Raw genomic sequence first — 110,674 nt, forward strand, 5'->3', positions numbered from 1 at the left:
GGCGAACAGGCCACCCTGGCCGGCAAGTACCACGGCGGCGTGCGCGGCCTCTGGGCCCAGCGCCTGAGCGATGGCCAGCAGGTGAACCTGACGCTCAAGCCTTACCCGGCCTACTGGCAGTTCGACCAGCACGCGCTGCCGAGCAGTCGCCGCGACGAAACCTGGCGCTTGCGCCTGCAAGGGCGCGGTAAGGCGGCGTTCTGGCTCGACGGCAGCGCCAACCTGTTCGCCCAGCGCACCGAGGACCTGAGCGACGTGCCCGACCTGCCCGGTCAAGTGCACCTGCGCCTACAGGCCAAGGTGATCGGACGCACGCCGCTGCTGGGGCTGAACCTGCCCTATGTTTTGCCACCGCCGTCCAGTTTCGCCGTGCTCGATGCGCTGCGCCCGCAGGCGGCCGGCTACTACAGTTTCATGGACGTACTGGCGCGTCAGCCTGATTACGAGGACGCCTGGCGGCGCCTGTATCAAGAGCGTTTCGCCATTGGCCAGGACATCACCCTGCTGGCCGGTACCGGCCGGCGCGCCGACCTGGCGGCCGACCGCACCAGCCACGACGGTTTGCAGGCCTGGCTGGCCGCCACCGCGCGGCTGGGCGGCAAGGGCCTGCACTACCTGGCCTTCGCCGACGAGCCCAACCTCAACTATCGCGACTACGCCAGCTACCGCGATTTCTTCAGCGCCATGGCCGCACGCGTGCGCGCCTGGCCTGGCGCTCGCGAAGCGGGCGTGCGCATCGCCATGCCCGCCTCCTCGCGTCTGATCGGCGGGCCGTTCACCCGCGCCAGTCAGCAGCGCCGCGGCCTGGACTGGGCGCGCCGCCTGCTGGAGGAACAGGGCGCGCAGATCGACGCCCTGGCCTGGCATGAGTGGATGGTGCGCGACCTGCTGGCCACCCGCAGCTACCGCGACAGTGTGCGCCAGGCCGCCGACCTGGTCGGCCTCGACGCCCAGGGTCGACCGCGCAAGGCGCTACTGATCGACCAGACCAACCTGTCCAGCGGCTCGACCCTCAGCCCCTACGAGCAGAACACCCACTACGCCGGCCTGTGGTGGGCCTCGGTGGTGATCAACGCCTCGTCCGACGGCCTGCTGGACATGCTCAACTGGTTTCACGTCGCCGACGAGCCGCAGTGGCCCAAGGGCATGGTCCGTGTGCTCGGTGAAACGCGCTTCGAGCTCAAGCCGGTGGGCCTGGCCCAGCAGTTCATCCAGCGCCATTGGCTGACCCAGGTGCTGGCCTTGGACAACGACGCCTTCGAGGTCGACGCCCTGGCCATGGCCGACGGTCGCCAGCGCAGCCTGCTGGGGGTGAACAAGGCCGACCGGCAGCAACAGGTCGAACTGTCCCTGGAGCGCTGCCCCAGCGGGCAGTTGGAGCTGTTCGGCCCCGACAACCGCCCGCGCGTTGGCCGTTTCGACTGCCGCCAGGGGCGCCTGAGTTTTCAACTGCCAGGGCAGACGCTGTTCGCCCTGACCTGGAACGCGTCGTAAGACGCTGGACGAGCCGTCACCCACCGGAGGAAGCATGCGTGCACTGAGCAAGATCCGCGAACGCATCCAGCGCAAGGGCCTGCGCAACACCCTGGCCAGCGCCTGGCGGCGCTACGTTTTCTATCATTGGGAACTGTTGTGGATGCAGCGCGACCTGCAGGCTCCCGTGCCGCCGCACCGGCTCAAGCCCTACCCGCCACTGCGCCTGGAAAACATCAGCGTGACCAACGTCAGGGCTTTCGCCCGGTATTTCGGCGACCGCGTCGAGACCATGCGCGAACTTGCCGGCGAAGGCCATACCGGGCTGATGTTCCTCGACGACGAAGGCGATGCGGTCGCCTTCATCTGGGGCAGCGCCCGGCATTACCACGACCGCCATTACTACGGCTGCTGGTTCCCGGTAGGCCCGGGCGAGTTCTTCGAGTTCGGCGGCGAACTGATCCGTCGTTACTGGGGCACGCGACTGTCGGTGGACCTGCAGGTGGCGCTGTGGCAAGCCATGGCCGCGCAGGGCTGCACGACCGTGGTGGACGTCTGCGAACAACACAACATCCCGGCGCTCAAGCTGCACCTGCGCATGGGCTATCAGGAGCAAGGTCGCATCATGCATGTCTACTGCCTGTTCGGGCGCTGGAAGTTCTTCCGCGAAAGCCGCTATCGCGACTCGCGCCTGGCGCCGCTGCGCAAGCACGCCGCGCAACACACCACGGCCACGGCGTCCTGAGCGGTGGCCCTACAATTGAGTTGGTGCGCCTCGCTGTGCACCCCGAGCTTTCCGGCGGCCGGCTACGAAGCGCTGCGCCAGCGCGTGGCCGCCAGCACGCCCTTCAATCACCTGGGCTGGCTGCGCGCCGCCGAAGCGGCGTTGCAGCCGGGGCAGCAGTTGCAGGTGTTGCTCGGCCACCTCGACGGACGCCTGTGCCTGTGCCTGCCCCTGGTACGCGAACGCCAGCCGCTGGGGCCGTTGAACGTGCCGGTGGTGCGCCACCTGGGCCATCCGCTGAGCGACCGGATCGCCCTGCTGCTGGACCTGCCGGTCAGCCACGCCGGTGCGGTACTCAAGGCCATCCGTGGCAGGCTGCCGCACGCCCTGCTGCAACTGAGCGAAGTGCCAGACGGCGACAGCGACTGGCTGCAACAGTGGGCCGCCGCCAGCTCGACCTTCGAGCGCCGCCTGACCTGCCGCGTGCCGGTGCACCGTATCAGCCAGGCCGACCGCCAGGAGATCAGCGGCGACCCGCGTTACAAGCTGCGCCGTGCGCGCAAGCGCATCGCCGCCTGCGGCGCACAGGTACGCCGGATCATGCCGACGCGCGCTGACATCGAGCACTGGCTCGATGCGGTGAGCGCCGTCGAGGCGGCCAGTTGGAAAGGCGATGACGAGGTGGGCATCTTCAGTGGCCCCCTGCGCCGCCAATGGATGTACCAGGCCTTCACGGCGCTGGCCGCCGAGGGCCTGGTGTGTCTGGTGCTGCTGGAACTGGACGGGCGCTGCATCAGCTATCGCCTGGGCCTGCTCGAACGGGGTCGGGTGTATGACTACAACCTGGCCTTCGTCCCCGAACAGCGCGACCTGGGCAGCGGCCGGGTGCTGCTCGAAGAGTGGATTCACTGGGGCCTGGACGACGGCTGGAGCTGGGTCGACGCGTCGCGGGTGAGCCTGGAGAACTCCAGCCACCAACTGCACGAACGCCAGACCGGACAACTCGAGCAATGGCGCCTGAGCTGCTACAGCTGGCGCCTCGACGGCATCGCCCTGGGCCTGGCCCTGCGCGCCTGGCGCTGGCTCAAGCGCCGGCGTAAACCCGACACCCCTTCCCCCCCAGCACAGGAGCGCGCCGATGCCATTGCGGGTCATAGTCAACGCTGACGATTTCGGCCTGGACGACGAAGTCAACGCCGTCATCGTCCGGGCCTTCCAGACCGGGCTGATCAGTTCGGCGACGCTGATGGCCAACATGCCGGCCTTCGAGGCGGCGTGCGAACTGGCGCAACAACCGACGCTCGCCGGGCGCATCGGCCTGCACGTCAACCTCACCTACGGCTCGCCGTTGAGCCGGGCGATTCGCGCCGAACGGCGGCTGTGCGATGCCCAAGGCGGGTTCGACCTGCAACTGCGCCAGCGCACCCTGCGCCTGTCACCCGGTGAGCGCGAGGCCGTGCGCCAGGAGCTCGATGCCCAGTGGCAACGCTGTCTGGCCCATGGCGTCAGGCCCAGTCACCTGGATTCGCACCAGCACGTGCACAATATCTGGCCGGTCGGCGACGTGGTGGCGCGCTTCGCCCGCGAGCAGGGCGTGCCAGTGCGCCTGGCGCGCAACATCGGCGCCAACATCGGCCCGCTCAAGCGGGTGTTCAAGACCCTGCTCAACCGCCGCCTGAAACAGCTGTGCGCGGTGACCGCCGACCATGTCTGCACGCCACTGGACCTCAAGCACGGTCTGGCGCCGAGCCACGGCGTGCTGGAGGTGGTGGCGCATCCCAGTGCGCTGGACAGGCATGACTTCGGCGACGCCTATCTGCCACCGGGCGAATCGCTGGTGCAACTGCTGGACCAGCACCTGTCAGGCGTCGAGCGAGTGGGCTACGCCGGGCTGGGGGATCGCTGAGGCGGGTGCCCTCTATCTACCACCGCGCGTCGCTGGGCGTGGCGTCTCCTGTGGCCTTCCCGAACAGGAGACCGGCCCATGCCTTCGAGCGCTACCCATCCCCACCAGCACTTCCTTGCCGCCCGGCTGCCCGCCTGGGCCGCGACGCTGCATGCGGCCCACTGGCAGGCCCTGGGCGCATGCCTCACACCGCCCCAGGGCGAACCTAGTGCCGAGGCCGACTGGTTCGCCAACGCAGCGCCTGCTTTGCGCGAAGCGCTGCTGTCGAGCCAGTCGCGCCTGGACGCTGCGCGCCATCGACTGGCCGAAGCGTTGACCGGCCTGGAGCAGATCAGCGCCTTCGCCGAACCTCGACTCGGCGAGCGTCTGCGCGAGGAACACCAGTTCGCGGCCCCTTTGCGCAGTACGGAACTGATCTGGCTGCATCATCTGTTCACCCACGACGTCTACGTCACCACCCATGAGCGCCGTTCGCTGCTGGAAGCGGCGCTGCATAATTTCGCCGCCGACGTCAGCTTCAGCGCTGACAGCGCCCTGGCGCTCGAAGGCCATGCCACACGGCGGGCCGTCACGGTCATCGGTAAAACCACCCTGGGCGACAGTGAAACCCTGGTGGACATCCCGTTGCACTCCGAGCAGTTCGAGATCACGGCATTGCCCTTGTCCCCCGCCGATTTCGCCGACACGTGCCGACGCCTCGACCTGGGCGGGCAGTATCAGGCGCACTTGGACAGCCACTTCGCTGCACCCGCGGTTCGCCCCGCCGCCATTGCCCTGTACCAGCACAGCCTGCGCGCCAGCGCCGAGCTGGCTCATGTGCGGCACCAGATCAGCGGCGCTGCACTGGACGCCGTGCAGCGACTGATCGACGGACAGCACGGGATCACCTGCCAGCAACTGGAGCTGTTCGGTGTGAGGCTGCACGAGGCATTGCTGATCGAGGCGGGCGATGCCGGCCTGCTGCTCTCCCTGCCCGGTCACGAAACGATGCTGCGTCAGTTCGACGGCCTCGAGGCGGTGCGCACGCACCTGCAACAGGCCTTGCTGGCACCGGCCTCACGCCAGGCGTTCAGCGCCTACGTCGACAAAGACCAATGGGGCGCTTTGCTCGACCGCGCACAGCAGAACCTCGACAGTGGGCACAGTGGCATGGACCAGGCCTGGAGCCTGGCCGCCGACGCCGATCTGCACCTGCGTGTGCTGGGCATCGACACATCGCTGTTCGACTTCCTCTTCGACGACCATGTGGCGCGGCTCAAAGCCGAAGCGCGCCTGCTCGCCGTGCCCACCGCCGAAGCCGACGAGCAGGCGCGTAAACATCGCCTGGCGCTGTGGCAGAGCCTGGGCCTCAACGCGCTGATGGCCGCTGGATTCTTCGTCCCCGCAGTAGGCGGCCTGATGCTGCTGGTCACCGCGTATCAGTTGCTCGACGAGGTGTACGCCGGTTACCAGGCCTGGAGCGTGGGCGATCGCCGAGAAGCCTTGCAGCACCTGGAAACCACTGGCCTGAACCTGGCGCTGATCGCCGGACTCGGCGCTGCAGGTGCCGTGGCCGGCAAGCTCGCCAGCACACCGCTGATGGAGCGCTTGATGCCCGTCGATCTGGCCGATGGCACGCAACGCCTGTGGTTGCCCGACCTGACGGGCTACCGCAGTCAGGTCGAACTGCCGCAAGGGCTGACCGCCAATGCCCGAGGTCAGTTCGTCGACCAGGGACGCCACTTCATCCGCCTCGATGGCCAGTTGTACGAGCAGCGCCTGGACCCGGTCCTGCAACGTTGGCGCCTGGTCCACCCAGACGACGCGCACGCCTACGCCCCCTTGTTGGAGCACAACGGCGACGGCGCCTGGCGCGTCGAGCATGAACAGCCGCAGGCGTGGGATGTACACAAGCTGGTACAGCGGCTGGGTCCAGCCTTGGCCGATATCAGCGAAGCCGAGGCGCTCATGGCCTTGGACATTACCGGGCTGAACAGCGCTGCGTTGCGTGAGATCCACCTCAACAACCTGCCAACACCGCCGTTGCTGGCCGACACCCTGGAGCGCCTGAAGATCGCGCGAGACGTGGCAGCCGATCTGCCCGGCCAGACGGCACAGGCCTGGGTAGACGCCATCGCCGAGCGCTATGGCGCTGTGACCATCGATACCGATTCCGCGCGTCTGCTGGATCGCTACCCCGACGTGCCTGCACCCCTGGCGCGGCGGCTGGTGAACGCCCTACCGGCCGAAGAACGTGCCCTGTGGCGCAGCACCGATACGCTGCCCCCGTCGCTACGACAGGCACTCGACCGGCTGCGCTGCGAGCTGCCGCTGGCGCGTGGCCTCGAAGGTTTACACCTGCCCATCCTGGCGGGGGAATCCAGCGAGCGCCTGCTGTTCGCCAGCCTTACCCGCCTGCCGGACTGGCCGCAGGACCTGCGCCTGGCGTTGCGCGCTGCCAGCCCGCACGGTGCACTGCTACGCGAGTGCGGCGTGCCCTTGGCACCGCGCCGGCTGCGCCTGATCAAGTCGGCGACGGGCTACGAGGCCGACCTGGGCGAACGCCCAGCACCGGGCAGGGTCAGCCACGACCTGCTCGAAGCGTTGCTGTGGACCCTGCCGCAGGAGTTGGGCACCACGCTCGCCCAAGGCGGTGCAGATGCGCTACGTGTACGCTTGCGCACACTGATCGGCGCTGCCCGAGGCACCTTCAGGCAGCGTCTGCTCGCCCCGGAGCACCCAGGTTGGCGCAGTCGACTACGCCTGCTGGGCGGCCTGGACCCGACGCCGCAGCGACCCGACGATTTCTCCCACCACTCGCTGGCCTCACGCTTGCGGCGGCTGTACCCGTTGGCCAGCCTGGAAGACGCCCAACGGACCCTGCGCGACTGGCAGGCCGCGCTGCGTGTACCTGAGATCGAAGTGGCGCGCCTGGAGGCCCGCCTGCGCGACCTGCAGGCGCAACTGAGCAGTTGGGCAGGCACCTCGACCCGGCGCCAGCGAGCCATGCAGCGCATCGTCGACGCCCAACGCGGCAGCTCGATCGTCAGGCTGATGGACGGTACTGCCCAGCACGTGCTGGACCTTTCCGGCATCGGCCTGGACAACGCGAGCCTGGAAAGCCTGGTCCTGCCAGACGATTTTCGCCACATCACCGAGCTGGACCTGACCCACAGCGCCGCCCTCAGCCGCCTGCCCGAGCACTGGCTGCAACGCTTTCCGGCGCTGCAGCGCCTGAAGCTACGGGGTTGCGGCTTCTCCCGCGTGCCACGGCTGACCCGGCCAGAGGCGCTGGTCTGGCTGGAAATGGACCGCAATCCGATCACCTGGGACCCCGCTCAGCAAGCAGACTTCGACCGCTACCTCAACCTGCGCGTGGTGGACTTCTCCGACTGCCCGCTGACCCGCGCCCCCGACCTGTCCCGCCACGTACAGATCCGCACGCTGTACATGGACAATTGCCTGCTGTCGACGCTGCCTACGGGCTTGCAGCATCTGCTCGATCCGCTGCTGCTGGACTTTTCCCGCAATCCGCTGCAAACGCTACCGCCGGCCTTCGCCCTGCCCGACCGGATCGCGCGCACCCTGCGCCTGGAAAGCGAAACCCTCAGCGCGGTCGCTGCCGAACAGATCGACGCCTTCTACCGCGCCACAGGCATCGACCTGCTGGTGCCGGACAGTGATTACGAGGAATTGCTGGCCGAAGCGAACGACGCCCAGCTGGGCATTTGGTCGCGGCTGCCACTGGCCTGGCGCCGCGATCTGCGCGAACTGCTCGAAAGCGACCGTTACCTGGACGGCCTGCCCCACACCCGCACCGAGACCTGGCGGCGTCTGGAACGGCAGGACCAGGACCGGTACTACCGACGGCGGGTCCTGGCCCAACCGGCGATCAATCTGCTGGACCGCCCGATCGAGCAAAGCTGATCGCAGGCGCCGGCCTGCTGCCGTGCTGGGCAGCAGGTCGGCGCCGCGAACACCCGCGCTTGATCACCAGCAGCGCGCCTTCACCGATGTTGGGCCACACTGGAAACTTTGTGGCAGCCGGTGCATGCTCGGCTGAAACGTTTCATTCGCTCAGCTACGTGAGGCGCAGTAACCATGGACCGTCTGCTCGATGCACTTTTCCCCGCCCCTGAAGACATTCCCGACACCTGGCGTCTGGGCGAGCCGCTGGAACAACGCGACTACCTCGTAGGCGGCGAACTCAGGCAGTGGCAAGGGCCACTGGCCACCGTCCGCAGTCCAGTCTGGCTCAAGCACAGCGACGGCGAACGCCAGGTGGTGCTCGGCAGCGCCCCCTTGCTTGACGCCGACACTGCGCTCACCGCGCTCGATGCCGCCGTTCAGGCCTACGACAAAGGCCGCGGCGCCTGGCCGAACATGCGCGTGGCCGAGCGCATCCAGCATGTCGAGGGCTTCCTGGCGCGCATGCGCGAGCAGCGCGGCGCGGTGGTCAAGCTGCTGATGTGGGAGATCGGCAAGAACCTCAAGGACTCGGAAAAAGAGTTCGACCGCACCTGCGACTACATCGTCGACACCATCAACGCCTTGAAGGATCTGGACCGTCGCTCCAGCCGCTTCGAGCTCGAACAGGGCACGCTCGGCCAGATCCGCCGCGCGCCACTGGGCGTGGCGCTGTGCATGGGGCCTTACAACTACCCGCTGAACGAAACCTTCACCACCCTGATTCCGGCGCTGATCATGGGCAACACGGTGGTGTTCAAGCCCGCCAAGTTCGGCGTGCTGCTGATCCGCCCCCTGCTCGAAGCCTTCCGCGACAGCTTCCCGCCGGGGGTGATCAACGTCATCTACGGTCGCGGCCGCGAGACGGTCAGCGCGCTGATGGCCAGTGGCAAGGTCGATGTCTTCGCCTTCATCGGCACCCACAAGGCCGCCAGCGACCTGAAGAAACTGCACCCAAGGCCACACCGCCTGCGTGCGGCCTTGGGCCTTGATGCAAAGAACCCCGGCATCGTCCTGCCGCAGGTGGACCTGGACAACGCCGTGGACGAGGCCGTGACCGGTGCGCTGTCGTTCAACGGCCAGCGCTGCACGGCGCTGAAGATCCTGTTCGTCCACGAGGATGTGGTCGAGCCCTTCCTGGAAAAATTCCAGCACAAGCTGGCCGCCCTCAAGCCCGGCATGCCCTGGGCGCCAGGCGTGGCCCTGACGCCGCTGCCTGAACCTGGCAAGGTCGACTACCTCAATGGCCTGGTGAGCGATGCCAAGGCCCACGGCGCGCAGGTGATCAACCCCGGCGGCGGCCAAAGCCGTGGCTCGTTCTTCTATCCCGCCCTGCTCTATCCCGTGACCGCCGCCATGCGTGTCTACCATGAAGAACAGTTCGGTCCGGTCGTGCCCGTGGTGCCGTACCGCGACCTGCACACCGTGATCGACTACGTGCTGGATTCCGACTATGGCCAGCAGTTGAGCCTGTTCGGCAACGACCCGCAGACCATCGGCGAGCTGGTCGACACCTTCGCCAACCAGGTCGGGCGCATCAACCTCAACGCCCAGTGCCAACGCGGCCCGGACACCTACCCGTTCAACGGACGCAAGAACAGCGCCGAAGGCACCCTGTCGGTGCACGATGCGCTGCGGGTGTTCTCGATCCGCACCTTGGTCGCCACCAAGTTCCAGGACGCCAACAAGACCTTGATCAGCGAGATCATCCGCAACCGCCAGTCCAGCTTCCTCACCACCGACTACATCTTTTAGCGGTGAGCTGTCAGCGGCAAGCTGCTAGAGTCGCGGCTTGGCTCGGCGCTTGCCGCTTACAGCTTGGAGCTGCTTCATGCGAATCATCGAGAAGAACGGGGCGTCGGTGCGCAGTCTCACTGCGGCTGAAGAAGAACTGCTGGTGGGGTTCGTGACGGGGAACCTGGTTGGGCCGCGGCTGCTGCAAGCCAACCAGTGGCTGATGAAGGTGCGCAGCGCCAACCAGTGGTTGGGGTGCGACTGTCGGCGCGACGCGCTGCCGGTGCTCAATGTCAGCCTCAATGGCAATAGCGGGACGCTGTTTCTGCGCAACAACCCCGAGACGCCCGAGCATGCCCCAGGCTGTCCGTTCAGCAAGGAGGCCCGTGAATCGGGCGGCCACGCCGAGCCTCAGGTAGCGCCGGCGGCCTGGCTGGCGCCGGATACGCCGCTGCGACTGCTGGGCGATTTTCGTCAGGACAGCGTCGCCAGTGGCGCAGCGCTGGGCGATGGCACGCCTCGGCGTGAACAGCAGCGCCTGCTGTCGTTGCTGCTGAGCTGGATCGAAGCCAGCGGACTGAATGTCTACGCCACCCACCTGAAAAAGGACCTGACCGCGCAGTTCGCCGAACTGCGCGGCGTGGCTGCGCGCTATCCACTGCTGGCGCGCGTGCCAGCCAGCAACTACTTGGAAACGCGGCTGGACATGAAGTCGATGATGCGGCTCAAGGCGCGTCTGCGCGATTCCAGCCTGTTCGGCGAGCATCGCCGCCATGGCTTGCTGCTCGACTGCGTGGAGCGCATCGCCGGACGCAAGGTGTTCACCGCCGCCAGCGAGGACGGTTTCGATTTCCAAGGCCATCATCTGCTCTGGGGTGGCAGTAAAACCGGCGGCCCGCTGCTGGCCCTGACGCTCTACTCACCGGCGACCGCCGGCAGCCAGTTCTATGAACTGATCCACGTCGCCAGTGTGCCGGTGCTGTCGCGTGGGCAGCTGTTTCCGGTGTACCGGGATGAAGAGCGCGAGCCGTTGAAGGCGCTGGTGTCGCTGATCGACTGGATGGCGGGCAAAGGTGTGAAGGTGCTGATGCGCCGTCCGGTGATCGGCGGCGAGGTGATGGACGAGCTGGTGCTCACGTCCGACCAGGACCGGGTGCTGTCGGTGTCGTTGCTGCAAGAGCCAGTGGGGCCTGAGCCTGAGATGGAGCATTTCAAGCGCTACGCCGACTTCAAGAGCGCGGAGACATTTCGCAAGTACGTGGCAGGATTCTTCATGCGCGAGCGGTGATCCAGCAGCCCGTGAGAAAGGGGCCGCAACGCGGCCCCAGTGAAAACCGCGTCTCAGAATGCTGCGGCGAAAATCGCCTCGATCTCCGCCTGGCTGGCGCTGCGCGGGTTGGTCAGGCCGCAGGCGTCCTTGAGCGCGTTGCTGGCCAGCACCGGCACGTCTTCACGCTTGGCGCCCAGTTCCTGGAGACCAGCCGGAATGCCCACCGCCACCGACAACTGCTCGATGGCTGAAATCGCGGCATCGGCGCCCTGCGCCTCGGTCATGCCGCACACCTTCACGCCCATCGCCACGGCCACGTCACGCAGACGCGCTGCGCTGACTTGGGCATTGAAGCGCTGCACATGGGGCAGCAGCACCGCGTTGCACACCCCGTGCGGCAGGTCGTAGTAGCCACCGAGTTGGTGGGCCATGGCGTGCACGTAACCCAGCGAGGCGTTATTGAACGCCATGCCGGCGAGGAACTGGGCGTAGGCCATGTTTTCCCGTGCCTGCAGGTCCTGGCCGTCGTTCACCGCCTGGCGCAGGTTGTCACTGATCAGGGTGACGGCCTTCAGCGCGCAGGCGTCGGTGATCGGCGTGGCAGCGGTCGATACATAGGCTTCGACGGCGTGGGTCAGCGCATCCATGCCGGTGGCGGCGGTCAGGCCCTTGGGCATGCCGACCATCAGCGCGGGGTCGTTGACCGACAGCATCGGCGTGACGTTGCGGTCGACGATGGCCATTTTCACGTGGCGTGCTTCGTCGGTGATGATGCAGAAGCGGGTCATCTCGCTGGCGGTGCCGGCGGTGGTGTTGATGGCGATCAGCGGCAGTTGCGGCTTGGCCGAACGGTCCACGCCTTCGTAGTCGCGGATGTGGCCGCCGTTGGTGGCGCACAGGGCGATGCCCTTGGCGCAGTCGTGCGGCGAGCCGCCACCCAGGGAGATCACGCAGTCGCAGCGCTCGCGTTGCAGCAGCGCCAGGCCGGCTTCGACGTTGGCAATGCTCGGGTTGGGCTTGGCGCCGTCGAAAATCGTCGAGTCGATGTCGCGCTCGGCCAGCAGGCTGGCGATGCGCGAGGCCACCCCAGCCTTGGCCAGACCGGCGTCGGTGACGATCAGCGCCTTGCGCAGGCCGTAGCCGGCGATGGCCGTCATGGCCTCGCCCAGGCAGTCGAGTCCCATGATGTTCACCGCTGGAATGAAGAATGTGCTGCTCACGGCCGAGTTCCTCTCTCTGGTTGTTGTCTCTCTGGCGGCGAGCATCCTCCGCTTTTCGCGCCCGGATGTTGATCCAGGACAATGTCCGTGACTGCCCAGTCATCGACGCCGGGAAGCGTCGATGAGCGGCCGGCGTCAGCCCAGGAACAGGCGGTAGGCCGGGTTGTCGGTCTCATCCCAGTATTCGTAGCCCATGGCCTGCAGCGCCTGCGGCAGGGTCGCCTGCTCATCGTCCGGCACCTGGAGCGCCGCCAGCACCCGCGCCTGGGCTGCACCGTGGTTGCGGTAGTGAAACAGGCTGATGTTCCAGCGCCGGCCCAACCGTTCGAGAAAGCCCCGCAGTGCGCCAGGGCGCTCGGGGAACTCGAAGCGCAGCACCCGCTCCTGGGTATCCGGCGCGGCATGCCCGCCGACGGTATGGCGCACATGCAGCTTGGCCAACTCGTTGTCGGTGAGGTCGAGCACCTCGTAGCCCTGCTCGCGCAGGCTGTCGAGCAACCCCGTGCGCGGGTCGCGCTGTGGGTGGGTCTGCACACCGACGAACAGCCGGGCCGGCTTGCCGGGCTGGCAACGGTAGTTGAATTCGGTCACCTGGCGCCGGCCCAGGGCCTGGCAGAAGGCCCGAAAACTGCCGGGGCGCTCGGGGATGGTGACGGCGATCACCGCCTCGCGCTGCTCGCCCAGTTCGGCGCGTTCGGCCACATGGCGCAGGCGGTCGAAATTGACGTTGGCGCCGGAGTCGATGGCCACCAGGGTCTGCCCTCGCGCACCCTCGCGCGCCACGTATTTCTTGATCCCGGCCACGGCCAAAGCGCCGGACGGCTCGGTGATCGAGCGGGTGTCGTCGTAGATGTCCTTGATCGCGGCGCACAGCTCGTCGCTGCTGACGCTGATCACCTCGTCGACGAAATGCCGACACAACTCGAAGCAATGGGCACCGACCTGGGCCACCGCCACGCCGTCGGCGAAGCTGCCGACCTGGGGCAGGACCACACGCTGCCCGGCGGCCAGCGCCGCTTGCAGGCAGTTGGCGTCATGCGGTTCGACCCCGATCACCTTGACCTGCGGGCGCAGGTACTTGACGTAGGCGGCGATGCCGGCGATCAGCCCACCGCCGCCGACCGGCACGAAGATCGCGTCCAGCGCACCCGGCTGCTGGCGCAGGATTTCCATGGCCACGGTGCCCTGCCCGGCGATCACATCCGGGTCGTCGAACGGCGGTACGAAGGTCGCGCCTTGCTCGTCGGCCAGGCGCAAGGCGTGAGCCAGGGCGTGGGGGAAGCTGTCGCCGTGCAGCACCACGTCACCACCCCGGGCGCGCACACCGGCGATTTTCAGCTCCGGCGTGGTGGTGGGCATGACGATGGTCGCGACCATGCCCAGATGCGCCGCCGCCAGGGCTACGCCTTGGGCATGGTTGCCGGCCGAGGCGGTGATCACGCCACGCGCGCGTTCGGCCTGGGACAGGCGCGACAACCGCGTGTAGGCACCGCGGATCTTGAAGGAGAACGTCGGTTGCAGATCTTCGCGCTTGAGCAGCACCTGATTGCCAAGACGCGTCGAGAGCGCCGGCGCGGGCTGCAGCGGTGTTTCGATGGCCAGGTCGTACACGGGCGCCGCAAGAATGCGCCGCACCTGCTCCGACAGCAGTTGCCGGGGCGTAACGGCGGTACGGGGGCTGACGCTGAGATTGCTCATCGATGACTCCTGGGTGGTTTCACGTGCCCAGGAGTCGAGAAGAAAAAACCCGCCTCCAGGGCGGGTTCGGTGCCAGTACGCGCTAGCCCGCCAATCCGATGATGGCGGTAATAATGATCAGGCCGAAGGTGCGCGCTGGCAGGGAGGTATTCATGGGGTAGGAACTTATCCCGCAAACTCGTAGGAAGTCAACACTCCGCCGTGCGCTGCTGGGCGGACAGCGGCACGTCGAAGACCTTGTCGAAGCCCCACTGGAACACGAAGGCATAGACGAAGAAGAACACGAACAGCGCCAGGTTGGTGAGCAAAGCGCTCCACAGGCTGATGTCCAACCAGAACGCCACCAGCGGCAGCAGGATCAGCACCAGCCCGCCTTCGAAGCCCAACGCATGCAGCAGGCGCCGCAGCCAGGTCCGGCGACGCTGTGCCTGGCGCGCTTCCCAGCGCTCGAAGGCCCAGTTGTAGCCCATGTTCCAGCTCATGGCGATGCCAGACATCAGCACCGACAGCAACGTGGAATGGGCCATGCTGGTCTCGAACATCAGCGTCAGCGCGGGCGCCACGCAGGCGACGGCGATGATTTCATAGAGGATGGCCTGGACGACCTTGCGAGCCTTGCCTTGCATGGGGCGTTCCTTCGCGTAAACGGACGACGACGGTACCCCGGTTCAGCGTGCGGTTCAAGCGATGCGCTACGGCGCATCCCCCACTGCCGCCGAGCGCTCGGCCGGCTCAGGGGCGCCCAGTGCCTGGCTGAAGAAGGCGGCGGTCTCGCTTTGCAGGCTGCGGTGCACTTGGCGCCGATCGACGCCATCGGCGTCTTTGCACAGCACGATCATGCGCTGGCGTTGCTCGTCGTCGCACGGCGCCATGAACACGAAATGGCCGGCACCGGAGAGCAGGCGGTAATCGGGGGTGACCGGCAGCTTGCGCGCCAGGGCGCTGGCATTGCGCTCCACGGCCAGCAATTGATCCTGATCGCCGCTGTAGATCAGCGCCGGCACCTGCACATTGGCCAGGGCATGGCGACCGAACATCAGCCCCAGTGGGGCCATCAGCACCACCGCCCCGACCCGCGGATCGGCCTGGGGCGCCAGCTCGCTGCGATCGGAGATCAGCACACCATGGGTCTTGCAGGCATCGGCGTCCAACGGCCGCTCCAGGCAGTAGTTGCGCAAGCGTTCCAAGTCTGGTCGGGCGCCGGAGAGGATCAGCGCGGTCTCGCCGCCGGCCGAATAGCCGATCACACCGACCTTGCCGGGGTTCAGATACGGCCCCAGCAGCGTGTCGGCACGTGCGGCGCTGATCGCGGCACTCACCTGCAGCGGGCGTCCATACAGGTTGCTCAGGGTGCCGAGACGGCTATGATCGTGCAGGTTGTCGCCGGGATGGGTCACCGCCACCACCACGAAACCCTGGCGCGCCAGTGACGTGGCCAGATCATGCAACGCCACGGGCGTACCGGTGTTGCCGTGGGAGATCACCAACAGCGGAAATTGCCCCAGAGCCACCGGCGCTTCCTCGGCCACGCGCAGCGTATAGCCATCGATACGCATCTGATGCGCCGTGGCGCTACTGGGGTAGAAGACCAGTGCCTGCATGGGCTGGGCATCCAGCGGGTCGCTCAGGGCCAGACGATGCAGGCCGGCCACCCAGGGCGCAGCGTCGGCGCGGGCCAGCAGGCCACCGAGCAGGATCAGGGTCAACAGGGCACGGGTCTTCATCGCAGCGGCTCTCCCCTGGAGGTGGACGAGTAGCACAAGCATAGAAGCGCAGCGCGTGGGTGCAGATGAAAGATCCATGAAAAAGCCGGCTGTCGTGCGCCACGACAACCGGCTTTTTCAGCAGCGCTGAATCAGGCGGCGAACAGTTCGCCGGCGATCTGCGCCTGTGCGGCCGCGATGGCCGAGCTGCGCTGCTCAGGACCGTAGGCCAGGCCTTCGGCGCGGACGATCTGCAGATCGGTGATGCCCAGGAAGCCGAACAGCACCTTGAGGAATTCTTCGTGGCCGACGCCGGTCGGCTGGCCTTGGTGCAGACCGCCAGCGGTGGAGACCAGAATCACCTTCTTGCCACCGCACAGGCCTTCGGGACCGGCTTCGGTGTAGCGGAAGGTCTGGCCGGCGACGGTCACGCGGTCGATCCAGGCCTTGAGCTGAGTCGGCACGCTGAAGTTGTACATCGGCGCGCCGATGACCACGGCGTCGGCCGCCAGGAACTCGGCCAGCGTCTCGGCGCTCAGGCGTGCTTCATGGGCTTGAGCGGCGTCACGGGCTTCTTCGGCGGTGCCGGCGGCCAGCAGGGTCGCGGCGGAGAAGTGGCTGATGGCATCGCTCGCCAGGTCGCGGTAGGTGACTTCCACGCTCGGGTCGGCCGCTTTCCAGGCTTCGACCACTTCGCGGCTCAACTGACGGGAGGCGGAATTGTCGCCCAGGATGCTCGAGTCGATGTGCAACAGTTTCATGGGAATCTCCTGTGAATGACGACCGCGCAGTGAGGCGATCAGGATGGGCAGGATGCTACAGAAGGGTTGAATAGGTGAATAGTGAGCAAAAGTGCATTAGTTTGTTCCACTGGTGGAACGGTGGGACCGAACATGCAAGACCTCAATGACCTTTTCTATTTCGCCCGCGTGGTCGAAGCCGGGGGCTTCGCTGCGGCCGGCCGTCAATTGGGCATTCCCAAATCGCGCTTGTCACGGCGCATCGCCGAGCTCGAGGAGCGCCTGGGCACGCGCCTGTTGCAGCGCACCACGCGGCAATTGAAGTTGACCGCCGTGGGTGAGCGCTACCTGCACCATTGCCAGGCGATGCTGCTGGAGGCCGAGATGGCCGACGAAGCGGTGGCCAGCATGACCAGCGAACCGCGCGGGCGGCTGCGGGTGTCTTCGCCGGTGGCGCTGGCGCACGCGTTCCTGCCACCGGTGATCAATCGTTTTCTGCAGCAGTATCCGCAGGTGCAACTGGACATGGTGCTGCTCAATCGCCGCGTCGACCTGATCGCCGAAGGCATCGACGTTGCCTTGCGCGTGCGTGACGTGGGCGACGAAGACCCGGCCCTGGCCACCCGCCGCCTGCGCCAGGCGCGCATGCACCTGGTGGCCGCGCCGGGTTTCGCCGTCGGCCTGGAGCACCCCTCGCAGTTGCTGAGCCTGCCGGTGCTGGGCGCCGCCGAAGCCGATCGGCTGGTGCACTTTCGCCTGATCGGGCCCCATGGCCAGGCGCAGGACATCGCCTTGGAACCGCGCCTGGCTATCGACGACTTCATCGTGCGCAAGGCCTCGGCCTGTGCGGGCCTTGGTTTCACCGCACTGCCGAGCATGTACTGCGAAGAGGAGCTGGCGCGTGGCGAGCTGGTCCGCCTGCTGCCAGACTGGTCGCTGCCCGGCGGGTTCCTGCAAGCGGTCTACCCCCATCGACGCGGCGTGCTGCCGGCGGTGCGGGTCTGGATCGATCATCTGGCGGCCTCGTTCGAGGCCTGTGGAGAGCGCTATGTCTGAGCGACACTTGACGACCGAACAGGCTGCGGCCTTTTGCCTGAGCCTGCCTGGAGCACAGGAGGATTACAAATGGGGCGGAGTGCGGGTGTTCTCGGTGGCAGGCAACAAGATGTTCGCCGTGCAAGACCTGGCGGGCGCCGGCCTGTCGTTCAAAGTGGACGACACACTTTTTCTCGGCTACTGCGACCGTCCCGGCGTGCGGCCGGCGCCCTACCTGGCGCGCGCGCACTGGATCAGCGTGGCGCCGCCCTACGCCCTCGGCCGCGAAGAACTCACTGAGTTGTTGCGCCGCTCCCACCAGTTGGTGGTGCGGCGCTTGGCCAAGCGGTTGCAGGTGGGGTTGGTGATCGAGTGAGTACAGAGCAGTTGGTCAGCCCCCCTCAACGCCCCAGCCAACCCAGCCACAGATAATCCGCCCACACCGCCTGGTGCACCACCACGATGCCCCAGAACACCACCTGGTAAGACACCTTGCGTGTCTTGTGGCGAAACAGTTGCTGGGCCACCAGTGCCCCCGGCCAGCCGCCCAGCAGTTCGCTGGCGTGCAGCACCTTCTCCGGGATGCGTCGACCCAACTGGCGGGCCTGGCGTTTGTCCTGCCAGTACAGCGCCAGGCACACCAGGCTGGCCAGTGGGTACAGCGCCAACGGCAACCAGGACTGCCCGCTCCAGGCCATGCGTGCGATACCTGCACCTGGCAGCAGGCACAGGCCGAGCAACACCAACAATTTCAGGCGCAGGTAGCGAACAGCGCCCTCCCCAGCCCGACCAGGGCCAGGCCGGGCGGCGGCTGGATCACGTTTCATCCGGCGTGCGCCGTCGCCCAGTCGACCCAGCCGAACTGCCAGGTCGCCAGGATCAGCAGGCCGAAGGCGATGCGGTACCAGGCGAACACCGCATAGCTGTGATGCGCGATGAACTTGAGCAGGGCGCGCACCGCGATCATGGCGAAGATGAACGACACCACGAAGCCGATGGCGAAGACTGGCAGATCGGCCGGCTGGAACAGGTCACGGTACTTGTAGCCCGAGTACACCGCGGCCCCGACCATGGTCGGCATCGCCAGGAAGAACGAGAACTCGGTGGCCGCCTGGCGCGACAGGCCGAACAGCAGGCCGCCGATGATGGTCGAGCCCGAGCGCGAGGTGCCCGGAATCATCGCCAGGCACTGCACCAGGCCGACTTTCAGGGCGTGGCTCCAGCGCATGTCATCGACATGCTCCACCGCGATGCGGTGATCGCGCTGCTCGGCCCAGAGCATGATCACACCGCCCACGACCAGCGCCACGGCCACGGTGATGGGGTTGAACAGGTATTCATGGATGAGATCGGCGAACAGCACGCCGAGCACCACCGCCGGCATGAAGGCGATCAGCAGGTTGGCGGTGAAACGCCGGGCCTTGGGCTGCGTCGGCAGGCCCTGCACCACCTGGAAGATCTTGCTGCGAAACTCCCACACCACGGCAAGAATGGCGCCGAGCTGAATGATGATGTTGAACGCCATTGCGCGCTCGCCGCCGAAATCGATCAGGTCGGCCACGATGATCTGGTGACCGGTACTGGAAATCGGTAGAAACTCCGTCAGGCCCTCGACGATACCCAGAATGATTGCCTGAAAGGCACTCCAAAAATCCATCAACTCCCCCAAATGAATACCGCTCGTTGGCGGCATCCTAGTTTTTTTCCATTACAGATGTGCACCGCCCGCGCGGCGTCGCTGTTTTACAGCGTCTGTTGGTCCGGACGCCAGCGAAAAAGTTCGCGCAGACTAAAGGTTTCATCTTGCGCGGCCGAGATCCTAACAGAGACCCGTGCGCAGGCGCGTGCGGGATGCAACAGGGAAGGTCGCCCGACGTTGGTCGACTGGGTTGCCGGACGCCAACCGTGGTTGGATGTCGCTCGTATAAAAAGAACAACGCAATGGAGTGAGCTTTCGATGAACACACTGAGATCGATGTCGATCAGCCGCCGTCTATGGCTGATCCTGCTGGTGTCCCTGGCCATGCTGCTGGTGCTCGGGCTGCTGTTGCTGCGCCAGATCCACGGCGACCTGTACCAGGCCAAGGCGGAAAAGACCCGCCACGTCGTGGAGACCGCCGTGGGCGTGCTGGCCTATTACCAAGGCCTGGAAGCCGCCGGCACGCTCGATCGGCAAAGCGCCCAGCAGCAGGCGCTGCAAGTGGTGCGCGGGCTGCGCTACGACAAGGACGACTATTTCTGGATCAACGACCTGCAGCCAACGATGATCATGCACCCGGTCAATGCCAAGCTCGACGGCCAGGACCTCTCGGCGATCCGCGACCCGAACGGCTTCGCCGTGTTCAACGAAATGGTCAGCCTGGCCAAAGCCAAGGGCGCGGGACCGGTCGACTACCACTGGCCCAAGCCCGGTGCCAGTGAGCCGGTGGCCAAGACCTCGTACATCGAATTGTTCAAACCCTGGGGCTGGATCATCGGCTCGGGGGTCTACGTCGATGACGTCCAGTCCGAGTTCGCCCGCCAGGTGCGCGACGCCTCGCTGCTGGGGCTGGCAATCGCCGCGCTGATGGGCCTGCTGGTGTGGCTGATCGCCCGCAGCATCGCCCGTCCGTTACAGGAAGCGGTGCAGGCCATGGGCAACATCGCCAGCGGCGAAAGCGACCTGACCCGGCGCCTGGACACCCACGGCCGCGACGAGATCACCCACCTGGGCGAATACTTCAACCGCTTCAACGGCAAGCTGCAGGGCGTGATCGGACAGTTGCAAGGCACCGCCCATGCCCTGGCCCAGACTGCCGGGCAGGTCGGCGACAACGCCGGCAGCGCCCAGCAGCACAGCGCCAGCCAATCGCTGCAGATGGACCAGGTGGCCACTGCGGTCAATGAAGTGACCTACGCGGTGCAGGACGTGGCCAAGAATGCCGAACAGGCCGCCAGCGAGATGCGCACCGCCCAGGAACAAGTGGACCAGGGCCAGCAGGCGATTCAAGGCAGCCTGCAGCAGATCGACCGGTTGTCGGCGACCATCGACCAGGCGCAGGGCGTGATTCGCGACCTGGCCGGGCACAGCACGCGCATCGGGGGCGTACTGGAAGTGATCCGCTCGATCGCCGAGCAGACCAACCTGCTCGCCTTGAACGCCGCCATCGAAGCCGCACGGGCGGGCGAACAGGGTCGCGGCTTTGCCGTGGTGGCCGACGAAGTGCGGCTGCTGGCCCAGCGCACGGCCCAGTCTACGGCCGAGATCCAGACCATGATCGAGCACCTGCAAGGTCAGTCGGACGCGGCGGTCAAGGCCATCGACACCAGCAGCGAGGCCTCGCGCCAGACCGTCGCCCAGGCCCGCGAGGCCGGCAGCCGGCTGACCGCCATCGAGCAGGCGCTGCACACCCTGGCCACGCTCAACACCTCGATCGCCAGCGCCACCTTGCAGCAGACCCATGTGGTCGAGGAGATCAACCGCAACGTGCTCGACACCGCCGGCCTGTCCCAGCAGACCGCCGAGGCCGCGCGCCAGTCCAGCGACGCCGGTACGGCACTGGCCCGCCTGAGTGAGGAGCTCGAACAATTGCTGCGCCAGTTCAGGGTCTGAGCGGCCCTGTCCCACCTGACAACTCTGCCAGTAGACCGCCCAGCCGGACCTGGCAGACCGTTGAGCCTCCATGCCACCACTGGAGATCGACATGTTCAGGTATAGCCTGGCCGCAGCCCTGGTCCTGGGGTTGCCGAGCGCATTCGCCGCCGCGCCCATCGAAGTGGGCACACCACAGGAAACGCTGCGGCGCATCAACGACAATTACAACCGCATCGACAACGCATGCAAGGAGCCCGGAGGCGCGCCGCGCGGCCACTATTACTGCAGCGGTGTCACCCTGCGCATGGTCGATGACGGACCGTTCAATCCCTGGGACTACAGCCCCTACGCCATCAGTACCGGCGCCACCTCGTTCAGTTGGATCCGCAAGGACCTGAGCACCAGCCGCCTGATTCGCCCGGCCGGGTTCATCCTGCGCACGCCCGAGGACGCCCGGCGGTTGCAGACACCGGTGATGGAAACCGGCTTCATGTGCATCTACGCCTTCGACGGCTTCACCGGGCCGGATCGCCAAGCGTGGGGCTGCGGCACGCTCAAGCAGCCTGTAAAAGGCACGCGCTGGTCCGACACCCGCCCCGAGGGCTACCAACTGCACTCGGCAACCACTCCGCCCAACGCCAACGCTGCGTTGGCCTGGGGCTCGTGCGACCTGCGCAAGATCGATACCGCAGCGCAGTGGCGCAGCCAATTCGGCCACCTCAGGCCACCTGCACTGGCGCCCAACAACCTGAACCGCATCCAAGTCCAGCAGTGCTCGTGGAACGCCGAACAGGCCTCAGACTGGAACGCCATGATCGACGTCCACCAAGCCCCCGGCACCCGCCATCGGGACGGCTTTGCACGCAAGGAACTGCTCAACGAGTTCCTGCTGCGCAATGACCAGTCCGGCAAGACGCCCGACGACGGCAGCGCCCGCCTGCCCTACATCGATGCCTTCGTCTGGGACGTCAATAGCACCTATGTGGCCAGCACCCGCGGCGACACGCGCAAGGCCCGGCCCACGGTCGGTCTCAAGCCGGCCCAGGCGTTCCAGCGCAAACTGTACGCGCAAGGCTACGCGGTGCCGATCCTGCGCCTGGACTTCACCCAGCCCGCCAGTCAGCGCTTCAGCTACGAGCCCAAGGATCAGGTAGTACCGCTGAGCGATGCGCCAACGCCCACTCCACCTGCACCTGCGGCGCCGCAGCCGGGCATGCTGATCGCCTCCGCCGATTGGGTCGAGCGCAAGCCGGACGAACTGGGCATGGGCCGTACCGAGAAGTCCTTGGTCCTCAAGCTGGCGCCCGGGGTGAAATTGAGCACCGACAACGTCGAGGCCATCTATGAGGACCTGGAAGCTCGCTACGGCGACAGTCCGCAATGGTTGCACGATGAAATCCATCCCGGCAGCATGCGTGCGCAACTGCAGTGCCTGGCCGTGCGTCACCCGGACAATGCCCAATGGCAGCTCGAACCCTGGCGCCCGGTGCTCTCGCCCGCCGACATGCAAAAGACCAACTGCAACCCAGTGCGCAGGCTGATCGAGTCGACCCGTTGGACGGTGCTGACTGAAAAGGGGCACCCGCTCAAATCCGAAGACAGCGGCGAGGCGCTGTTCGGTTTGCAGGTGGTGCCAACCGCTTTGGGCCGGCAAGCGAGTACACAGGACTTGTACGCCGAACTGTTCCGCCAGGAGGGCCTCGATCCGCGTTGGCAGGAAGGCGTTGCTGGCAGCATGGACTTGCAACTGGCCTGCCTGCACAAACTCTACAACCGCAAGGCCGACTGGAACCTTGAACCCTACCGCAAGGCCACCTCGTCGGCGCAGACCGAACGGGCCAAGTGCAACCCGTGAACGTGCATCGGCCCATGGCCCGCGCAAACGGCGGACGGTGGGCCGAGTCATTCACGCTGGAACGGGGTTGCAACCGACTTTCTCGGCCTGCTCCTCATTCACGAAAGGCCTTACCGGCTCCAGGTTATAGGTGGATTTGTAGCGGATCGGGTTGCCGACCTTGTCCTTGCCGAACACATGGCAACTCAATTGAGTGGCCATGGAGTTGCGTCGTGAACCACGGTCGTAGTCTTTCCAGCGTGGGTCGGCTCCGTACCGGCTCTTGAGCTCTGCATACATCGCATCGATTTCAGCGCGTTCGACGTTGCGGCCGCAACGGGTCGGCTTGACCGACAAGGTCCAGACATTCTTGCGGAAACCCGGATCGTAGCGACGGATCCACTCGGCACTTTCCACGTACTGGCTGCACGTAGCGTTAGCGCGGCTGCCGTCGGCCTTGAGGAACTGGGCATTGGACTCACAGGCGAACCGCGTCTTGGCTGAAGCGTCCTTGGGAAAATCCATCCGCATCACCGGCACCCAGTTGCCGGTCTTCGCGTAATAGTCCTGCTGGTTGCGCTGCGCTGCGCCCAATCCTCGCGACTCGCTGTAGAAGAAGGCGGCGATCGGTACGGGTTCATCGGCCTTCCAGCTCACCAGGCGCAATTCGGTCTGCACTTCACGCCCGGTCCGAGTGTCGGCGATCGACTGGCGCGCCTTGATGAAGGAGGCGAATGCATCACGGCGCGCGCTGGCATCGAGGCGTCCGTTCATATCGAACGAGCATTGACGCTCGCGACGATGGCGACCACCTTTGTTTTCGTGCAGCGCGTCGAAATACTTTCGCCAATCCTGTGCGTTGGTCAGCTTGGCCGACTGGCAACTGGCTTCGGTGCGGCGAGTGGTGCGGTTGTCACCGCAACCTCGGCTGTCACGATCAGCAGTCCAAGCATCGACCGGAAAGGCGCAATACACATCGAGTTTCTTCTGGCCTTTGCCGACGTAGTCGCGTGGGGTAAAGATCATGCCATCGGTATAACCCAGGCCGGGGTCCTCGTAGCCGATCTTGTCCGCACGCATCCAGGACACTGACACGCCGCCAGACTTTTCAGAGGCCGGACTGGGATTCCACACGTCGTAGCGCTCGCCCTTGTGCGCATCGGCGCGCTGGGTGCCGCGGATCATCACGCCGGAACAATCGACGGCCGGGTTGCGCCCGCAGGCATCGACCGTCTTGTTGTACCACTGGGTCACCTCGCTGGCGACGGCTTCGCATTGGTCAGCCGATATCGCACCGGTAGACACGCACATGGGTACTGCGCAGGCAAGGATGAAGGGGAATCGTGATCGCTTCATGGGTGACAACCCTCGGTTGATCAGGTGTCAAGTCATCCTATGGCCCACCTGAACGCCTCAGTACTGGCAGAAATACCAGTTTTGCCAGGCCCGACGCGCCCGTTACCGGCTACGCATTTGCAGGTTACAATCGCGCCCTTTCCCCTCCCCAAGGAGCGCCGATGTCCGGCCTCGAACTGTTCGCCGCCGTGCTCGGCGTCATTGCTGTCTGGCTCACCGTCCGGCAGAACATCTGGTGCTGGCCGATCGGCCTGGTGATGGTGGTGCTCTATAGCTGGATCTTCTACGACGTGAAGCTGTACTCGGACATGCTCCTGCAACTGGTCTACGCCGTGCTCAACCTGTACGGCTGGTGGCAGTGGACACGTCCCGACCGAGTCGAAGAGGCCCGTCAGGTTTCGCGCCTGGATACACCGACACTCATGCGCGGCCTGGGCGTGGGACTGCTGGCCAGCATCGCCCTGGGCGCCGCCATGGCGCACTGGACCGATGCCGCGCAACCCTGGCTGGATGCGGCGCTCACCGGCTTCAGCCTGGTGGCGCAAGTGTGGATGGCGCAGAAGCGTTTGCAGTGCTGGGCGCTGTGGTTCGTGGTCGATGTGATCTTCGTCGGCCTGTTCCTGTACAAGGGCCTGTACCTGACGGCGGCACTCTATGCGCTGTTCACCGTGATCGCCGTGCGCGGCTGGGTGGCGTGGCGGCGCGACCCGGCGCTGGCGAGCGCATGAAGGTTCTGGTGTTGTGCGGCCCGGAGTCCAGCGGCAAGAGCTGGCTGAGCGGCGAGATCCAACGACGCTTCGGCGGCCTAACGGTGGGCGAGTACGTGCGCCATTTCATCGATGTCGAGCAGCGCGATACCTGCTACGCCGATATTGCGCCCATCGCCCAGGGGCAATTGACCTGGGAAGATCAGGCGCGCGCCCAGGCCCCGCAGTTGTTGATCCTCGATACCCATCTGCTGAGCAACATGCTCTGGAGCCGCGCGCTGTTCGGTGACTGCCCGACTTGGCTGGAGCAGGCGTTGCTGCAACGCCACTACGACCTGCACCTGTTGCTGAGCCCCGAAGGCGTGGAGTGGATCGCCGACGGTCAACGCTGCCAACCGCGGCTCGAAGAGCGCCAGGCGTTCTTCGACGACAGCCTGCTGTGGCTGCGCTCGCGCAACCAGCCCTTCAAAGTGATCGGCGGCGACTGGTCGCACCGCCGCGAGGAAGCCTTCACGGCGGTTGCGGCACTGCTGGACTGTTAAGTCGGCGATACATATCCCTCCTCGCAAATCCGCACCGTTCAAGGCCTTTCGACGCGCCCACGGCAGTTGTATCAGTGGTGATACACACGCAGCACCCGGCCACCTGGCGCTGCTGAGCGCATTCTCAGCTCTGCTGCGGCCCTCGCTGTCTCGACCGTGAGACAGCGTCACCGCCCTGTCATCGAACGCACCGCTCAAGTACCTGATTTCGCGGGAAAAGCCAAAAGCGGCACGGCTTTCGCTCCCTCTGTTCGCGCAACGCCCAAAGGCCAGCGCACAGCAAAGGAGTGATGCCGTGGGGATCAAGCACACAACAATACCTGCACTGCTCGCGCTGGCCGGACTCGTGGCCATCCCCTGTGCGCTCCCCGCCTTCGCGGCGGGCAACGGCGTGGTGGTGCTGACCCGCGATGTGCAGCCCCGCCAGGCGGACCGCCGCACCGGCACCCCAGACCCCTATCCGACCACCGTCAACACCAACGCCTCGGCGCGGGTGCAAGCGCAGACCAACGAGCTGTCCGACGGCGACTTCGCCCAGGTGGCCAGTGGCACCCGCGTCAGCCGCGAACTGCTGCCCGACAATGGCAACAACCTGCGCGGCCTGGGTGGCCATTCATCGCCCTTGCCGGGCGTGGCCGGCGGCTCCAGTGCCGGCGCATCGGCGACCGGCAGCCTGGCCGGCACGGTGAACCAGAACGTCCAGCGTGGCCTGGCGCCCCTGCAAATCCTGACCCGAGGCCAATGACATGGGCAGCATCAGCTTGTGCCTTGTGTGTCTCGGCCTGGCCGTGAGCGGCGCTGCGCTGGCGGCCTCGCCGGTGATCGACAACGCCACCCTCGACAGCAGCGGCCGCGCCTACCAGGGCAACCTCGACATCAACCAGGCCGCCGGCCATGCCCTGCAGCAGGCCACGGTGAAAGCCATCGCCATCGGCACCCAAGGCCAGGCGCGCACGCAGATCGACCAGCGCAGCGATGCGCGCGCCGATGTCGGCCACGATGCCCAGGTACGGATCGACGGCGCTGCCTTCAGCCAAGGCAACGGCATGCTCGGCATCAACCAGGCGGCCGGCGCCGCCACGCAACAGGCCAACGCCGTGCGCATCAGCATCAGCGCCGCACCGCAAGGCATCGCCGACAGCATTCTCAGCCAGCAGAACGTCGCGCTGGCCAACAGCTCCGAGGCAACGGATCGCACACCCGGCAGTCGCCTGGTCACGACCAGTGATCAGGCCTTCACCGGCAGCCGTGGCGTGGTCCAGTTGAATCAGAGCGCCGGGGTGGGCAACCGAATGGCCAACACCCTGAGCGTCCGGGTCGCGGATTGACCCTCGATACAGCCCAACACTCGACAACCAAACGACAAGCGGAGAAACACCATGAAACCTAAAATGGCACTCAAGCCTCTGGTATTCGCCCTCGCTGCGGTCATGGCAGTGGCGGCGCAGGCGGACGAAAGCGCGACTGGCAACGCCGGCCAGGAGAGCCTGCGCTCACTGCTGACCAATGCCGGTTCTGCCGCCACCGTACTCGACACCCAGAGCAACGCCGGCAACCGGTCGCTCAATCAGGGCACTCGCAACGACGCGCGCATGGACAACTCGGCCAACGGCTCCCAAGGCAACCTGGGTGCCAACGTCGCGGCCGGTACCGGCAACCAGCAGGACAACGTCGCCGCCATCGCCACCGCCGATGAGAAGTTCATCTTCGGCAGCGCCGTGGCCATGTCCCAGGCCACCCAGAGCAACACCGGCAATACCGTCAAGAACCTTTCCGCGACCAACAACGCCAACCTCTACGGTTCGGCCAACGGCAGCTCCGGCAACATCGGCGTCAACGTCAGTGCCGGCGACTTCAACCAGCAGAAGAACAACCTGGCCATCGCCGTGTCCGGCGGTCGGGTCGCCGCCGCCACTGGCGCGGCCAACCAGAACGTCGGCGGCCTGAGCGTCGACAACAAGGCCGACCGCACCTACAGCACCGAAACCCTCAACTCCAGCTACTCGTCCAGCGGCACCTACAAAGGCACCGGTTCCGGCTATGTGGAGCAGAGCAGCCGCGACTGGTATGGCAATACCCGCGTCGAGAAGAGCCCGGTCAAACTCCACGAAGAAGGCACGTTCGACCTGGCCGGCGTCGCGTCCTATCAAGTGCTGACCCCCACCGGCTGGCGCAACCCGGTCACCAACAACGCCAACCTGAGCAACTCGCTGAACAACGTCTCGGGCAACGTCGGCGCCAACGTCTCGGCGGGTGTCGGCAACCAGCAGACCAACTCGCTGTCCATCGCCGCAGGGTGCAAAGCCTGCATGTAACGCCTGTGGTACGGGGCCCTGCGGGGCCCCTTTGCGTGTGTGTATGCGGTGGAGAACGTCATGCGCGTTGTGCTGATTGCCACACTGCTGTTGCTTGCAGGCCACGCCGAAGCGACGCAGATGCCCATCGCCGCCCTGCCCGGCGGCACGCTGGTCTACAAGCCGGTGCAGAGCCTGCGCGAACGCCGCTTCGCCGACCTGGTGCAGCAGAAGACCGACTTCAGTTGCGGCGCCGCCGCCCTGGCCACGGTACTCAAACAGGCCTACTGGCTCGATGTCGATGAACACCAGGTGATCGAGGGCATGCTTGCCCACTCCGACCAGGACACGGTCAAGGTCCAGGGCTTTTCCATGCTCGACATGAAGCGCTACGTCGAAAGCATCGGCATGCGCGCCCGCGGCTACCGGATCGAAGCCGACACCCTGGATAAACTCAGTATCCCGGTGATCGTGCTGATGGACATTCGCGGCTACAAGCACTTCGTGGTGCTACAGCGCATCGACAGGGGCTGGGTCTACATCGGCGATCCGGTGCTGGGCCACAAGCGCTACACCCTCGAGGATTTCCGCAAAGGCTGGAACGGCATCATCTTCGCCGTGATCGGCCCCGGCTACGACAAGGCCAATGCCCTGCTCGACCCTCCGGCGCCGTTGACCGCCAAGCGGCGCATCGACGGTTTCTACCCGGTCGAGGACGCGCAACTGATGGAGTTCGGTTTCATCCAGAGCGATTTCTTCTGACCATCAACACAAGGGGCACCAAGTCCCCGGGAGCAGCGATGAAGACGATCAACTGGCTGGTCGCCGCCTGCCTGGCGACCAGCCTTCCCGTCCACGCACAGGTGTTCAAGCCCGTCGAGGTCAAGGACCAGGAGCTGGCGCAGTTGCGTGGCAAATACGTGATGCCGGGGCGCATCATCAGCTTCGGCATCGTCATGAGCAGCACCTGGCAGAACGCTGCGGGTGACCGCATCGGCGCGACCACCCGCCTGCAGGTGCAGCAAAACGTGATCAAGCCACAGTTCTACGTGTCCATGACCGGCGAGAAAGGCAACGGGCAGTTGCCCACCCACGGCAACGGTCTGGTGGAAGGCGGCGCCGGGCTGCTCAACGCTACCCAGGGCGTGACCCAGTCGGTGCGCGCCGCCGGGGACAACAACAGTGCCTACAACGACGTGGCGATCACTGTCCGCGAGGCCAGCCAGGTGGGCGACGTCGCCCTGCCCCACGGCCAACCGCTGCCTGCCGGCACCACACTGAGCAACAGCAATGCGGCCGGCACGCTCAGCGTCTCCAACAGCGGCAACGGCATCCAGATGGCTATCCAGGCCAACGACAATCAGGGCCAGAGCCTGCAACGCCTGGCCAACGGCGGCATGCTCCAGGCGACCACCTTGCTCGGTGGCAACAACGCCGTCAGCAACCTGACCCAGCTCAATGTGGTGCTGCGCGACAACCTGCCGTCCTCGGGCGCTTTGAACTGCAATCTCGACCAACTCAAAGGCCTTCGAGTCACCGGATACTGATCTACGCTTCGCTTCAATCAACGGGGTTGGAAGGGACGGCTGACATATGCATCGATCGTTGTCGTTGGGGGCAGTTGTGTGCCTGGGAACCTTGCTGCCGGTGTCGCTGCTGTATGCAGCGAACGATCCCCAGGTGGAAGCGCTCAAGGCTGAACTGGCCGCGCTCAAGCAGCGTTACGACGCGCAGCAACAAGCGCTGATGGTGTTGGAGCAGCGCGTGCGCCAGGTCGAGGAGCAACCGGCAGCGCCGCCTCCCAAGCGCCTGACCCGCTCACCGGCTTCAGCGCCGCGCAACAACCAGGCGATCGCCGCGGCAGGCAGCACCGGCAGCGCCAGTGGCGCGTCCTATGGCGAGTCGCTCAAGGACGATTCGGCGCCGGCGCAAAGCGTCTCCAACCTCTACGACGAAGCCAGCGGATTCTTCGGCGGCGGCCGCTTCAGCGTCGAGACCGGCATCAGCTATGCCCGCTACGACACCCGCCAACTGATCCTCAACGGCTTCCTGGCGCTGGACTCGATCTTCCTGGGCAACATCAACCTGGACCGGATCAAGGCCGACAACTGGACCTTGGACCTCACCGCCCGCTACAACCTGGACAACCGTTGGCAGTTCGACGTCAACGCCCCGATCATCTACCGCGAATCGACTTACCAGTCCGGCGGCGTCGGCAACAACGCGCAAGGCATTTCCGAACGCAGCGTGACCCGCGACCCGACCCTGGGCGACGTCAACTTCGGGGTCGCCTACAAGTTCCTCGACGAGTCCGAGAACACCCCGGATGCGGTCTTCAGCCTGCGGGTCAAGGCGCCGACCGGCAAAGACCCGTTCGGCATCAAACTGCGCCGCGACACCGCCAACGACAGCCTCAGCTACCCCGAAGACCTGCCCACCGGCAACGGCGTTTGGTCGATCAGCCCAGGCATTTCGCTGGTCAAGACCTTCGACCCGGCGGTGCTGTTCGGCAGCCTGTCGTATACCCATACCTTCGAGGAATCGTTCGGCGACGTCAGCTCCACACTCAACCAGAAAGTGCCGGGCAAGGTGAAGATCGGCGACAGTTTCCAGGTCGGGGCCGGTGTGGCCTTTGCGCTGAACGAGAAGATGTCGATGTCGTTCTCGGTCTCGGACCTGATCGCCAAGCGCTCGCGGATCAAATCCGCGGAAACCGGCGACAGTTGGGCCGACGTCAAGAGCAGCGACGCCAATGCGGCCTACTTCAACGTCGGCATGACCCTGGCGGCCAGCGATCACCTGACCATCGTGCCCAACCTGTCGATCGGCCTCACCGAGGACGCGCCGGACTTCACCTTCAGCCTGAAATTCCCGTACTACTTCTGATCGGCTTCCACCAGCGCCGCGACGATCTGCTCGAAGAACCAGCTCAGCGCCGTCGAGCGTTCGCTGCGCGAGTGCCAGTACAGGGCAACCTCGAAGTCGGGCACCTCGAACGGTAGCCCGACCCTCTTCAGCGGGCGGTCCAGGGGCAGTTCGCAGAAGATCCGGGCGATGCGCGAAGGCAGGATGGTGATCATCTCGGTCCCGGGAATGATGCGCGGCAGCACCGAGAAGTGCGGGATGCGCAAGCGCACCCGGCGTTCGACGCCCATGGCCTGTAGTACATCCTCGGCCATGCCATGGCCGGAGGTGCGGGTGACGATGGCATGGGGTTCGGCGAGGAACTGCGCCATGTCCATCTGCGCGCCGATGCGTGGATGGGCCTGGTCCAGCAGGCAGCAATAGCGCTCGCTGACCAGCGGCGCATGGCGCAGGCCCGCGCCGCTCAGGCTCTGGCTACAGATGGCGGCATCGACGTGGCCGTCGTTGAGCCACGCGGCCACCTGGTCGATTTCCAGCGACACGATGTCCAGTTCGATACCCGGCGCTTGCAGGTTCAGGCGCTCCAGCACGCGCGGCAGCAGGGCCATTTCTCCCAGGTCGGTCATGGCCAGGCGAAAGTGCCGGGCGCACGTCTGCGGGTTGAACCGGCAGGCATCGGCCACCGCGGCATCGATGCAGCGGCTCGCTTCTTTGAAGCCCTCATAGAGTTGCATCGCCAGCCGGGTCGGCTGCATGCCCTGCTGACTCCGTACGAACAGCACGTCATCGAACTGGGTCCGCAGCTTGGCCAGGCCATAACTCACCGAAGGCTGCGTCACGCACAGCCGGTCGGCGGTGAGGGTGACGCTACGGGTTTCGTACAGCGTGACGAAGGTGGTGATGAGATTGAGGTCGAACCCGGCCATGCGCAGTGATCCTATCGTTATAGATGCCGCTTATGCAGCGATTTTGAACTATCTATTTGATTGATCTTATCCGCATTTTTACAGTGCAACCACACCGATCCAAGCGGATATAAACGTCATGAAAACAATCCACTGCGCCGCCTACGCGCTGCTACGCCGCCATGGCATGACCACGATCTTCGGCAATCCGGGCTCCAACGAGCTGCCCTTCCTGAAAAATTTCCCTGATGACTTCCAATACGTGCTGGGCCTGCACGAAGGCGCCGTGGTCGGCATGGCCGATGGCTTCGCCTTGGCCAGCGGCATGCCAGCCTTCGTCAATCTGCACGCCGCCGCCGGGACCGGCAATGGCATGGGCGCGCTGACCAATGCCTGGTACTCGCACAGCCCTCTGGTGATCACCGCCGGCCAGCAGGTTCGGCCCATGATCGGCGTGGAGGCGATGCTGGCCAATGTCGACGCCACACAGTTGCCCAAGCCGCTGGTCAAGTGGAGCTACGAGCCGGCCAGCGCCGACGACGTACCACGTGCGCTGAGCCAGGCGATCCACTGCGCCAACACTGCGCCCAAGGCACCGGTGTACCTGTCCATTCCCTATGACGACTGGGATCAGGCCGCACCGGCCGGCGTGGAGCATCTGCTCGAACGCCAGGTCCAAAGCGCCGGTGCCCCCGATGCGGGGCAGTTGAAAGCGCTGGTCGAGCAACTGGCGAAGGCCCGCAACCCGGTGCTGGTGCTCGGGCCGGAGGTCGACGCCACGCTGTCCAACGCCGCGGCCGTGGCCCTGGCTGACAAGTTGCGCGCGCCAGTGTGGATCGCGCCCTCGGCGTCGCGCTGCCCCTTCCCCACCCGGCATGCCTGTTTCCGGGGCGTGCTGCCCGCCGCCATCGCCGGCATCAGCCGAGTGCTGGCGGGTCACGACCTGATCCTGGTGGTGGGCGCACCGGTGTTTCGCTACCACCAGTACGCGCCGGGCGACTACTTGCCGGCCGGTGCGCGCCTGCTGCACATCACCTGCGATCCTCAGGAAGCGGCGCGCGCGCCCATGGGCGATGCGTTGGTCGCCGACATCAAGGCCGTGCTGACCCTCGCGGCCGAGCAGGTAATGCAGCAATCCAGACCCTACCCCGCGCCCCTGCCGGCGCCCGAGCCCGTGCAGGACGGTGCTCGCGAACTGCACCCGCACACCCTGTTCGAGGTGGTCGACGCCGTGGCACCGGACGATGCCATCTACGTCAAGGAGTCGACCTCCACCACCAGCGCCTTCTGGCAACGCATGAACCTGCGCCATCCCGGCAGCTACTACTTCCCGGCAGCCGGCGGACTGGGTTTCGGTCTGCCAGCGGCAGTCGGCGTGCAACTGGCCCAGCCCCAGCGGCGGGTGATCGCGCTGATCGGCGACGGTTCGGCGAACTACGGCATCACGGCGCTGTGGACGGCCGCGCAGTACCGCATCCCGGTCGTGTTCGTGATCCTCAAGAACGGCACCTACGGTGCGCTGCGCTGGTTCGCTGGCGTGCTCGACGCCGAGGACTCGCCGGGCCTGGACGTGCCTGGGCTGGATTTCTGCGCCTTGGCCAAAGGCTACGGGGTGAACGCTGTGCACGCCGACACCCGCAAGTCCTTCGAAGCGGCCCTGCGCGCTGCACTGGACGCCAGCGGCCCCACCCTCATCGAGGTACCGACGCTCACCATCGAGCCCCATTGATCCATTGCCACGTCGCGGCGGCCCTGCGTGCCCGCCTGAAAACAAAAACAAGAGACATACGCCATGACCCAGAGAACTGCCCTGGACGTTGCCAGCAACGCCCGGCTTGGAAAACTGCATTACACCCTACTGTTCTGGTGCGCCTTCATCATGCTGTTCGATGGCTACGACCTGGTCATCTATGGCTCGGTGGTGCCGCAACTGATGCAGGCCTGGTCATTGCAACCGGTGGTCGCCGGCTGGATGGGCAGCGCCGCGCTGTTCGGCATGATGGTCGGCGCCGTACTGGTCGGTCCGCTGGCCGACCGGCTGGGCCGGCGCCGGGTGGTGCTGTGCGCCATCGGCGCTGCCAGCCTGTTCAGCCTGGCCACGGCACTGGCCTGGGATGCGCTCAGCTTCGCCACCCTGCGCTTTCTCACCGGTGTTGGCCTGGGCGGCGCAATACCCAACATCGTGGCACTGATGAATGACCTGGCGCCGACGGCGCGGCGCAGCCGCATGACGACGATCATGCTCAGCTTCTACTCCATCGGCGCCATGGCCTCTGCCTTGGTGGCTATGCTGATCATTCCGCGCTGGGGCTGGCAGGCCACCTTCCTGATCGGCGGCCTGCCGCTGTTGTGCCTGCCGTGGATGGCCAGGCAACTGCCCGAATCGCTGCATTTCCTGCTGGAGAACGATACGCACGCGGCTCGCCGTCTGCTCGAACAGCTCGACCCCACTGTGGGCAGCGCTGAGGTGCTGTTAGAGGCGCCAGCACGTACGTCGGGCGCCGCACCTCTGTCGCGGCTATTTGCCGAAGGTCGCGCGGTGAGTACGGTGTTCCTGTGGCTGGGCTTCGGCCTGTGCATGCTGATGGTCTACGGGCTCAACACCTGGCTGCCGAAGATCATGGTGGCCGGCGGCTTCCCTCTGGGCTCGAGCCTGATGTTCCTGGTGACCTTGAACGTCGGCGCCACCCTCGGCGCTCTCGGCGGCGGTTGGCTGGCCGATCGCTGGGGCTGCCGGGCGACCTTGATGCTGTTCTTCCTGATGGCGGTGGTGTCGCTGTGCACCTTGGGCATCAAGCCCGGCCCGCTGCTGCTCAACCTGATGCTGCTGGTGGCCGGCGCCACCACCATCGGTGCACTCGCGGTGATGCATGTCCTGGCGGCGCAACAATACCCCAGCGAGATCCGCGCCACCGGCGTGAGCTGGTGCTCGGCCATCGGCCGCTTCGGCGCGGTGGCCGGCCCCGCCCTGGGCGGCCTGATGCTCAGCCTGAACCTGCCGCTGCAGCTCAACTTCCTGCTTTGCGCACTGCCTGGCCTGGCTGCCATAGTCGCCATTGCCATGATTCGCCCGCTTGATCACGTTCGCACCGCACCTCACGTGCGGTCCGCGTCCACCCATTCCTGACTGCAAAGGAGCCTACCCGTGAGTCAATCCACCCCATCGCCCTACACCGACCTGAACCTGCTGCCGATTGCCGGCACTTGGCGCGAAGGTCGCACCGATCAGTGGCTACAGGTGAGCGACCCGTACAACGGCCAAGCACTGCTGCAGATCAAGCAGGCCGACCGCCAGGACCTGGACGAGGCCTACCGGGCCGCTGAGCGGGCGCAAGTCGAATGGGCCGCCACCGGTCCGGCCCAGCGCGCCGCCATCCTGCAGCGCGCCGTGCAGATCTTCGACGCGCGCCGTGAGGAAATCATCGACTGGATCATCCGCGAGTCGGGCAGCACGCGGATCAAGGCGCAGATCGAATGGGGTGCCGCGCGCGGCATCACCCAGGAGTCGGCGTCCTTTCCGGCGCGAGTGCATGGACGCATCCTGCCGTCCAACGTGCCGGGCAAGGAAAACCGCGTGTACCGCGAGCCGCTGGGGGTGGTCGGGGTCATCAGCCCGTGGAACTTCCCCTTCCACCTGACCCAGCGCTCGGTCGCCCCGGCGCTGGCGCTGGGCAATGCGGTGGTGATCAAGCCGGCCAGCGACACGCCGGTAACCGGCGGCCTGCTGGCGGCACGCATCTTCGAGGAAGCCGGAGTGCCGCCCGGGGTGATCAGTGTATTGGTCGGCCCCGGCGCGCAGATCGGCGATGCCTTCGTCGAACACCCGGTGCCCAAGTTCATCTCCTTCACCGGCTCCACGCCGGTGGGCGCCAACATCGGCCGCCTGGCCAGCGGCGGTCGTCACCTCAAGCACGTGGCGCTGGAGTTGGGCGGTAACAGCCCGTTCGTGGTGCTGGCCGACGCCGACCTGGAACAGGCCGTGGCAGCCGCCGTAATGGGCAAGTTCCTGCACCAGGGGCAGATCTGCATGGCGATCAACCGCATCATCGTCGAAGACGCGCTCTATGCACCCTTCGTCGAACGCTATGCCGAGCGGGTCAAGGCCCTGCAGGTGGGCGACCCGAGCGATCCAGCCACCGTGGTGGGGCCGGTGATCAACCAGAAGCAGTTGCAAGGCTTGCTCGACAAGATCGCCAAGGCCCGCCAGGAAGGTGCGCGGGTGGTGGTCGAGGGCCAGGTGCAGGGCCAGGTACTGCCGCCCCATGTGTTCGCCGACGTCACCGCCGACATGGAAATCGCCCGTGAGGAAATCTTCGGGCCGCTGGTGGGCATCCAGCGCGCACGCGACGAGGCGCACGCTTTAACGCTGGCCAACGACAGCGAGTTCGGCCTGTCCAGCGCGGTGTTCAGCGGCGATCTGGAGCGCGCCACGCGATTTGCGCGGCGGATCAAGGCAGGCATGACCCATGTCAACGACATCCCGGTCAACGACGAGGCCCACGCGCCGTTCGGCGGCGAAAAGAACTCGGGGCTGGGGCGCTTCAACGGCGAGTGGGCCATCGAGGAATTCACCACCGACCACTGGATCAGCGTGCAATCGACACCGCGCACCTATCCGTTCTGATCACCACGCGCCGGGCCAGGGTGTCCGGCGCTGTTCGTTGTGCAGAGGAGACTGTAGATGAAGGTTGCAATCGTCGGCGCAGGCGCCATGGGTGGACTGTTCGGCGCGCGCCTGGCCCTGGGCGGCCACGATGTCACGCTGGTCGAGGCGTCGCAGGCGCTGATCGAGGCAGTACAGCAGCACGGCCTGCGGCTGGTGACCCTGGCGGGCGAACAGCGCGTTCGACTGCCCATCGGCCGGGCCGCCGCGATCAGCGGATCGTTCGACCTGCTGGTGATCTTCACCAAGGGTTTTCATACGGCGGCGGCCATCGCGTCGGTGCGCCACTTGGTCGGCCCAACGACCTGGGCGCTGTCGGTACAGAACGGGCTGGGCAACGCGCAGCTCATCGCCTCGGTGGTGCCTGCCGAGCGGGTGATCGTCGGCATGACCAACCTGCCGGCCGACGTGATCGAGCCCGGCGTGGTGCACAGCGAAGGCGAGGGTCATGTGACGCTCTGGTCGAACGACGGTGCCGACAGCCCAACCCTGCACGAGGTCGCCAGCGCCCTGGACAACGCGGGCCTGCCCTGCCGCGCCGACCCACAGGTGCAGGTCGCCATCTGGGAAAAAGTCGCCTTCAACGCCGTGCTCAACGCGGTGTGCGCGGTCACGCGTCAGACCGTGGGTGCCGTGGGCGCCTGCGACTCGGGTCGCCGTCTGAGCGCCAGCATCGTCGGCGAAACCGTGGCCGTGGCCCGCGCAGCGGGCATCGAGGTCGATGAAGGGCGGGTGATCGGGGCACTCGAACACGCCTTTGCCCATCACCACACGCACAAGCCCTCGATGCTTCAGGACCTGGAAGCCGGTCGCAGGACCGAGATCGACTTCATCAACGGCGCCGTGGTCGCTCGCGCGGAAGCGCTGGGGGTGCAGACGCCGGTGTTGCGCACGCTGCTCGACCTGGTCAAGCTGAGCGAAACGGTGGCCTGACCCGCGGTCGACGCCGCACCGCAGCACGATCCATCGATCTGACTGATGATCACTATCGAACGGCCTGCTTATGGAGCAGGCCGCAAGCCCTCCTATAATCGCCTTCCATTTTCCCCCGCCTCACTCGCCTGCCCCAGGCGACCTCTTCTTGGAATCTGCATCATGCCAAGCCCGAACTCGGCCCATCAGGGCCGCCCCGAACATGCGCAACAAAGCCTGCTCCAGCAATGGCTGGCGATCCTCTCTGTTGCCGTCGGCGCCTTTGCCCTGGTGACCAGCGAATTCCTCCCGGTCGGTGTCCTCAACGATGTCGCCGCCGACCTGGGTATCAGCGCCGGTCACGCCGGGCTGATGGTCACCCTGCCCGGCATCATGGCTGCCCTCGCTGCGCCGTTGCTGTCGGTGAGCATCGGCGCGCTGGATCGCCGCTACCTGCTGGTAGGCCTGACGTTCAACATGATCGTGGCCAACGCCGTGGTGGCCTACGCCAGCGATTTCAATCTGCTGCTGCTCGGCCGCGTGCTGCTGGGCATCAGCATCGGCGGCTTCTGGGCCACCGCCATCGCCTTGAGCGGACGTCTGGCGCCACGGGGCGTCGGCGTCGGTCAGGCGAACTCGATCATCATGGCCGGCGTGACCCTCGCCACCGTACTGGGGGTGCCGGTGGGCACCTGGCTCAGCGGCCTGATGGGCTGGCGCATGACCTTCCTGGTCACAGCGCTGGTGGGCGTGCCGGTGCTGCTGGCCCAGGTGTTCCTGCTGCCACGGCTGACCCCGGAAAAGGCCATTCGGGTCAGCGACCTGCCGGCCCTGTTCCTCAATCCTTTGGCCCGGGTGGGCCTGATCGCCGTGCTGCTGATCGGCCTGGCGCATTTCGCCGCCTACACCTACGTCGCACCGTTCTTCAAGGAACGCGCCGGCTTCGACGGGCCGACCATCGGCTCGCTGCTGCTGCTCTACGGTGTGGCCGGAGTGATCGGCAACCTGTTCGCCGGCTATGCTGCCAGTCGCAGCGTGCGCTACACCCTGCTGCTGGTGGCCCTGCTGATCGGCACCAGTACCGCGCTGTTCCCCACCTTTGCCACCAGCCTGACCGGTGCGCTGATGCTGATTGCCCTGTGGGGGTTCGCCTTTGGCGCGTTTCCAGCCTGCGCCAACATCTGGATGTTCGTGGTCGCGCCCAAGGACGTGGAGCGCGGCATGCCGCTGTTCGTGGCGATGTTCCAGGTCATCATCGCCCTGGGTTCGTTCTTCGGTGGGCGCATCGTCGATCAGTTCGGCAGCCCGATGCTGCTGAGCCTGGCCACGGCACTGGTCGGCTGCGGCTTCGTCACCGTGCTGGTGCTTGGGCGCCACGTGAGCAACAGCGCTGCCACGCAACCTGCTTGAACGGCCTGGATCACGCAATAATTCACTCTTCTGAGCGCTAGGGACGGCACACAGAGGCGATGGATCTCAAATCCACACCACTCTTAGCAAGCCATGCGCGCTGCGCCCACGTATGATTGGATCCAATAAATTGGAGCCTCGTGCATGCAAGCCTTGGAGATGGACTATCGATCTGGCGAACACATCGCCAGCCACTGTCACGCCGAAGATCAACTGCTCTACGCCGCCTGCGGCGTGATGCGCGTGAGCAGTGAACGCGGCAACTGGGTGATTCCCGGCGGCCACGCCTTGTGGGTGCCGGCCGGGGTCAGCCACGCCCTGCACATGCAAGGTGCGGTGTGCCTGCGGACCTTGCTGCTCGACGGCCAGGCCGAGCGCTGCCAACTGATCGTGGTATCGGGGCTGCTGCGCGAGCTGATCCTCGCCGCTTCGCGCATGCTCGGCGCGCAGGAAGGCGAACATGTGCGGGCGCTGATCCGCCGTGAACTGGCCCATGCCCGGCGCGTCGAAGGGTTCGTGGCGATGCCCGAGCATGCCCGTCTGCGCGCCTGGTGCGAGCGCTTCCTCGAAGAGCCTTCCCAAGAACTGAGCCTCGAGGCTTGTGGTGCGCAGTTGAACATGAGCGCCCGTAACGTGGCGCGGCTGTTTCAGCGCGAGTTGGGCATGTCCTGCGGCGAATGGCGCGCGCGGGCGCGGGTCATGCTCAGTCAGCAGCACCTGGCCGCTGGCAGGCCGATCCTGGCCGTGGCGCTGGAGCATGGCTATCAGAGCGCCAGCGCCTTTGCCGCCATGTTCAAACGCATTCTCGGGCATGCACCCAGCGACTGGCAGCTTGGTGTGCTGGGCGGTGCGCAGGCGCAGGATCGCTGAGCCCCAGGTTGTCCTTAGCACGCGCGGACTTGTCCCGTTGGCGACAGCACCCTGGGGGTCGGGCTCCTTAAGCTTGCAGCACGACCTTTCAAGCGACCGATGCGATGTTTCCACCTTTTCCCTTGCGCTACCCTGCCCGCTGCGGGCTGACCCTTGGCGCGCTCGTCCTGCTCGCCGCCTGCGCCGGGCCACCTGCGCCGCAAGACCCGCCTGCCGTGATACCGGACGGGCCATTGCGTGATCTGCCAGCCGGTCTTGAGCAACGCCCGTTGCCCGAACGCTGGTGGGCGCTGTTCGACGATGCGCAGCTCAACCGCTGGGTCGAGCAGGCCCTGGCGCACAACCAGGACCTGGCCCAGGCCGAAGCCAACGTCCAGGCCCTGCTGGCAGGCATTGGCGAAATCGACTCAAGACGCTGGCCGTCGACCGAGCTGACCCTGGGCGCCACCTACGGCAAGCGCAGCGACGAGCAGACCCTGGCCGAGGTCAACGACCGCCACGCGCCGAGCCAGTGGCAGTTCAGCCCCGGCATCGAACTGGCTTACCAGCTCGACCTGTGGGGCCAAGTGCAGGCCAGCCTGCAACGGGCACGCGCCCAGGCCCAGGCCGGCCGCGCCGCCCTCGAACAGGTGCGCTTGCAAGTGGCCACCCAGACGACCCGCGCCTACCTCGACCACTGCGTGGCCAGCGCCAGCCTGGTCCAGGCCCGGCAGTCCCTGGACTCGCTCGAACGCAGCGTGCGCCTGAGCGAGCGCCAAGTGCAGGCCGGCGTGACCACCCAACTGGACAGCGAGCGGCTGCTGGGCCTGCGCGAGCAGGTGCGCGCGCACATGCCGATGCTCGAAGCCCGGCAGCAGATCGCCCGCTTCGAGCTGGCCTTGCTCAGCGGCCAGGCCGATGCCCGCCCGCTCGATCGCTGCACGGTCATTCCCACGCTGTCCGCACCCTTGCCCGTGGGCGATGGCTGGCACCTGCTGCAACGTCGCCCCGACGTGCGTCAGGCCGAGCGCGAACTGCGCGCTGCCAGGCTGCAGATCGACATCGCCCAGGCCGACCTGTATCCGCAGGTGAGCTTCGGCGCCGCATTCACCGCCGCCGACTCACACCCGCATCGGCTCGGCAGCAGCCGCGCCATGACCTTCGCCATCGGCCCGCTGATCAGTTGGCAGTTTCCCAACCTCAAGGCCAACCGCGCCCGCCTCGACAAGGCCCGGGCGCTGGCCGACGGCCAAGTGGCGCACTACCGCAGCGTGGCGTTGGCCGCCCTCAAGGACGTGCGTGAGGCGCTGGCTCGCTACGACGGCGACCGACGCCACGTGCAGGGGCTGGATGCGGCGCTGCAGCACAGCCAGCGCGGCTACGCCCTGGCTGACGCCGGTTACCGCGCCGGCAGCCTGGACGGCCTCGCCCTGCTCGACAGCGAACGCGAGCTGATCACCCTGCGCGCCACGCAAGTGCTGGCGCGCGGTCGCCTGGCCCAGGCCCAGGTCAACCTGTTCCGCGCCCTTGGCGGGCGCTGGCAAACCACCGAAATGGACGTGCGACCATGAACACTGCCGTAACCCCTGACGATGCGCTTGCCACTGCCCATGCCAAGCGTCAGGCCGCCCGTCGCCGCCTGTTCTGGGCCGGCGCGGCCGGCCTGGCGGGCCTCGCCGTGCTGGCCTACGGCGGCCACTGGTGGAGCACCGGACGTTATCTGGAAACCACCGACGATGCCTACGTGCGCGCCGACTGGGTGGCCCTGAGCCCACGGGTGGCCGGCTATGTGGCCGAGGTCATGGTCGAAGACGACCAGCCGGTGCACGCCGGCGACGTGCTGGTCAAGCTGCGCAGCGACGATTACCGCGCCCGTCTCGACCAGGCGCAGGCGGCGGTGACGCAAGCGCAGGCCGCGCTGAACGTCGCCAAGGCCAGACAGCAGATCGCCGCCGAGGGCATCCATCAGCAGCGCGAGGCGATCCTCAAGGCCGAGGCCACGCAACGCAGTGCCGCCGCCGAACGTCGCCGCAGTGCGTTGGACCTCACGCGCTATCGTGGCTTGGTGCGCGACCACGCCGCGACCGCCCAGCGCCTGGAAAGCGCCCGTGCCAGTGCGGACCAGGCCGAGGCCAACTGGCAAGGCGCGCAGGCGGCGTGGCGCGAGGCGCGCTCGACCCTGGCCATGGTCCAGGCGCGCGCCACCGAGGCGGGCGCAGTGCTCGAGCAGCAGCAGGCGGCGCTGGTCCAGGCCCAGGCGCGGCAGACGCTGGCCGAGCAGGACGCGCAGGACACGCTGATCCGCGCGCCCATCGCCGGGGTGGTCGGCCAGCGCCGCGTGCGTGCCGGTCAATACGTGGTGCCGGGCCAACCGCTGCTGGCAGTGGTGCCGGTGCAGCAGGCCTACGTGGTGGCCAACTACAAGGAAACCCAATTGGCGCGTATGCGCCCCGGACAACCGGTGCAGATCCGCGTCGACAGCTTTTCCGAGGCGCGCCTGCACGGCCGGGTCGCCAGCTTCTCGCCGGCTTCGGGCAATGTCTTCGCCCTGCTGCCGTCGGACAACGCCACCGGCAACTTCACCAAGATCGTCCAGCGCTTTCCCGTGCGTATCCTGCTCGACAACCCCGCCGAGGGCATCACCCTGTTGCCCGGCATGTCGGTGCTGACCAGCGTCGACACCCGCGCGGAGCCTGGCGATGAGCACTGAACGCACGGTCTCGCTGCGCGCCTGGGTGGCGGTACTGGGCGGGCTGCTGGGCTGCTTCATGGCTGGGATTAACGTGCACGTCACCAGCGCGGCGCTGCCGGAAATCCGCGGCTCGCTGGGCGCCAGCTTCGAGGAAGGCTCGTGGATCTCCACGGCCTACCTGGTGGCGGAAATCGTCATGATTCCGCTGACGGCCTGGCTGGTGGAGGTGTTCGCCCTGCGCCGGGTGATGTGGACCGGCTCGTTCATTTTCCTGCTGGCCTCGGTGGCCTGCTCCTGGGCACCGAACCTGGAGGCGATGATCCTCCTGCGCGTGATCCAGGGCGCCGCGGGGGCGGTGCTGATCCCGCTGTCGTTCCAGTTGATCATCACCGAGCTGCCGCCCAGCCGCATGCCCATGGGCATGGCGCTGTTCAGCCTGGCCAACAGCGTGGCCCAGGCCGCTGGTCCGTCGCTGGGCGGCTGGCTGACGGACGCCTATTCGTGGCGCTGGATCTTCTACCTGCAACTGATTCCCGGGGTGGCGTTGCTGGCAGCCATCGCCTGGTCCATCGACGCCCGTGCGCTGCGCCTGGAGCTGCTGCGCAAGGGCGACTGGCTGGGCATCACGGCGATGGTGCTGGGCCTGGGCGGGCTGCAGATCGTGCTGGAGGAAGGTGGCCGTCTGGACTGGTTCAGTTCCTCCTACATCCTCGGCATGAGCCTGATGGCGGGTATCGCCCTGGTGGTGTTCGTGCTCAGCCAGCTATTGGGCACGCGTGCCTTCATCAACCTGCGGCTGCTGGGGCATTACAACTTCGGCGTGGCCAGCGTGGCGATGTTCATCTTCGGCGCGGCCACCTTCGGGCTGGTGTTCCTGGTGCCCAACTACCTGTCGCAGTTGCAGGGCTTCAGCGCCCGCGACGTGGGCGTGGCGCTGATCGCCTATGGCCTGGTGCAACTGCTGCTGGCGCCGCTGATGCCCAGGCTGATGCAGTGGACCAGCGCCAAGTTCATGGTCGCCAGCGGGTTTCTGATCATGGCGCTGGGCTGCTGGCTGGGTGCGAGCCTCACGGCCGACAGCGCCGACAACGTGATCATCCCCTCGACTGTGGTGCGCGGCATTGGCCAGCCGTTCATCATGGTCGCGCTGTCGGTACTGGCGGTCGCCGGACTGGACAAACGCGAGGCGGGCTCGGCTTCGGCGGTGTTCTCCATGCTGCGCAACCTCGGCGGCGCCATTGGCACGGCGGTGCTGACGCAGATCGTGGCCACCCGCGAGCGGGTGCACAGCGAGCGTATTCATGAGCATGTGACGGTGTTTTCCGCAGGCGTACAAGAGCGGATCGGCCAGCAGACCTGGCTGGCCCATCCGCAGCAGATGCTTGAAATGCTGGCGACGACGGCCCGTCGCGAGGCCTATCTGATGGCCTACAGCGACGCGTTCTTCCTGGCGTGCCTGGCGCTCACCGGCTGCGCGCTGGCTTCGCTGCTGCTGCGCGGTAGACGGGCTGGGAGCGCCTGAAAGGTTGCGATCAGGGCTCAACGTTCAGCGCCCTGCGTTGCTCGTACCCATCAAGCCCGCTCATGGATCACACGCGTACAAAGCCAAGTCCGCCCCTGCCCCTCAGCGCTGCAAACAGCGCTGGTAGCGCCCATCCACCCGTTCGGCGAACCAGGCGGTGGTCAGCGTGCGGGTGATCTTCGGGCTCTGCAGCACGATCCCAGGCAACACCGCGCGCGGCAGCGGCTTACCGGCCTGGGCATCGGCCAGGGCGAACACGCCGCGATACAGCGCGCTGTCTTCCAGCGCCAGGCTGTTTTCCAGCGCCAACTGGCTGCGGATCTGCGGGTTGCGCAGCCCCAGCTTCGTGCCGAGGCGGCGTGCGGCGCGCTCCGTGGTGCCCGGCAGCAACGCGCCCGGGGCGATCAAGTCGCCATCCAGCGCCAGCGCAGTGCCCGTCACCCGGCTCAGCGCCGCCTGAAACGCCGCGTTGCGGCTGGCGTACCAGCCGGCGTTGTAGTCGGCGAAGCGATACAGCGGCCGCTCGTAGTGGGCCGGGTAGCCCAGCAGGTGGGCGATGCCGAAGTACAGGCCGCCACGGCGGGTGAACACCTCCTGACGCAGGCTGCCCTCGTGCGCATAGGGGTAGTCCTGGGCATGACGTTGGGCGAAATCGACGCTGACCTGCATCGGCCCGCCGGTGCGCACCGGGTTGAAACCGCCGAGCAGCGACTCGCCCAACGGCAGGCCGGCGAGGAAGTCGTCGAACAGGGCGCTGAGCTGCCCTTCGCTGCGCACTGCCTGCAAGCGTTGCTGGTACGTCTGGCCATTGGCCGAACGGGTATTGAGCGCACCGTCGACCAGCAGACCGGGAATGTGCAAGCGTGCGGCGCGGCGGTCGATTTCCTCACGGGCAATGCGCCCCAGGTTCGGCACCTGCGGATCGGCGCTGAACGTCGACTCCTGCTCGGTCACCGCCAGCACCGCGCACAGGTTGCTGCGGCTGGGCTCCAGGCGCTGGGCGGCGAAAGCCACCTGAATATCCTCGGCCCAGCCCTGGCGATCCTTGAGCGTGGTGGGCAACAAACGCAGAAGCTCGGCCCGCATCTGGGCAGGATCGGCGCTCGGCGCCTGCTCCCGACGCCCGGCGCAGCCCTGGAGCACGGCCAGCAGCAGTAACGCGCTGGCCAACCACACGCGGTTCAGGAGCGCTCTCCCACCAGGTAGGTTTTGCTGATATGGCGGAACAGCGGATGACTGGCACTGCCCAGCAGCTCGAACAGCACCATCTCGCCGGTGACGATCTGCGCCCCAGCATCGCGCATGCGCGCCAGACCCGCCGCCTTGCTCGCCGGCGTGCGGCTGTCGCAGACATCCTCGACCACGAACACCTGCTTGCCCAGCGCCAGCAGGCCCAATACCGTCTGCAGCACGCAGACGTGGGTTTCCATGCCACAGACGATCACCTGCTCGCGCGCCAGCAGGCTGGGCGGCAGGCAGTCGGCAGCCACGCACGAGAAATGCAGCTTCTGCACCACCTCGGCCTGGGGGGTGGCGGCCTTGAGCTCACTCAGGGTCGGGCCTAGGCCTTTGGGGTACTGCTCGGAGATGACCGTCGGAACATCGAGCTCGGCGCTGGCGGCCAGCAGCCAGCGGGCGCGCTCACGCATGCCCTGCGGGTCGCTCATGGCGCCGATCAGGCGTTCCTGGATATCGACCACGAGCAGCGTGGCCTGGCGGGGATCGATGAGCATGGGGACGGCCCTTGTCCTGAAGAAAGGGCCCAGCCTCCCGCAGGACAAGGGCCGCGTCAATCACGCGGTCAGGCGATGGGGCTCCAAGGCTGCGGTCAGCGTGGCCAGCACGCGGTCCTCATGCTCATGGATGAAGAAGTGCCCACCGGGGAATCGCTCCAGCGAGAACTCGCCCAGGCTTTCCCGGCTCCAGGCCAGCAGTTGCTCCTCGGTGGCGCGGTCGTCCGTGCCGCCGAGCACGTGCAGCGGGCAACGCAGCGGCGCGCGCTGGCGGTAGGCGTAGCGCCCGCACAGCAGAAAATCGGCCCTGAGCACCGGCAAGGTCAGGCTCATCAGCTCCTGGTTGGCCAGCACGTCTTCGGGCGTGCCTTGCAGCTCACGCAGTTCGTCGATCAGCTCGGCGTCGCTTCTGGGCTCGCGCCAGTTGGCACCGTCATAGCCTTCGCGGCGCGTGGGCGCGGCCGTGCCGCAGGCGAACAGCGCCACCGGTGGCGGACAGCCCAGGGCTTGCAGTTCATGGGCCAGCTCGAAGGCCAGCAGCGCACCGAGGCTATGGCCGAGCAACGCATAGGGCGTGCTGGCGGCCAGGCGCTGCTCGTTGGCCAGTTGCCGGGCCAGGCCCTGCATGTCGGTGTGCAAAGGCTCGGCCAGTCGCGCACCGCGCCCCGGCAGCTCGACCGGACGCACCTGCAGCCAGGCCGGCAGCTTGCGCCGCCAGCGGCTGTAGACCATGGCGCTGGCACCGGAGTACGGCAGGCACAGCAGGTTGAGTGCGCTCACCGCTTACTGCGCCGCCGCTTCGGCCATCTTCTGGCGCAGGCTTAGCGGACGCATGTCGGTCCATACCTCGTCGATGTAGGCCAGGCACTCTTTTTTCAGCCCGCTCTTGCCCACAGCGTGCCAGCCGGCGGGAATCGCCTTGTAGTCCGGCCAGATCGAGTACTGCTCCTCATGGTTCATCACAACCTGGAACACGATGTCGTCGCGGTCGAATACGGAAGTCATTGGCAATCTCCTTGGGATGATGGTGGCCCGGTCCTTCTGGACCCAGGGCAGCTCTGAGGGTAACGAAAGCCGCGCGCAGAAAATTATGCCGTGTTGACCGCCACGGTCTGCGGCAAAAATAATCCATCTGTCCGCTGCGGGTGAAATCAGCGCCACGCGAAGGTCTGAAGACTATCCCGCCGACCTAATGCCTGACACGCCCTGGAGACTCTGGTGCCTATCCAAGACCACCCCGAAGACTACAACGACCTCAAGCGCGCCGTCGCCCTGCTCGAGTCGCCTTCGCTCACCGCCAAGCTCTCGGCCTTGATCGGCTCGCCCATCGAAGGCGCGGTCAAGGCCCTGCCCGGCCCGGTGGCCAAGCGCATCAACGGCGCGGTCAAGGCCGCGTTGCACACGTCGGCCGAGGCGGCGCTGTGGAGCCTGGACAACCGTCCGCACACGGCCGCCTCGACGCGCCTGCATAAATTCTACGCCGCCACCTGCGGCGCGCTCGGCGGCGCTTTCGGTGCCCCGGCGCTGTTCGTCGAACTGCCGGTGTCCACCACCTTGATGATGCGCGCCGTCGCGGACGTGGCGCGCAGCGAAGGCTTCGACCTGAGCGAGCTGAGCACCAAGCAGGCGTGCATCGAAGTGTTCGCCTTGGGCGGTCCCAGCGACAGCGACGACGCCGCCGAAACCGGCTACTACCTGACCCGCAGTTTCACCAGCCGCACCTTGCAGCATGTGTCCCGCGAGTTGGCTGAAATCGCCGCCCGCCAGGGCGCCTCGGCGGTCAAGAACCTCAATCCGGCGCAGGCCGGCAAGTGGCTGGCGCTGCTGATCGAGAAAGTCGCCACGCGCTTCGGGGTGACCATTTCCAGCAAGTTCGCCGCCCAGGCCGTGCCGGTCATCGGCGCGGTGACCGGGGCAACGATCAATACCCTGTTCACCCGTTTCTACCAGGACATGGCGCGCGGCCATTTCATCGTCAAGCGACTGGAGGCGCGCTACGGGTTCGATGAGGTCAGGGCGGCGTATACCGCGTTGAGTCAAAGCCGACCACGCACCCATTGAGATTCCCGGCCATACTTGGGAGCGGATCACGGATCAGGGGGCATGGCATGCACGTGGTGGTAGTGGGCGCAGGCGTCATTGGCCTGTCGAGCGCGCTGTACCTGGCGCGGGCCGGGCTCGAGGTCACGCTGGTCGAGCGTAACCAGGACGTGGCGCTGGAAACCAGCTTTGCCAATGGCGGGCAGTTGAGCTACAACAACGTCGCGCCCCTGGCCGACCCGTCGGTGCTGGGCCACCTGCCCCGCTGGCTGTTGTCGCGCGAAGCCCCCCTGCACCTGCGACCGCGCCTGGACCCTCGGCAGTGGCGTTGGTGCCTGGCGTTCCTGCGAGCGTGCCGGGCATCGCGGGTCGAGCAGACCTTCGGCGAAATGCTCAGTCTGTCGTTGCGCAGCCAGACGCTGATGACCGAGCTGCTGCAGCACATCCCCATCGACTTCGACCTGCGCCACAGCGGCAAGCTGATCATCCATCGCAGCGCCGCCTCATTGAGCGCTGCCGCGAGACTGCTCGAACGTCAGCAGGCAGCCGGCGCCCGTCACCAGGTGCTCAGCGCGAGTGAGTGCACCGTACTGGAGCCGGCATTGGCCGCGATGGCTGAACGTCTGGCGGGCGGGATCTTCACGCCAGGGGATGCGGTCGGTAACTGCCGTCTGTTCTGCGAGGGTGTGAAACGGCAATTACAGGGGATGCGCAACGTGCGTTTGCACTTGGGTGAAGCGGTCAGCGGCTTCGAGCGGCGCGGTTCGCGGCTTGCCGCATTGAGGTTGGGCGAGGATCGCCTGCCGGCCGATGGTTTCGTGATCGCCTGCGGTATCGCCAGCGTCCCGTTGGTCAAGCCGCTGGGCATCGACCTGCCGCTCTACCCCCTGCGCGGTTACACCCTGAGCGTGCAGCCGAACGAGAACCTCAGCCTGCCGAAAATCAGCATCACCGATGCCAGCCGCAAGATCCTCTACGCGCCGCTTGGGGATTCGTTGCGCATCGCTGCGATGGTGGATCTGGGCGCACGCACAGCGCACGCCCCCGAGCGCCGCATCGCCCTGCTCAAGCGGCAGGTCGGCGAAGTGTTTCCCGCCCTGGACTTGCGCCAGATCCAAGCCTGGGCGGGCCTGCGCCCGGCCACTGCGCTGGGCAAGCCGATCATCGACCGGGCGCCGGGCCTGGACAACCTGTGGCTCAATGTCGGTCACGGCCCACTGGGTTTCACCCTGGCCTGCGCCAGCGGCGAGGGCCTCGCTCGACTGATCGTCCAGACGCAGCCGCCAGTGGACCTGGCGCCCTTCAGCCTGGCAGCCCATGGCGCGGGCAACTGACGCTCAGGCATGCACCCAGCGCCGATGCAGTCCACGTGCCAGGGCGTCAAGTAAAAAGCCCAGCGCACCGATCAACAGCACCATCGCCATCAGTTCCGAATAGGCCAGGCGGTCGCGGGTGTCGAGGATGAAATAGCCCAGCCCGGCGCTGACGCCAAGCATCTCGCACGGCACCAGCACGATCCACAGGATGCCGATGGCCAAGCGCACGCCCGTCAGCACATGGCCGATCACGCCGGGGACGATCACCTTGCACAGGGTTTCCCAGCGCGTGGCGCTGAGGCTGCGCGACAGTTGCAGCCAACGCGGGTCGAGCTGACGCACCCCCGCCGCCGTGTTGAGCAGGATCGGCCATAGCGCGGCGAAGGCCAGCAGGAAGTAGATTGGCTGATCGCCCACGCCCATCAGCATCACCACCACCGGCATCCACGACAGCGGCGAGATCATGCGCAGGAACTGGAAGGCCGGCGTGGTCGCCGCCTCCAGGTGCCGGTAGCTGCCCACCAGCAGCCCCAGCGGCACGCCGATCAATAACGCCAGCAGCAGGCCGATGAGGATGCGCTTGAGGCTCACCCAGATGTGCCCGTAGACCTCCCCGTGCGCCAGCAACTCGGCAAGGCTGGCCAAGGTGGCCTGGGGTGAGAAACGCGCCGACAAACCATCGGCCTCGCCGAACACCCGCACCCCGGCCCACCACAACAGCAACAACGCCACCAGTCCGGCCAGGCCCAGGGCAGCATGGATCACAGGCTTGCGCATCAGTCCGCGAACTCCTCGCTGCGCTCGAAGCTGTCGGCGATGCCGAACACCGAGGGCCCGCCCACTGCGGCGATGGCGTTGCGCACGAAGCGGTCGTCGACCAGGTCACGGGCCGTCTGCGCAGGATCGAGCGCTGCGAGGAAATCGCTCTGGCCCTCGATCAGGGTGTTTTTCAGGCGCTTGACCAGTTCCTCGGTGTAGCTGGGGAACGGGTACGGCTGGAAGTCGATGCGCCGTTCATCCCACTGCGCATGGCGAATGGCGCCGCTGGCCAGGTAGGCGGCGCGGTCCTCTGCCGAGGGCGCCAGGACCTTGGTCAGCACGGCCGGTTCGTGCGGGGTGTACTTGTTCGGGCCGGCCTTGGACAGCAGCGCAGCCGCCTCGGCGCGGTGCTCGCGGGTCCACTGCTGGGCCTTGACGATGGCGTTGACCACTTTCTGCGACCACTCGGGACGGTTGTTCAGGTCGTGCTCGTGCATGAACACCACGCAGCAGGCATGGTTGCGCCAGACATCGCCGGTGAAGCGCTGCACGCGCCCGACCTTGAGGTTCTCGGCCAGGGCGTTGAACGGTTCGGCAACGATGTAGCCGGCGATGCGCTTGCTCGCCAGGGCCGGTGGCATGTCCGACGGCGGCAGCACCAGCAGGTTCACTTCGTTGGCCGCCAACGCCGCAGTGGCCGGCTTGGAGACCGCGGTAAGGCCGCTGTCGGCGAGCATCTGCTGCAGCACCACGTTGTGAATCGAGTACCAGAACGGAATCGCCACGGTCTTGCCGCCCAGTTGCTTCATGTCGGTGATGTCCGGTGCCACGGTCAGGCCCGAGCCGCCGACATGGTTCCAGGCCACCACCTTGGCCGGCACCTTGCTGCCGTAGCGCGCCCACACGGTCATCGGCGACAGCAGGTGAATCACGTTGACCTGCCCGGAGATGAACGCCTCGATCACCTGCGCCCAACTGCGCAGCAACACCGGACGCTCGGCCTTGATGCCCTCGGCCTCGAACAGGCCATTGTTGTGTGCCACCAGCAGCGGCGTGGCGTCGGTGATCGGCAAATACCCGATGCGCACCGGCGCATCGGGCTCGGCGGCGGCGCGCGCCTGCAGGCTCGCCAGCATCGGCAGGGCGCCGGCGGCAGTGAGCATGGCGCTGAGCTTGATGAAATCGCGACGCGAAGAGGAAGAGCAGCAATCATCCATGCACATGAACGGACTCCGACGACAGGGGTGAGGAAGGATGTGAGGTGGGGCGGCTCGCCTGCCGTAGGGTTTTCAGTATGTCGATGCGCAGCGCGCCCAGTTCCTCGACCCGCTGTGCACGCGGCTGCGGCAGGTCGATGTGCCATTGGCCCAAGGTGCGCGCCGGGCGATTGCCCAGTAGCAGCACGCGGTCCGACAGCAGCAGCGCTTCGTCGATGTCGTGGGTGATCAGCACCGCCGCGGTATTGTGCGTGGCGATCAATTGCAGCAGCAGTTGCTGCATGTCGGCGCGGGTGACTTCGTCGAGCGCCCCGAAGGGTTCGTCGAGCAGCAGCACTTCGGGCTGACGCGCCAGGCAGCGGGCCAACGCGGTGCGCTGGGCCATGCCGCCGGAGAGTTGCGCCGGGTACTGGTTGCGCGCATGGCTCAGGCCCACCGCCTCGATGGCATGGTCGATCCGCGCCCGGCGCTGATCAGCGGCCAGCTTCGGTTGGCGGGCGAAATCCAGGCCAAAGGCGACGTTCTTCTCCAAGCTCAGCCAGGGCAGCAGGCTCGGGTCCTGAAAGGCCACGGCCAGACGCGGGTGCGGTCCTTGCAGCGGCTGGCCATGCAGCGACACGCTGCCGCCGCCAGGCTGCTGCAGCCCCGCCAGCACCCGCAGCAGACTGGACTTGCCAACGCCGCTGGGCCCCAGGATGGTCACCACCTCGCCAGGCGCCAGGCGCAGGTCGAAATGTTCCAGCACCGCCTGCCAGCCGCCGCCGCGCGGGTAGCCCAGGCTGATGGCGCGGGCTTCGAGCAGCACGTCGGTCATACACTGGCCGCCTGGCGCTGCAGCTCGGCGCGCAGTTGCACCAGGCTCGGGGTGACGATCGGCACGAACGCCGACTCGCGCCAGCGGCGGGCGAAGCCTTCGCCATAGGCGGTCAGGTAAGCCTTGCCGCCGCTGGCCTGCAGCTCCATCTGCACAGCATCGGCGGCGCTTTCGGCCAAGGTGATGCGCAGTTTGAACAGCGCCGCGGGCTGGGCCAGGAAACGCCCATCGAGCAGGCCTTGCTTGAGCTCGCCGACGGTATTTTCCAGGCGCTCGCGCAGCACCTGCTCGGCCTCAGCGAGGAACGAGCCACGCCCCTGCAAGTGCTCGCGCACCTCATCCAGGGCACGTCGCGCCAGGCCGATGGACATGCCGCATTGCAGCGCCAGGAACGCCGGGCGCACGCGCGGCAGGAACTCGCGTGCGTTGTCGTGCAGCAGCCAACTGCGGTCCAGTTGCACCTGATGGAACGCCAGCGCAGCCGTGCTGCTCGATTGCAGGCCCATCAGTTGCAGGTCGTCGGAGCGCTCCAGGCCCACGCTGGCGGAGGGAATAGCCATGACGAAGGGTGCCTGGCCCTGTTCGGCCTCGATTGCGGCGGCCACCACGAAACCGCTCTGGCGCAGGTTGGTGACCCAGTGCAGGCGGCCCTCGAGAATCCAGCCATCGGCCTGGGCACGCGCCTGCACCTGCAGGGCCTCGATGCCCGAGAGGAACTTCATGGCGTTGGACAAGCCGGTGGCACCGGCCAATTCACCGCTCAGCAGGTCGGCCAGCAGACGCTCGCGCAGCGCCTCGTTGGGGCTGTGCAACAGGTATTCGATGAAGGCGCGTTGCCCCCAGCAGACGAACGCCGAGGCCAACGAACGGCTGGCGATGGCGGCGATGGCCTCCACCGCATCAGTGACGTCGCCACCGCTGCCGCCCAGCGCCGGCGCGATGCCGACGCGCAGCACCTGCGATTCGGCGATGTGCCCCAGGACCCGGTGCGGGTCGCACTGGCCCTGGTCGATTGCCTCGGCATTGGCATCCAGCCAGTGACGAAATGCAGTATCAAGCATGTCCCTACTCCTTTGATCACGCCGGGTGCCGGCAACGGGCGCGGATTACGCCTCGGGCTGCCAGCGGTATTGGCTCAGTTGGTCGTTGAGCGGCGTTTGGGCGAACACATTAGCAAAGTTGCACAGCGTCGCCAGGCTCACGCCCAAAATGACTTCCAGCGCGTTGCCCTCGGTGAAGCCGGCGTCGCGCAGGGCCTGGTAGGTGGCGTCGCTGACGTTGCCACGGGTGGCGATCACTTCGCGGGTGAATGCGGCCAGGGTTTCGTAGCGCGCATCGGGCAGCTCGCCACGGGCGCGCAGGGCATCGACCACGGCGGGCGGCAGCTTGGCCTTGTTCAGGGCCACGGCAGTATGGCCGGCCACGCAGAAATCGCAGCCGTGATTGGTCGCGGCGATCAACTGCACCACTTCACGCTCGGCCAAGGTCAGCTCGGACTTGCCATTGAGTGCCGACACGGTCACATAGGTTTCCAGCGCCGCCGGGGCGTTGGCCAGGATGCCCAGCAGGTTGGGGATGAAGCCGGAATTCTTCTGCGCGCTCTCGAGGAACGGGCGCGCCGCTTCCGGGGCGCTCTGCAGAGTGTGTAGAGTAATGCGCGAGGACATGGAGGGGTCTCCTTTGACAGTGTCCCTACAGTCTGTTGGTTATAAGAAGCTGCATCCATATTCATCAGTCGCCTTTCCTTGCTCCTGAGTCTTTGCATTAGATGATTTCGTCTTGCCATCTCGTCGATTGGTTATTAGAGGGTCTGGAGTTCGATGCCAGCCTGTTCCACGTGGGCCGTTACTGCGGCGGCTGGCACGCCAGCACGCAGGGGATGGGCCGCGCCAGCTTCCACCTGGTGGTCCAGGGGCATTGCTGGCTGCACCTGGACGGCCAGCCCGAGCCGCTGCGCCTGGACAGCGGCGATGCGGTGTTCCTGCTGCGCGACTTGCCCTACCGGCTGTCCAGCGACGCCGATGCGCACGACGCCTGCGCTCAGCCGCGACGCAGCATGCAGCCCCTGGACCTGGAGGCCGGCGACGGTGTGGGCCTGGTGTGCGGCTTCTTCCAGTTCCAGTCCGGGCTGTCGTCGCTGATCGTCGAGGGGCTGGCCGACTGGATCGTGCTGCGCGCCGAAGACCCTGCCGGAAGCGCTGCGCGGGCGCTGTTCGAGTTGATCCTGCAAGAGTGCCGACGGGTACCCGCGCCGTCGCAGACCTTGCTCGAACGCCTCACTCACCTGTTGTTCCTCTACGTGCTGCGCCAGCATGGCCAAGGTGCAGACTCGCTGGGCGGCCTGATCGCCCTCGCCCGCCAGCCGGCCTTCGCCGGACTGCTCGAACGCCTGATCGATGCGCCGGGCCAGCCCTGGACCCTGGAAAGCATGGCGGCCTGCGCCGGTCTGTCGCGCTCGGCCTTTTTCAAGCGTTTCAACGAACTGGCCGGACAGTCGCCAGGCCAAGTGCTGCTGGCGCTGCGCATGCGCCATGCCTGCCAGTTGCTGCGCGCGGGCAATACCGTGGAACAGGTCGGCGCGCAGGCCGGCTATCAGTCGGTGGCGGCCTTTACCCGAGCCTTCGCCAAGGCGGTCGGGGTGCAACCGGGTGCCTATCGAAAGCAGCATGAACTCAAAGGTTGAATAGCCGCAGAGAGGGATCTGCGCCTCGACTTTGGTCGAATCCTGCTGCTGAGGCGTTTACCCGTATTTCGCCTCTTTTATCGACTCGATGTCGACACACTCTATCAAGTGACGCCTGCCAGCCCTGCGACAATCCGTCACAAAACAAAATGTACCAACTTGTTAATTAGCTTGCTAAGGGCTTAGACTTCGCACATTCCACCTGCGAGATCCCTGGCATGAACAACTCACCCCGCGCCTCCGGCGCCTCAACCTTCATCCTTCTAGGACTGGGCGTGATCATCGCCCTGCTCGGCCTGTTGCTGGCCGCCGGCGGCATCAAGCTGGCCGGCCTGGGCGGTTCCTGGTACTTCCTGATCGGCGGCGCGGCCATGACCCTGTCCGGGCTGCTGATCGCCCGCCGCAAGACTGCGGGCGCTTGGCTGTACGCGGCGTTCCTGATCGGCACCCTGATCTGGGCGCTGGCTGACGTCGGCCTGGTGTTCTGGCCGCTGTTCTCGCGTCTGTTCATGTTCGCCGTGATCGGCGTCGTGGTGGCGCTGATCTACCCGCTGCTGGTGAGCGCCGCTGGCGCCCGCGCCGGCCGTGGCGCGTTCGGCGTGGCGGCGGTGCTGGCGGTGGCGGTGGTCATCGCTGCCGGCAACATGTTCGTCGCTCACCCCAGTGTCGCCCCCACCGGTAACGGTCCGGGCCTGACTGCCGTCAAGCCAGGCACCGAGCAGAAAGACTGGGCGCACTATGGCAACACCGAAGGCGGCAGCCGCTTCGCAGCGCTGGACCAGATCAACCGCAGCAACGTCGACCAGCTCAAGGTCGCCTGGACCTACCACACCGGTGACGTGGCCGTGAGCGACGGCAACGGCGCCGAAGACCAGCTCACCCCGCTGCAGGTCGGTGACAAGGTGTTCATCTGCACCCCGCACAACAACCTGATCGCGCTGGATGCCGACACCGGCAAACAGCTGTGGAAGAACGAAATCAACGCCCAATCCAAAGTCTGGCAGCGTTGCCGTGGCATGGCCTACTTCGACGCCACCGTGCCGACCGCCCAGCCGAGCCAGCCCAACAGCACGCCGGTCACTGTCGCCAGCGTACCGGCGGGCGCCAACTGCCAGCGCCGCCTGCTGACCAATACCATCGACGGCCGCCTGATCGCGGTGGATGCCGACACCGGCGCCTTCTGCCAAGGCTTCGGCAACAACGGCCAAGTGGACCTCAAGGCCGGCCTGGGCGACGTGCCAGACTCCTACTATCAGCTGTCTTCGGCCCCCCTGATGGCCGGCACCACCGTGGTGGTCGGCGGCCGCGTGGCCGACAACGTCCAGACCGACATGCCCGGCGGCGTGATCCGTGGCTTCGACGTGATCAGCGGGCAGATGCGCTGGGCCTTCGACCCGGGCAACCCACAAGACCGCCAGGCCCCGGCCGACGGCAGCACCTACGTGCGCAGCACACCCAACAGCTGGGCGCCGATGTCCTACGACCCGGCGATGAACACCGTGTTCCTGCCGATGGGTTCCTCGTCCACCGACATCTACGGCGTAGAACGCAGCAAGCTCGACCACACCTACGGCGCCTCGGTGCTGGCCCTGGACGCCACCACGGGCAACGAGAAGTGGGTGTACCAGACGGTGCACAACGACCTCTGGGACTTCGACCTGCCGATGCAGCCCAGCCTGATCGACTTCACCAAGCCCGACGGCAGCACCGTACCCGCCGTGGTGATCGGCACCAAGGCCGGGCAGATCTACGTACTCGACCGCGCCACCGGCAAACCGCTGACCCAGGTCGACGAAGTACCGGTCAAGCCGAGCAACATCCCCAACGAGCCGTACTCGCCGACCCAGCCTAAATCGGTCGGCATGCCGCAGATCGGCGCGCAGACCCTCACCGAGTCGGACATGTGGGGGGCCACCCCGTATGACCAACTGCTGTGCCGCATCGACTTCAAGAAGATGCGCTACGACGGCCTGTACACCGCGCCAGGCACCGACCTGTCGCTGAGCTTCCCCGGCTCGCTGGGCGGCATGAACTGGGGCAGCCTGTCCACCGACCCGGTGCACGGTTTCATCTTCGTCAACGACATGCGCCTGGGCCTGTGGATCCAGATGATCCCGTCGCAGAACAAAGGCCAGGCCACCTCCGGCGGCGAAGCACTGAACACCGGCATGGGCGCGGTGCCGCTCAAGGGCACGCCGTATGCGGTGAACAAGAACCGCTTCCTGTCGGTGGCCGGCATTCCGTGCCAAGCACCGCCCTACGGCACCCTCACCGCCATCGACATGAAAACGCAGAAGATCGCCTGGCAGGTGCCGGTGGGCACCGTCGAGGACACCGGTCCCCTGGGTATCCGCATGCACCTGCCGATCAAGATCGGCCTGCCGACCCTGGGCGGCACCCTGTCCACCCAGGGCGGGCTGGTGTTCATCGCCGGCACCCAGGACTTCTACCTGCGCGCCTACGACAGCAGCAACGGCGCGGAAATCTGGAAGGCGCGTCTGCCGGTCGGCAGCCAGGGCGGGCCGATGACCTACGTGTCGCCCAAGACCGGCAAGCAGTACGTGGTGATCACCGCCGGTGGGGCGCGGCAGTCCACTGACCGTGGCGACTATGTGATTTCCTACGCCTTGCCTTGAGACCGCGTCGCCTGTTTCGCGGGTGAACCCGCACCTGCAGTCGCGCAACTGCTGTAGGTGTGGGTTTATCCGCAGACAGGCCCTGAAAGACTACCCGAGACCCCGCAATGCCATCCGCAACCCGCATGACCCCTACTCTGTTGCTGGCCCTGGCCAGCACTGCCGTCCTGGCCGACGGCGACCTGATGCAGCGCACCACCCTGAGCGGCGACTGGGGCGGCCTGCGCTCCCAGCTCGAAGCCGACGGCATCCGCTTCACGGGCGACTACAGCGGCGAAACCGCCTACAACGCCCATGGCGGCCAACACCGCTCGGCGCGTTACTCGCAAAACGTCAAGCTCGGCGTGCAGTTCGACCTGTCGAAGCTGTACGGCCTGGACAATGGCGGCAAGGTCCAACTGACGATCAATGACCGTCGCGGCAACAGCGCCTCCGCGGACCTGGTGGGCAACCGCCTGCCGATCCAGGAAAACTACGGTGGCCTGTACACCCGCCTGACCGAACTGAGCTACGAACGCAGCCTGTTCACCCCGGCACTGAACGTGAAGCTCGGCTACATGGCCATGGGCAACGACCTGGGCGGCCTGGACAGCGGCATCCTGTGCAACTTCATGAACGCCGGTTTCTGCGGTCACCCGCTGAACATGTCCGGCGGCAGCGGCTGGACCAACTACCCCAACGCACACTTGGGGGCACGCCTGAAGTACGACTTCTCGCCGTCCTGGCAACTGCGCGTGGCCGCGTTCAACGTCGACCCGCAGAGCAATGGCAATTCCAGCCGCGCCTGGCACCTGGGGCCCAAGCACACCACCGGTACCGTGCTACCGGTGGAACTGGTGTACAAGCTCCAGGGCGAACTGCCAGGCGAATACAAACTGGGCTACTACTACGACAGCTCGAATGTGCGGCGCATCGGCAGCGACCGCGAAGTGGCCGGGCGCGGCGGGCACTACCTGTTGATCGACCAGGCCCTGTGGAACGACCCGACCTCGGCCGGGCGCAGCCTGCATGCCTTCGGGCAGTATTCGGCGTCGAGCAAGGCGGCCTCGCCCTTCACCCGCTGGTACGGCGCGGGCGTGGTGCTGTACAAGCCCTTCGAGGGTCGCCCACGCGACACCTTGGCGCTGGGCTACGGCCGCGCCGTGCCCAACCCGCGCAGCCGTGAGGTGCTGGAAACCTCGGCGTTCGAGGCCGGTCGCGACTTCCCGGACTTGGACAGCGCCGAGCAGTTGATCGAGTTGAGCTATGGCTACCAGGCCACGCCCTGGCTGAACCTGCGCCCCGATGTGCAATACATCATCGAGCCGGGCGCCTTCTCCGGCAAAGCGATCGATAACGCGCTGATCGTGGGCTTGCAGGTCAAAGCGAGCTTCTGAGGCTCAGACCGGACCGTCCCCGCCACCGCCGAGCAAGTCATGGGCATCGAGCAGGCGGTAAGCCACCTGCGGGTTGCGCTCCAGGCCCCGGCGAATAGCAGCGGGAATCGCCTGCCGGGTCTTGCGACACAGGCCCGGCTGGTCCTGCAGCTCGATGACGAAGCCGCGCATGGTGCGCACTTCGTTGTAGCCTGGCGCCACCTGCACACGAATGCCCAACTGCTCGTACAGCTTGGTCTGCAAGTGCTGCAGGTCTTCGAGACTCTTGAGATTCTCCAGGCGTTCGAGCAGGCGCTTTTCCTCCTGCCGCGTCAGCAAGAGGATGCGCTGGGCCTTGGGCGATTGCCCGTGCAGTTGCTCGCGGCCGCAATCGCAGGCGCCGGGAGGACAGGGCTGACGCAGGGGTGGTGTGCTGGACATGCCGGCAAGCATAGCGCTTTCAGCGCTGGCGTCACCCACCCCTACGCGCATTCAAAGGCTCACGCCGAGCGCCTGACGCACAGGCTCGCCGCGACTGTCGTCGGCGGCGCTGACCAAGGCGAAGTTGTAGGCGCCATGGGACCAGTACCGCGCTTCGAGCTGGCCATCCACGCGCTGCCCACTGGGCATCTGCCCGTAGTGCGCGCCCGGCGAGCGCAGGAACAGGCTGATGCGCTGCCCCCCGGCATCCTGGAACACCAGCAATGCCGCCGGACCGTCCTCATTGGCCAGCAGCCGTGCCCCTACTGGCTGCAAGCCGTAGCTGCTCAGGTCCGGCAGTTGACCGACGCGGGCGAAATGGCGACCCAGCCAGGCTTGCAACTGCGCCGGGTCCTTGGCGGCGATATCCAACTGCGCGGTCTGGGCGAACAATTTGTGCGCCTGGACCGCATCAGCCATCGGCAGCAGGCCGGCGAACAAGGTCGACTCTCGGGCTTGCCATCCGCCGAACCCACCCAGCCCCAACGCCAGCACCAGCACCGCCGCCGAGGCCAGACGCTGACGGCGGCGCCGAGCCAGGCGTTGGCGCAAGGGCGCCAGCTCCAGGTGCGGGTTAGGCGGCAGGTCGCTGAAGCCTGCCAAGGCCGCACGCAAGCGCCGGGCGTCCTGGCGCCAGGCTTCGATGCGTGCCGCCTGGTCCGGGTGGGCCGTCAGCCACGCCTCGACCTCGACCCGCCGTGCAGGTGTCAGACGATCATCGACATAGGCGTGCAACTCGTGCTCGGTGGGAATCAGGTCGGTCATTTGAGTCTCCGCAAGGCCGGGGATGCAGGCGTGCCCTCGGTCAGTTCGCGCAACGCGGCGCGGGCGCGCGACAGGCGCGACATCACCGTGCCGATGGGAATGGCCAGGGCCTGGGCGACTTCCTTGTAACTCAGGCCCTCCACGCTGACCAGCAGCAATAGCGCGCGCTGCTCGCTGGGCAGCCGCGCGAAGGCCTGCAGGTCGGCCTGGGCCAGCACGATGCTTTCGGTGTCGTAGCCCAGCGGCTCGTCGGCCTGGGCGCCACGGCCGAACCAACCCAGCCAGCGCGCGTGCAGACGTTCGCGGCGTTTGCCGTCGAGAAACAGCCGATAGAGGATGGTGAACAGCCAGGCCCGGCGGTTTTCATCCGCGCGCCGCTGCCCGCTGCGGGCCAGGGCGCGCTCGACGGTGGCCTGGACCAGATCGTCGGCCGCCGCGCTGTCGCGGGTCAACCACAGGGCGAAGCGCCGCAAACGCTGCAGCAGATCGCGCCATTGTCGTTCGTCCAGGTCGTGCATATCGGATTCCGGGCCCGTGGGCTGTCAGTGTAAGGATCAGACGGGGCTGGAACGAATCTATTCCCGTCGCGGGAATAAATTTTCGCGCCCTGCGTCATACCGGCTCATTCACTGACCCGGAACGTCACCATGAACACTCCCCTGCAAGGTTCGGCCAAGGCCCTGCGCCTGGCGGCCATCGCCGCCACGGTGGCCGCGCTGGGCGCAGGTTTCGCCTATGCCGCCGGCTGGATCGGCCGCCCCGGCCTGACGCCACAGCGCATCATCGACACCTTTCAAGCCCAAGCCGGTCATCACCCCGGCTATCGCAAGAACCACGCCAAAGGCCTGTGCGTCAGCGGCTGGTTCGAAAGCAGCGGTCAGGCCCAGGCACTGTCCACGTCACGGGTGTTCAGCCAGGCGCGGGTGCCGGTGATCGGGCGCTTCGCCATCGGCGGCGCCAACCCCTACAGCCCCGACGCCGGCGTGCCGACGCGCAGCCTGGCGGTGCAGTTCAGCAGCGATGATGGCCAGGTGTGGCGAACCGGCATGAACAACCCGCCAGTGCTGGCGGTCAGCGATCCACAGGGGTTCTACGACCTGGTGCTGGCCAGCGGTCCGGCACCCGGCACCGGCAAGCCGGACCCAGCCAAGCTCCAGGCGTTCTTTGCCGCCCACCCGGAAAGCGCGGCATTCCGCCGATGGGCCGGCAGCGTCAAACCGAGCGACAGCTTCGCCAACACCGACTACAACAGCCTCAACGCGTTCTACCTGGTCGATGCCCAGGGCAAGCGCCAGGCCGTACGCTGGCGCATGGTCGCGCAGACGCCCTTCAGCCCACTGCCGGCAAAGGTCGAGGACAACCTCTACCTGCAGCACGACCTGCAACACCGTCTGAGCCAGGCACCACTGCGCTGGACCTTGCGCCTGACCCTTGCCGAGCCCGGCGACGCGGTGGACGACCCGGCCAGTCAGTGGCCGGAGACACGACGCAGCGTGGACGCTGGCACCTTGGTGATCGACCAGGTCGATGCGCCCGAACAGGGTGCCTGCCGCGACCTGAATTTCGACCCGCTGATCCTGCCCGACGGCATTCAGCCCTCCGCCGACCCGATCCTGGCCGCACGCTCGGCCGCCTACTCGGAATCGTTCAACCGTCGCAGCCGGGAAACCCTCGGCGCAGGAGCCCGCCCATGAAACCCGCTGCCTTTCACCCCTTGGCGCGCACGTTGCACTGGCTCATGGCCGTGCTGATCCTGGCCATGCTGTTCATCGGTGTGAACATGGTCGGCGACCTGTCCACCCGCCACCCGCTGCTGATCGAACTGCACAAGGCCACCGGTCTGGCGCTGTTGGTGCTGGTGGTGCTGCGTATTGCCCTGCGCCTGAGCCTGCCGCACCCACCCTTACCGGCGGATCTGCCGCCGCTTCAGCGTTTCGCTGCGGCGGCCTCGCACCTGGCGCTGTACGGCCTGATGCTGGCCATGCCGCTGCTGGGCTGGGCGATGCTCTCGGCGGGCGGCTATCCCCGGCCACTGCAACTGCCGGCCATCGCACCGCATGACCTGCAACTGTATGCCGTATTGCGCCAGGCCCATGGCTGGGCCGGTTATCTGCTGTTCGCCACCGTCCTGGTGCATATCGCTGCAGCGCTGATGCACGCGCTGGTGCGCCGCGACGGGGTGATGCGCAGCATGTGGCCTGGGCCTTTGCGTCGCGGCGACTGACGCATGTGACGGTCGGCGTGGCTAGTTCGTTCTTACTCCCATTGCCGACTTTTTCACTTGCCAATGGACTGTACCGATGACAACTGCACAGGATACCGCCTCCGCTTCACCGCACAGCGCACGGGACTCGCTCGACCTTCGACCGCTGCTGCTGGCGAACATGGGTTGCACCATGGCGATGATGGCCTTCGTCGTGCTGATCGGCCCCATTGCCCGCCTGCTGGGCATGGCCACCTGGCAGGCCGGCGCGGCGGTCACCGTGTCCGGCGTGGTCTGGGTGCTGCTCGCCCGCCCCTGGGGCCGGGCAGCCGACCGCCTGGGCCGACGGCGCATCCTGTTGCTGGGCAGTGCCGGCTTCACGGTGGCCTACTGGTTGCTGTGCCTATTCATCGACAGCGCCCTGCGCCTGCTGCCCGGCGCGACCCTGGCGTTCATCGGGCTGATGCTCGCCCGGGGCTTGATCGGCGCCTTCTACGCCGCCTTGCCGGTGGGCGGCAATGCCTTGATCGCCGACCATGTCGAGCCGCAGCAGCGGGCTCGGGCCATGGCCCTGCTGGGCGCTGCCAACGCAGTCGGCCTGGTGCTCGGCCCAGCGCTCGCCGCCCTGCTCGCCCGCTACAGTCTGAGCCTGCCGTTCTTCGCCCTGTCGCTGCTGCCAGCCTGCGCCTTCGTAGTCCTGCTGCTCAAGCTCAAGCCTCGGCCGCTACCGCACAACCACGTGTCCAGTGCGGTGCGCCTGGGCGATCCACGCTTGCGTCGCCCCTTGTTGGTGGCCTTCAGCGCGATGCTGAGCGTGACCGTGTCGCAGATCACCGTAGGGTTCTTCGCCCTCGACCGCTTGCAACTGAACAGCACCGATGCCGCCCAGGCCGCCGGTATCGCGCTGACGATGGTCGGCGTGGCGCTGATCGGCGCGCAATTGCTGCTGCGTCATTTGCAGTGGCCGCCGCTGCGCATGATTCGTGTCGGCGCCAGCGTCAGCGCCCTGGGCTTTGCGGCAGCCGCCTTGGCCAATAGCGCGCCGACCTTGTGGGCCTGCTTCTTCATCGCCGCAGGCGGCATGGGCTTCGTCTTCCCGGCGTTCTCAGCGTTGGCGGCCAACGCCATGGGGCCGAGCGAGCAAGGTGCCACGGCAGGCTCGATCAGCGCCGCGCAAGGCATGGGCGCGGTGATCGGCCCGCTGGCCGGCACGCTGGTTTACGCCCTCGATCCGCGCCTGCCGTTCCTGGCCGTGGCGGCGTTGTTGCTGTTGGTCGGGCTCTGGCCAGCACCCGCTGCGCGCAGCGATTGACGCGCCAAGCGCGCGGCGGATCAGAGTGTGTTCTAATGCGCTGCCCATTATTTTTGACACCTCCGATCACTCACTTCACAAGGCGGCTATGGACACGGGGACACGACTCAAACTGGTGCGTGAACGCAACAACCTCTCCCAGCGCGAGCTGGCCCGCCGCAGTGGCCTGACCAACTCGACGATCTCGCAGATCGAACAGAACCGCGTCAGTCCTTCGGTCAGTTCCCTGAAAAAACTCCTCGAAGGCATCCCCATGAGCCTCGCCGAGTTTTTCAGCTTCGATGAGCCGGCGCGCGAAGAACGCTATGTATTTCGCGGCAGTGAACAGCCCGATCTGGGCCGCAATGGGCTGCGCATGCTGTTGGTGGGCGCCAGCGTCGAAGGCCGGCAGATGCGCATGTTGCGCGAGCTGTACGCACCGGGCGCCGATTCGGGCGAACCGATCGTGCACGCCGAAGGCGAGGAATGCGGGTTGGTGACGCGCGGGACGGTCGAGCTGTGGGTCGATGGCCAGGTCAGTGTGCTCAACGCCGGCGATGGGTACTACATTCCCACCACCCTGCCCCACAGCTTCAAGAACATCGGCCCGGACGAGGCGGAAATCATCAGCGCCAATACCCCGGCCAACTTCTGATCGATGCGGCGCCGGGCCCTGGCACACAGGGCCCGGCGCGGTCGATCAGAGGTACGTGAACACGGTCTCGGCCGGCAGGCGCGACTTGCTCAGGCCGGCGTTGAAGTCGTCTTCGCTGTGATAACCCAGCGCCAGCAGCACCACGCTGGTGAAGCCTTGTTCGCGCAGGCCCAGCTCGGCATCCAGCGCCTTGCTGTCGAAGCCCTCGATCGGCGTGGCATCCAGACCATGGGCCGCAGCGCCGAGCAAGGCGGTGCCCAGGGCCAGATAGGTTTGCTTCTCCATCCAGTGCTGCTCGTCCTTGAGGTCGTAGCGGTGCAGGTTGACGTAGCCACGGCGGGTCTGGTCCTGACCGACACGCGCCTGGTCATCGCGGAAACGACCATCGGCAGCCTCTTGGTCCAGCACGGCGTTCAGATGCGCTTCGCTCATCGAGGTGCGGGTGGCGAACACGATCACGTGCGAGGCGTTGAGAATCTTCCCGGTGTTGTAGCCAAACGCCTCGGTGGCCTTGGCCAGGCGCGCTTTGCCTTCGGCGCTGCCGGCGACGATGAAGTGCCAGGGTTGTGAGTTGACCGAAGACGGGCTATGGCGCAGTTGTTCGAGCAGGGCATCGAGGGTGGCCTGGGGGATGATGCGGCTGGCGTCATAGGCCTTGGTGGTGTAGCGGCGCTTGGCCAGGGTGACGGTATCCATCGGTACGGCTCCAGTCTGGGAGAGTGATGGTGTGTATCTTATCTTTTCTGTAAGCCAGAAAAACCGGCAGAATGCAGCAACACTTTCATCACTGGAGTGAAAATGCTGCGCCTCGACGACCTCCATCTGTTCATTCGCTCCAGCGTGCTCGGCAGTTTCACCGCGGCCGCCCAGGAGACGGGTGTGCTGCCCGGCCAGGTGGCGGCGGCGATCAAGCGCCTGGAGCGCGAACTGGACGTGCGTCTGTTCGCCCGCACCACCCGCAGCCTGCGCCTGACTGCCGAGGGCGAGCTGTACCTGCCGACCGCGCACAGCGTGCTGGAAACCCTGCGCCAGGGCCGCGAAAGCCTGCATGGCGACCACAGCGAACTGCGCGGGGTGCTGCAGGTGTCGGCGCCCTCGGACGTCGGGCGCAACCTGCTGCTGCCCTGGCTCAGCGCCTTCCGCCGCGAGCACCCAAGCCTGAACCTGCGCTTCTTCCTCTCCGATGAACTGGCCGACTTTTTCCGCGACCCGGTGGATGTCGGTATCCGCTACGGCGTCGAGGAAGACGCCAACTACATCGCCCTGCCGCTGGTGCCCTGGAATCGCCGGGTGGTGGTGGCCTCGCCAGCCTATCTGGCGCGGCGCGGCCGCCCGCACACCCCGGAGGACCTCAAGCACCACGACTGCCTGCTGTACCTGCAGCAGTCGCGGGTGTTCGATCGGTGGCAGTTGGGCGATCAGACCGTGCAGGTCAGTGGGCCGCTGTTCTGTGACGATGCCGACGTGGTCCGGCGCTGGGCGGTGGCCGGCGAAGGCATCGCCTTCAAGTCCTGGCTGGATGTCAGTGCCAATGTGGCGGCTGGCGAACTCGACGTGCTGATGCCGGACTTTCCGGGGGATCTGCGGCCGCTGGTGCTGGTCTGCCCCCACCGCAAGCAGTTGTCTGCGGCAGTGACGAGGCTGCACCAGTGGCTCCATGACAGGTTCGCGCAGATGCGACCCTGCAACGCGCAACAGCCCAGCGACTAGACGAACAGCATGTGCAGTCTGCGCCGAGACGCTGCACAGGCGTTCTAAGCGCAAGCACTGCATCTGCGCTAGGCTAACCCTCCATTCCTCTGGACAGCCGCAGCCATGAGCAACTGGATCGACCTCCAGCAGGACGCCGACACGGGCATCGAGTCGGTCCGCGCGCATTTCACCGGCCACGCCTACGACCCGCACTGGCACGACAGTTTTCTGGTGGGCGTCACCGAACAGGGCGTGCAACAGTTCAACTGCCGCCGGGTGCGCCACTGCAGCACACCGGGACAGGTGTTTCTGCTCGAACCCGGCGATCTGCATGATGGCGAGGCGCCCACTCACGAGGGGTTCACCTACTGCACCTTGTACCTGGACAGCCATTGGCTGGAAAACCAGGTGCATGCGCTGTTCGACAGCACACCGGCGCAGTGCCTGCCCTCGTTCGCCGACACCCTGTGCACCGACCCGCGCCTGGCCGGGGCGACCAGCCGCGCCTTTCAGGCGCTGCACGGCGGGGAACTGCGCATCGTGCGCCAGACTGCCCTGGACGATCTACTGGCCTGCCTGACGCGCCACCTGCACTGGCGCAAGCGGCTCAACCCCGACCCACGGTTGCCGCTGAGCGCCCAGCGCGCGCGGGACTACCTGCACGCTCATATGGGCAGCGACGTCGGCCTGAGCGACCTGGCGCAGGCCTGTGGTGTCGACCGCTTCCGCCTGACGCGCGCGTTCAAGGCGGCGTTCGGCCTGGCCCCGCACGCCTACCTGATCCAGTTGCGCCTGACCCGCGCCCGGCGCCTGCTGGCCCGAGGCGACACGCCCAGCGACGTGGCCATGGCACTGGGCTTCGCCGACCAGAGCCACCTGGGGCGCTGGTTCCGCCGCGCCTACCGGCTGACCCCCGCCGACTACCGCCGACGCTGCTCAAACCTTCCAGACTGAACCGCGCTCACCCTGCACCCTGGCGACTGGTCTTTCTGGAGTTCGCTCATGTCGCCCTCGTTGCTGCCTTTCATGCTCTTCGCCCTGGTCGCCAGCATCAGCCCTGGCCCGACCAACCTGCTGATCCTCGCCCACGGCGCGCAACATGGCCTGCGCGCCAGCCTGGCACCGATCGTCTCGGCCTGTGCGGCGGCGGCCGGTATCGTCTGGCTGGTCGGGCTGGGCTTGGGTGAGGTGCTGCTGCGTCATCCACTGGCGCAGCACGTGATGAGCTGGGTCGGTGCGCTGTGGCTGAGTCTGCTGGCCTGGCAGTTGTTTCGCGCTGCCGGCGAGCCGGTTCGGGCTTCGCCTACCCGGCGCTTCGGCGCGGGCAGCGCGGCATCGCTGCAACTGGTCAATCCCAAGGTCTGGCTGATGGCGGTGGCGGTGATCGGGGTGTTCGCGGCACCGCAGTGGCCGGTATGGCAATTGGCGCTGGTGTTTCTGCTGGTCGCCCTGCCCTGCATGGGCGCCTGGGCGCTGCTCGGCGTTGGCAGCGCCCGCTGGCTGGGTGCAGCGCCGCAATGGCGGCGGTTCAACCAACTGCTGGCGCTCGTGCTGCTGGTGTCGGCGTGGTCGGCACTACTGAGCGGAGCCTGACGCCGCCGCAGGCGCCGCCAAGGCCTGGCGAAACCGCTGGGCGCTGGTCACCGCAATCACCAGGCCGATCAGCGCCACCGCGCCGCCGGTCAGGCCGATATAGGCCACGCCCACTTGGCTGCTGACGATGCTGCCCAGCAGTGCGCCGCCGCCGATACCGATGTTGTAGATCCCGGAGAACAGCGCCATGGCCACATCGGTGGCATCGGACGCCAGTTTCAACGTCTTCGATTGCAGCGCCAGACTGAAACTGAGAATCGCCACACCCCAGAACATGCTGAGCACAGCGAACGCCGTGAAGCTGCCGGCCAGCGGCAGCAACAACAGCAAGCACAACGCCAGGCAGCCGATCGACCCCAGCAGGAAGCCCTGGGGGAAGCGATCGCTGTAGCGGCTGAACAGCACCGACCCGAACACACCGGCGCCGCCGAACAGCAGCAGGATCAGCGTGGTGTGGTCGCCACTGATCTGCGCCACGTGTAAGGCGAACGGCTCGATGTAGCTGTAGGCGGTGAATTGCGCGGTGATCACCAAGGTAACCAGCAGGTAGGTGATGACCAGTGCCGGACGCCGGAACAGGACAGGTAAGCTGCGCAACGAGCCGGAGTTCTGGCTCGGTAGCAGCGGCAGCGACTTCATCAGGCACAACATGGTGGCCAGGGCCACCCCGGCGATACTGAGGAAGGTCACGCGCCAACCCAGCGCTTCGCCCACCACCCGCCCCAGTGGAATGCCCAGCACCATGGCCAGAGTCGTACCGGTCGCCAGCAGCCCGAGCGCCTTGGCCTGCTTGCCGGCCGGCGCCACACGCACCGCCAGCGAGGCGGTGATGGCCCAGAACACGGCATGCGACAGGGCAATGCCGATGCGGCTCAGCAACAGCATGGCAAAACTCTGCGCCAGCCATGACATCAAGTGGCTGACGATGAACACCAGGAACACCAGCAGCAGCAGGCGCCGCCGCTCGATGTTGCGGGTGAGCAGCATCAGCGGCAACGAGGCCAGGGCCACCACCCAGGCATAGATGGTCAACATCAAGCCGACCTGCGCGGTGGTCATGTCGAAGCTACGGCCGATGTCACTGAGCAGTGCCACCGGAACGAACTCGGTGGTGTTGAAGATGAAGGCCGCCAGCGCCAGCGCGATCACGCTCAGCCAGCTGCCGCCGCCTGCCGGAGCAGGCAGGGATTCGGGTAGGGGTGCATTCATGGAGGCCACTGCATTCTCCGCAGGCAAAGCGATAGGACGCACAGCGCCGCCCGAGGTTCAGGGCGGCGGCTGCACGGTTTTTCTTGTTAGGGGGAATGACGGCCATGGTACGCGGCGTGGCCAGGCGCCACAACCGCGGGAGTCTGCTGTGGCGCCACACAGGGCAGTGGCTTAGCGCCGAAGGCCGGTCGGACAGCCCGGATCAGGCGTGCAACGTGGCCATATCGATCACAAAGCGGTACTTCACGTCACCCTTGTGCATGCGTTCGAAGGCTTCGTTGATGTTGCGGATGTCGAGCATCTCGATGTCGCAGGTAATGCCGTGCTCAGCGCAGAAATCCAGCACTTCCTGGGTTTCGGCGATGCCGCCGATCAAGGAACCTGCGACCACGCGGCGCTTGAGCACCAGGTTGGCCGCGTGCACCGGCGGGTCGATCGGCTCGATCAGCCCGACCAGGATGTGCACGCCGTCGAACTTCAGGGTTTCCAGGTAGGGGTTGAGGTCATGCTGCACCGGAATGGTGTCGAGCAGGAAGTCGAAACGCCCGGCTGCCGCGCGCATCTGCGCCTCGTCGGTGGACACGATCACCTGGTCGGCACCCTGACGACGCGCTTCTTCGGCCTTGGCCTGGGAACGGGTGAACACGGTGACTTCAGCGCCCAGGGCCTTGGCGAACTTGATGCCCATGTGACCCAGACCGCCCATGCCCAGCACGCCCACTTTGTGGCCAGGGCCGACGCCGTGGTGCTTGAGCGGCGAATAGGTGGTGATGCCAGCGCAGAGGATCGGTGCTGCGCTCGGCAGGTCGAGGCCCTGCGGCATGCGCAGGACGAAGTGCTCGCTGACCACGATGCTGCTGGAGTAGCCGCCCATGGTGTTGCTGCCGTCCACGCGGTCGGGCGTGGCGTAGGTCATGGTCGGGCCTTCAAGGCAATACTGCTCCAGATCCTTGTGGCACGCTTCGCACTGACGGCAAGAGTCGACCATGCAGCCGACGCCGACCAGATCGCCGACTTGGTAGTTGCCCACTTTGTCGCCCACCGCCGTGACGCGGCCGACGATTTCATGACCCGGCATCAGCGGATAGACAGCGATACCCCACTCGTTGCGGGCCTGGTGCAGGTCGGAGTGACACACGCCGCAGTAAAGGATGTCGATGGCGACGTCGTCGGCGCGCAGGGCGCGGCGTTGGAAGGTCATGGGCGCCAAGGGCGCAGTGGAGGATTGGGCGGCGTAGCCGATGGCGGTGTACATGCTCTGGACCTCGCAGATTGAAACGATTCAGGCGTGCCATGTTGCGCACCTCAGACCGCGCGGGCCACGGTCGATCCTCCGGGATTCGTGCCTGATTCTCCGAACCTGCTCACCGCGATCTGGCGCTAGACTGTCAATCTGCGATCATCCAACTGTCTGATCCTCTGCCTGCGGTTTGCCATGCACCTGACCCACCACGTTGATGCCAATGCGCCCCTGTGCGCACTGATTCGCGCCCTCGCCTCGCGCCCCGGCTTCGTTGCCACCCACTTGCCGCAGGTGCAGGTCCTGTCCTGGGACCATTACGTGGCCAGCAGCCCGCAGATCTACGAGCCAAGCCTGATCATCCTCGCCCAGGGCAGCAAGCTGGCGCGCCTGGGCCCGCGCACGCTGGAATACGGCGCAGGGCATTACCTGATCCAGGCGCTGTCGGTGCCGTTCATGTGCGAGACCTTCGCCACCGCGCAGGCGCCGATGCTCGGCGTGGCGGTGGACATCGACCGCGCGGTGCTTGGCGAACTGGTGCAAAGCATGGCGCTGCCGCCGGATCCGGCGGTGCAGGTGCAGACGCCACAGTCGATGAGCTCGGCGGCGTTGGACGCGGCCATGCGCGCCAGCGTGGAGCGCCTGCTCGAATGCCTGCAAGACCCGATGGATGCCAAGGTGCTGGGCCCGACCCGGGTGCGCGAAGTGCTCTATACCGCCCTGCGCGGTCCCCAGGCGGGCGTGCTGAGGGCGCTGGTGGAACAGCAGGGTCATTTCGCCCGCATCGGCTCGGCGCTGGCCTACCTGCGTGAACATTATGCCGAGCCCTTGAGCGTGGAGGCGCTGGCCAGCCGCGCCAACATGAGCGTGTCGACCTTCCACGACCACTTCAAGCGCTGCACGGAGCTTGCACCGATGCAGTACCTCAAGCGTCTGCGCCTGCTCAAGGCGCAGCAGATGCTGATCGGCGAGCGCCTGGGCGTGGCCCAGGTGGCGCATCGCGTGGGCTACCAGAGCACCTCGCAGTTCAGCCGCGAGTACAAGCGCCAGTTCGCCCGCAGCCCGGGCGATGAACTGCCTTATCAGAGTCTGCCGGTGTAACGACCCTGGTCATTTCTGGCGAAGCACCATCGCGCTGATCGCCGCACTCAGTTCCTCCTTCGCCAGCCCCGGCTCGACCTCTGCGCTGGCCGCTGCCTGAGCCAAGGCATCGCCGGCTCCGACCAGCAGGCGCAGGCCCGCAACGCCGATATCGCCAGTCGGCGCGAACGGCGCCAACGCCTGGCGGCACTTGTCCAGAAAAGGATCTTCATAGCCGCGCTTGAGCGCCTCCAGCTCGGGTGAGCCGGCGAGTGCCGCCACCACCCCGGGCATCTCCTGGCCCTGGGTCATCACACAATCGACGTAGGCGGCGGCAATCACTGCCGCACGTGCTTGGAGCGTCGCTTCACAGTCGGCCAGCAGCCTGTCGAGCAGCGCACTCTGACGCGTGTCGTACTCCTCGTAGAGCGCGACCAGCAAGCCGTTTCGGGTATCAAAGTGGTCGTACACCACCGGTTTCGTAACGCCCGCCAGTTCAGCCAGTCGCCCCAGACTCAAGGCGTCGGTGCCTTCCTCTCGAACCATCTGCCACGCCACGGCTATCAGTTGGCGTCGGCGTTCGGAGCGGCTCAATCGCTTGCGCGGGCGAGCCTGTTCTTCGCTTGACATCGATTACCTACCAAAAGTAACTTACCAATCGTAACTTACCGAGTGTACCGCACTCGCCCTCGTTCTTCATCCGTTCAGGAATACTGCCATGCACGCTCTGATCGTCGTCGCTCATCCAGAACCCGACGCGCTGACCCACACCCTCGCCCGACAGGTCGCCGAGGGCCTGACCTACGCAGGTCACAGCAGCGAGATCGCCGATCTCGCCGCCGAACGCTTCGATCCTCGTTTCACCCCCGCCGACCTGGCCGTACATCGTCGCCTGGGCCCACCCAGCGCTGCAGTGGTCGCCGAGCAACGGCGCATCGAAGGCGCGGACGCCCTGGTGCTGGTGTACCCGGTCTACTGGTGGTCGTTTCCGGCCTTGCTCAAGGGCTGGATCGACCGTGTGTTCAGCAACGGCTGGGCCTTCGACTACGATGCCGAGGGCAGAACCACCCAGCGACTCGGGCACCTCAACGTGCATCTGCTCGCCCTCGGTGGCGCCGATCAGGGCCTGTTCGCGCGGCACGGCTATGACCGCGCCATGCGCACGCAAATCGAGCACGGCATCTTCGACTGGTGCGGCGCGCAGGTCTCGACTTCGCTGTTGCTCGATGACAGTGAAGGCTCCGAGGCCGCGCGGCATCAGCAGCAGGCCCATCAGTTGGGTCGCTCGCTGTTCGACCTCGGGGCTCAAGCGCCGCTCAGCGGCCATTCGGCCAGCGGCAGATAGCGCCCTTTGCGCGACTCGTACAAGCCGAACTGGCGTACATTGAGGTGGAAGTCGGGCGCGACGCCTGCTTCGGGCGGCTCGCCTGGGTAGTCGCGGGAAAGGGTCAGGTGTGCACGGTAATCGCGGGCCTGGTCGGCGATGCCCAGCGGCAGCAGTGCCTGGTGCAGGGCGTAGACCCATTGGCGCAGTGCAACGGGCGTGTCACTCGGCTCGAGTACCAGCACGCCTGGGCGTCGCCAGGTCTGGAGGCGGTCGAGCAGTAGACGCACAGGCGCTGCCGGGCGTTTCAGACCGTCGACCACCGCGCACAGCGCCGGCACCTGGGCGGCCGGTACATCGCCCAAAAACAGCAGCGTGACATGGAAGTTCTCAACGGGCACCGGTTTACCGGCCCGCAGTCCGAGCGCACGCCGCCATTGGGCTATGGCACGGCGTTGCGGCTCAGCCAAGGAGAATGCGAAAAACAGTCGTTTGAAGGGCTCGCCCCCCGACCGGACATCCTGAATCATTGAAAATGGCCTCCTGGCTCGAAGCGCTTCGGCTGACTAACAGGGAGAAACGCGCGAGGTTGAATCGTTTGCGCTGACAGCGGCGGATCGTGCCAGGCAGCCACGCCACGCAGCAACAATAGGTACAAACCGTCTGCACGATTGTTTATGCTGGCAGGCTACGGCCATGGCGCATGGCCATTTTTATTCGACAAGTAACCGTCCATGAAAATTGCTCTCGTACTGATCTTCGTCCTCTCGATCGCCTATGTTCACTTGCGCGGCCGGGTCCGTCACAAGCTGACCCGTCAGTTGGGCGATCACTCCAGCTTCCTGGCGCCGGTGAACAGCTTCCTCTACCTGTTCTCCAAGCTACCGGCCAAGCCCTATTTGCCGGTCGAGTCGTTCCCGGAACTGCAACCGTTGAAGGACCACTGGCAGGAAATCCGCGAAGAGGCGGTGCAACTGCTGCAGGCGGGGGAGATCAAGAAGTCCGATAACTATGACGATGTTGGCTTCAATTCGTTCTTCAAGACGGGCTGGAAGCGCTTTTACTTGAAGTGGTATGGCGAAAGTCATCCGTCGGCGATGAGTCTGTGCCCGCGTACTACCGAGTTGCTGCAAGGCATCGGCACGGTGAAGGCAGCGATGTTCGCCACCCTGCCCCCTGGGGCCAAGCTGGTGCGTCATCGCGATCCTTACGCGGGGTCGTACCGCTATCACCTGGGGCTGCAAACGCCTAACGACGATGGCTGTTACATCGACGTCGACGGGGAGAAGTATTCCTGGCGCGATGGTGAAGCGGTGGTGTTCGACGAGACCTATATCCACTATGCGGCCAATACTACCGAACAGAACCGGATCATTCTGTTCTGTGATGTGGAGCGGCCGCTGAAGTATCGTTGGGCCGGCGCGTTCAATCGGTGGTTCAGTCGTAATGTCATGGCGGCGGCGGCGGCGCCTAACGATGCGAATGACAAGACGGGGGGGATCAACCGGCTCTTTACTCGGATTTACAGGATTCGGGAGCGGGGGAAGGCGCTGAAGAAGCGGAATCGGACGCGGTATTACCTGGAGAAGTGGGCGGTGGTGGCTGGGTTGGTTTTGGTGTTTGTTTATATTTGACTTGTTGGGTGATTGGGTGATTGGGTGATTGGGTGATTATCCGGATTTTGGGGTGATGCTTAGTCACCTTTTCGCCTTTACGGCGACCCCCTTTTTTTCTTGGAAAAAAGGGGGGCAAAAACCGCTTGCTCCCGCATACGGCCCCTGCGCTACGCGCAGGGGTTCCCTCGCGCCGGCGTCACTCCGGGAGGACCGCGCTTAGGGGCCTTCCTGGCCCCAAGCGCTTGACGGGCATCCATGCCCGTCACCTCCCTGCGCAACGCCTATGCTCGGCCTCCTGAGGTCGCGGTTGGCGGTGTTTGAACTACCGCGCATCATGATCAACGGCAACGGCAACGACGATTCGATCGCGCAGCGCTCCGATTAATCTGCCCCACCGCCCTGCTTCTAAGCGCGCGTCAGTTCAGACGCCGCCAACCGCGACCTCAGGAGGCCGAGCAGAGGTGGCATGGAGGGGGTTGACGGGCATGGATGCCGTCAAGCGCTTGGGGCCATGGATGGCCCCTAAGCGCGGTACCCCCGGAGTGCCACCGCGCGAGGGAACCCCGCAGCGCAGCGAAGGGGCCGGATGCGGGAGCAAGCGGTTTTTGCCCCTCTTTTTTCCAAGAAAAAATGAGGGTCGCCGTAAGGGCGAAAAGGTGACTAAGCATCACCAAAAAATCCGGATATTCACCCCTCCCCCCGGGCCCCCAACAAAAACCACCCTCAGAAAAGCAAAAGCTGCCGCCCCGTCAACCCCGCAAAATCATCCCCCACAAACGGCAAGATGGCATCCGCCACCGGCTGCAACTGCCGACTCAAATAATGCTCATGATCCACAGGCGAGCGCCGCTCCTCCAAAGGCTCCGGCCCCGCCACAGTCATCACGTAACTGATCCATCCCCCCCGCTGATACTGCAAAGGCCGCCCAACCCGCCGGTTGTACTCATCAGCCAACCGCGCCGCCCGCACATGCGGCGGCACGTTGTGCTGATAGTCGCTCAAGGGCCGCCGCAACCGCTTGCGATACACCAGCAACTCATCCAACTCGCCCGCCAACGTACGCCCCACGAACTCGCGCACATACTCGCGATACGGCTGATCGCGAAAGATCCGCCCATACAGCTCCTGCTGAAACAGCCGCGCCAATGGCGACCAGTCGGTGCGCACCGACTCCAGCCCCTTGTACACCACCTCGTCGTGCCCCTCGCCACGCTGCACCAGACCAGCATAGCGCTTCTTGCTACCCTCCTCCGTGCCGCGAATGGTGGGCATCAGAAACCGCCGGTAATGCGTCTCGAACTGCAACTCCAGCGCGCTGTCTAGCCCCATCTCAGTGCTCAAGTGCTCGCGCCACCACTGGTTGACCTGCGCCACCAGGGCCCGGCCGATCTGCGCCGCCGCCTCCTCGCCATGGGCACCCTTGAGCCAGACGAACGTCGAGTCGGTATCGCCATAGATCACCTCCAACCCTTGCGCCTCGATCAGTGCACGGGTCTGGCGCATGATCTGGTGCCCGCGCAAGGTGATCGACGACGCCAGGCGCGGATCGAAAAAGCGGCAACCGCTGGAGCCCAATACCCCGTAGAACGCATTCATGATGATTTTCAGCGCCTGGGACAGCGGCGCGTTGCCCACCTGCTTGGCCGCCTCGCGGCCCTGCCAGACCCGCTCGACGATGGCTGGCAGGCAGTGCCGGGTACGGGAAAACCGCGCCCCTCGAAAGCCCTCCACCGAATGCAACTCATCCGGCTCGCGCAGGCCCTCGATCAAGCCCACCGGATCAATCAGAAAGGTGCGGATGATCGACGGATAGAGACTCTTGTAGTCCAGCACCAGCACCGACTCGTACAGCCCGGGTCGCGAATCCATGACGAATCCGCCCGGACTCGCCTCGCCGTCGCGCTCGCCCAAGTTCGGTGCGACGAAACCCTGGCGGTGCATGGCCGGGATGTACAGATGACCGAACGCCGCCACCGAGCCGCCGCTGCGGTCGGCCGGCAGACCTGTGACCGAAGCACGCTCGAGCAGAAAGTCCAGCAGCCGGGTGTGCTCGAAGATCGCCGTGACCAGCTCGCAGTCCTTGAGGTTGTAGCGCGCCAGCGCCGGCTTGTCCTCGGCGAACATACGGTTGATTTCGTCCATACGCTGGTACGGCGTGGAAATCGCCTTGCCCTCGCCGAGCAAGGTCTGGGCGACGTTCTCCAGGCTGAACGACGGAAAACTCCAAGTCGCCGAGCGCAGCGCCTCGACGCCATCGATCAGCAGGCGGCCGGGCGCGTCGGCGAAGAAGTGGGTGCGGCTGCCATGCTCGCGCAAGGTCATGGGCGCACCGTCACGGCCCAGGTACAACGGCACCTTCAAACGCTGGGCATGCTCGTGGAGCACGCGCAGGTCGAACTGGATGACGTTCCAGCCGATGATCGCGTCCGGGTCATGGTGAGCCAACCACTGGTTGAGGCAGTCGAGCAACGCGGCGCGGTCGTCGCAGTAGTGCAGCTCGAAGTCCACCGACTGTGCGTCGCCATTGGGCGGGCCGAGCATGTACACCACGCGCTGCCCGCAACCGTGCAGGCCGATGCTGTAGAGCTCGCCGCGCTCGGTGGTCTCGATGTCCAGCGATACCAGCCGCAGCCGTGGCCGATAGTGCGGGTGCGGTTTGAGTTGGGCGTGCTCCAGCGTGCCTTGACCGTCGTCGTGGCCACCGAACAGCACCGGCGCGGTGATGAAGCGCTCCATCAGGTAGCGTTCCGGTGGGCGGATATCGGCTTCGAAGACCTCGACGCCGGCCTCGCGCAGGCGTCGCTCCAACGCCATCAACTGCCGGTGCTGTTGGCAATACAGGCCCATGACCGGACGCTGCTGAAAGTCGCGCAACTGCAGCGGGCGCAACTGCGCGCCCGGCTCGTCGGCCAGCAGCGCGCGAGCATGGGCGGCCTGCTCGGCCGGCACGAAGGCCACCGAGGTCTGCGGCGCCAGACGCACTCGGCGCGGCCCCTGGTCGGTGGCCAGCCAGAACTCCACGCAGGTGCCCTCGGGCGTGTCGTGCCAATGGCGGGTCAGGACGAACCCCTGCTGCAGCGTCACAGCCACCTCGAAATAGTCATCAGGTCGGCGAGTCTAACGGCTTTGCGCCACTACCGGGATCTTTATACCCACCGACCGGACCGTTGGGCAGTTGTGAAAAATTCGTCGAAATCGATACCCACACCGCTTCCGCACCACGACAAATCCTGACACACTTATTGCTAATCGTTCTCATACGTACTCGCAATAAGGACAACTCCGGCATGATCCTCGCTGCCCCGCCCCGCCGCTTCGCGCCCAACCTGCTGGCCCTCGCTCTCTGCACCACACCGCTGGCCAATGCCATGGCCGAAGACGCCCCGACCGCCGGTGTTCTGGAACTCGGCGCCACCGAAATCAGCGACAACCGCCTGGGCAGCACCACCGAAGGCACCACGTCGTACACCACCGGTGCCATGGAAACCGCTACCAAGCTGCCCCTGAGCCTGCGCGAGACGCCACAGGCCGTGACCGTGGTCACGCGCCAGCGCATGGACGACCAGAACATGACCAGCATCAACGACGTGGCCCGCTACACGCCGGGCCTGTTCCTCAACCAGTCCAGCGGCCCCGGTCGGCAGACCTACACCGCCCGTGGCTTCGATGTCGACAACCTGATGTACGACGGAATCCCCAGCGCCTACAGCGGCTGGGTAGTCGGCGCTCAGCCCAACCTGGCCATGTTCGACCGTGTCGAGGTGGTGCGCGGCGCCACCGGGCTGGTCACCGGCGCCGGTACACCTTCGGCCGCCATCAACCTGGTGCGCAAGCGCCCGCTACCTGGCCAGGCCGTGACCCTCACCGGTGCCGCCGGCACCTGGGACAACTACCGTGGCGAGCTGGACGCGTCCAGCCCGCTCAACGACAGCGGCACCCTGCGCGGGCGCGTGGTGACCTCCTGGCAGGACAGCAATGGCTTCCGTGATGGCCAGCAGGAGAACCATGGCCTGTTCTACGCCGTCAGCGAAGCCGACCTGAGCGATGACACCACCCTGACCCTGGGCTTCTCGCACCAGAAGGACAAGACCAATGTGTTCTGGGGCTCAATCCCCACCGACCTCAATGGTCATCACCAACGCCTGTCGCGCTCATACAACCCAGGCAGCGACTGGGAAGACAAGGACCAGGAAATCAACACGCTGTTCGCCGAGGTGCGCCATCAACTGGCCAATGATTGGAAACTGCAGGTCAACGCCAACTACAGCGAGCAGAACGCGCTGTTCCGAGGCTCCTACCAGTCACGCTGGCGGGCGGACAAGGCGTTGCAGCGTACCGTCTACCAATCTGCCCACGACGAGAACCAGCTAGGCCTGGACGCCTTCGCCAGTGGTCCGTTCGAGCTGCTGGGACGCGAGCACGAACTGGTGCTCGGCGCAGCCAAGCGCATCTACGACATGGATGAGCGCGACTACAGCCCGTATGACCCCAACTACCCGCTCAACGGCGGCAAGCCGGACTTCGTCCATACCAGCAACAATCGCTACCAGATCAATCAGGAAGGCGTCTACGCCACCACCCGCCTGAGCCTGGCCGACCCACTGACGCTCATCCTCGGCGCACGTCTGGACTGGTACGACTACGACAAGCGCGGCAGCGACGACGGCGACTATAAGGTCACCCGCAACGTCACCCGTTACGGCGGGCTCATCTACCAATTGGACGAGCACCACTCGGTGTATGCCAGCTACACCGACATCTTCACCCCGCAGGACGGCAAGGACACCTCCGGCAAGCCGATCATCCCCATCGTCGGCAAGAACTACGAAGTGGGCATCAAGGGTGAATACTTCGACGGTGCGCTCAATGCCAGCCTCGCCGTGTTCCGCATTGACCAGGAAAACCGCCAGGTCGAAGTGAGCCTGGCCAACTGCCCACAACTGACCTGCTACCAGGCTTCCGGGGAAGTGCGCAGCCAGGGTATCGACTTCGAGCTGCAGGGCGCCCTCACCGACCAGTGGCAGGTCGGCACCGGCTACACCTACGCCCGCGTGCACACGATCAAGGACGACAACAACCCGGCCGCCGTCAACAAACCGCTGAACTCCGACACGCCCGAGCATCAGTTCAAGCTGTTCACCACCTACCGCTTCCAAGGTCCGCTGGACAAGCTGCGCGTGGGCGGCGGCGTCACCTGGCAAAGCCGGATGTACAACGACATCCCGGTCAACGGCAGCACCTATCGCCTGCAGCAGGGCAGCTACGCGGTCACCGACCTGATGGCCGGCTACCAGGTCAATCGCCACCTCGACCTGCAGCTCAACGCCAACAACGTCTTCGACCGCCGCTACTACTCGTCGATCTCCGAGTCAGTGGACTATGGCGGCGACAACTTCGGCGATCCACGCAACCTGATGCTCACCGCCAAATACAGCTTCTGACCCCACCTCGGCGCACGGACGCGCCAGCCCGCCGCGTGGCGTCTAGCCCTCCTCGACCAACAAGCGCCCCACTCGCTCGAGCAGATCGCCGATCTTGAACGGTTTGATCAGCAAGTCCATGCGCGGCGCCAGGAACGACTGGCGGTCCTGGGCAGTTTCGGCATAACCGGTCATGAACAGCACCGGCAGTTCAGGCCGCACCTCGCGGGCCAGGTCGGCCAGTTCGCGGCCGCTGAGCACCGGCAGGCCAACATCGGTCAACAGCAGGTCGAACGGGGTCTGGCCACGCAGCAGCTCCAGTGCCTGCTCGACCCCGGCCACCGTGGTGCAGCGATAACCGGCATCGGCCAGCGCCTCGGCCAGCGGCATGCGCACCGCCGCGACATCGTCGACGATCAGCAGGTGCTCACCGCTGCCGCGCAGCTCAGGCTGCTGCGGCGGCTCGACGTCGATGGCCAGGTCGTCCGTGGCCGGTAGCATCAGGCGTACTTCGGTGCCATGACCGACCACACTGTCGAGATGGACGTGACCACCGGACTGACGGGCGAAACCATAAATGGTCGACAGGCCCAGCCCTGTGCCCTGCCCCAGTGGCTTGGTGGTGAAGAACGGGTCGAATACCTTGTCCAGCACACTGGGGTCGATGCCCTGGCCGTCATCGCGCACGCTGATCGCCAGGTACGGACCGTCCAACAGGTTGGGGTCGCCGTGCGACCACACCGAACTGGTGGTGATCCAGATCTGTCCGCCACGCGGCAAGGCGTCGCGGGCGTTGATCACCAGGTTGAGCACCGCGCTTTCCAACTGCACCGGGTCGACCAGCGCGGTGGCCGGCTTGTTCGACAGCTGCAGCCTGAGCGTCACGCGCTCGCCGATGGTGCGGTTGAGCAACTCCTCCAACGACCGTACGTGGGCGTTGACATCCACCGGCCGGGTGTCGAGCGGCTGCTGGCGGGCGAACGCCAACAGCCGATGGGTCAGCGCTGCCCCGCTCATGGCCGAGTTCAGCGCGGCTTCGGCATAGATCGGCACCCGCTCCGGGCGACCGTCGGCGATCCGTTTGCGGATCAGCTCCAGGCTGGTGATGATGCCGGTCAGCAGGTTGTTGAAGTCATGGGCGATGCCGCCTGTGAGACTACCCAGCGCATCCATCTTCTGCAGTTGCAGCAACTGTGCTTCGGTGCGCGCATGTTCGGCGACCTTCTCCGCCAGTTGCAGAGTGGTGGCGTCCAGGCGCTCCAGGTGCGAACGCTCGCGGTGCCGGTGTTCGGTGATGTCCTCGACGAAGACCAGGCACAGGCCAGGCGCCTGGTAAGGCGACAACTGCCACTCGGTCTCGCGCAACTGGCCCTCGACGCTCATCAGCAAGGTGCCACGCCAACGCTCGCCTTCGACCAGGTGCTGGCAGAGGTTGGCGATGGCCGCCTCCTGGCCCGGCGCAAAGCACTCGCGCAACTGGCGCCGGTCTTGGTTGTCCTGGGTCAGGCGCACGAACGCCTCGTTGCATTCGGCCACGCCCAACTGGCAGTCAAGCACCGCGATCGGTGCCGACACGTTGTTGAAGATCTCGCGAAAGCGCGCTTCGCTGTGCCGCAGGGCCTGCTCGGCATCGCGCACACGCAGCAGCGTACGCAGGGTGGCCAGGAGCACGTCTGGATCCACCGGATGCACCAGATACGCATCGGCACCGGCGTCCAGGCCGGTGATGATGTCGCCGCTGTGGATCGACGCCGCCGACACGTGAATCACCGGCAACAAAACCGTGGCCGGATCCTTGCGCAGCAGCCGGACGATGTCGAAACCGCTCATGTCCGGCAGGTTGACGTCCAGGATCAGCGCATCGATGGCCTCACTGGCGATCAGCGCCAGGCCCTCGCCGCCGGTGGCGGCCTCCAATACCTGATAGCCGTGCAACGCCAAGCGGCGGCGCAAGGCATAGCGGGTGGCATAGTTGTCATCGACGATGAGCAAGCGGGTCTCAGCACGCATCGGCATCCCCCTGCGCCAGGGCCAGTGGGATGGTGACGAAGAACGAGGATCCGACGCCCGGCGAACTCTCCATGCCCACCTCACCGCCCAGCAGTTCGGCGAACCGCTTGCACAGCGACAGGCCCAGCCCGGTGCCGCGCAGACGTTTCTGCAGCGGCGAGTCGATCTGGTTGAAATCTTCGAACAGCACGTCGTGCAGGTCGGCGGCGATACCGATGCCGGTATCGCTGACCGAAAAGCGCACCCGGTCACTGCCCTCCAGGCGCGCGCAGACGCGCACTTCGCCACGCGGGGTGAACTTCAGGGCGTTGGAAATGAAGTTACGCAGAATCTGCGCCAGCTTCTTGTCGTCGGTGTACAGCTGTGGCAACCCTGCCGGCTCTTCGAAGATCAGGTCCACCGCCGAGCCTTCGACGATGGGCCGGAACATGCCGCGCAAGGCCGAGAACAGGTCGAGCATGTCGAACCAGGCCGGCGAGATGGTGATGCGTCCAGCCTCGATCTTGGCCAGGTCCAACAGGTCGTCGACCATGTCCGACAGCTCGCGCGAGGCCATGCTGATGAACGCCACCTGCTTGTGCTGCTCGGGCGACAGTGGGCCGTCGAGTTCGTCGCTGAGCAGGCTGGTGATGCTCAGGATCGACCCCAGCGGGGTGCGAAACTCATGGCTCATGTACGACAGGAAGCGACTCTTGAGGTCCGAGGCCTCGCGCAGTTGCTCGGCCTGGGTGTCCAATTCGGCGTAGAGCGCCAAGACGCCTTGGTTGGTCTCTTCCAGTTCCGCACGCAGGGCGTGGTTCTCCGCCTGCAATCGGGCGATGGCAGCGCCTTGTTCGGGGCTGTCGGGGTGAAGCTGTTCAGGCATGAACGCCCTCCAGGTCGATGACCATGATCGTTACATCGTCGCGGCCACGGCAGAAATCACGGTGCAGCACCGCCGCCACCAGGGCGGGATGACGGTAGGCCAGGCCTGGATAGTCCTTAAGGTCCCACCTGGACTGCAGGCCATCGCTGTAGAGAATCAACAGGTTGTCGTTCACCTGAGGGTAGTCGAACACCTGCACCTTGCGATATTGCCCGCCGACGATGCCAGGCATCGAGGCCAGTCCACGGGCGCGCTCGCGCCCCAGCAGCACGCCGCCGATATTGCCGATGCCGGCGAACGTCAGGCGCTCGAGTGCGACGTCATGCTGGATCACGGCCACCGCCCCGCCGCGCGTCGACCCCATGGCGCCATGCAAACGCTCGACCACCCGCGCCGGCGCGTCATAGGGCGCCTGAGCAAAGGCCGTCTCGCCCGCGTCCGCTGCCTTACGCGCGTGCTCGCCATGGCCGAGGCCGTCGATCATCAGCACGCTCAAGTGCCCCTCCTGCTTGGCCACGTACCAGCCGTCGCCGCACACCGTCTCGCCTGGCAGGGTGTGCTGGCACACGCCGATACGCAGATCGCGACGGTCCTGGCGTGGGCCGTGCACACGGGCCAGCAGCGCCGTGCCACGCGCATCGCTGTACAGGTCGAACGTGTCGGCCAGGCGCTCGATGGCGCCCAGACCGATCCCCTGGGTGCCGCTGGTTGAGAATCCGTCGGTCAGGCACGCGGCGCGATCGAACCCCTGGGCGCGATCGATGGCCAGCAGTTCCAGCACCGCCCCTTCGGCGTGCGGCCAGGCGCGCAGGTGCAAGGCCCCGCGCTCGGCATGCTTGATGATGTTGCTGGCCAGCTCGGTGGCCAGCAGCGCCGCGCGCTCGCCATCAACCTCGGCCAGTGCATGGCGCTGGGCCAGTTCGCGCACCTGACGCCGGGCGTGGCCGACGTGGCTGGGGTCATCGATGACGATGAGCTGGGTGAGACTACCGCGCAGGTTCATGTCCATCGCGTGATCGTCACCCGTGTGCCCTCACCCACCGCCGTATCCAGCTCGAACTCGTCGACCAGCCGACGCGCACCGGTCAGGCCCAGACCCAGGCCGTTGCCGGAGGTCCAACCGTCGGTGAGCGCCAGACCGATGTCGGCGATGCCCGGGCCTTCATCGCGAAACAGCACGCGCACGCCCACGCGGGCGCCGTCGTCCAGCACCTGCCAGTCCATGTCGCCGCCACCGCCGTAAACCACGGTGTTGCGCGCCAGCTCGCTGACGGCGGTCACCAGCTTGGTCAAGTCGACCAGGCGCATGCCGCATTCGCTGGCCAGCTTGCGCACCAGTTGCCGGGCCAGCACCACGTCTTGCTCGATACGCACCGGATGGCTGCCGCTGTCGCGTACGTTCATGAGCGCTGAGTCCGCTGACGCAGCACCTGCATGCCGCGCTCGACATTCAGCGCCGTGCTGACCCCCGGCAAACTCAAGCCGAGCTCGACCAGGGTGATGGCCACAGCCGGCTGCATGCCGACCACCATGGTCTGCGCGTCCATCAGGCGCGACAGGCTGGCGATCTGCGCGATCATGCGGCCGATGAAGGAGTCGACCATGTCCAGCGCGGAAATGTCGATGAGCACGCCGCGCGCGGAGGTGCGGCTGATACGGTCGGTGAGATCGTCCTGCAGGCGCAGGGCGAGCTGGTCATGCATGTCGACCTGGATGGTCACCAGCAGGAACTCGCCCATCTGGAGAATCGGGATGCGCTCCATAGTGTCAGCCGCGCCCGACCAGGCTCACGCCCAGGCGCGAGAGGGCCAGTTGCAGGGCATCGGCGAGGTTGGCCTTGGTGGTCAAGGTGCCCAGATCCAGGCCCAGGTGCACGATGGTCTGCGCGATCTGCGGGCGCACGCCGCTGATGATGCAGTCCGCACCCATGAGGCGGATGGCGGTGACGGTCTTTAGCAGGTGCTGGGCGACCAGGGTATCGACGGTCGGCACGCCGGTGATGTCGATGATGGCGATCTCCGAGCCGGTGTCGACGATACGCTGCAGCAGCGACTCCATGACCGTCTGGCTGCGCTGGGAATCCAGGGTGCCGATCAGCGGCAAGGCCAGCACACCGTCCCACAGCTTGACGACCGGGGTAGATAGCTCGAGCAGCTCTTCCTGCTGGCGCTTGATCACTTCTTCGCGGGTTTTCTGGTAGACGCGCATGGTGTACATGCCGAGCGTGTCGAGCAGCCCGGAGATTTCCCAGAGCTGCTCGGCGAGCAGTTGCGGCTGATTGGCATAGACCGATTGCAGCAGGCCGAACAAGGGCGACTTGAGGGCGAAGATGAAGAAAGTGGTCTGGTGCGAGTCGTGCCCGAGACGGGCGCGGCTGGCCGAAAGGCGATCGAGGAAACGGCGGACCTCTTCCCAGCCGGCAGCGTTGATATCGGCGCCATGCTTGGCACGGGTGGTCAGGGTCAGAATCTGGAGAAACTCCTGGGCTTCCTGGGTGAGTTCCTGTTCCTTGATATTGCGGGTAGCGCCCGTGGCTTGCAGGGCCTTGAGCCAACCCTCGAGCAGTTGCTGCTGGTGGGTTTCCATCGCATTCAACGTGCTGTCTTGCAGTGCTGCCATTGTGGGCTCCTGAGGGCTGATAGGGGGGGCTTGTGATTTGCACCTGGGCCCCTGAATACCGACCACCCTGGGGCTCAATAGTTGTATGCGTTTAGGTGGGGGTGGTCGCGATTGGCCATCTTAAGCGGAATTGGGCGGGGGAGTTTGGGTATTTTTGAGGGGTTGGGGGGGGATTGGGTTTGGGGGGATTATCCGGTGGCTGTGGTGAGGCTGAATCACCTTTTCGCCTTTACGGCGACCCCCTTAATGAGATGGTCACCCCGGCACCCTACGAGGCGTACGCTTTCGTAGGGTGTTTTTACTTCGGAGACCGTCATCATGAGCAACGTGACCCTGATTGGCATCGACATCGGCAAACATACCTTCCACCTACACGCCCAGGAAAAGTCCGGCAAAGAAGTGTTGCGCAAGAAATGTTCAAGGCCGCAGATGATGCGGTTTCTGGCCAACCATCCCCCTTGCACGGTAGTGATGGAGGCCTGTGCCGGCTCACACTGCCTGGCGCGAGAAATCAAAGCGATAGGGCATGAAGCAAAGCTGATTTCACCTCAGTTCGTTAAGCCTTTCGTCAAGGGCAACAAGAATGACTTTGTCGATGCGCAAGCCATCTGTGAAGCCGCTTCCCGACCTTCCATGCGCTTTGTGACGCCAAAATCGCCTGAGCAGCAGACGCTCTCTGTTTCTCATCGGATGCGTGAATCACTGATTCGCGACCGGACCAAAACGGTGAACCAGATGCATGGTTTCCTGCTCGAGTTCGGCGTCAGCCTGCCGACGGGACTGGCGGTGATCAAACGCCTCGCTTCAGTGCTTGAAGAGCACGACCTGCCTGTACGCCTCGTCGCACTGCTGCAGCGCCTGCATGATCACTTTGTCTACCTGGCCGAGCAGATCAAGCTGCTGGATGAAGAGCTGGCAAGCCAGCTGGCTGACGATGATCTGGGTAGTCGCTTGCTGACTATTCCGTGTGTCGGGCCGATCACCGCCAGCCTGCTGGCCGTAGAAATGGGAGATGCTCGGCAGTACGGCAGCAGTCGTGATTTTGCAGCATCCGTAGGCTTGGTCCCCAGGCAATACAGCACCGGCGGCAAGCCGGCTTTGCTGGGAATCAGCAAACGTGGCGACAAGAACCTTCGGCATTTGCTGGTGCTCTGCGCCCGTGTCTACATGCTTCGTTTGAAGTACCAGAGTGGCCCATTGGCCGACTGGGTACGTACGCTATCAATACGACGCCACTCCAACGTGGTGGCCTGCGCGTTGGCCAACAAACTGGCACGCATCGCGTGGGCCATTGCCACTCGACACTCGCAATATGAAACGGAGCCAGGCGCGCTGAACGCCTGACCCCGTTGTGCTGCACCGAGTTTTACCATCAGGTTTTGCGATAGCTGAACAACGGATGAAATAAACGGCCGATCGGCCTGGCGATGATCCTGGAAGAAAAATTGGCTCTCAGAAGCCGCTTACTTTATTAGGATCGCCAGGTGCGAATACTCATCGTGGCGCGGGATACCAGCCCAATCGACGCCGGATAGATTTACGCAAGCCATCCATTTCACCCAATGATCAGTATTGCAAAAAAGGGGGTGACCACAGATTTTTTCTTGGAAAAAAGGGGGGCAAAAACCGCTTGCTCCCGCATACGGCCCCTGCGCTACGCGCAGGGGTTCCCTCGCGCCGGCGTCGCTCCGGGAGGACCGCGCTTAGGGGCCGTCCTGGCCCCAAGCGCTTGACGGGCATCCATGCCCGTCACCTCCCTGCGCAACGCCTCTGCTCGGCCTCCTGAGGTCGCGTTTGGCGGTGTTTGAACTACCGCGCACTAAGATCAAAAGCAACGGCAACGGCAACGGCAACGGCGATTCGATCGCGCAGCGCTCCAGAACATCTGCCCCACCGCCCCGCTTCTAAGCGCGCCATCGTGCAGACGCCGCCCATCGCGACCTCAGGAGGCCGAGCAGAGGTGGCATGGAGGGGGTTGACGGGCATGGATGCCCGTCAAGCGCTTGGGGCCATGGATGGCCCCTAAGCGCGGTACCCCCGGAATGCCACCGACGCGAGGGAACCCCGAAGCGCAGCGTAGGGGCCGGATGCGGGAGCAAGCGGTTTTTGCCCCTCTTTTTTCCAAGAAAAAAAAGAGGGTCGCCGTAAAGGCGAAAAGGTGAATCAGCCCGAGAGTGTCAGATTTTTTGTGTGCGGGCCGATAACGGCCTGCCCTCAGGCTGGCCATGCTTTTACCAGGTCGGCCTGATAAATCGATCTCCGTACAGAATCGCGAATTGATTCATCGCATTTTTCCAATCATGGGCCGCTGAGCCCCAGTTTGCCGTGATGTTCCGCAGCCCCAGCCAGATCAGCTTGGTGGCGGCCTCATCCGTTGGGAAGTGACCGCGCGTTTTGATGATCTTGCGTAGCCGGGCATTGATGCTTTCGATCGCGTTGGTCGTATAGATCACTTTTCGAATGCCTGACGGGAAGACAAAGAATGGAATTACTCGATCCCAGGCTCTTCTCCATGCCGCAACTACCGTTGGGTACTGTTTGCCCCAAGGGCCGTTTTCAAAGGCATCCAGTGCCTGCTCAGCCGCCTCGGCGTTGATGGCCTGATAGATCGGCTTGAGCGCTTTGGCCAGATCACGACGCTTATCCCACGCCGCATAATCGAGACTGTTGCGGATCAAGTGGACGATGCATGTTTGCAGCGTGGTGGCCGGAAACACGGCGCTTAGCGCCTCTGGCATCCCTTTGAGGCCGTCGGTGACGGCGATCAGCACATCCTCAACGCCGCGCGTCTTGAGGTCATTGAAGACCTTCATCCAGAACTTCGCACCTTCGGTATTTTCGATCCAGATCCCGAGAATATCGCGCGTTCCATCGGGTAGAACGCCCAGCGCCAAGTAAATCGCTTTATTGCGCACAAGGCCTTCTTCGCGAATCTTGACTCGCAGTGCATCAAAGAAAATAACCGGGTACATCGGCTCCAGCGGCCGCTGTTGCCACGCGCCGATTTCCTCCATCACCTCGGCCGTGACCGAACTGATGAAGTCATGCGAAACATCCGTTCCGTATTGCTCGGAGAGGAATGCGCGAATTTCCCGAACGGTCATGCCTCGGGCATACATGGCGATGATCTTGTCATCGAAACCGGTGTAACGGCGCTCATGTTTGGGAATCAGAATGGGCGCAAAACTACCGTCTCGATCACGGGGGATATCCAGCCGCAGCGGCCCCTCTCCAGTCAGAACCGTCTTGCCAGTCCTGCCATTGCGCTGATTGGTTTCATCCTCTGGGCGCTGCGCGCCCGGCAGATACCCCAGATGGTGACTGAGCTCGGCGTTCAAGGCCCGTTCGATCAGCGCCTTCTTGAACGCCGCAGAGGCATCTTCGATAGCCTCCGCAGTCATCAGGCCCTCACCGAACTGCTCAAGCAGCTCCTTGGGGATTTTTGGTAGGTCACGCACGGGTTTTTTCTTGGTTGGCATACATGCACCTCTTGCTCATGTTATGCCCGAACACAAAATTTCTGACATACCCATCAGCCCCACCCCAAAATCCGGATAATCACATCCCCCCCAAAAACCCCAAAACCCACCCCTCACCCCACAAGTCCCCGCACACAAAAATACAAAACCGAAGGCCCCATCAAACACCCCAACCCCGTATGAAAGGTCGCCGTCAAAGCCCCATAGGGCACCAACCGCCGATCAGTCGCCGCCAACCCCGCCGTCACCCCCGAAACCGTCCCCGCCAGCCCCCCAAACACCATGGCCGAGCGCGGGTTATCCAAGGCCAGCACCCGCGCCGAAACCGGCGTGAACACCATGACCAGAATCGCCTTGATCAACCCTGTGGCAATCGACAACGCCATCACCTCGGAACTGGCCCCCAACGCTGCCCCCGTCACCGGCCCGACGATATAGGTCACCGCTCCCGCGCCAATGGTCGTCAATCTCACGGCGTCCCGATAACCAAAACTCCAGGCCACGACCACCCCGACGATGAACGGCAGCACCGTTCCCAGCAGCAAGGCCACCGCGCCGATCACCCCGGCCTTGCGCGCTTCGGTCGCCTGGACCTCGAACGCCGTCGCGACGATGGCGAAATCGCGCAGCATCGCTCCACCCATCAAGCCAATGCCCGAGAACAAGGTCAGATCGGCCAGGCCCTTCTGCCCGCCGGTCAAGGTGCCCCCCACCCAGGCCAGGACCAGGCCGATGACGATGGCGATCGCCGACCCGTGCACCCGGCCAAACGTCAGGTACTTGGAGAGCATGACCGACACCCACATCACCGCTCCGACCACGGCAAACGCTGTGATCAGGTCGTTGTGCGCCAACGCTTTCCCAATGATCGACCACATCTCAGCGCCCTCCCGCCACAGCTGCCTGCGCAGGTACTGGCGCTTCGAGCGCCGGCAACGGCTCGCCGCGGTGGCTGCGGCTGATCAGCGCGATGGTCGCGCCGCACACCAGCACCGCGCCCACCGCCGCCACCAGCGCCACCGGCCCGCCATGCAGTGCGGTGACCACGTTCTGCTGCGCCGCCATGGCCACCACCACCGGGATGTACATCGCGCCCCAGAAACCGACGCCGAACTCGCACTCCTTGCTCATGCCCCCGTTGCGGTGCATGTACAGCCGCGCGCAGATCAGCAGGATCATGGCGATGCCGACCCCGCCCACATTGGATTTGACGCCCAGCAGCACGCCCAGGAAGTCGCCGACGATGACGCCGGCCAGCGTGCAGACCGCCAGCAGAGCCACACCATAGATGATCATTATTGTTGTCCTCAGGTTGTATCGAAGTTGTTTGTTGTTGTCCTTCGAGCGCCAGCGCAGTCATCGGGTGTGAGCCACCTCCTGGCGCAACAGCGCCTCCAGCGTATCCGCACGGGTCGATTCGACGCTCAGCACCTTGCCGGCGTCGAACACCCGCCGCGCCAAGCCGCTGAGCACGCTGCCCGGAGGCAGCTCCAGGTGCAGCCGCACGCCGCGCTCCCAGGCGCTGCGCAAGGTGGCGCGCCAATCGACGCGGCGCGCCATGTTATAGGCCAGGTCTTCGCGCAGGCGTTGCGGGTCGAACAGCGCCCGCGCGCTGCTGCCGCTCAGGTAGGTGAGGCGTGGGCGCTGCAGTGTGACCTCGGCGAAGGCCTGTGCCAGGGTCGCAGCTGGGGCCTGCAGCAATGCACAGTGCGACGGCACGCTGACCGCCAGACGGCGGGCCACGCCCTGCCCCAGCGAGCGCACACGGGCGACCACCGCGCCCATGGCGGCATCGCTGCCGGCTATCACCAGTTGGTTGTCGCTGTTGACGTTGGCCAGGTAGACCTCACCGCCAACCTCGGCCAACACGCGCTCAAGCGTGGCCTGCTCCAAACCACTGAGGGCGGTCATACCGTAACCGCTGTGGTATGCCCGTTGCATCAGGTCGCCGCGCAGCGACACCAGGCGCACCGCGTCCTCCAGCTTCAACGCCTCGGCCGTGACTGCCGCTGCATAGGCGCCAATCGACAAGCCGGCCACGCAGGCCGGCGCTGGGCTGCGGCGCAACAGCCAGCGCGCCCAGGCCACCCCGGTCAGCAGCAGACACAGCTGCACCGCGCGGGTGTGCTGCAAGGCCTCGGCGCTGTCGAGCGCCAGTACCTGTTCGCCAAGCACCTCGCTGGCCGCCTCCAGCACGTCGCGGCTGCCTTCGGGTAAATGATGCAGCATGCCGGGCTGCTGGGCGCCTTGGCCGGGGAAGGCGAACAGACTGCTCATGCGGCCGCCTCCTCAAGCGACCAGGGATCGCTCACCAATCGCGCTGCCGAAGCCGCTTTCAAGAGCACCTGGCGGGCACCGCTGGCCCATTCGCGCAACGCGACAGCCCCGTGCGGGGTTTCGAGCTGCACATCGATCCGGCACGCCACTGCCTGCAGCGCGCCCAGCAAGTCACGCGCCCGTTCGCACGAAAGCCGCTGCGGTGCGTGCAGCAGCACATCCAGATCGCTGTCGGCGTGCACCACCTCGATACCGCTGGCCAACTGGAAGCCGACACTGCCGGTTGGCCCCCAGCACCACCCCTGCGCGTCGAGGACAGCGGCGACCTGCGCCACCGCCTGCAATGCGGGTAAATCGGTGTCGCCCTGCCAGCGCAGGCGCTCGGGGGCGACCCGGCGCACGACCTGCCCCAGCGGCATGCGTGCGGCAAAGCGCTGCGCCCGTGAGCGCCCGCGCAGACCGACCGCCACCCAGCCCGCCGCCTGCAGCGCGCGGCGCACCACCACCGGCTCACCGGCTGCCAGCGCCTGCCGCGCCCACGCTGGCGCGTCAGCGGGCAGCAGGTCCGGGGTCATGCCCCAGAGCAGGTCGTGGGGGCGCACGGCATTCATCTCAGGCCTCCTGCCACTGCGCCCGTAGACGCTGACGCACCGCGCGCGAGGCGCTGCGGTGCTGTCCCTGCAGACGCACGCTCAAGTCGGTGCACGTGCCAATGTCGCGTACCGCCTCGATCAGCACGTCACGCACCCGCGCCACGTCCTGGGCTGTCGGCGCCTCGGCGCTGGTCACGCTCACCCGCTGATGCAGCAAGCCCAGCGAGGCATAGCTGTCCAGGTCATAGGCCATCGGTGGCACCTCGGCGGCCAGCGCCTCGAGCGCCTCGACGCTGCGCAGGGTGATCCGCGCGGCGGCGGCCTTGCCCATGGCGTGCACCATCACCCCCTCGTCGTCCAGCGCGATCAGGCGCTGGGCCTGGTAACCATGGGCCAGAAACGCACCGGACATGGCCTTGCCCACCAGCAGCCCGATCACCGGATGACCGGCCAGGCGGGCCTGGGCATAGGCCTCGACCGCGCCGGCCAAGGCCTGATGAATGCCCAAGGCTTCCTCCCGCCGACCATAGGCCTGGCTCGGCACGTCGATCAGTGCCACCAGCACGCGCTTGTCGCCGTCACGGTCGGCCTGCACGGCGTCATCTACCGCCTTGGCCAGACCCCAGCCTTCGAGCAGGCCCACCTCGCCATTGCGGGCGCGGGGAAAGGGATTGTGCGCATCGGGGACCACCGCGATGAATCGCGCCGGGCGATTGTCCAGCTCGGCGTCGATCACCTGCACCGATGCTGGCAAACCCGCCAGCGGCTGACCTTCAGCCAGGTGCTGCAACCACTTCTGGGCACGGTTCATCAGGCTTCTCCTCGATACAGGGTACGCACGGCGGCGGCGTCCATTTGCGGGCAATCGCTCCCCAAGCGGGCCAGACGGTCAAGGAACTCGGCATGCCGGCTGGCACGCCGGGCGCTGGGTTGTTCGAGCAGGCGCAGTACCTGCTCACGGATAAGGTCGACGTCATCGGCCACATAGGCATCGGCCAGACCGCTGGCATGGCGCTGCTCACCCCCGGTCAGGCTCCAGATGAAGGGTCGGTCGCGCGAATCGTATTCGCCGATACCGGCCTCCTGCTCGATCACCTGCGGCCCGTTGAGCCCCAGGCGCGCCTCGCGGGTCACCAGCAGATGGCTGCACAGTCCGGCGGCGATGGACATGCCGCCAAAGCAGCCGACGGACCCGGCGATGACGCCGATCACCGGCTGATGCGCGCGCAGCGCGACGATCGCGGCCTGGATCTCGGCGATCGCCGCCAGGCCCAGGTTGGCCTCCTGCAAGCGCACACCACCGGTCTCCAGCAGCAGCACAGCGCAGGTCGGGATGCCCTGGCGATTGTCTTCCACGGCCAACTCCAGCGCCGCGGCGATCTTCGCACCGCCCACCTCGCCCATGCTGCCGCCCTGGAACCCGCCTTCGATGGCGGCCACCACGGCGGGGCGCTGATTGAGCAGGCCTTTGGCGATGACCACCCCGTCATCGGCCTGCGGCACGATGCCCTGCAACGGCAGCCAGGGCGACATCAGGCGCTCGAACGGGCCGAGCAGTTCGCGCAGGCTCCCCGGATCGAGCACGGCGCCAGCGCGCTGGCGCGCGCCCAGCTCAACGAAGCTGCGGCTGCGCAGCAGGTGTTCGCGGTCAGTCATGGTCGATCTCCTCGAAGCCTTGTTCCAGGCGCAGGCGCACCACGCCGGGGGTGGCACCGAAGTCATGGATGTCGATGTTCAGCGCAGGCCAGGCGCGGCCCTGGAACAGGCGGTCGAACAACTGGCTCCAGCGCGCCTGGCTGCCATCGACCGAGGTCAGCACCTGGATCTGCAGACGGCCCGGCTGGCCCGGCTCGATCAGTACTTCCAGGTCGCCCGAGCTGACGCAGCCGACCAGGGCGCGGCCCCGGCCCGGCTGCGCGGCGGGGAATTCGAAGGTCAGGGTTTGCATGTCACAGGCTCCCGGCTTTGTCGAGGAACAGGCAGGCGGCCAGCAAATCGGCGGCCCCGCCCGCAGAGGCATTGAGGTGCAGCAGGCGCGCATCCAACGCGCGCAGGTGGCGACGGCCGGCCAGGCTGGCACTGCCACCGGCCTCCAGCACGGCCCGGGCGCCCTGCTGCAGGACTGCCAGGCCTTGCTCGCCGGCACGCCACAACACGCAGGTGTCGCTGAGCGCGGCCATGATCGCCAGCAAAGCATCCAGCCGCGCAGGGGTCTCGCCGACGCCGGCGGCGCGGCTGCGCAGCAGTTGCGGCAAGCCATGTCCGATGATCGCCGGGAAGCCCTGCTGGGCCTGCTCGCGGGCACCGCCGACACCGTAGCGGCGGCGCACGTGCAGGCCATGGCTGTCCGCGATCGGCGCGGCAGGATCCTCAATCAGCGCCAAGCGCCCTGCCCGCGCCGTCACACTCAGCGGGTCGCTGTCGGCCGGGTTCAAGGCCCACGCCGCCACCAGCAGCCCCAACGCCCAGATCGCGCCACGGTGGGTGTTCACCCCCGCAGTGGTGACCAACATCGCCGCTTCGCCTTCACGCCCCAGACGCCCCAGTTCGGCGCGCAATGGCGTGGCGATGTGGCCAATCCGTTGCGCGGCCTCGGCCATCTGCCGCAGGCACGGCCACAGCGACAGCGCCGAGGCCTGCATCAGCGCCAGGTTCATGTCGCCATGCGCACCGCTGCCGCGACGGTCCACCAGGCCGGGCTTGGGCGACAGCTCGGCCTCGTCGATCAGCGCGTCCACCGCCAGGTCCGCCAGGCGCTCCGACAGACTCAAAGGGGCAAGCATGTTCGCTTTCATCACCAGCTCCTGAAGCGTGCGGGTGGGTTGTAGAGGCCGCCAGACCAGTCCACCAGGTCGGCGATGCTGCGCGCGGCCAGCAGCTCGCGGCTGGCGTCGGTGCGGCGAATGCCCAGGTCCTCGGGCAAGGCCACCAACCCTTCGCGGCGCAGGCGCTCGGTGTCCTTGGGGTCGTGACGCAGGCCGATGGCCGTGACGCCGGCCACCGCCGCGATCATCTGCTGGCGTTCTTCGAGGCTGCGCGCCTTGTACAGGTAAGCGATGCCTTCCTCGGTGAGCAGGTGGGTGACGTCGTCGCCATAGATCATCACCGGCGCCAGCGGCATGCCGGCTTTTTTCGCCACCGCCACCGCATCGAGGGTCTCGACGAAGGTCGGCTTGCCGCCTTCCTGGTAGGTCTCGACCATCTGCACCACCAGCTTGCGCCCGCGTTCGAGCAGGGTGTCCGGCACGGTCATGCCCAGCCACGCGGGGGTGGCATGGCGGCGTCCGCGCGGGTCGTGGCCCATGTTCGGCGCACCGCCAAAGCCCGCAAGGCGGCCCCGGGTGACGGTGGAGGAATGACCGTCGCCATCCACTTGCAAGGTGGCGCCGATGAACAGGTCCACCGCGTACTGCCCGGCCAGTTGGCACATCAGGCGGTTCGAGCGCATGGAGCCGTCACGGCCGGTGAAGAACACGTCCGGGCGCTGGGCGATGTAGTCCTCCATGCCCAGTTCGGTGCCGAAGCAGTGCACGCTCTGCACCCAACCGGTCTCGATGGCGGGAATCAAGGTGGGGTGTGGGTTGAGTGTCCAGTTGCGGCAGATCTTGCCTTTGAGGCCGAGCGACTCGCCGTAGGTCGGCAGGATCAGCTCGATGGCGGCGGTATTGAAGCCGATGCCATGGTTCAGCGACTGCACCTGATGACGTTCATAGATCCCGCGAATCGCCATCATCGCCATCAGCACGTGCACTGGCTTGATGTGCCGTGGGTCACGGGTGAACAGCGGTTCGATGTAGAACGGCTGGTCGGCGACCACCACGAAATCGATCCAGGAGGCCGGAATGTCCACCCTCGGCAGGTCGTCCACCCGGTCGACCAGTTGGTTGACCTGGGCGATGACGATGCCGTCGCTGAACGCGGTGGGCTCGACCAGTGCCGGCGTGTCTTCGGTGCTGGGGCCGGTGTAGAGATTGCCATCCCGGTCGGCGCAGAAAGCTGCCACCAAGGTCACGTTGGGGATCAGGTCCACCAGCAGGCGCGAGTAGAGCTCGATGTAAGTGTGGATAGCGCCGACTTCGAGCAGACCGTCTTCAAGCAACTGACCGATGCGCTGGCTTTGCGGTCCGGCGAAGGAGAAATCGAGCTTGCGTGCGATGCCCCGCTCGAACAGATCCAGGTGCTCGGCGCGGCTGACGCTGGGCATGATCATGTGCAGGTCATGCAGGCGCTCGGGATCGACCTTGGCCAGCGAGCGGGAGAGGAAATCGGCCTGCTTCTGGTTGTTGCCTTCGAGCACCACGCGATCGCCTGGGGCGATCAGCAACTCCAACGCCTCGACGATCCGCTCGCTGGGCAGTACCCGGCCCTCGGCCAAGTGACGCACCCGTTCGAGGCGGCGCTGCTTTTCGCTGCGCCGTCTCGACCAGTGCGGCGGCGGTGGATGCTGTGTTGTGGTCATGGGTGACTCCACGGATTCGCTGTCGTGGAGTCACCTTAGGCCTGGGCGTGGGGGGCATCAATCAAGCACGGCGGCAGTTCATTACGCTGAGCGTAACGATTGCCCACGCCGTCACGGCGAGATCGGGTCACTCGCCGGATAAGTTTCGTCCAGCGCATTATCGACGCTCTTTTCGTCCGGCTGGGTCGCTGCGCCGCAGCCGCAGTCGCCCATGCGGCAGTGCTCGCCGTGCGGGTGACCACTGGCGCAGGCCTCGCAGCAGTAGGCCTTGCCGTCGTGGGAAAAGGCATTGGCGTCAACCGTGCAGGAACAGTGGTTACAGGCGCAACGTTGCTCATTCATGGCGGTGCTCTCCATCGGCGTTCGAATCGTCATCGGTCCACGGCTTGCCGTCGAGGGGCTTGACGTGGGCCAGTTCGGCTTCGTCCAGGCCATTGCCACCGGCAATTTCATCGGCATCCACTTCGCGCAGGTTCATGTCGGCAGGCCCATCGTCCTCGGCCGAGTCCTGGGCGTCACGGGCACCTGGCGCGCCGTACAGCGTGTCCAGGCTCAGGTCGTCCATGGTCACGTTGTCCTCGTGCAAGCTCTCGGTCAGCGCCTCGCCCCCGCTCATGCCGCTCTCGGCGACCCGCTCTGGGGAGAAATCCTGCTCCGCTTCGGCGTCGGGACGCTCGTCGCCCACACGCCCACGGCGTTCATCCTTGCGCTCGCTGAAGTCCAGCTCACGGATGCTGCCCATGCGGTCTTCGGTGTCGTCGATTTCCTGGGGGCGGTATTTCTCGTCGTCTGCTTGGGCCATGACGGCTCTCCGGTCAAGTGCGTTCAAGCGATCGACTCTGCGCTGCTCGGGAAAATTCAGATTTTCATCACGCGGGCCCTCGTCGGGCGACAACGCCAACGGCCAATCAGCCCGGTCCGTCGCTCGCCGCGGCGAGAAGTGCTACCAGCATGTCGCTGATAGGGGTGGCGATACCATGGGCTCGCCCGTAACGCGACACGACGCCGTTACGGATGTCCCACTCCAACGGTCGGTTGGCTTCACGGTCGGTCAGGATGGAGGTCCCCATGTCTCGGGGGAAGGCCTGAAACTGGTCGAGAATCGCTTGGGGCACGTCGTCGCGCAGGTTAGCGCCTTCGGCGCGAGCGACGGCCAGGCACTCCTGCAGATAAGCCAGTGACAACCTGGAGATATCGCTCCTGGCGTACATGCCCGCGCGACGTTGGGTGAGTGCCATCAGCCCGGCCAGGGCGTTTTGGAGCAGCTTGCGCCACGCCACCGTCTTGAAGTCGGCGGTCAACTCGACGCCGCATCGCGTGCCACGCAGTGCTCGCACGACCACCTCGGCAGCGGGAATGTCCGGCAGGCTCAAACGTGCCTGCCCACGCAGGCGAACCGAGCCGTCGGCCTGTGCCTGGGCAGGAAACCAGACCACTGCGGGCACCACACGCGCATCGGCCAGGTGGGCAGACACGGCCTGCACCTGCTCGACGCCATTTTGCAGGACGCACACCACGGTCTGCGGACCGCTCAGGGCCGACAGCCAGGCGGCCGCTGCGTCGGTTTGGGTCGCTTTGACCGCAAGAAAGACAACATCAAAGCCTGGTCCGATCTGATCGGGACTCGTCTGCACGGGTCCGGGAACGCGGATGCTGCGCTCGCCATCCAGCAGCGTGAGTTCATCGCGCGCCCGTCGGCCACATAACGTCGGCGTACGTGCGCACTCGTGCAGCATGGCGGCAAGGGTGGTGCCTATGGCACCAGGCCCCACGACAGCCACGGACAGGCAATGATCGTTAGTCATGGACGAATGCTCCTCAAAGGGTTGGAAACAGGGTTGTGCCTTTCGCCACGCCATGTAATAAATAACAAATGGATGAAAGAACTGGTAACAAAATTTCAAATAGCTCGACACGTATCGCCCAGTGGCTAAGCAGCGTTCAGGCCCGCAGCGGTGATCTGGCCGCCAGCGAAAGCAAGGTCATTGCCCTGCTGATGACCGATCCCTTGTTCGTCGGTACGAGCACAGCTGCGCAGGTCGCCGCCCGCGCGGGCGTCTCTGCGCCAAGCGTGGTACGCGCTGCACGGGCGGTGGGCTTCGGCGGCTTCGCCGAACTGAAGATCGAGATCGCACGGGCACGGGGTACCAACCAATTCTTCGCACCTCCACAGGCGCTCGGAGCCAATGCAACGTCGGTTGACGTGATCCAGTCTTCGATCCATGCCGGCACTCACGCCCTGGATGCGCTGCTGGGCGCGCTGGACATCGCAGCGCTCGACCGAGCGGTTGAAGCGCTGCGCTCTGCCAGGCAAGTGATCGCCTTCGGCGCCGGCCCGTCCTCCATCGTGGCCGCCGACGCCGTCTTCCGCCTGCGTGCGGTGGGCGTAACGACGGTCGGCATCCAGGACCATCTGTCAGCGATGATCGCTACACGCCTGTTAGGACAGAACGATGTCGTAATCGCCGTCAGCTCGACCGGACGCACAGCCACCACACTCGCCGTTGCCGACGCCGCGTCTTCGGCCGGGGCTTCGCTGATCGCCATCACCAATCAGTACGGCACGCCACTGGCCAATCTCGCGGACACCGCTCTGGTGATCGGCGGCGCACCGCTGCCGGCGCAAATGGCTGCCGCCGGCAGTCGGCTGGCCCAGCTAGTGGTCGTCGACTCGCTGGTCATGGCGCTCGCCATGCGCGACCCTGAGCGCAACCGTCGAGCCGAGCGGGCCGGTATCGACCTGCCCGATATCGACTGATGGGCCTCGACACAATAGCGCTCGTGCTCATCGCAGCCACCGCCCATGCGCTGTGGAACGTCGCCGCGAAGTACAAGCGTGGCGACACCTTGCTGTTCGTCTGGGCCTATACCTGCGCCAGCGCGCTAGTGTGCCTGCCGATCGGCTTGGTACTGATGGCCGATCAGCACCAAGCACTCGATGGCCGGCTCCTGGTCGCCTCCGTCGTCTCGGCGCTACTGCACATCGTCTACTCGCTCATCCTCCAAGCTGGCTACGACCGCGCAGAGCTTGGCGTGGTGTATGCAGTCGCCCGTGGCTCGGGTCCACTGCTGACCATGGTGATCGCGGTTACCCTGCTCGGGGAGCGCCTAGGCTTGGCAGCGATGTGCGGCGCGTTGCTCATCGTCATCGGGATCTTCGTCGTCGTCGGACAGGTTTTCGGGGGCGCTGGCCGCCTGCTGTCCCCAGGCGTGTTCTGGGGTGTGGCGACCGGGACCAGCATCGCCGGGTATACGTTATGGGACAGCCACGCTGTCACCGGGTGGCATTTACCGCCGGTCAGCTACTACGCCGGCACGCTGCTACTACAGGGCCTGATCCTGACCCCTTTCGCGTTGAGACGCCAGCATGGCATTGCGGTCGCGCTGCGTGCCAACGCAGCGCCGATCCTGGCCGTCGCCCTGCTCTCCCCGCTGGCCTATGTGCTGGTGCTGACCGCCATGCAGCGCGCACCGGTGGCACTGGTCGCGCCGATGCGCGAGTCTTCAATCGTCATCGGTTCATTCCTGGCGTGGTGGTTTTTTCATGAAGGCCACCTCGCACGGCGCATCCTCGGCGGGCTGATCGTGCTGGCCGGAATCACGGTGATCAGTCTTTTTTGAACTCTGCCTGTTCCGATCGCCTCAACCAGAGACCGATCCGCGAACGTCCCGGAGTTCGTCATGGCCAAGCCGCTGCAGGAATACCAGCGCAAACGCGATTTCAAGGCCACGCCCGAGCCCTCTGGCAAGGGCCGTCGCCAAGCCGCAGACCACGCGCTGCAGTTCTGCATCCAGAAGCACGACGCCAGCCACCTGCATTACGACTTCCGCCTGGAGCTGGACGGTGCACTCAAAAGCTGGGCGGTGCCCAAAGGGCCGTCACTCGACCCCAGCGTGCGCCGCCTGGCCGTACACGTTGAAGATCATCCGCTGGATTACGCCGACTTCGAAGGGCACATTCCCGAGGGGCATTACGGCGCCGGCGATGTGATCGTCTGGGATCGGGGCGTGTGGCAGCCTGAAGGTGATCCGCAGGTGGCCTATGCCAAGGGCAAGCTGCGCTTTCGCCTGCAAGGGGAGAAGCTCGGTGGAACGTGGAATCTTTTTCGCACGCGCCTGGAAGGCAAGAAAGAACAGTGGATGCTGGTCAAGTCCAAGGACGATCACGCCCGTAGCGAGGACGACTACAGCATCGTCGAGGACCAACCCGACAGCGTCGTCAGCGATCGCACCCTGACGCCGCGCACGCGCAAGACCGCAAAGTCCACACCCGCTCGGGCGAAGAAAGCCAGCCTGCCCCAGACACTGCAACCACAACTGGCCACGCTGGTGGACGCCCCGCCTGCGGGCGACTGGCGCTATGAAGTGAAATTCGACGGCTACCGCATTCTGGCGCGAATCGACGGCCAGGATGTGCGCCTGTTCACCCGCAACGGCCATGACTGGAGCGCGCGCATGCCGCGGCTGGTGGACGCCCTGCGTGCGCTGTCCGTGGACAGCGCCTGGCTCGACGGTGAGGTGGTGGTCAACGGCGATGGCGACGTCGCGGATTTCCAGGCGCTGCAAAACGCCTTCGACCGCGATGACGACCACGCCATTCGTTATTACCTGTTCGACCTGCCCTTCCTGGGCGGCAAGGACTTGCGCCCGGTGCCGCTGTCGCAGCGCCGAGACGCGCTGCAACAGCTCCTGGCGGACGATGCATCCGATGTGCTGCATTACTCCGGCGACTTCGATCAACCGCTCGACTCGCTGCTCGACAGCGCCTGTCGTCTGGGGCTCGAAGGCCTGATCGGCAAACGTGCCGACAGCCCCTACAGCGGCAAGCGCAGCCGCGACTGGATCAAGCTCAAATGCACGCGGCGCCAGGAGTTCGTCATCGTCGGCTACACCGACCCCAAGGGCAGCCGCACGGCCTTCGGTGCCCTGCTGCTGGCCCTGCACGACGCCGACAGCGGCGAATTGCGCTACGCCGGTCGAGTGGGCACCGGGTTCAGCGCCGCCACCCTGAAAACCCTCTATGCCCAGCTCAAGCCCTTGCACAGCGCCAAGCCTGCACTGGCGAAGCCGCCCAGCGGTGCCCAGGCCCACGGCGTGCACTGGCTCAAACCACGGTTGCTGGCTGAGGTTGCCTACGCCCAGATGACCCGCGACGGTATCGTGCGCCACGCTGTGTTCCACGGGCTGCGCGACGACAAGCCAGCCACTGCCATCGACCTGGAACAACCCATGCCCAAGCCCGCTGCAAAGCGCCGCAAGGCCGAGCCTGAAGCCCTCGGCGATCTGCACCTGACTCACCCGGACCGCGTCATCGATGCCACCACCGGTGCGACCAAGCGCCAGGTGGTGGAGTACTACGCCCAGGTGTCCGAGTGGTTGCTGCCACAGCTCAAGGATCGTCCCGTGGCTTTGGTGCGCGCACCTGAAGGGCTGAGCGGGGAGCTGTTTTTCCAGAAACATGCCGGGCAACTGCACCTGCCTCACGTGCGCACGTTCGACAAAGCCCAGGCTGGTCAGGCTGCCATGGTGCTGAACCGGGTCGACAGCATGCTGGGCGCCGTGCAGATGAACACCCTGGAATTTCATACCTGGAACGCCACGACCCGGGACTTCGACAAGCCCGACCGCCTGGTGCTCGACCTGGACCCGGACCCGGCGTTGCCCTGGAAAGCCATGGTCGAAGCGACCCAATTGACCCTCACCTTGCTCGAGGAACTGGGCCTGAAGGTGTTCCTCAAGACCAGCGGTGGCAAAGGCATGCACCTGGTGGTGCCGCTCACCCGACGCGCCTCCTGGGAGCAGGTAAAGGGGTTCAGTCATGCCCTGGTGCAACACATGGCGGACCTGTTCCCAGATCGCTTTTCGGCCGTGTCCGGCCCGAAGAATCGGGTGGGCCGGATCTTCATCGACTACCTGCGCAATGCCCAGGGCGCGACCACCGTCAGCGCCTATTCGGTGCGCGCGCGCGATGGACTGCCGGTGTCGGTGCCGATCTGGCCCGAGGAACTGACGCAGCTCAAAGGCGCTGACCAGTGGACCCTCATCAACCTGCACGAACGCCTGGCCGACCTCGACGACCCTTGGGCGCAGATGGGCACGACCCGCCAATCGATCACCGCGCGCATGCGCAAGCAACTGGGAATGGACGCCACCGCATGAACAGTGATCCAACCATCGACTCAACACGCTTGGCGTCTCTGCTGCGCGCCTTCGGCGAGCGCAGCCAGGCCCTGCATCTGGACTCTGAATTGGCCACGCTGATGCAGGCAATGCAGGCCGAGGCACTCGATGAGCTGCCCCTGCCCGGTCAGGGCCAGACCTTGCAACGCTGGCAAGTGCTGGCACGCGTCGGCGGTTGTGACCTGGCGCTGGCCAAGTTGTACGAGGGCCATACCGATGCCCTGGCGATTCTGGCCGAGTGCGGTGCAGCCCACTTGGCCGGCGATGGCCTCTGGGGCGTGTGGGCAGCGGAGCCGCCCGACGCACGGGCCCGAATCGTCGCCCGGGACGGCGACCAGGTCCGACTGCACGGCGCCAAGGCCTGGTGTTCCGGGGCCTTGCAGGTGAACCGGGGGCTGATCACTGCCTGGACTGCAGACGAGAAGCCGCAACTGGTGGCCATCGAACTGCCGCATCCCAGCCAGCGCGTGATTACCGACCCTTGGCAGGCCCAAGGCATGGCAGCCACCGCCAGCGTGACCCTCAACTTCGACGACTCACCTGGCATTGCCGTCGGCGAGCCGGGACAGTACCTGTCGCGCCCCGGCTTCTGGCAAGGCGGTGCGGGCATCGCCGCCTGCTGGTACGGGGCCGCCGCAGCGATCGCCGATTACCTGCGCGAACATTGCCGCACGCCCCGGGCCGATGCCCATGCCCACGCGCATCTGGGCGCGGTGGACAGCGCCTTGCTCGGGGCACGTGCCGCGCTGCGCGAGTGCGCGGCGTGGATCGATGCCCACCCTGTGGCCGATGCCAGCTACCCAGTGCGTCGCACGCGGGCCCAGGTCGAGCAGGCGGCCGAGCAGGTTCTGCACCATGTCGGGCGCGCACTGGGCGCCACGCCGTTCTGCCGCGACAGTCATTTCGCCCGGCTCAACGTCGATCTACCCGTTTACCTGCGCCAGAGCCACGCCGAGCGCGACCTGGCAGCCCTTGGACAACAGCGGGCGCAGCGCCCAGCAGGAGACTGGCAGCTATGAGCGAGAACCTTATCCAGGCCTGCGCTGGCACGCCCTGGAGCGAATGGCAGAAGTCCGCCCACCTGGCCCGCGCCCCGTGGATCACCCCCGAACAGCTGTGTCCGCCTGGGCGTCGCCTGGTCCTGGTGGCGCCGCATCCAGACGATGAGATCCTCATGGCGGGCGGTCTGCTCAGCCATTTCCAGGGGCGTGAGCAGGACCTGATCCTGATCTCCGCCACCGACGGCGAAGGTAGCCATCCTGGCTCCGAGCACTGGAGCGAGCGACGCTTGCGCCACCAGCGTCCGCTGGAAAGTCAGCATGCCCTGCAGCAGCTCGATCTGCAGTTGCGCGAGCTGGACTGGCGGCGCCTGAACCTCAAGGACGGCGCCCTGCCCCGCGACGAGCCGTTCCTGGTCAATCACTTGAGCCAACTGCTGCAGCCGGGCGACCTGTTGATGTGTCCTTGGCGCCTGGACGGCCACTGCGACCATGACGCCGTGGGCCGCGCCTGCGCCCAGGCGGCCCAGGCGCGCGGTGCGGAGCTGGCCGAGGTGCCGGTCTGGGCCTGGCACTGGGCGCAGGCCGATGACCCGCGCCTGCCATGGCAACGCGCACGGCGGATCCAGTTGAGCGACGCCAGCCTGGCGCGAAAGCGTCAAGCCATCGCTGCCCACGTCAGCCAGTTGCAGGCCGATGACGACCGTCCGCCGGTGCTGTCCGCCAAGCTGCTGGAATGCCTGCTGCAACCCTTTGAACTGGTGTTTCTCTGAAGAAGGATCTGCCATGAGCCTCGATGCCGAGTATTTCGCCGACCTGTACGCCCGCAACGAAGACCCGTGGGCCTTTCGCACCCGCTGGTACGAGAAGCGCAAGCGCGACCTGGTGATGGCGAGCTTACCGCGCCAGTGCTACGAACGGATCTTCGAACCGGCTTGCGCCAACGGTGAACTCAGCGCGCTGCTGGCCGAGCGCTGCGCCGGGCTGCTGTGCCAGGACCTCGATCAAACGGCGGTCGAGCTGACCCGCGCGCGCCTGGCCGATGCTCCCCATGCCAGCGCTGAACAGGCGCGCCTGCCGGGAGACTGGCCGGGCGGCAGCTTCGACCTCATCGTGCTCAGCGAAGTGGGCTACTACCTCGATGCACGCGCCTGGCGGCAGGTCATCGAGCAGTCGGTGGCCAGCCTGAGCTATGACGGCGGGCTGCTTGCCTGCCACTGGCTTCATCCCATCGCCGGCTGCCCGCAGGATGGCCGCGAAGTGCACGCGCGGCTGGCCGAGTATCTGCCACTGTACCGCGTGTTCCGCCACGAGGAAGCGGACTTCCTGCTCGAGTACTGGTCGTGCCAACCCAGCGTGGTCGACCTGGACGAGACCTGCCTATGATCGCCGTCATCATTCCCGCGCATAACGAGGCCCGACGCCTGGGCCGCTGTCTGAAAGCGGTGAAAGCCGCCGCACTCGCGGCGCAGACGGCGGGTCACGAGGTGCAGATCCTGGTGGTGCTGGATCGCTGCAGCGACACCAGTGGGCGTATTGCCGAGCGCCTCGGCGTCGACACCTTGAGCCTGGACGCGGGCAACGTGGGCTGCGCCCGGCGTGCCGGCGCCGAGGCCATGCTCGAGCGCGGCGCCCACTGGCTGGCCTGCACCGATGCCGACAGCCGCGTGCCCGCGCATTGGCTGATGTGGCAACTGCAATGCGAGGCCGAGGCCGTCTGCGGCACGGTGCACGTGGACCGCTGGGAGCCTTGGCAGGACGCCGCGCTGCGCCGCCTGTACCGCAGCCGCTACGAAGCTCGCGAAGGACACCGACACATTCATGGGGCCAATCTCGGCATCTGTGCCCAGGCCTATCGGCGGGCGGGCGGTTTCCAGCCGTTGTCGGCCCATGAGGACGTGCAGTTGGTGCGCGCGCTGGAAGCCAATGGTGCGCAGATCGCCTGGACTGCGCGCAACAGCGTGGCCACCAGCAGTCGTCGGGACAGCCGGGCACGGGAGGGATTTGGGGATTATCTGGCGCAGTTGGCGGGGTCGTGAGTCGATACCGCCAGAAAGAGAGGCTGGGGCCTGGCGATCAGGCCCGCAAGGTGGGCTCAGGGACGCAGCTTCGGCTCCACGTCGCGCAAACGTTCATTGATCTCGCGCGTGTCGTTTTCCAGTTCCTTGACCTCAGTCGGCGTGATGACCTTGTCCACGGTTTCGGTGGCAGGGTTGGGACGCTCCAAGGCAGGCCCCTCGTTGCGCTCGCCCTTCTGCAGGCGATCCGAAGACACGGCATCGGGCACTTTATCCTGCGACTGTTGGGGATCATGGGATTTCATTGCATACCTCCGCGATTCACTGACTGATGTTCAGCAGAACCCGCTGCGCTTGGAAGGTTCGATCGGGTATCGCTGAACGACGCCTGCAACAGCGAGGCGATACGCCCGCCGCCCAGACCGGCCTGGACCAGGCACTGGTTGGCCGCAGCCAGGTGCGCGTCGAGGCGCTGGCGGGTGCCCTTTTCGCCGCACAGGGCAAAGAGCGTCGACTTGCCTTGATCCTTCAGGCAGTCCTTGCCGGTGTCGCTGTCGCCATCCTTCAGGTCGTCCAGCAACTGGAACGCCTGCCCGAGTTCCTCGGCGAAGGCATGCAGCGCGCGGCTGACGTCTAGCGAGGCATTGGCCATGCGGCAGGCCATCTCGATGATGGCACCGAACAGCACACCGGTCTTGAGCTGGTTGGTCTCGGCGATCTGCTCGGCGGTGCGCGGCGTCGCGCCATCGCGCAGGTCCTGCAACTGGCCTTTGACCAGGCCCTGCACGCCGATGGTGTCCGAGAGCGTCGCCACCAGGGCGTTGCGCACGCGTGGACTGAGGGTTTCCAGTGCCGACAGCAGGCCGAAGGCGCGCGACAGCAAGGCAATCGCCGCAAGGATCGCCACGTCTTCGCCAAAAGCCCGATGCAGGGTCGGCCGTCCGCGACGCAACGCGGCGTCGTCCATGCACGGCAGGTCGTCCAGCACCAACGAGGCCGCATGCACCATCTCAATGGCGCACCCGGCCTGCAAGGCGGCCTGCGGACAAGCGCCGAGGTCTTCGACCAGCAGCGCCAGCAGCAGCGGACGCAGACGTTTGCCCGGCGCCAGCGTGCAGTGGCGCATGCCTTCGGCCAACAGGTCGCGCTCGTGGCCGACCGCAGGCAACAGTTGCTCAAGGCGCGTTTCGAGGGCCCCACGCAAGTGGGCGAGGTGCTCGGCAAAATCGGTGTCGGTCAGCGCCGCCGCGCAGGTGATGGTCGTCATTCCGGCCTCTGGATGCAGGCGGCACGCAGGCCGCGGTGAAAAGGAACGACTGGCAGGTGCCGTTGCCTGATGCTGTGCAGTTTTTTCAGCTTAGCTATACACAGCCCTCTATGTTGTATAGCTCGCTTCAGCACAGACCTCACCTGTGCGCAGATGATTCCATGCTAGGGAGCCGGCATGAACGAAAACATGCTCAGTCAACGCAAGAACGATCACTTGGACATCGTCCTGGCCTCTGCTGCCGGAAACCCGGGCGATGATGGCGCCGGTTGGTCGGCGCTGCGCTTCGAACACTGTGCCCTGCCGGAGCTGGACCTGGACGCCATCGACCTGAGTACCCACCTGTTGGGCAAGGCGTTGCGCGCACCGCTGCTGATCAGTTCCATGACCGGCGGCGCCGACCGCGCCGAGGCCATCAACCGGCACCTGGCAGAAGCCGCCCAGGCGCTGGGCATCGCCATGGGCGTCGGCTCCCAGCGCGTGGGCCTGCGCAGCGGCAATGACCAGGGCCTGACGGCTGAATTGCGGCGCCTGGCGCCGGACATCCTGCTGCTGGCCAACCTCGGTGCGGCGCAATTGCGCGAAGTCGATGGCCTGGAACTGGCGCAGCGGGCGGTGGATAGCGTGCAGGCCGACGCCCTGATCGTGCACCTGAACCCCCTGCAGGAAGCGGTGCAGGCCGAAGGCGACCGCGACTGGCGTGGCGTGCTGGGGCGCATCGAAGCGCTGGCCAAGGCGCTGCCGGTGCCGCTGATCGCCAAGGAAGTGGGCAGCGGCATCTCGCCGACGGTGGCGCGCCAACTGGTCGAAGCGGGCGTCAGTGCCATCGACGTGGCGGGTGTCGGCGGCACCCGTTGGGCCGCAGTGGAGGCTGCGCGTGCCGCCAGCCCGGCCGACCGCGCCGTCGCGCTGGCCTTCGCCGACTGGGGTATACCCACCGCCCAGGCGGTGCTGAGCGTGCGTCGGGCGTTGCCCGGCGTGGGACTGATCGCCTCCGGGGGTGTTCGCGACGGCATCGATGCGGCCAAGGCCATTCGTCTCGGCGCCGACCTGGTCGGCCAGGCCGCAGGGGTGCTGGAGGCGGCCACCCGCTCCAGTGAAGCGGTGGTCGAGCACTTCCACGTGCTGATCCGCCAGTTGCGCATCGCCTGCTTCTGCACCGGCTCGGCCGACCTGGCGCAATTGCGCCGAGCACGGCTGCTGACTCAGGCGCCGCTGCCGATATGAGCCACTTCGCCGTCGTTGCGCCGACCTACCCCAGCCACTTCAGCGCCTTGCAGGCACTGGGTCTGGCGTTGGTCGAACGCGGCCATCAGGTCACCTTCATGCAGCAGCACGGCGTCGCCGGTTGGCTCGATGACCCACGCATCGGCTTCGTCGGCTTAGGCCCGCAGGCGCGTGGCGAGGCGGATGTCGCCCAGGCTCTGCACCTGGCCGGACGCACAGGCAATCCCTGGCACCTGTACCGGCTGATTCGGCAGATGGCCGACAACAGCGCGTTGCTGTGCGAGCACCTGCCGGACGCCTTGCGCAAGCATCAGGTCGACGCGTTGATCTGCGACCAGATGGCCCCTGCGGGTGCACTGATCGCCGAGGCGCTGCACCTGCCGAGCGTGTCGGTGGCCTGCGCGTTGCCGGTGAATCGCGAAGCGGGAATACCCTTGCCGGTCGTCCCCTTCGCAGCGGGTACGGATGCCCGCGCGCTGCGCCTGCAAGCCGGCAGCGAGCGCGTGCATGACGGGCTGATGACACCGCTGTCGAAGGTATTGATGCGCGCTTGCCGGCACCATGGGCTGGCGCCCAGAGGCCAATTGCATGCCTTTCTCTCGCCATTGCTGCAACTGAGTCAAATGCCCGCTGGCTTGGACTTCCCACGCCAGCACTGGCCCGCCCATGCACATGCCCTCGGACCGCTGCGCCGCACCACGCGCGAGGCACCCGGCACCTGGCCGATCAGCGCCGAACGGCCGCTGGTGTTCGCCAGCCTCGGCACCCTGCAAGGGCATCGCTTCGACCTGTTCGAGCGCATCGCCAGCGCCTGTCAGCACCTCGAGGTCCAACTGCTGCTCGCCCATTGCGGCGGACTCGATGCCCAGCAGCAGGCTCGTTTGCATGCCCGCGGCGCAACCTTCGTCACCGATTTCGCCCCTCAGCAGTGGGCGGTGCGGCGCGCCGATGTGGTGATCAGCCACGGCGGCCTGAACACTGTGCTCGACGCTGCCGTGGCCGGCACCCCGCAACTGGTGCTGCCGATCGCCTTCGACCAACCGGGCGTGGCCGCACGAGTCGAGCATCATCGTTTCGGCCTGCGTCTGCCGCACCGGGCCAGCCGTGCGCGGATCGCCCAAGCCTTGAATGAACTGCTCCAGGCGCCAGCGGGCCGCTTCAGGTCGCTGGCCGAGGACTCAGCAGCATTGGACGGCGCACAACGCGGGGCACAGTTGATCGAACAGGCGCTGGCCAGCGGCCGCGCGGTCCTGAACGAGGAGGCAACGTGCGCTTCGATCTGATTCTCGCCGGCGGCGGCCTGGCCAACGGCTTGATCGCCTGGCGCCTGCGCACGCTGCGCCCGGAACTGAACATCCTGTGTCTGGAACAGGCCCAACGCCTGGGCGGCAATCACACTTGGTCATTCCATGACGCCGACCTCAGCGCCGCGCAGCAACGCTGGATCGAGCCGCTGGTGGTCAAGCGCTGGCCGGCCTATCAGGTGCACTTCCCGGCCTTCTCGCGCAACTTGCCCTGTGGCTACGCCAGCCTCGACAGCGAGCGCTTCGCCGAGGTGCTGACCCCAGCGCTGGGTCTGAGCCTGCGCACCGGTTGTGCGGTGGCCAGCGTGGCCGCCGATCACGTGCTGCTGGACGATGGCAGGCGACTGCAAGCGCGCGTGGTGATCGATGGCCGTGGCGCTCGACCCAGTGCGCACCGGGCGCTCGGGTATCAGGCTTTCGTCGGTCAACTGCTGCGCCTGGACCGCCCGCACGGCCTGCAGATCCCCGTGTTGATGGACGCACGAGTCACCCAGGGTCAGGGCTACCGGTTCGTCTACCTGCTGCCGTTCAGCGACGACACCGTGCTGGTGGAGGACACCCACTACGTCGATGACGCCGCGCCGTCCGCCGACACCCTGCGCCAGCACATCGCCGAGTACGTGCACCAGCAAGGCTGGTCGGTGGCGGCCTGCCTGCGCGAGGAACAGGGCGTGCTGCCGATCACCCTCGCCGAGGACCTGCCTGGCGCCTGGCGCGAGGCCGGCGGCCTGCCCTGCTCCGGCCTGCGCGCCGGACTGTTCCACAGCACCACTGGCTACTCGCTGCCGGACGCCGTGCGCCTGGCCGACTGGCTGGCGACCCAGCCGCTGGATGACAGCGCCCAACTGGCGACGGCGCTGGGTCAGTACGTGCACCGTCACGGCCAGCGCCAGGGCTTCTACCGACTGCTCAACCGTATGCTGTTTCTCGCCGGCCGCCCGCAGGATCGCTGGGGCGTGCTGCAGCGTTTCCATCGCCTCCCGGCACCGTTGATCGCCCGTTTCTACGCCGGTCACAGCACCTGGCGCGATCAACTGCGTATCCTCACCGGCAAGCCACCCGTTCCCGTCGCCGCGGCTATCAAGGCGGCGCTTCGCTCTTCACCCAGGCATTTCAAGGACAATCGATGACCCCAGGCAAATCGGCAGTGGTAATTGGCGCAGGCATCGGCGGGCTGGCCCTGGCGATTCGCCTGCAAAGCGCCGGCGTGCGCACCACGCTGCTGGAGCGACGCGACAAGCCAGGTGGACGGGCTTACGTCTACCACGACCAAGGGTTCACCTTCGACGCCGGGCCCACCGTGATCACCGATCCGGGCGCCCTGGAAGCGCTGTTCACCGGCGCCGGACGGCAGATGGCCGACTACGTCGAAATGCTGCCGGTCAGCCCGTTCTACCGATTGTGCTGGGAAGACGGCACCTCTTTGGATTATGGCAACGACCAGGACGACCTGGAGCGGCGTATCCATGCCCTGGAGCCGGCCGACGTGGACGGCTATCGACGCTTTCTCGCCTATTCCCGGCAGGTGCTCGACGCGGGCTACATCAAGCTTGGCGCGGTGCCGTTCCTGTCGTTTCGCGACATGCTCCAGGCCGGTCCGCAGTTGGCCCGCCTGCAGGCGTGGCGCAGCGTGTACAGCAAGGTGGCGCAGTACATTCGCCACCCCAAGCTGCGCCAGGCATTTTCCTTCCACGCGCTGCTGGTGGGTGGAAACCCGTTCGCGACCTCGTCGATCTACAGCCTGATCCACGCCCTGGAACGTGAATGGGGCGTGTGGTTTCCCCGCGGCGGCACGGGCGCGCTGGTGCAAGGCATGGCCCGCCTGTTCGAGGACCTGGGCGGCACCTTGGCCCTCAATGCCGAGGTCGCGACCTTGCAGACCCAGGGCGACCGCCTCACCGGCGTCACCACCCGTGACGGCCGCCAGTTCCAGGCCGACTGTGTGGCCTCCAATGCCGACGTGGTGCACACCTACAAGGATCTGCTGGCCGGTCACCCACGTGGCCAACAGCATGGCCGCCAATTGGCCGGCAAGCGCTTCAGCAATTCGCTGTTCGTCATCCACTTCGGCCTCAAGCGCGCGCAACCACAGTTGCGTCACCACACCGTGTGCTTCGGTCCGCGCTACCGCGAGCTGATCCAGGAAATCTTCAACGGCGACACCTTGGCCGACGACTTCTCGTTGTACCTGCACGCGCCCTGCGCCACCGACCCGAGCCTGGCGCCGCCCGGCTGCTCGGCGCACTACGTGCTGGCGCCGGTGCCGCATCTGGGCAATGCCGACATCGATTGGCAGGTGCAAGGCCCGCGCTACCGCGATCGCATCCTCGACTATCTCGAACGTCACTACATCCCCGGCCTGCGCGAGGATTTGGTGACCTGTCGCATCTTCACCCCCGAAGACTTCCGCGACACCTTGGGCGCTCACCTGGGCTCGGCCTTCTCGCTGGAGCCGGTGCTCACACAAAGCGCGTGGTTCCGTCCGCACAACCGCGATGCGCAGTTGAGCAACCTGTACCTGGTGGGCGCCGGCACGCACCCCGGTGCGGGCGTGCCCGGTGTGGTGGCGTCGGCCAAGGCGACGGCGCAATTGATGCTCGAGGACCTGCAGCGATGAGTCATGACGAGCTGCTGGGCCACGCCGAGCGCAGCATCGCCGTCGGCTCGAAGAGCTTCGCCACGGC

At 66.0% G+C, this 110,674-nt stretch carries 104 protein-coding genes and 2 pseudogenes (2 of these 106 only partly in view); 58 read left to right on the forward strand and 48 right to left on the reverse strand.

Translation table 11 applies throughout. The features are described 5' to 3' along the window. The 7 genes from ACK2SD_RS13670 to ACK2SD_RS13700 all read left to right on the forward strand — a co-directional run. On the forward strand, window positions 1–1,494 hold the 3' portion of the coding sequence (locus ACK2SD_RS13670; protein WP_412460026.1) for a hypothetical protein. The gene continues 417 nt to the left of window position 1, outside the view; only the last 1,494 of its 1,911 coding nucleotides appear in the window; its start codon lies off the left edge, out of view; its stop codon occupies window positions 1,492–1,494. Between the two features lie 34 nt (window positions 1,495–1,528). After that, entirely contained in the window at window positions 1,529–2,218 is a 690-nt protein-coding gene (locus tag ACK2SD_RS13675) for an N-acetyltransferase family protein (RefSeq protein WP_412460027.1), read from the forward strand. A 3-nt stretch (window positions 2,219–2,221) separates the two neighbouring features. Beyond that, window positions 2,222–3,364: a GNAT family N-acetyltransferase gene (locus ACK2SD_RS13680; RefSeq protein WP_039577526.1), complete on the forward strand. Its 1,143-nt coding sequence runs from the start codon at window positions 2,222–2,224 to the stop codon at window positions 3,362–3,364. Beyond that, entirely contained in the window at window positions 3,336–4,103 is a 768-nt protein-coding gene (locus tag ACK2SD_RS13685; protein WP_412460028.1) for a carbohydrate deacetylase, read from the forward strand. Before ACK2SD_RS13680 ends, ACK2SD_RS13685 begins: the two co-directional genes overlap by 29 nt. Before the next feature lie 78 nt (window positions 4,104–4,181). Continuing rightward, on the forward strand, window positions 4,182–8,009 hold the full coding sequence (locus tag ACK2SD_RS13690; RefSeq protein WP_412460029.1) for a dermonecrotic toxin domain-containing protein: 3,828 nt from the start codon (window positions 4,182–4,184) through the stop codon (window positions 8,007–8,009). A gap of 174 nt (window positions 8,010–8,183) precedes the next feature. Then, on the forward strand, window positions 8,184–9,803 hold the full coding sequence (locus tag ACK2SD_RS13695; RefSeq protein ID WP_039577519.1) for an NADP-dependent glyceraldehyde-3-phosphate dehydrogenase: 1,620 nt from the start codon (window positions 8,184–8,186) through the stop codon (window positions 9,801–9,803). A 76-nt stretch (window positions 9,804–9,879) separates the two neighbouring features. Continuing rightward, window positions 9,880–11,070, forward strand: coding sequence for a hypothetical protein (locus tag ACK2SD_RS13700; RefSeq protein WP_412460030.1), 1,191 nt, complete (start codon window positions 9,880–9,882; stop codon window positions 11,068–11,070). A gap of 53 nt (window positions 11,071–11,123) precedes the next feature. Here ACK2SD_RS13700 and yiaY read toward each other — a convergent pair whose 3' ends face one another. The 5 genes from yiaY to ACK2SD_RS13725 all read right to left on the reverse strand — a co-directional run bounded on the left by yiaY (window position 11,124) and on the right by ACK2SD_RS13725 (window position 16,434). After that, complete coding sequence (gene yiaY / locus ACK2SD_RS13705) at window positions 11,124–12,272, reverse strand: L-threonine dehydrogenase (RefSeq protein WP_412460031.1); 1,149 nt, start codon at window positions 12,270–12,272, stop codon at window positions 11,124–11,126. 135 nt (window positions 12,273–12,407) lie between these two features. After that, a complete protein-coding gene (gene ilvA, locus ACK2SD_RS13710; protein ID WP_412460032.1) occupies window positions 12,408–13,970 on the reverse strand; it encodes a threonine ammonia-lyase, biosynthetic in 1,563 nt (520 codons plus the stop codon). Between the two features lie 188 nt (window positions 13,971–14,158). After that, on the reverse strand, window positions 14,159–14,596 hold the full coding sequence (locus tag ACK2SD_RS13715) for a PACE efflux transporter (protein WP_412460033.1): 438 nt from the start codon (window positions 14,594–14,596) through the stop codon (window positions 14,159–14,161). Window positions 14,597–14,662: 66 nt separating this feature from the next. After that, entirely contained in the window at window positions 14,663–15,694 is a 1,032-nt protein-coding gene (locus ACK2SD_RS13720; RefSeq protein ID WP_412460034.1) for an alpha/beta hydrolase family protein, read from the reverse strand. Window positions 15,695–15,825: 131 nt separating this feature from the next. Beyond that, window positions 15,826–16,434, reverse strand: coding sequence for an FMN-dependent NADH-azoreductase (locus tag ACK2SD_RS13725; protein WP_412460035.1), 609 nt, complete (start codon window positions 16,432–16,434; stop codon window positions 15,826–15,828). Between the two features lie 132 nt (window positions 16,435–16,566). On the opposite strand from ACK2SD_RS13725, the gene ACK2SD_RS13730 reads away from it, so the two are divergent. Next, on the forward strand, window positions 16,567–17,469 hold the full coding sequence (locus ACK2SD_RS13730; RefSeq protein ID WP_039577497.1) for a LysR substrate-binding domain-containing protein: 903 nt from the start codon (window positions 16,567–16,569) through the stop codon (window positions 17,467–17,469). Continuing rightward, window positions 17,462–17,824 (forward strand): MmcQ/YjbR family DNA-binding protein, encoded by a 363-nt coding sequence (locus ACK2SD_RS13735; RefSeq protein ID WP_295485252.1) that lies wholly within the window; start codon window positions 17,462–17,464, stop codon window positions 17,822–17,824. Before ACK2SD_RS13730 ends, ACK2SD_RS13735 begins: the two co-directional genes overlap by 8 nt. 25 nt (window positions 17,825–17,849) lie before the next feature. On the opposite strand, the gene ACK2SD_RS13740 is transcribed toward ACK2SD_RS13735, so the two are convergent. After that, window positions 17,850–18,275: a DUF1294 domain-containing protein gene (locus ACK2SD_RS13740; RefSeq protein ID WP_116888136.1), complete on the reverse strand. Its 426-nt coding sequence runs from the start codon at window positions 18,273–18,275 to the stop codon at window positions 17,850–17,852. Then, window positions 18,272–19,105: an undecaprenyl-diphosphate phosphatase gene (locus ACK2SD_RS13745; protein ID WP_295485254.1), complete on the reverse strand. Its 834-nt coding sequence runs from the start codon at window positions 19,103–19,105 to the stop codon at window positions 18,272–18,274. Before ACK2SD_RS13745 ends, ACK2SD_RS13740 begins: the two co-directional genes overlap by 4 nt. A gap of 366 nt (window positions 19,106–19,471) precedes the next feature. Here ACK2SD_RS13745 and ACK2SD_RS13750 point away from each other — a divergent pair. The 3 genes and pseudogenes from ACK2SD_RS13750 to ACK2SD_RS13760 all read left to right on the forward strand — a co-directional run. Further along, window positions 19,472–20,119 (forward strand): annotated as a pseudogene (locus tag ACK2SD_RS13750) (cache domain-containing protein); the annotation flags it as partial. Window positions 20,120–20,455: 336 nt separating this feature from the next. After that, window positions 20,456–21,040, forward strand: a pseudogene (locus tag ACK2SD_RS13755) (methyl-accepting chemotaxis protein); the annotation flags it as partial. A gap of 91 nt (window positions 21,041–21,131) precedes the next feature. Next, window positions 21,132–22,877 (forward strand): DUF2599 domain-containing protein, encoded by a 1,746-nt coding sequence (locus tag ACK2SD_RS13760; protein ID WP_412460036.1) that lies wholly within the window; start codon window positions 21,132–21,134, stop codon window positions 22,875–22,877. Between the two features lie 51 nt (window positions 22,878–22,928). Here the strand turns inward: ACK2SD_RS13760 and ACK2SD_RS13765 are convergent, their stop codons facing one another. Next, the gene (locus ACK2SD_RS13765) at window positions 22,929–24,212 is read right to left on the reverse strand and encodes a DUF2599 domain-containing protein (RefSeq protein ID WP_412460037.1); all 1,284 of its coding nucleotides are present in this window, start codon (window positions 24,210–24,212) and stop codon (window positions 22,929–22,931) included. 161 nt (window positions 24,213–24,373) lie between these two features. Here ACK2SD_RS13765 and pnuC point away from each other — a divergent pair, with 161 nt between their 5' ends. The 8 genes from pnuC (at window position 24,374) to ACK2SD_RS13805 (ending at window position 30,641) form a co-directional block, all read left to right on the forward strand. Further along, the gene (gene pnuC, locus ACK2SD_RS13770) at window positions 24,374–24,940 is read left to right on the forward strand and encodes a nicotinamide riboside transporter PnuC (protein ID WP_295485257.1); all 567 of its coding nucleotides are present in this window, start codon (window positions 24,374–24,376) and stop codon (window positions 24,938–24,940) included. Beyond that, on the forward strand, window positions 24,937–25,461 hold the full coding sequence (locus ACK2SD_RS13775) for an AAA family ATPase (protein ID WP_412460038.1): 525 nt from the start codon (window positions 24,937–24,939) through the stop codon (window positions 25,459–25,461). The genes pnuC and ACK2SD_RS13775 overlap by 4 nt, the downstream gene beginning before the upstream one ends. A gap of 295 nt (window positions 25,462–25,756) precedes the next feature. After that, a complete protein-coding gene (locus ACK2SD_RS13780; protein WP_412460039.1) occupies window positions 25,757–26,206 on the forward strand; it encodes a hypothetical protein in 450 nt (149 codons plus the stop codon). A 10-nt stretch (window positions 26,207–26,216) separates the two neighbouring features. Beyond that, window positions 26,217–26,789: an adhesin gene (locus tag ACK2SD_RS13785; RefSeq protein WP_412462316.1), complete on the forward strand. Its 573-nt coding sequence runs from the start codon at window positions 26,217–26,219 to the stop codon at window positions 26,787–26,789. Window positions 26,790–26,840: 51 nt separating this feature from the next. After that, a complete protein-coding gene (locus ACK2SD_RS13790) occupies window positions 26,841–27,776 on the forward strand; it encodes a heme utilization protein (protein ID WP_412460040.1) in 936 nt (311 codons plus the stop codon). A 60-nt stretch (window positions 27,777–27,836) separates the two neighbouring features. Further along, window positions 27,837–28,517, forward strand: a complete 681-nt coding sequence (locus ACK2SD_RS13795; RefSeq protein WP_029614381.1) for a C39 family peptidase — start codon at window positions 27,837–27,839, stop codon at window positions 28,515–28,517. 38 nt (window positions 28,518–28,555) lie between these two features. Then, entirely contained in the window at window positions 28,556–29,302 is a 747-nt protein-coding gene (locus ACK2SD_RS13800; protein ID WP_412460041.1) for a hypothetical protein, read from the forward strand. A gap of 46 nt (window positions 29,303–29,348) precedes the next feature. Then, entirely contained in the window at window positions 29,349–30,641 is a 1,293-nt protein-coding gene (locus tag ACK2SD_RS13805; protein ID WP_295485262.1) for a transporter, read from the forward strand. Here ACK2SD_RS13805 and ACK2SD_RS13810 read toward each other — a convergent pair. Beyond that, window positions 30,632–31,546, reverse strand: coding sequence for a LysR family transcriptional regulator (locus tag ACK2SD_RS13810; RefSeq protein ID WP_412460042.1), 915 nt, complete (start codon window positions 31,544–31,546; stop codon window positions 30,632–30,634). The two genes, ACK2SD_RS13805 and ACK2SD_RS13810, sit on opposite strands and share 10 nt — an antisense overlap. Window positions 31,547–31,664: 118 nt before the next feature. On the opposite strand from ACK2SD_RS13810, the gene mdlC reads away from it, so the two are divergent. From mdlC to ACK2SD_RS13855, 9 genes are all read left to right on the forward strand, one after another. Then, complete coding sequence (gene mdlC, locus ACK2SD_RS13815; protein ID WP_412460043.1) at window positions 31,665–33,254, forward strand: benzoylformate decarboxylase; 1,590 nt, start codon at window positions 31,665–31,667, stop codon at window positions 33,252–33,254. Between the two features lie 63 nt (window positions 33,255–33,317). Next, window positions 33,318–34,652 carry an MFS transporter gene (locus tag ACK2SD_RS13820; protein ID WP_412460044.1) on the forward strand — a complete coding sequence of 445 codons (1,335 nt, stop codon included), beginning with the start codon at window positions 33,318–33,320 and terminating at the stop codon, window positions 34,650–34,652. A gap of 18 nt (window positions 34,653–34,670) precedes the next feature. Next, window positions 34,671–36,149, forward strand: coding sequence for an aldehyde dehydrogenase family protein (locus ACK2SD_RS13825; protein WP_412460045.1), 1,479 nt, complete (start codon window positions 34,671–34,673; stop codon window positions 36,147–36,149). A gap of 57 nt (window positions 36,150–36,206) precedes the next feature. After that, complete coding sequence (locus tag ACK2SD_RS13830) at window positions 36,207–37,121, forward strand: ketopantoate reductase family protein (protein WP_412460046.1); 915 nt, start codon at window positions 36,207–36,209, stop codon at window positions 37,119–37,121. Window positions 37,122–37,283: 162 nt separating this feature from the next. Next, window positions 37,284–38,510 (forward strand): MFS transporter, encoded by a 1,227-nt coding sequence (locus ACK2SD_RS13835; protein WP_412460047.1) that lies wholly within the window; start codon window positions 37,284–37,286, stop codon window positions 38,508–38,510. A gap of 144 nt (window positions 38,511–38,654) precedes the next feature. Beyond that, complete coding sequence (locus ACK2SD_RS13840; RefSeq protein WP_116888125.1) at window positions 38,655–39,380, forward strand: AraC family transcriptional regulator; 726 nt, start codon at window positions 38,655–38,657, stop codon at window positions 39,378–39,380. Window positions 39,381–39,484: 104 nt separating this feature from the next. Then, on the forward strand, window positions 39,485–40,930 hold the full coding sequence (locus tag ACK2SD_RS13845) for an efflux transporter outer membrane subunit (RefSeq protein ID WP_412460048.1): 1,446 nt from the start codon (window positions 39,485–39,487) through the stop codon (window positions 40,928–40,930). Further along, a complete protein-coding gene (locus ACK2SD_RS13850) occupies window positions 40,927–42,069 on the forward strand; it encodes an HlyD family secretion protein (RefSeq protein WP_317870686.1) in 1,143 nt (380 codons plus the stop codon). Before ACK2SD_RS13845 ends, ACK2SD_RS13850 begins: the two co-directional genes overlap by 4 nt. Continuing rightward, window positions 42,059–43,573: a DHA2 family efflux MFS transporter permease subunit gene (locus ACK2SD_RS13855; RefSeq protein ID WP_412460049.1), complete on the forward strand. Its 1,515-nt coding sequence runs from the start codon at window positions 42,059–42,061 to the stop codon at window positions 43,571–43,573. The genes ACK2SD_RS13850 and ACK2SD_RS13855 overlap by 11 nt, the downstream gene beginning before the upstream one ends. A 102-nt stretch (window positions 43,574–43,675) precedes the next feature. Here the strand turns inward: ACK2SD_RS13855 and ACK2SD_RS13860 are convergent, their stop codons facing one another. Genes ACK2SD_RS13860 through ACK2SD_RS13875 form a run of 4 tightly spaced genes read right to left on the reverse strand, consistent with a single transcriptional unit; the run spans window position 43,676 to window position 46,311 of the window. Then, window positions 43,676–44,758: a DUF1615 domain-containing protein gene (locus tag ACK2SD_RS13860; protein WP_412462317.1), complete on the reverse strand. Its 1,083-nt coding sequence runs from the start codon at window positions 44,756–44,758 to the stop codon at window positions 43,676–43,678. Beyond that, window positions 44,755–45,306, reverse strand: a complete 552-nt coding sequence (locus ACK2SD_RS13865) for a hydrolase (protein ID WP_039577469.1) — start codon at window positions 45,304–45,306, stop codon at window positions 44,755–44,757. The genes ACK2SD_RS13860 and ACK2SD_RS13865 overlap by 4 nt, the downstream gene beginning before the upstream one ends. A gap of 60 nt (window positions 45,307–45,366) precedes the next feature. Then, on the reverse strand, window positions 45,367–46,086 hold the full coding sequence (locus tag ACK2SD_RS13870) for a thioesterase II family protein (protein WP_039577466.1): 720 nt from the start codon (window positions 46,084–46,086) through the stop codon (window positions 45,367–45,369). 3 nt (window positions 46,087–46,089) lie between these two features. Further along, window positions 46,090–46,311 carry an MbtH family protein gene (locus tag ACK2SD_RS13875; RefSeq protein WP_029614377.1) on the reverse strand — a complete coding sequence of 74 codons (222 nt, stop codon included), beginning with the start codon at window positions 46,309–46,311 and terminating at the stop codon, window positions 46,090–46,092. Window positions 46,312–46,512: 201 nt separating this feature from the next. On the opposite strand from ACK2SD_RS13875, the gene ACK2SD_RS13880 reads away from it, so the two are divergent. Both ACK2SD_RS13880 and ACK2SD_RS13885 read left to right on the forward strand, forming a co-directional pair. Next, window positions 46,513–47,367 carry an EcsC family protein gene (locus tag ACK2SD_RS13880; protein WP_052192026.1) on the forward strand — a complete coding sequence of 285 codons (855 nt, stop codon included), beginning with the start codon at window positions 46,513–46,515 and terminating at the stop codon, window positions 47,365–47,367. Window positions 47,368–47,414: 47 nt separating this feature from the next. Next, window positions 47,415–48,680 (forward strand): D-amino acid dehydrogenase, encoded by a 1,266-nt coding sequence (locus ACK2SD_RS13885; RefSeq protein ID WP_412460050.1) that lies wholly within the window; start codon window positions 47,415–47,417, stop codon window positions 48,678–48,680. A 3-nt stretch (window positions 48,681–48,683) separates the two neighbouring features. Here ACK2SD_RS13885 and ACK2SD_RS13890 read toward each other — a convergent pair whose 3' ends face one another. The 5 genes from ACK2SD_RS13890 to ACK2SD_RS13910 are packed head-to-tail and all read right to left on the reverse strand — an operon-like array spanning window position 48,684 to window position 53,119. Then, a complete protein-coding gene (locus ACK2SD_RS13890; RefSeq protein WP_116888118.1) occupies window positions 48,684–49,439 on the reverse strand; it encodes an ABC transporter permease in 756 nt (251 codons plus the stop codon). Next, entirely contained in the window at window positions 49,439–50,644 is a 1,206-nt protein-coding gene (locus ACK2SD_RS13895) for an ABC transporter substrate-binding protein (RefSeq protein ID WP_304485106.1), read from the reverse strand. Before ACK2SD_RS13895 ends, ACK2SD_RS13890 begins: the two co-directional genes overlap by 1 nt. After that, a complete protein-coding gene (locus ACK2SD_RS13900) occupies window positions 50,631–51,452 on the reverse strand; it encodes an ABC transporter ATP-binding protein (RefSeq protein WP_412460051.1) in 822 nt (273 codons plus the stop codon). Before ACK2SD_RS13900 ends, ACK2SD_RS13895 begins: the two co-directional genes overlap by 14 nt. Further along, window positions 51,449–52,513, reverse strand: coding sequence for an acyl-CoA dehydrogenase family protein (locus ACK2SD_RS13905; RefSeq protein ID WP_412460052.1), 1,065 nt, complete (start codon window positions 52,511–52,513; stop codon window positions 51,449–51,451). The genes ACK2SD_RS13900 and ACK2SD_RS13905 overlap by 4 nt, the downstream gene beginning before the upstream one ends. Window positions 52,514–52,558: 45 nt before the next feature. Further along, on the reverse strand, window positions 52,559–53,119 hold the full coding sequence (locus tag ACK2SD_RS13910) for a carboxymuconolactone decarboxylase family protein (RefSeq protein WP_029614370.1): 561 nt from the start codon (window positions 53,117–53,119) through the stop codon (window positions 52,559–52,561). Between the two features lie 101 nt (window positions 53,120–53,220). Between ACK2SD_RS13910 and ACK2SD_RS13915 the strand changes: the two genes are divergently transcribed. The 3 genes from ACK2SD_RS13915 to ACK2SD_RS13925 all read left to right on the forward strand — a co-directional run bounded on the left by ACK2SD_RS13915 (window position 53,221) and on the right by ACK2SD_RS13925 (window position 58,147). Continuing rightward, window positions 53,221–54,135, forward strand: a complete 915-nt coding sequence (locus ACK2SD_RS13915) for an AraC family transcriptional regulator (protein ID WP_317870694.1) — start codon at window positions 53,221–53,223, stop codon at window positions 54,133–54,135. Between the two features lie 218 nt (window positions 54,136–54,353). Next, window positions 54,354–56,771 carry a glucose/quinate/shikimate family membrane-bound PQQ-dependent dehydrogenase gene (locus tag ACK2SD_RS13920; RefSeq protein WP_039577447.1) on the forward strand — a complete coding sequence of 806 codons (2,418 nt, stop codon included), beginning with the start codon at window positions 54,354–54,356 and terminating at the stop codon, window positions 56,769–56,771. Window positions 56,772–56,878: 107 nt separating this feature from the next. Then, on the forward strand, window positions 56,879–58,147 hold the full coding sequence (locus ACK2SD_RS13925) for a carbohydrate porin (protein WP_412460053.1): 1,269 nt from the start codon (window positions 56,879–56,881) through the stop codon (window positions 58,145–58,147). Window positions 58,148–58,150: 3 nt separating this feature from the next. Here the strand turns inward: ACK2SD_RS13925 and ACK2SD_RS13930 are convergent, their stop codons facing one another. The 3 genes from ACK2SD_RS13930 to ACK2SD_RS13940 are packed head-to-tail and all read right to left on the reverse strand — an operon-like array spanning window position 58,151 to window position 59,889. Beyond that, window positions 58,151–58,567, reverse strand: a complete 417-nt coding sequence (locus ACK2SD_RS13930; RefSeq protein ID WP_412460054.1) for a hypothetical protein — start codon at window positions 58,565–58,567, stop codon at window positions 58,151–58,153. Between the two features lie 51 nt (window positions 58,568–58,618). Then, entirely contained in the window at window positions 58,619–59,371 is a 753-nt protein-coding gene (locus ACK2SD_RS13935; protein ID WP_412460055.1) for an anti-sigma factor family protein, read from the reverse strand. Beyond that, entirely contained in the window at window positions 59,368–59,889 is a 522-nt protein-coding gene (locus ACK2SD_RS13940; RefSeq protein WP_039577439.1) for a sigma-70 family RNA polymerase sigma factor, read from the reverse strand. The genes ACK2SD_RS13935 and ACK2SD_RS13940 overlap by 4 nt, the downstream gene beginning before the upstream one ends. 129 nt (window positions 59,890–60,018) lie before the next feature. Between ACK2SD_RS13940 and ACK2SD_RS13945 the strand changes: the two genes are divergently transcribed. From ACK2SD_RS13945 to ACK2SD_RS13960, 4 genes are all read left to right on the forward strand, one after another. Beyond that, entirely contained in the window at window positions 60,019–61,065 is a 1,047-nt protein-coding gene (locus tag ACK2SD_RS13945; RefSeq protein WP_412460056.1) for a catalase family peroxidase, read from the forward strand. Then, window positions 61,062–61,595 (forward strand): cytochrome b, encoded by a 534-nt coding sequence (locus ACK2SD_RS13950; protein ID WP_412460057.1) that lies wholly within the window; start codon window positions 61,062–61,064, stop codon window positions 61,593–61,595. Before ACK2SD_RS13945 ends, ACK2SD_RS13950 begins: the two co-directional genes overlap by 4 nt. Window positions 61,596–61,671: 76 nt before the next feature. Continuing rightward, on the forward strand, window positions 61,672–62,886 hold the full coding sequence (locus ACK2SD_RS13955; RefSeq protein ID WP_412460058.1) for an MFS transporter: 1,215 nt from the start codon (window positions 61,672–61,674) through the stop codon (window positions 62,884–62,886). A gap of 88 nt (window positions 62,887–62,974) precedes the next feature. Beyond that, window positions 62,975–63,520, forward strand: a complete 546-nt coding sequence (locus tag ACK2SD_RS13960; RefSeq protein WP_039577429.1) for a cupin domain-containing protein — start codon at window positions 62,975–62,977, stop codon at window positions 63,518–63,520. Window positions 63,521–63,565: 45 nt separating this feature from the next. Here the strand turns inward: ACK2SD_RS13960 and nfsB are convergent, their stop codons facing one another. After that, window positions 63,566–64,216: an oxygen-insensitive NAD(P)H nitroreductase gene (gene nfsB, locus ACK2SD_RS13965; protein WP_116888110.1), complete on the reverse strand. Its 651-nt coding sequence runs from the start codon at window positions 64,214–64,216 to the stop codon at window positions 63,566–63,568. A gap of 102 nt (window positions 64,217–64,318) precedes the next feature. On the opposite strand from nfsB, the gene ACK2SD_RS13970 reads away from it, so the two are divergent. The 3 genes from ACK2SD_RS13970 to ACK2SD_RS13980 all read left to right on the forward strand — a co-directional run bounded on the left by ACK2SD_RS13970 (window position 64,319) and on the right by ACK2SD_RS13980 (window position 66,805). Then, on the forward strand, window positions 64,319–65,230 hold the full coding sequence (locus ACK2SD_RS13970) for a LysR family transcriptional regulator (protein WP_412460059.1): 912 nt from the start codon (window positions 64,319–64,321) through the stop codon (window positions 65,228–65,230). Between the two features lie 105 nt (window positions 65,231–65,335). Beyond that, the gene (locus ACK2SD_RS13975) at window positions 65,336–66,166 is read left to right on the forward strand and encodes an AraC family transcriptional regulator (protein ID WP_412460060.1); all 831 of its coding nucleotides are present in this window, start codon (window positions 65,336–65,338) and stop codon (window positions 66,164–66,166) included. A gap of 48 nt (window positions 66,167–66,214) precedes the next feature. Beyond that, complete coding sequence (locus ACK2SD_RS13980) at window positions 66,215–66,805, forward strand: LysE family translocator (protein ID WP_412460061.1); 591 nt, start codon at window positions 66,215–66,217, stop codon at window positions 66,803–66,805. Here the strand turns inward: ACK2SD_RS13980 and ACK2SD_RS13985 are convergent. Beyond that, a complete protein-coding gene (locus ACK2SD_RS13985) occupies window positions 66,788–68,014 on the reverse strand; it encodes a sugar transporter (protein ID WP_412460062.1) in 1,227 nt (408 codons plus the stop codon). The genes ACK2SD_RS13980 and ACK2SD_RS13985 overlap by 18 nt on opposite strands. Before the next feature lie 202 nt (window positions 68,015–68,216). Beyond that, window positions 68,217–69,269 carry an NAD(P)-dependent alcohol dehydrogenase gene (locus ACK2SD_RS13990; RefSeq protein WP_039577411.1) on the reverse strand — a complete coding sequence of 351 codons (1,053 nt, stop codon included), beginning with the start codon at window positions 69,267–69,269 and terminating at the stop codon, window positions 68,217–68,219. Between the two features lie 180 nt (window positions 69,270–69,449). Between ACK2SD_RS13990 and ACK2SD_RS13995 the strand changes: the two genes are divergently transcribed. Beyond that, on the forward strand, window positions 69,450–70,355 hold the full coding sequence (locus ACK2SD_RS13995) for an AraC family transcriptional regulator (protein WP_039577408.1): 906 nt from the start codon (window positions 69,450–69,452) through the stop codon (window positions 70,353–70,355). Between the two features lie 9 nt (window positions 70,356–70,364). Here the strand turns inward: ACK2SD_RS13995 and ACK2SD_RS14000 are convergent, their stop codons facing one another. Then, window positions 70,365–70,964: a TetR/AcrR family transcriptional regulator gene (locus ACK2SD_RS14000; RefSeq protein ID WP_039577405.1), complete on the reverse strand. Its 600-nt coding sequence runs from the start codon at window positions 70,962–70,964 to the stop codon at window positions 70,365–70,367. Window positions 70,965–71,052: 88 nt separating this feature from the next. Between ACK2SD_RS14000 and ACK2SD_RS14005 the strand changes: the two genes are divergently transcribed. Continuing rightward, window positions 71,053–71,679, forward strand: a complete 627-nt coding sequence (locus tag ACK2SD_RS14005) for an NAD(P)H-dependent oxidoreductase (protein ID WP_412460063.1) — start codon at window positions 71,053–71,055, stop codon at window positions 71,677–71,679. On the opposite strand, the gene thpR is transcribed toward ACK2SD_RS14005, so the two are convergent. Further along, window positions 71,640–72,188, reverse strand: a complete 549-nt coding sequence (gene thpR / locus ACK2SD_RS14010; RefSeq protein ID WP_412460064.1) for an RNA 2',3'-cyclic phosphodiesterase — start codon at window positions 72,186–72,188, stop codon at window positions 71,640–71,642. The two genes, ACK2SD_RS14005 and thpR, sit on opposite strands and share 40 nt — an antisense overlap. Window positions 72,189–72,392: 204 nt before the next feature. Between thpR and lpxO the strand changes: the two genes are divergently transcribed. After that, window positions 72,393–73,292: a lipid A hydroxylase LpxO gene (gene lpxO, locus ACK2SD_RS14015; protein WP_412460065.1), complete on the forward strand. Its 900-nt coding sequence runs from the start codon at window positions 72,393–72,395 to the stop codon at window positions 73,290–73,292. 705 nt (window positions 73,293–73,997) lie between these two features. On the opposite strand, the gene ACK2SD_RS14020 is transcribed toward lpxO, so the two are convergent. Then, the gene (locus ACK2SD_RS14020; protein ID WP_295481504.1) at window positions 73,998–76,358 is read right to left on the reverse strand and encodes a DNA polymerase II; all 2,361 of its coding nucleotides are present in this window, start codon (window positions 76,356–76,358) and stop codon (window positions 73,998–74,000) included. Between the two features lie 203 nt (window positions 76,359–76,561). On the opposite strand from ACK2SD_RS14020, the gene ACK2SD_RS14025 reads away from it, so the two are divergent. Beyond that, complete coding sequence (locus tag ACK2SD_RS14025; RefSeq protein ID WP_412460066.1) at window positions 76,562–78,715, forward strand: TonB-dependent siderophore receptor; 2,154 nt, start codon at window positions 76,562–76,564, stop codon at window positions 78,713–78,715. Window positions 78,716–78,757: 42 nt separating this feature from the next. On the opposite strand, the gene ACK2SD_RS14030 is transcribed toward ACK2SD_RS14025, so the two are convergent. The 6 genes from ACK2SD_RS14030 to ACK2SD_RS14055 are packed head-to-tail and all read right to left on the reverse strand — an operon-like array spanning window position 78,758 to window position 84,188. After that, window positions 78,758–80,704, reverse strand: a complete 1,947-nt coding sequence (locus ACK2SD_RS14030; protein ID WP_039583138.1) for a response regulator — start codon at window positions 80,702–80,704, stop codon at window positions 78,758–78,760. Further along, entirely contained in the window at window positions 80,694–81,569 is an 876-nt protein-coding gene (locus ACK2SD_RS14035) for a sensor histidine kinase (RefSeq protein WP_412460067.1), read from the reverse strand. The genes ACK2SD_RS14030 and ACK2SD_RS14035 overlap by 11 nt, the downstream gene beginning before the upstream one ends. Then, window positions 81,562–82,578 carry an ATP-binding protein gene (locus tag ACK2SD_RS14040; protein ID WP_412460068.1) on the reverse strand — a complete coding sequence of 339 codons (1,017 nt, stop codon included), beginning with the start codon at window positions 82,576–82,578 and terminating at the stop codon, window positions 81,562–81,564. The genes ACK2SD_RS14035 and ACK2SD_RS14040 overlap by 8 nt, the downstream gene beginning before the upstream one ends. Then, complete coding sequence (locus tag ACK2SD_RS14045) at window positions 82,569–82,973, reverse strand: anti-sigma regulatory factor (RefSeq protein WP_317870148.1); 405 nt, start codon at window positions 82,971–82,973, stop codon at window positions 82,569–82,571. The genes ACK2SD_RS14040 and ACK2SD_RS14045 overlap by 10 nt, the downstream gene beginning before the upstream one ends. After that, complete coding sequence (locus tag ACK2SD_RS14050) at window positions 82,970–83,332, reverse strand: STAS domain-containing protein (RefSeq protein ID WP_029615277.1); 363 nt, start codon at window positions 83,330–83,332, stop codon at window positions 82,970–82,972. The genes ACK2SD_RS14045 and ACK2SD_RS14050 overlap by 4 nt, the downstream gene beginning before the upstream one ends. A gap of 4 nt (window positions 83,333–83,336) precedes the next feature. Continuing rightward, on the reverse strand, window positions 83,337–84,188 hold the full coding sequence (locus ACK2SD_RS14055) for an STAS domain-containing protein (protein ID WP_412460069.1): 852 nt from the start codon (window positions 84,186–84,188) through the stop codon (window positions 83,337–83,339). A 318-nt stretch (window positions 84,189–84,506) separates the two neighbouring features. On the opposite strand from ACK2SD_RS14055, the gene ACK2SD_RS14060 reads away from it, so the two are divergent. Next, a complete protein-coding gene (locus ACK2SD_RS14060) occupies window positions 84,507–85,532 on the forward strand; it encodes an IS110 family transposase (RefSeq protein ID WP_412460070.1) in 1,026 nt (341 codons plus the stop codon). Window positions 85,533–86,419: 887 nt separating this feature from the next. Here ACK2SD_RS14060 and ACK2SD_RS14065 read toward each other — a convergent pair. From ACK2SD_RS14065 to ACK2SD_RS14125, 13 genes are all read right to left on the reverse strand, one after another. Beyond that, window positions 86,420–87,667 carry an IS256 family transposase gene (locus ACK2SD_RS14065; RefSeq protein ID WP_412460071.1) on the reverse strand — a complete coding sequence of 416 codons (1,248 nt, stop codon included), beginning with the start codon at window positions 87,665–87,667 and terminating at the stop codon, window positions 86,420–86,422. A gap of 113 nt (window positions 87,668–87,780) precedes the next feature. After that, complete coding sequence (gene madM / locus ACK2SD_RS14070) at window positions 87,781–88,545, reverse strand: malonate transporter subunit MadM (protein WP_412460072.1); 765 nt, start codon at window positions 88,543–88,545, stop codon at window positions 87,781–87,783. 1 nt (window position 88,546) lies between these two features. Beyond that, window positions 88,547–88,963: a malonate transporter subunit MadL gene (madL, locus tag ACK2SD_RS14075; protein ID WP_304485321.1), complete on the reverse strand. Its 417-nt coding sequence runs from the start codon at window positions 88,961–88,963 to the stop codon at window positions 88,547–88,549. A gap of 60 nt (window positions 88,964–89,023) precedes the next feature. Next, window positions 89,024–89,944, reverse strand: a complete 921-nt coding sequence (gene mdcH, locus ACK2SD_RS14080) for a malonate decarboxylase subunit epsilon (RefSeq protein WP_412460073.1) — start codon at window positions 89,942–89,944, stop codon at window positions 89,024–89,026. Then, window positions 89,941–90,555 (reverse strand): malonate decarboxylase holo-ACP synthase, encoded by a 615-nt coding sequence (locus ACK2SD_RS14085; RefSeq protein ID WP_412460074.1) that lies wholly within the window; start codon window positions 90,553–90,555, stop codon window positions 89,941–89,943. The genes mdcH and ACK2SD_RS14085 overlap by 4 nt, the downstream gene beginning before the upstream one ends. A gap of 1 nt (window position 90,556) precedes the next feature. Then, a complete protein-coding gene (mdcE, locus tag ACK2SD_RS14090) occupies window positions 90,557–91,348 on the reverse strand; it encodes a biotin-independent malonate decarboxylase subunit gamma (protein WP_039577391.1) in 792 nt (263 codons plus the stop codon). Then, the gene (locus tag ACK2SD_RS14095; RefSeq protein ID WP_412460075.1) at window positions 91,348–92,193 is read right to left on the reverse strand and encodes a biotin-independent malonate decarboxylase subunit beta; all 846 of its coding nucleotides are present in this window, start codon (window positions 92,191–92,193) and stop codon (window positions 91,348–91,350) included. The genes mdcE and ACK2SD_RS14095 overlap by 1 nt, the downstream gene beginning before the upstream one ends. Further along, entirely contained in the window at window positions 92,186–92,485 is a 300-nt protein-coding gene (locus ACK2SD_RS14100) for a malonate decarboxylase subunit delta (protein ID WP_039577386.1), read from the reverse strand. Before ACK2SD_RS14100 ends, ACK2SD_RS14095 begins: the two co-directional genes overlap by 8 nt. Before the next feature lies 1 nt (window position 92,486). Continuing rightward, complete coding sequence (locus ACK2SD_RS14105; protein ID WP_412460076.1) at window positions 92,487–93,332, reverse strand: triphosphoribosyl-dephospho-CoA synthase; 846 nt, start codon at window positions 93,330–93,332, stop codon at window positions 92,487–92,489. After that, a complete protein-coding gene (gene mdcA, locus ACK2SD_RS14110; RefSeq protein WP_412460077.1) occupies window positions 93,332–94,996 on the reverse strand; it encodes a malonate decarboxylase subunit alpha in 1,665 nt (554 codons plus the stop codon). The genes ACK2SD_RS14105 and mdcA overlap by 1 nt, the downstream gene beginning before the upstream one ends. 111 nt (window positions 94,997–95,107) lie before the next feature. After that, entirely contained in the window at window positions 95,108–95,338 is a 231-nt protein-coding gene (locus ACK2SD_RS14115; protein ID WP_029612109.1) for a metallothionein, read from the reverse strand. After that, window positions 95,331–95,798, reverse strand: coding sequence for a phosphotransferase system, HPr-related protein (locus ACK2SD_RS14120; protein ID WP_412460078.1), 468 nt, complete (start codon window positions 95,796–95,798; stop codon window positions 95,331–95,333). Before ACK2SD_RS14120 ends, ACK2SD_RS14115 begins: the two co-directional genes overlap by 8 nt. 106 nt (window positions 95,799–95,904) lie before the next feature. Beyond that, window positions 95,905–96,801 (reverse strand): oxidoreductase, encoded by an 897-nt coding sequence (locus ACK2SD_RS14125; RefSeq protein WP_412460079.1) that lies wholly within the window; start codon window positions 96,799–96,801, stop codon window positions 95,905–95,907. Window positions 96,802–96,869: 68 nt separating this feature from the next. On the opposite strand from ACK2SD_RS14125, the gene ACK2SD_RS14130 reads away from it, so the two are divergent. The 7 genes from ACK2SD_RS14130 to ACK2SD_RS14160 are packed head-to-tail and all read left to right on the forward strand — an operon-like array spanning window position 96,870 to window position 104,213. Then, complete coding sequence (locus ACK2SD_RS14130) at window positions 96,870–97,754, forward strand: MurR/RpiR family transcriptional regulator (protein ID WP_412460080.1); 885 nt, start codon at window positions 96,870–96,872, stop codon at window positions 97,752–97,754. Further along, the gene (locus ACK2SD_RS14135) at window positions 97,754–98,617 is read left to right on the forward strand and encodes a DMT family transporter (protein WP_412460081.1); all 864 of its coding nucleotides are present in this window, start codon (window positions 97,754–97,756) and stop codon (window positions 98,615–98,617) included. Before ACK2SD_RS14130 ends, ACK2SD_RS14135 begins: the two co-directional genes overlap by 1 nt. 60 nt (window positions 98,618–98,677) lie before the next feature. Further along, entirely contained in the window at window positions 98,678–101,155 is a 2,478-nt protein-coding gene (ligD, locus tag ACK2SD_RS14140) for a DNA ligase D (RefSeq protein ID WP_412460082.1), read from the forward strand. Beyond that, window positions 101,152–102,195, forward strand: coding sequence for an acyl-CoA dehydrogenase (locus ACK2SD_RS14145; protein ID WP_412460083.1), 1,044 nt, complete (start codon window positions 101,152–101,154; stop codon window positions 102,193–102,195). The genes ligD and ACK2SD_RS14145 overlap by 4 nt, the downstream gene beginning before the upstream one ends. Continuing rightward, entirely contained in the window at window positions 102,192–102,947 is a 756-nt protein-coding gene (locus ACK2SD_RS14150) for a PIG-L deacetylase family protein (protein WP_412460084.1), read from the forward strand. Before ACK2SD_RS14145 ends, ACK2SD_RS14150 begins: the two co-directional genes overlap by 4 nt. 13 nt (window positions 102,948–102,960) lie before the next feature. After that, on the forward strand, window positions 102,961–103,560 hold the full coding sequence (locus tag ACK2SD_RS14155; RefSeq protein ID WP_039577365.1) for a class I SAM-dependent methyltransferase: 600 nt from the start codon (window positions 102,961–102,963) through the stop codon (window positions 103,558–103,560). Continuing rightward, entirely contained in the window at window positions 103,557–104,213 is a 657-nt protein-coding gene (locus tag ACK2SD_RS14160; RefSeq protein ID WP_412460085.1) for a glycosyltransferase, read from the forward strand. The genes ACK2SD_RS14155 and ACK2SD_RS14160 overlap by 4 nt, the downstream gene beginning before the upstream one ends. Window positions 104,214–104,269: 56 nt before the next feature. Here the strand turns inward: ACK2SD_RS14160 and ACK2SD_RS14165 are convergent, their stop codons facing one another. Beyond that, window positions 104,270–104,497 carry a hypothetical protein gene (locus ACK2SD_RS14165; RefSeq protein WP_039577358.1) on the reverse strand — a complete coding sequence of 76 codons (228 nt, stop codon included), beginning with the start codon at window positions 104,495–104,497 and terminating at the stop codon, window positions 104,270–104,272. Next, window positions 104,494–105,459, reverse strand: a complete 966-nt coding sequence (locus ACK2SD_RS14170) for a polyprenyl synthetase family protein (RefSeq protein WP_412460086.1) — start codon at window positions 105,457–105,459, stop codon at window positions 104,494–104,496. Before ACK2SD_RS14170 ends, ACK2SD_RS14165 begins: the two co-directional genes overlap by 4 nt. A gap of 177 nt (window positions 105,460–105,636) precedes the next feature. Between ACK2SD_RS14170 and fni the strand changes: the two genes are divergently transcribed. The 5 genes in view from fni to ACK2SD_RS14195 are tightly spaced (each overlapping or abutting the next) and all read left to right on the forward strand, a layout consistent with a single transcriptional unit that may run on beyond the window. Continuing rightward, entirely contained in the window at window positions 105,637–106,686 is a 1,050-nt protein-coding gene (gene fni, locus ACK2SD_RS14175) for a type 2 isopentenyl-diphosphate Delta-isomerase (protein WP_412460087.1), read from the forward strand. Continuing rightward, the gene (locus ACK2SD_RS14180; protein WP_412460088.1) at window positions 106,683–107,969 is read left to right on the forward strand and encodes a glycosyltransferase; all 1,287 of its coding nucleotides are present in this window, start codon (window positions 106,683–106,685) and stop codon (window positions 107,967–107,969) included. The genes fni and ACK2SD_RS14180 overlap by 4 nt, the downstream gene beginning before the upstream one ends. Beyond that, on the forward strand, window positions 107,954–109,120 hold the full coding sequence (gene crtY / locus ACK2SD_RS14185) for a lycopene beta-cyclase CrtY (RefSeq protein ID WP_412460089.1): 1,167 nt from the start codon (window positions 107,954–107,956) through the stop codon (window positions 109,118–109,120). The genes ACK2SD_RS14180 and crtY overlap by 16 nt, the downstream gene beginning before the upstream one ends. Then, complete coding sequence (locus tag ACK2SD_RS14190) at window positions 109,117–110,607, forward strand: phytoene desaturase (protein ID WP_116888092.1); 1,491 nt, start codon at window positions 109,117–109,119, stop codon at window positions 110,605–110,607. Before crtY ends, ACK2SD_RS14190 begins: the two co-directional genes overlap by 4 nt. Then, a protein-coding gene (locus ACK2SD_RS14195; protein ID WP_412460090.1) for a phytoene/squalene synthase family protein crosses the window boundary here: on the forward strand, window positions 110,604–110,674 show its 5' portion. Its footprint extends 916 nt past the window's final position; 71 of the gene's 987 nt are visible here — the first part of the coding sequence; the start codon lies at window positions 110,604–110,606; the stop codon falls past the right edge of the window. The genes ACK2SD_RS14190 and ACK2SD_RS14195 overlap by 4 nt, the downstream gene beginning before the upstream one ends.

The sequence above is a fragment of the Pseudomonas sp. SC11 genome (assembly GCF_047039205.1).
In the GTDB taxonomy this organism is placed as follows: domain Bacteria; phylum Pseudomonadota; class Gammaproteobacteria; order Pseudomonadales; family Pseudomonadaceae; genus Aquipseudomonas; species Aquipseudomonas boreofloridensis.

What these genes read in the sequence shown, in the direction of transcription:
- ACK2SD_RS13675 (WP_412460027.1), top strand. Translation starts at nt 1,529, where the DNA reads ATGCGTGCACTGAGCAAGATCCGCGAACGCATCCAGCGCAAGGGCCTG.
- ACK2SD_RS13685 (WP_412460028.1), top strand. Translation starts at nt 3,336, where the DNA reads ATGCCATTGCGGGTCATAGTCAACGCTGACGATTTCGGCCTGGACGAC.
- ACK2SD_RS13690 (WP_412460029.1), top strand. Translation starts at nt 4,182, where the DNA reads ATGCCTTCGAGCGCTACCCATCCCCACCAGCACTTCCTTGCCGCCCGG.
- ACK2SD_RS13695 (WP_039577519.1), top strand. Translation starts at nt 8,184, where the DNA reads ATGGACCGTCTGCTCGATGCACTTTTCCCCGCCCCTGAAGACATTCCC.
- ACK2SD_RS13700 (WP_412460030.1), top strand. Translation starts at nt 9,880, where the DNA reads ATGCGAATCATCGAGAAGAACGGGGCGTCGGTGCGCAGTCTCACTGCG.
- ilvA (WP_412460032.1), bottom strand. Translation starts at nt 13,970, where the DNA reads ATGAGCAATCTCAGCGTCAGCCCCCGTACCGCCGTTACGCCCCGGCAA.
- ACK2SD_RS13715 (WP_412460033.1), bottom strand. Translation starts at nt 14,596, where the DNA reads ATGCAAGGCAAGGCTCGCAAGGTCGTCCAGGCCATCCTCTATGAAATC.
- ACK2SD_RS13720 (WP_412460034.1), bottom strand. Translation starts at nt 15,694, where the DNA reads ATGAAGACCCGTGCCCTGTTGACCCTGATCCTGCTCGGTGGCCTGCTG.
- ACK2SD_RS13725 (WP_412460035.1), bottom strand. Translation starts at nt 16,434, where the DNA reads ATGAAACTGTTGCACATCGACTCGAGCATCCTGGGCGACAATTCCGCC.
- ACK2SD_RS13730 (WP_039577497.1), top strand. Translation starts at nt 16,567, where the DNA reads ATGCAAGACCTCAATGACCTTTTCTATTTCGCCCGCGTGGTCGAAGCC.
- ACK2SD_RS13735 (WP_295485252.1), top strand. Translation starts at nt 17,462, where the DNA reads ATGTCTGAGCGACACTTGACGACCGAACAGGCTGCGGCCTTTTGCCTG.
- ACK2SD_RS13740 (WP_116888136.1), bottom strand. Translation starts at nt 18,275, where the DNA reads ATGAAACGTGATCCAGCCGCCGCCCGGCCTGGCCCTGGTCGGGCTGGG.
- ACK2SD_RS13745 (WP_295485254.1), bottom strand. Translation starts at nt 19,105, where the DNA reads ATGGATTTTTGGAGTGCCTTTCAGGCAATCATTCTGGGTATCGTCGAG.
- ACK2SD_RS13760 (WP_412460036.1), top strand. Translation starts at nt 21,132, where the DNA reads ATGTTCAGGTATAGCCTGGCCGCAGCCCTGGTCCTGGGGTTGCCGAGC.
- ACK2SD_RS13765 (WP_412460037.1), bottom strand. Translation starts at nt 24,212, where the DNA reads ATGAAGCGATCACGATTCCCCTTCATCCTTGCCTGCGCAGTACCCATG.
- pnuC (WP_295485257.1), top strand. Translation starts at nt 24,374, where the DNA reads ATGTCCGGCCTCGAACTGTTCGCCGCCGTGCTCGGCGTCATTGCTGTC.
- ACK2SD_RS13775 (WP_412460038.1), top strand. Translation starts at nt 24,937, where the DNA reads ATGAAGGTTCTGGTGTTGTGCGGCCCGGAGTCCAGCGGCAAGAGCTGG.
- ACK2SD_RS13790 (WP_412460040.1), top strand. Translation starts at nt 26,841, where the DNA reads ATGAAACCTAAAATGGCACTCAAGCCTCTGGTATTCGCCCTCGCTGCG.
- ACK2SD_RS13795 (WP_029614381.1), top strand. Translation starts at nt 27,837, where the DNA reads ATGCGCGTTGTGCTGATTGCCACACTGCTGTTGCTTGCAGGCCACGCC.
- ACK2SD_RS13800 (WP_412460041.1), top strand. Translation starts at nt 28,556, where the DNA reads ATGAAGACGATCAACTGGCTGGTCGCCGCCTGCCTGGCGACCAGCCTT.
- ACK2SD_RS13805 (WP_295485262.1), top strand. Translation starts at nt 29,349, where the DNA reads ATGCATCGATCGTTGTCGTTGGGGGCAGTTGTGTGCCTGGGAACCTTG.
- ACK2SD_RS13810 (WP_412460042.1), bottom strand. Translation starts at nt 31,546, where the DNA reads ATGGCCGGGTTCGACCTCAATCTCATCACCACCTTCGTCACGCTGTAC.
- mdlC (WP_412460043.1), top strand. Translation starts at nt 31,665, where the DNA reads ATGAAAACAATCCACTGCGCCGCCTACGCGCTGCTACGCCGCCATGGC.
- ACK2SD_RS13820 (WP_412460044.1), top strand. Translation starts at nt 33,318, where the DNA reads ATGACCCAGAGAACTGCCCTGGACGTTGCCAGCAACGCCCGGCTTGGA.
- ACK2SD_RS13830 (WP_412460046.1), top strand. Translation starts at nt 36,207, where the DNA reads ATGAAGGTTGCAATCGTCGGCGCAGGCGCCATGGGTGGACTGTTCGGC.
- ACK2SD_RS13835 (WP_412460047.1), top strand. Translation starts at nt 37,284, where the DNA reads ATGCCAAGCCCGAACTCGGCCCATCAGGGCCGCCCCGAACATGCGCAA.
- ACK2SD_RS13840 (WP_116888125.1), top strand. Translation starts at nt 38,655, where the DNA reads ATGCAAGCCTTGGAGATGGACTATCGATCTGGCGAACACATCGCCAGC.
- ACK2SD_RS13845 (WP_412460048.1), top strand. Translation starts at nt 39,485, where the DNA reads ATGTTTCCACCTTTTCCCTTGCGCTACCCTGCCCGCTGCGGGCTGACC.
- ACK2SD_RS13850 (WP_317870686.1), top strand. Translation starts at nt 40,927, where the DNA reads ATGAACACTGCCGTAACCCCTGACGATGCGCTTGCCACTGCCCATGCC.
- ACK2SD_RS13855 (WP_412460049.1), top strand. Translation starts at nt 42,059, where the DNA reads ATGAGCACTGAACGCACGGTCTCGCTGCGCGCCTGGGTGGCGGTACTG.
- ACK2SD_RS13865 (WP_039577469.1), bottom strand. Translation starts at nt 45,306, where the DNA reads ATGCTCATCGATCCCCGCCAGGCCACGCTGCTCGTGGTCGATATCCAG.
- ACK2SD_RS13875 (WP_029614377.1), bottom strand. Translation starts at nt 46,311, where the DNA reads ATGACTTCCGTATTCGACCGCGACGACATCGTGTTCCAGGTTGTGATG.
- ACK2SD_RS13885 (WP_412460050.1), top strand. Translation starts at nt 47,415, where the DNA reads ATGCACGTGGTGGTAGTGGGCGCAGGCGTCATTGGCCTGTCGAGCGCG.
- ACK2SD_RS13890 (WP_116888118.1), bottom strand. Translation starts at nt 49,439, where the DNA reads ATGCGCAAGCCTGTGATCCATGCTGCCCTGGGCCTGGCCGGACTGGTG.
- ACK2SD_RS13895 (WP_304485106.1), bottom strand. Translation starts at nt 50,644, where the DNA reads ATGTGCATGGATGATTGCTGCTCTTCCTCTTCGCGTCGCGATTTCATC.
- ACK2SD_RS13900 (WP_412460051.1), bottom strand. Translation starts at nt 51,452, where the DNA reads ATGACCGACGTGCTGCTCGAAGCCCGCGCCATCAGCCTGGGCTACCCG.
- ACK2SD_RS13905 (WP_412460052.1), bottom strand. Translation starts at nt 52,513, where the DNA reads ATGCTTGATACTGCATTTCGTCACTGGCTGGATGCCAATGCCGAGGCA.
- ACK2SD_RS13910 (WP_029614370.1), bottom strand. Translation starts at nt 53,119, where the DNA reads ATGTCCTCGCGCATTACTCTACACACTCTGCAGAGCGCCCCGGAAGCG.
- ACK2SD_RS13915 (WP_317870694.1), top strand. Translation starts at nt 53,221, where the DNA reads ATGATTTCGTCTTGCCATCTCGTCGATTGGTTATTAGAGGGTCTGGAG.
- ACK2SD_RS13920 (WP_039577447.1), top strand. Translation starts at nt 54,354, where the DNA reads ATGAACAACTCACCCCGCGCCTCCGGCGCCTCAACCTTCATCCTTCTA.
- ACK2SD_RS13925 (WP_412460053.1), top strand. Translation starts at nt 56,879, where the DNA reads ATGCCATCCGCAACCCGCATGACCCCTACTCTGTTGCTGGCCCTGGCC.
- ACK2SD_RS13930 (WP_412460054.1), bottom strand. Translation starts at nt 58,567, where the DNA reads ATGTCCAGCACACCACCCCTGCGTCAGCCCTGTCCTCCCGGCGCCTGC.
- ACK2SD_RS13935 (WP_412460055.1), bottom strand. Translation starts at nt 59,371, where the DNA reads ATGACCGACCTGATTCCCACCGAGCACGAGTTGCACGCCTATGTCGAT.
- ACK2SD_RS13940 (WP_039577439.1), bottom strand. Translation starts at nt 59,889, where the DNA reads ATGCACGACCTGGACGAACGACAATGGCGCGATCTGCTGCAGCGTTTG.
- ACK2SD_RS13945 (WP_412460056.1), top strand. Translation starts at nt 60,019, where the DNA reads ATGAACACTCCCCTGCAAGGTTCGGCCAAGGCCCTGCGCCTGGCGGCC.
- ACK2SD_RS13950 (WP_412460057.1), top strand. Translation starts at nt 61,062, where the DNA reads ATGAAACCCGCTGCCTTTCACCCCTTGGCGCGCACGTTGCACTGGCTC.
- ACK2SD_RS13955 (WP_412460058.1), top strand. Translation starts at nt 61,672, where the DNA reads ATGACAACTGCACAGGATACCGCCTCCGCTTCACCGCACAGCGCACGG.
- ACK2SD_RS13960 (WP_039577429.1), top strand. Translation starts at nt 62,975, where the DNA reads ATGGACACGGGGACACGACTCAAACTGGTGCGTGAACGCAACAACCTC.
- nfsB (WP_116888110.1), bottom strand. Translation starts at nt 64,216, where the DNA reads ATGGATACCGTCACCCTGGCCAAGCGCCGCTACACCACCAAGGCCTAT.
- ACK2SD_RS13970 (WP_412460059.1), top strand. Translation starts at nt 64,319, where the DNA reads ATGCTGCGCCTCGACGACCTCCATCTGTTCATTCGCTCCAGCGTGCTC.
- ACK2SD_RS13975 (WP_412460060.1), top strand. Translation starts at nt 65,336, where the DNA reads ATGAGCAACTGGATCGACCTCCAGCAGGACGCCGACACGGGCATCGAG.
- ACK2SD_RS13980 (WP_412460061.1), top strand. Translation starts at nt 66,215, where the DNA reads ATGTCGCCCTCGTTGCTGCCTTTCATGCTCTTCGCCCTGGTCGCCAGC.
- ACK2SD_RS13985 (WP_412460062.1), bottom strand. Translation starts at nt 68,014, where the DNA reads ATGAATGCACCCCTACCCGAATCCCTGCCTGCTCCGGCAGGCGGCGGC.
- ACK2SD_RS13990 (WP_039577411.1), bottom strand. Translation starts at nt 69,269, where the DNA reads ATGTACACCGCCATCGGCTACGCCGCCCAATCCTCCACTGCGCCCTTG.
- ACK2SD_RS13995 (WP_039577408.1), top strand. Translation starts at nt 69,450, where the DNA reads ATGCACCTGACCCACCACGTTGATGCCAATGCGCCCCTGTGCGCACTG.
- ACK2SD_RS14000 (WP_039577405.1), bottom strand. Translation starts at nt 70,964, where the DNA reads ATGTCAAGCGAAGAACAGGCTCGCCCGCGCAAGCGATTGAGCCGCTCC.
- ACK2SD_RS14005 (WP_412460063.1), top strand. Translation starts at nt 71,053, where the DNA reads ATGCACGCTCTGATCGTCGTCGCTCATCCAGAACCCGACGCGCTGACC.
- thpR (WP_412460064.1), bottom strand. Translation starts at nt 72,188, where the DNA reads ATGATTCAGGATGTCCGGTCGGGGGGCGAGCCCTTCAAACGACTGTTT.
- lpxO (WP_412460065.1), top strand. Translation starts at nt 72,393, where the DNA reads ATGAAAATTGCTCTCGTACTGATCTTCGTCCTCTCGATCGCCTATGTT.
- ACK2SD_RS14025 (WP_412460066.1), top strand. Translation starts at nt 76,562, where the DNA reads ATGATCCTCGCTGCCCCGCCCCGCCGCTTCGCGCCCAACCTGCTGGCC.
- ACK2SD_RS14030 (WP_039583138.1), bottom strand. Translation starts at nt 80,704, where the DNA reads ATGCGTGCTGAGACCCGCTTGCTCATCGTCGATGACAACTATGCCACC.
- ACK2SD_RS14035 (WP_412460067.1), bottom strand. Translation starts at nt 81,569, where the DNA reads ATGCCTGAACAGCTTCACCCCGACAGCCCCGAACAAGGCGCTGCCATC.
- ACK2SD_RS14040 (WP_412460068.1), bottom strand. Translation starts at nt 82,578, where the DNA reads ATGGACATGAACCTGCGCGGTAGTCTCACCCAGCTCATCGTCATCGAT.
- ACK2SD_RS14045 (WP_317870148.1), bottom strand. Translation starts at nt 82,973, where the DNA reads ATGAACGTACGCGACAGCGGCAGCCATCCGGTGCGTATCGAGCAAGAC.
- ACK2SD_RS14050 (WP_029615277.1), bottom strand. Translation starts at nt 83,332, where the DNA reads ATGGAGCGCATCCCGATTCTCCAGATGGGCGAGTTCCTGCTGGTGACC.
- ACK2SD_RS14055 (WP_412460069.1), bottom strand. Translation starts at nt 84,188, where the DNA reads ATGGCAGCACTGCAAGACAGCACGTTGAATGCGATGGAAACCCACCAG.
- ACK2SD_RS14060 (WP_412460070.1), top strand. Translation starts at nt 84,507, where the DNA reads ATGAGCAACGTGACCCTGATTGGCATCGACATCGGCAAACATACCTTC.
- ACK2SD_RS14065 (WP_412460071.1), bottom strand. Translation starts at nt 87,667, where the DNA reads ATGCCAACCAAGAAAAAACCCGTGCGTGACCTACCAAAAATCCCCAAG.
- madM (WP_412460072.1), bottom strand. Translation starts at nt 88,545, where the DNA reads ATGTGGTCGATCATTGGGAAAGCGTTGGCGCACAACGACCTGATCACA.
- madL (WP_304485321.1), bottom strand. Translation starts at nt 88,963, where the DNA reads ATGATCATCTATGGTGTGGCTCTGCTGGCGGTCTGCACGCTGGCCGGC.
- mdcH (WP_412460073.1), bottom strand. Translation starts at nt 89,944, where the DNA reads ATGAGCAGTCTGTTCGCCTTCCCCGGCCAAGGCGCCCAGCAGCCCGGC.
- ACK2SD_RS14085 (WP_412460074.1), bottom strand. Translation starts at nt 90,555, where the DNA reads ATGAATGCCGTGCGCCCCCACGACCTGCTCTGGGGCATGACCCCGGAC.
- mdcE (WP_039577391.1), bottom strand. Translation starts at nt 91,348, where the DNA reads ATGAACCGTGCCCAGAAGTGGTTGCAGCACCTGGCTGAAGGTCAGCCG.
- ACK2SD_RS14095 (WP_412460075.1), bottom strand. Translation starts at nt 92,193, where the DNA reads ATGACTGACCGCGAACACCTGCTGCGCAGCCGCAGCTTCGTTGAGCTG.
- ACK2SD_RS14100 (WP_039577386.1), bottom strand. Translation starts at nt 92,485, where the DNA reads ATGCAAACCCTGACCTTCGAATTCCCCGCCGCGCAGCCGGGCCGGGGC.
- ACK2SD_RS14105 (WP_412460076.1), bottom strand. Translation starts at nt 93,332, where the DNA reads ATGAAAGCGAACATGCTTGCCCCTTTGAGTCTGTCGGAGCGCCTGGCG.
- mdcA (WP_412460077.1), bottom strand. Translation starts at nt 94,996, where the DNA reads ATGACCACAACACAGCATCCACCGCCGCCGCACTGGTCGAGACGGCGC.
- ACK2SD_RS14115 (WP_029612109.1), bottom strand. Translation starts at nt 95,338, where the DNA reads ATGAATGAGCAACGTTGCGCCTGTAACCACTGTTCCTGCACGGTTGAC.
- ACK2SD_RS14120 (WP_412460078.1), bottom strand. Translation starts at nt 95,798, where the DNA reads ATGGCCCAAGCAGACGACGAGAAATACCGCCCCCAGGAAATCGACGAC.
- ACK2SD_RS14125 (WP_412460079.1), bottom strand. Translation starts at nt 96,801, where the DNA reads ATGACTAACGATCATTGCCTGTCCGTGGCTGTCGTGGGGCCTGGTGCC.
- ACK2SD_RS14130 (WP_412460080.1), top strand. Translation starts at nt 96,870, where the DNA reads ATGGATGAAAGAACTGGTAACAAAATTTCAAATAGCTCGACACGTATC.
- ACK2SD_RS14135 (WP_412460081.1), top strand. Translation starts at nt 97,754, where the DNA reads ATGGGCCTCGACACAATAGCGCTCGTGCTCATCGCAGCCACCGCCCAT.
- ligD (WP_412460082.1), top strand. Translation starts at nt 98,678, where the DNA reads ATGGCCAAGCCGCTGCAGGAATACCAGCGCAAACGCGATTTCAAGGCC.
- ACK2SD_RS14145 (WP_412460083.1), top strand. Translation starts at nt 101,152, where the DNA reads ATGAACAGTGATCCAACCATCGACTCAACACGCTTGGCGTCTCTGCTG.
- ACK2SD_RS14150 (WP_412460084.1), top strand. Translation starts at nt 102,192, where the DNA reads ATGAGCGAGAACCTTATCCAGGCCTGCGCTGGCACGCCCTGGAGCGAA.
- ACK2SD_RS14155 (WP_039577365.1), top strand. Translation starts at nt 102,961, where the DNA reads ATGAGCCTCGATGCCGAGTATTTCGCCGACCTGTACGCCCGCAACGAA.
- ACK2SD_RS14160 (WP_412460085.1), top strand. Translation starts at nt 103,557, where the DNA reads ATGATCGCCGTCATCATTCCCGCGCATAACGAGGCCCGACGCCTGGGC.
- ACK2SD_RS14165 (WP_039577358.1), bottom strand. Translation starts at nt 104,497, where the DNA reads ATGAAATCCCATGATCCCCAACAGTCGCAGGATAAAGTGCCCGATGCC.
- ACK2SD_RS14170 (WP_412460086.1), bottom strand. Translation starts at nt 105,459, where the DNA reads ATGACGACCATCACCTGCGCGGCGGCGCTGACCGACACCGATTTTGCC.
- fni (WP_412460087.1), top strand. Translation starts at nt 105,637, where the DNA reads ATGAACGAAAACATGCTCAGTCAACGCAAGAACGATCACTTGGACATC.
- ACK2SD_RS14180 (WP_412460088.1), top strand. Translation starts at nt 106,683, where the DNA reads ATGAGCCACTTCGCCGTCGTTGCGCCGACCTACCCCAGCCACTTCAGC.
- ACK2SD_RS14190 (WP_116888092.1), top strand. Translation starts at nt 109,117, where the DNA reads ATGACCCCAGGCAAATCGGCAGTGGTAATTGGCGCAGGCATCGGCGGG.